Here is a 115,343-nt window from a genome sequence, read left to right on the forward strand (position 1 = left end):
TTTAGGGGGGAAGGGTGGATGGTAAGCAGGGCAAACATCTGGCCCACGGTGCGATTAAAACCCCACCGGCTGCCCATTTCTCCAAAGTGCAGTACAAAAGCCTGGGCTTGACTGGATAGTTTCATTTTCTTCTTAAGTTTCAGAAATTTCTGAAAATTGTAAATGTAAATTGATCCAAGTCAATAAATAATTGGAAAAATTTTGTTTTAAGTTTTTTGCTTTGGGCTGTAGATAAGTAAATTGTCAGGGAGGGCGGGCCCACAAGTAGTGGTAGGCAGAAAGTGTTTTCTCTCAGGACGTTATGGGTATTTCAGAGGGAGTGATGCCTGTGCTCTACGCGGCCAGTCGCTAGGTACAATAAAGCCGCGACCCATTTCACCTTCTTGGCCCATAAGAGCAAAACATAGAGGCTTATCAATTGCTGAGCTCTGAAGTCCGGCCATAAGTTGCTCAAAAGAGACGCCGTGGGGTTCTTCCCATTCTATTGATGCCATCCAGGCTTTTTTGGGAAGCTGGAGCCAGCGCAGGCCTGCTGAGATATTTCCTTGAGTGGCAAGGTTTCCGAGGGTTTCCAAGTCGGTCCACCAATTACTATTGCATAGATGCTTCAGATTCCTCCCCGGTGTCTGATTAGCTTGTAATCGGTTAAAGAGTCGGCCTGGCATCAGCGTCCACTGCCGATCAATATAAAGCTCCTGAGCTTCTAATAGGGGTTGTACGGATTGTTGCTGGATGAGAGGCAGTTGATGTTCCGCCATACGCTTTAATTTGATATCCAGGCGATCTTTGAGGCCTGGGCCAACCCAGAAGTCGACGGGCTGAGCGAGGTAGAACTTCACCGCAACCTCCCAGTGCTCGCAGCGATTACTGGGTAGGTGATGAACGACAAAGTCCAGTTCGCCGAGAGTTCTACCCTCAATACGCAGGGGCAGGTTCTGGTGCAGCAACTGGTAATCGGGGTGGTATTGAAAAGCGAAAGACCAGAGTCGCTCAAAGTAAACGCCAAGCCGGTTGGTGGGTTTGTGCCGGTCGCCTTCAATCAGGTATGTTTCGAGCTTATCTATTAATTCTTGTTTGACTTCTTTGCGGGAAAAATAAGTGTGCAATTGGTTGCGGCGAGCCATAGGTAGCCATGGCAGGTCAATGGTGCTAGTTGATTTGTCACTAGTATCAACAATATCGCTACTGCCCAGGGACCAAAGTAGGTTGGACCAGTCATCTACAATAGGGCTGGGGAGTCGATTGGTCATATAAACCCTGTCAGTGGCAAAAAAGCGCTCTGATTCTACCAGAGTCGGCACTTGACTTGGGACTGTGCTAGGGTTCATCTTCCAGAGAGATATTTAATAATAAAACTGCTGTCCCCCTATATCTCACCTCGTGTGGATTACACGTTTTTGCCAAAGCGTAATCTACATGGGATATGGGGAGATATAGCCAGACAATAATAAAAAGAGGAGGTGAATGTGGAATCAGGGCCTATGATCTCGATCGGTCTACCCATCGCACTGTTTATCATTATGGTGGGCATTGGAATGACCCTGACCGCCAGGGATTTCCACCAGGTGACGGTAAAACCAGGTGGGTTAGTGGTGGGCACACTTGCCCAGATTGTACTTATGCCACTTGTGGCTTTTGTTCTGTGTTGGGCGCTCAGTTTACCCGCACCGATAGCTGTGGGTTTGGTGATTATTGCAGCCTGCCCGGGTGGAACGACCTCAAACCTTTTTACGTTACTCGCTCGCGGTAATGTAGCGCTCTCCATAGTGTTAACGGTTTCGGCAAGCCTAATTACGATTCTGACCCTGCCATTCTTCACCAATTTTGCCCTGCGCCAATACTTTGGAGCAGAGCAGGAAATCGTTCTCCCTTTTGCCAAAACTGTCGCCATGTTATCGGTGATAGTCTTGCTGCCCGTGGTGATTGGTATGTTGATACGGGCTTGGAACCCTCATTTAGCCAGCCGCGCTGAGGGTATTGTAAGTATTTTTGGGGCGCTGGTACTGGTCATTTTAGTGGTGGGATTGGTGTGGGGTATGAGAGACCGGATTGGAGAGCTCATGCTGTTGGCCGGCCCCTCTACAATTTTGCTGAATTTACTGGGGGTGTTGACTGGCTTAATCATCAGCCACTTCAGTGGGCTTTCCCGGCGGGATGGTCTGGCAGTAGCTACCGAGCTGGGCATCAAGAACGGGACTATTGGTCTCATGGTGACCCTCACACTGATGCACTCCAGTGAAATGTCGGTGCCTTCAGCCGTATATGGAGTACTTATGTTTCCATCGGGAATGTTGCTTGCCTATTATGGCCGCAAGAAAGCGCGCGAAGCTGGGGAGGCAGACGCGGCGCAAGCTGGCGGGGTCGGATGAAATCCTCTCAATCCAACAGCTTTATATAGGTATCCAAGTGCGAGATATCCGGCACATTGATGCGACCGTAAGAGCACTCTATTAGTCCCTTGGATTCAATATTCTTTAATACCCGGTGTACTCCCTGCCGGGTCATCCCCATGGTGTTGGCGAGTAGTTCTTTGGTGAGGCGGAAACTGGTTCGGCCACTTTTTTCGCCGCCGTTGTGCATTTGGGCCATAAAAAGCAGACGTCGAGCAATTCGCGCTTCGGTACCACGTAGTACATCGTCCTGGATAATGGACATTACTGTCCAAAGCCTGAGGCTAATTTGTTCCAATGCTATTGGGTAGGCTTCGGGGTGTTGTTTCATTTTTGCCCTCAAGATTTCACCCGGAATATCGACTACAGCACAGTCAGTGTGAGCGCTTGCTCCAAATACTCGCGGAGTGCCAGGGCAAAATACGGTATCACCAAACCAAGCTCCACTATCTAAAATCGCAAGGGTCGCTTCGCGCCCAGCAAAATTACTGGAGCATATTCTTACTTGTCCTTCAGCGATAATTGAAAGGCGCTCCTGATGGGAGCCCGAAGGGTAGATGCTATCACCCTGAGAAAAGTACTGGCATTGTGCCTGTTGGGCTAAGAATTCTCGAGCCTCACTGGGTAGGCCTGCTAGTAGTGGGCATTTATCAAGGAAAGTAATGTTTTTATTCATTCGCCAAGTGTAAACAATTTGACAGTGTTTACAGCAGGGATGATTCAGAATTTGAGCTCTGATAAAGCTGGGGAGAGGACGATGAAACTGGAAACCATACCTTCACTTGAGGGACGCGTTAGCGATGAAGAGTGGCAATTACGCATAGATTTGGCGGCGGCTTACCGATTGATCGCCTATTTTGGGTGGGACGATACTATTTTCACTCATCTCTCTGTACGTATTCCTGGGCCGGAATCACACTTTCTTATTAACCCTTTTGGAATGTTTTTCGATGAAATTACTGCTTCCAGCTTGGTAAAAATCGATTTGCAGGGGGAAAAAGTGGATGAAAATGCGGCAATGGTGAATCCTGCAGGGTTTACTATTCACAGCGCAATTCATGAAGCGAGGAAAGATGCCCACTGCGTTATACATACCCATACTACTGCTGGGGTAGCTGTATCTGCTCATGCTGAGGGGTTACTGCCAATCTCGCAGCAATCACTATTTCCCCTTTCAAGTATTGCCTACCACGACTATGAGGGAATTGCTGTGCGCAAGGATGAAAAGTCACGTTTGGTGGCTGACCTGGGATCAGCGAACTATATGATCTTGCGCAATCACGGACTGTTAACCTGTGCTTCTACTATTCCTGATACCTTTTTAGCAATGTTTATATTGCAACGTGCCTGTGAAATTCAGGTTACAGCTCTTGCTGGTAACCGACCACTCACTCCGGTGCCTCAAAATATTGTGGATAAAATAGTGAGTGAAGGAGATATGGTTACCAGTAATCAAGGGGGGCTATTGGCTTGGCCTGGATTTTTAAGGAGGCTGGATAGAGTTAACCCTGGGTATACTGAATAGCATCTGTCCCAAATGCCCTGAATGTGATTTTAGATTCTATATTTCAGGGCATTGATCAAAAATTTAAGATTTAAACTGGATACTGGGGAATTAAGCGCCACAATGAAAGGAACCCTGATTTAGACTTGGCTAATGGACTTTACTTTCAACAAAATGGAATTAATGTGGGCTTATCGCCACCAATGAGTCCTCGAAGGCTAATCAACGGTATTCCAACATGCTCCAGTACTTTCTTAAAAAAAGATTAAAAAAACATGACTCTAATAATAATTTAAAGGTGGAGTCTCTGGTTTTAGGTCATCTTCTAGGCTTGAAGGCTCTAAATTGTGAGTCATCCGGCGTTGGCAATGATAAGCCGCATAATATTGTCGTTTCGCTGACTTCTTATAATAAGCGTATTTATGATGTTTACTTATGTATAGAAAGCCTTTATCAACAATCCTTGAGAGCAGATGCAATAATTCTATGGTTATCCTTACGTGATTTCCCCGATAGGAGATTACCTGAGATACTTCGAAAACAGCAGGCTAGAGGCCTACAAATTCATTTCGTGGAGAATGATTTTGGGCCTTATATGAAATATATGTATGCCTTTGATATGTTTCCAAATAGTCTCATTGTCACTGTGGATGATGATGTGCTTTATCCTTCAGATACTATCGATTTACTATATCAATCTTATTTGAGAGCTCCCTCACATATCCATTGCCATAGGGCACATAAGATTCTGTTAAACGGAAAAGGGGAATTGAAACCTTACGAAAGTTGGCGCTCTTATGGGCTAAATAGTGAGCCATCTCCTTTCCTTTTTGCTACGGGAATGGCTGGGGTTTTGTACCCTCCGGATTCATTACATGAGGATGCTTTCAATAGTAAAAAATTTATGGAGTTATGTCCTGCTGCTGATGATGTTTGGTTGAAGGCGATGAGTTTATTGCGAGGAAAATATGTTACTAGGGTTCCAGACTATCGATACTGGAGGGAACGCTTTCTTACTATTCAGGGGTCACAGATTCAACAGTTAAAGGAGATCAACTTGAGAGGCACAGGTGGTAATGACTGCAAGATTAAAAGGGTATTTTCAGAGTATCAATTACTTGACTATTTACAGGAGCGAAATCAGCCTGTTTTAAGTCCTCACTAGGGGGTGATTTGGGTGAAAGACTAGAGCTGCCCCAGATAGGGGTAAGCTACTCAAGCACTTTTTTTTAGGTGAAAGAAACTGCCCCTCGGCCTTTAATTGGGTTTTTGTCCTAAATATGGTGTTTGAGTGGCCATTGGCTGTGGCATCTGGCATAATCTGCCAAGTTTGTACCCACTTCCGCCCTCTTCTCTTTTGATGGTGTTCCCAAGCTGAGCGGATTGCTGTTCGGCTATTCGGTACAATAGGTTGAGTTTGCTGGATGGCCCTGAATGTTCCAATATTTTTTAAAGAAGCGCTTAAAAAAGCACGACCTAAACAATAATTTGAAGTTGGAAGCACTTGTTCGCTGCCAGTTGCTTGGTCTACACGCTTCAAGCAATACAGATCTTGGAGTGGGAAATACTAAGAGAGATAATATCGTTATATCTCTAACGTCCTTCGATAAGCGAATCCACGATTTATATTTGTGTGTTGAAAGCCTTTTCCAGCAATCCCTTAAGGCTGATGCAATTGTTCTGTGGTTGTCTACCAAGAACTTTCCAAATAAGACCTTGCCTGAGACCCTTAAAAAGCAACAGCAAAGAGGACTGCAAATATTTTTTGTTGAGGAAGACCTGGGACCCTATAAAAAATATGCTTATGCTTTTGAAAAATTTCCTGATAGTTTGATTGTTACTGTTGATGATGATGTTCTTTATCCGCCGGATATGATTGATTTACTTTATCAGGCATATGAAAAAGATCCATCCAAGATTTATTGCCACAGGGCCCATCGAATGCGTCTAGATAAAAAAGGAGCACTACTGCCTTATGGAAGTTGGGAAAGTAGTATAAGGGATACAGAGGCATCTCATTTAGTCTTTCCAACAGGCATGGGAGGGGTTATGTATCCTCCAAACTCTTTACATAAGGATGCGTTTGACCCCGAAAAATTTATGACCTTGTGCCCAAATGCAGATGATATTTGGTTGAAGGCAATGAGTATTAAAAGCGGGACTTTGGCTGCGCGTATTTCTGATTCCCGTAGCTGGAGACATCGCTTCTTAATGATTCAGGGCTCACAAGAATATGCATTAATGAAGGAAAATCATAAGAACCGTCAGGGGAATGATTGCAAAATTAAGAAGGTTTTCTCTGAATATGACATCTATGATTTGTTAAAATAGTAAAAAAATGAATTGTCGTTGAGATTAGAAGCTAGAGTCTACCATTTATAACGAAATCCAAGCTCCAGCCCTCCCACAAAACTGTCCCCAATACTCTCCAGGCCGCTGCTGAAAAATAATTCGGTATAAATGGAACAGTGGTCCCCGCATTCCTCATAGCTAGCCCCCATTCTTAAGTCTGCATACCAAAAGTCTGGTTTTTGGTAGAGGCGGGCTCCAGAAACGACCAAGTCAGTTTCCTGGTTGAGATTTAGAGTGACTCCAGGAGTTACATAATAACCAAAGCGCTCCAGAGGTAGGGAGCCGTACATATTTCTACTTGATTTGCGCTGGCTTTTACGCTTTTCGAAAGTGGTGCCTAGGCGAAGTAAAAAACCATTATTATTAATGTCTCCTACTTTTACTTCGTAGGTATCTTCGAAATCCTCAGCTTCCTCAGAAGTATAAATAAGTTGTGCATGGGGGGTAATGGAATAATAATCATAGAGCTTGAAGCTCCACCCTCCTTCTACAGAAAAGCCATAACCATAGCCCTCACTGCTATTACGAAGAGTACGTAGGTCTTTTGCGTCAAAGTCAAAGTCAAACCAACTTAGCTTAAACTGAGTATCCAGGTACAGGCCTTGGTAGCCATACCAGGTTAAATAGCTACTGACCCCATATGTTTTGGCATCTATATTACCATCACCAAAAAAAGATTCTACTGTATTTCTTGAATCGCCATAGTGCAAAGCCAAACTAACAATAGGTGTGGTGTCAAGAATTAATAGGTTGAGAGGAAAGTCGATACCAACCTGAAATTGATAATAAGTTTGATCCCAACTTGCCCAGGTGGTGGACTCTTTGGGAGTTGTAGTTATATAGCGTGCGCCATTACGTAGCCATAGTCCCTTGCGATCAATAGCGGTTTCCAATGAACTGGTGTAATCGGTGTTATAGACGTCCCGATAACTGCTACCAACCCAATAACGATTGCCTACACGACTCCGCAATGTGGAGGGGATATTTAAAGAGCGCAGCACTTGCGGAAGGGTTTCATACATTACCGCAGCGGGCTGCCAGCGAATCATACCGCCTTTGGGAATGCGACTTGAATTACTTACTGTAGAACGTAGATACCAATTACCATCCTCATTTCCATTTTCGTCACTGTGGTGCAGGGTATAGGCGTATGCTCCACCAATAGTTGCTGGTTGCTCATCCTTGGTAATGTAGTCGCCGTTTAAAATAAAAGCATGTTCAGTAGAGTCACCCTCGATAGAAATTAGTTTTATTCCATCGTCTTGGGTACGTGCGCCAGTGCCGTTGCGATTATAAACGGTTACATAAGTTGATCCGCTGGTATCCCCTCTGATGATTAACTGGTCACTGCCGGCAGAACTGTCATTGAGTGCTACATCTAACCACAGGCGTCCGTTTTCGCCGCTATAGTGTCCATAATTATTATCACTATCTTTTTGAATGATTAGAGTGTTGAATTCTTTATTCGTAAGATCGATAGTGCCGTCGTTAGCAACGTTGCCGGTAATTCTATACTCTTTGGCATCTATAAAAGTTTGGCCGCCCCATTTGATGTGTAACCCTAATGGATTGTTTTCAGCGTCTTGGCCGCCGCCAACATTTAAACTGCCAGTTAAAATAATTTTTGAACTACCCCAAACAACAACACGTTCCCAGTTGGTTAGTTTGTTGCCATCCACACGATAGTCTAGCTTGAAAATCAGTGTGTCGATATCCCCATCTTCTGCACTGAGGTCATCACCACCATTTAAAATTGCATCACCGTCGAAAGAATAGGAGTCAATGACTAAGGTATCTGATCCAGTACCACCGCGTATCTCATTGCTAATTCCCTCATCCCAATGGATGTAATCATCTCCCCCGCCGGCATCCAGGTAATTAAAAATGAAACCTCCATCCAGAGTAATTTGGTCGTTACCTTCGCCACCCCAAACATGAAAGGTGAGCCCGTCTAAAATTTGAATATTATCGTCACCAGCTCCGCCATAAATCCCCCCGCCATTGAGGTAATTACCAATGTCGCTATTGCGATTATCCAGTACGATTAGATCGTTTCCATTTCCGCCAAAGACAGAATCTTTAACTATTGCCCCTTTCACATGAATGGCATCATCGCCTTCGCCACCGAAGGCGCTATTGATAGTACCGCCATTTAAATCTAAGGTATCATTGCCGCCTAGTGCATCGACATCGGCCTCTTCTGCATCATTATCTTCGTCACAGGTTATTTGATCTGCGCCACTAGTACCCGTATTACTCGGAGTACACTGCGCAATGGCTTTCAAGGGGACAATAATCGCTAGTGTCAATGCGGGAGAAAAAAGTAAAGCATTAATCCACTGGCGGACGAAAAAGTTTGATTTATAGTTTTCCATTGGGGTATCTGCACTAAGTTTCATTTACAGAGTTCCGCCATTCAGAACTTGGTGCCAATGCCAACATTGATGATCCATGGGTTGTAATCGAAGTGTGCGTAGAGGCGGTCTGATCCTAACTCTGTGGGGAAGTTAACTGTGGGGTCGGTATCTGATAAGTAGTAAAGAGCCGCCAGATTAATTAACAGAGGATAACGAAATTGACGGAAATCTAGGTTGAAGTCGATTCCCCCTTGAAGAGCCCAATCCCAGGAATGTCCCATATTAAGAGCCCCTGGCGCCACTGACATACCTGAGTCCATCAAATATTCATCAAATTGGCGGCTGATAGAAACCGTATGGTAATCGGTATAGTTAATACCGGCGCCTAGATAGGGTCGAAAAAAATAGGATGGATCGAGAAAATACCAGTTAGCAAAGGCGAGAGTGGTCGATACCTTAAAATCCCCCAGTTGAATTTGGCTGCTGCCTGGGTTGCCAGTAAAATTGTCGAGAGTCACATCATAGGCAGCACTGTTAATGTGCATCAGCTCGAACCCCAAGCGGTCTGAGGGGCGCCATACTCCGGAAATTTGCCAAGTTTGTGCTGTGTCTATTTCCCAGGTCGAATTATATAAGTCCCATTGTTGTAATACCCGGTATTTCAGTGAAGTTCCGGCATCATTGGGAGCAACATAACTGAGCCCGAAGCGAACTATAAATTCACCCCAGTCAATGTTGCGCCAATCTTCCTGAGCTTTAACACTGATTGTGCTTGTGGCTAAAAGGAATATAAAGAGTCTGAAAATTATTCCCTGGATTTTCATCGTTATACCTTTCTGTGAAAATCGATGACGGCCGGCGCCATTTATTGTTTCTCGTTGCATTAGATAACTGGTGATTTTGGACTCACCAATAGGTATCCAAAAAGTAGCAGGATTCGGCAGGTGCAGAGGAAATTTGACGAGTATTAAATCGGGATTTTTTGGTGGAAGATTGGCTATCAGCCAAGAGGTTTAACCTGTGTGCGGAGTTAGCCAATTCAAATACTGAATTTTTCTGTGCTTTTACACTATGGATTATTGATTGGGAGATAGAGGCCAAGCGATACCGCTCTCTACCGGTACCGTCTCAAGATTGCGGGCATACTCAAGGAATTCTGCGGCGGCAGGAGATAATGGACGGGACTTTCGCCTGGCCAGATACCAATGGGTAATAATTGGCAGTGATTCCACTTCTAAAATTGACAGGCCGGAATGGCCGCCAAATGCGAGAGTATGTTCGGAGAGAATAGATACCCCGAGCCCTGACATTACAGCGTGCTTTATCGCTTCATTACTTTCGATGGTCATGCGGATATTGAGGTCGATATGTCTCTCCTGTAGGAAACGCTCAATGGCGTGACGGGTTCCAGAGCCCTCCTCGCGCCGCAGGAAGGGACCGCTGGCAAACTCTTCAAGGGGAATCTTTTTTCTACCTGCTAGCGGGTGCTTCTCCGGTGCTATAGCCAACAGTCGATTGGGCAGGAATTCCACCAATTCCAGATCAGGGTTTTTGGGAGGATGGCTGAACACATAAAAATCATCCTCATCCTCACTGGTGTAGTCGATGATTTGCTGACGATTACCCACGCGAAAGAGAATATCCAACTTTGGATGCTGCTCGTAAAATTCGCCAATCAGGTGGGGAATAAAATATTTGGCGGTAGTGACGACAGCCAGTTGTAAACGCCCTGTTTCTAGACCGCGCAGTCTGGCTAGCTTTAATTCCAGATATTCATAGCTCTTGAGGATCTCTCGGGCACTGTCCACCAGAGTCTGTCCGGCTTCAGTGAATTGCAATTGCTTGCCTACGGCGTAGTAGAGGGGCAAGCCTACGGCACCAGACAACTTGGCCAACTGCATGGATACACTGGGCTGAGTTAGGTGCAGCGCTTTTGCGGCGCCACTGATACTGCGGTGTTCATATACTGTAAGTAAAACCTCCAACTGCCTGACAGTGCCGATGCGGGAGTGAGCTCTGCTGGATAACATGTTTTTTCTTATTCATAGATAAAAGATGATAGTTAGCATAATCATTATCTATTTTTATCTATTGGTCTACCTAGGGATAATGCCCCCACTTCAATCCATGGGAGGGGCCCCTGCATGCACAAGTCACAACTTTACTTTGGTACCTTGGTAGGACTGTTAGTTATGTCCATTGGATGGGTATTGGCGCTGGTTGGTATTGATGCCGCTGCACTAATGGTGGTGGGGCTGGTGGTGTTGCTTGCCAATGTGGGTTACGTGCTAATGAAGCGCGTTCCCCAGAAAATTCGACTACCCCTATCTGAACGTCGCGATCGCTCCAAGTGCGGGAAGCACTGATCATGCAGCTGGATGTTGTAGTTGGTTTCTTCATCCTTGGGGCTCTGGCACAGCTGGTACGTAGTGATTTACGCCTGCCCACCGGTCTCTACCAAAGCTGTGTGATCTTTCTGCTGCTGGCTATAGGGCTCAAGGGTGGAGCGGCGCTCAGTACTTATTCCGCTTCCACCCTGATTCCCCAATCTCTCGCAGTTTTGGCCTTTGGTGCACTGCTTCCTTTGTTGGCCTTCCCACTTCTCTATTGGATAGGCAAGTGGAGTCGTCTGGATGCAGCGGCTACTGCAGCCCACTACGGGTCGGTCAGTGTCGCCACCTATGCTGTGGCGGTGGCCCTGTTGGAGGCGAAGGACATCGAATACGAAGCCTATTTCCCCTTATTTGTGGCCTTACTGGAAGTTCCGGCTATTGTGGTGGGAATTCTCCTTGCGCGGAAGTCGATGCAGAACAGCAATAAGGGGCGCCTGGCCCATGAGTTGACCTGCAATCAGGGGGTTCTTCTCCTGCTTGGCGGGATCGCCATCGGGGCCTGGGCCGGTGAGCGTACAGCAGCAGTCATGCCTTTTTTTGGTCAGTTATTTCACGGTGTGCTGGCTCTTTTTCTGCTGGAAATGGGGAGAGTCGCGGCGGCGCGACTGGCAGATGTGCGCGGGCAGGGTGCGTTCTTGCTGAGTTTTGGTATATTTATGCCCCTGCTAGGCGGTGCAGCCGGGGGTGCCCTGGGAGCATTACTGGGGTTGTCGGCGGGAGGAATTTTCCTGCTGGCAGTACTCGGTAGCAGCGCCTCCTATATCGCGGTGCCCGCAGCTATGTCTGTGGCTCTGCCGCAGGCCAATGCCAGCGTGTCCATCACACTGTCCCTGGCGATAACGTTCCCTTTCAATGTCCTGGTGGCGATTCCCGTCTACCTGGCGTTTGTTCAACATTGGAGTTAGCCGCAAGTGAAATCACTGCCCTTTGAAAAAGTCACCATCGTTATGGGGTCGCGATCGGATTGGCCCACCATGGCCAATGCCACCAAACCCTTGAACGAGCTGGAGGTTCCTTTTGCCACTGCGGTTGTGTCCGCTCACAGAACCCCCCAGCGTCTGGTGGAATTCGCCAGTGAAGCCCACAAAAACGGCACCCAGGTGATTATTGCCGGAGCTGGTGGCTCTGCCCACCTGCCGGGAATGATTGCCGCTATGAGCCCGCTGCCAGTGATTGCCGTGCCTGTTGAAAGCCGTTTTATGACCGGAATGGATAGCCTTCTTTCCATCGTGCAGATGCCCAAAGGTATCGCCGTAGCTACCCAGGCGGTAGGTGCCTCTGGGGCTTATAACGCGGGCCTGATGGCGGCACAGATGCTCTCCCTGGGCGATGCTGAACTACAGGAGCGACTGATCGCTTGGCGCGAGCGTCAAACTGACCAGGTTCCGCTAACGGTGGAGTGAAGTCAGTGAGTGAAGTAACCAGACATATCGCTATTGTCGGCTGCGGGCAGCTGGCGCAGATGATGGCACAAGAGGGTAAGCCCCTCGGTATAACATTTAGTTTCCTGGCGGAGAAGGGCGAGGACGCGGGTTGTGTTGAAGGTCTCGGCACAATAGTCAGGCTGGATGAGGCGGGCAGTGGCGAGGATTTATTTCAGGCACTTGGTTGCCCTGAGGTGATTACCGCCGAGCGTGAGCAGGTGGATGTGGCGCTGTTGAGAGCGTTGCAACGCTTCTGTCCCGTTTACCCAGATCCCCATGTTTTTGAGAAAGCCCAACACCGCTTGAGAGAGAAGCGGGCACTTACTGAGAGTGGTCTTCCGGTTGCGCCTTTTATGCCGGCGCAGGGGCGCGATGAATTACTGAATGCCTTGGATAAGCTCGGTTATCCAGCGTTTATCAAGAGCTGTGAAAATGGCTATGACGGTAAGAACCAGTGGCGGGTGAAAGATGCAGCAGAGCTGCAGGAAGCCATAGAAGAGGCCAAAGATCTGCCCTGCGTGGTGGAAGCCTCGGTAGATTTTTCCTGTGAGGTTTCCCTGATCGGTGCCCGCTCTGTTTCAGGGGAAGTAAAGACTTACCCACTAACTGAGAACTTGCATCGCCAAGGTACGCTGTTACTCTCCAAGGCGCCTTATCAGGATGAGCAATTATTGGCCAGTGCCCGTGCCTATTTGCAAAAGCTGATGGATGACTGGGACTATGTGGGCGTACTCTCAGTGGAGTGCTTTGTCACCAGTGAAGGCTTGCTGGTGAATGAAATTGCGCCACGGGTCCACAATAGCGGTCACTGGACTTTAGTGGGGGCGGGCACCAGCCAATTTGCCAATCATTTGCGAGCGATATTGGATATGCCACTGGGTGACACCGACTGCCCGCGACCCGCTGCCATGGTCAATATGCTTGGTGTGGATCGAGCGCCAACAGGCAAGAATGAGGGAGTTTGGCTCTATGGCAAGACGCTCCGTCCCGGGCGTAAGATGGGCCATGTGATCCTGGTGGATGACAGTTCAGAAGAGCTGGCTCAGCGCTGTGAGGCGATGATTGCCGATCTCTATCAGCAGTAACTAACTCACCTGGGCAGGATCTACTTTAAGTCCCTCTTCGGGTTTTTGAAGCGGGGACTGGCGGTCCTGCCTCGCCACATAGGGGTGCCTACCCGATAGGCTGCTCGCGCAATCATATGCACCCCGATGGGCACAGTGAAGAGCAAAAATAGCAGCGCCGCCACTGCGCGTGCGGTTACCTGGGTATCGTGGAACATTGCGGCAACGCCCCCCAGTAACAATCCGCAGCACAGGGTGGCGGCTTTGCCCGAAGTGCTCATGCGAGTGTAGAAATCCGGCATCCGTAACAAACCCAAAGCCGCACTAAAACCGAATAGGCTGCCTACTAGCAAAAGGGTAGCAATAAAAACCTCATCGAATACCACTGCCACCTCCCTCTTGTAATACGGTCTTTTTTCCGCTTTTCTCGATAAAGCGGGCGAAGGCGACACTCACCAGGAAGGCTACCAGTGCCAGGGCAATGGCCGCACTCAGATAGGCTGGCTCTCCCGAGGCAATCGCTAACAGAGCGCAATAGGCCACTGCAAGAATATTCAGCACATCGAGGGCTACAACCCGGTCTGCCAGTGTTGGACCAAGAAAAATTCGCATAAAACACATGGCCAGAGCCAGTAATAAAATGAGTGATGAGACATTAATGGCCGCTACGATTAGCGGCGCGTTGATATCAACGATAGTACTGTGCATCAGGAAAACGCCTCCCGCACGCGTTTCTCAAATCCCAGATGAATTTCCTCACGAAAAATATCTGGGTCATCAACGAACATAGTGTGTACTAAAAATTCAGAGTTATCCGGAGTGATTTCCAGAACTACCGTTCCCGGTGTGAGTGATATTAAATTCGCCAGTATAAAAATCTGGGTTTGATCGGTTATTTCTAGAGGTAGCCGCACTACCTGTGGACGGCTTTGTAATTTTGGTGAGAACACCTCCAAGACTGCACGTAAACTTGAAAGTACAAGTTCTTGTAGGAAAAAACTGCCTAGGCGGATTAGACGAGGTAGACGCTGGAAATACTTGGTTCCCTCAGGGATCTTGGGCGAAACTCGCAATGCCAGATAACCGACAAAATAACCAAAACAAAAGTTTGTCAGTGTCGCATTACCGGTAAGGGCCGACCAGCTAATGGCCAATATTAAATTGAGTAAAAATACGCGCATAATTAGTGGTTCCCCGCGTATTGGGTTTCCATTCCCAGTACCGCCTCAATGTAATCACTTGGATTCAACAATTCCCCTGCCGCGGCCAGTGAGTACTCGATAAAAGGGCCCGGTGCCAGCCCGAGCACTAGAGTGATCAGGGCCAGTAATGCCACCGGCAGCAGGCGCTGGTAGCGCTCCTGCTGGGGAATATTCTTTAAACTCTGACAATAGTCCTTCGGGTGATCCTTTAAAAAAGCTTCCGCCCAAATTTTGCTCATGGAAAACAGGGTCAGGGCCCCGGTAATTAAGGCTACGGCCACAACCCAGTAAGCGTCCAGATCTAGGCTTGCCTTCAATAGCAATAGTTTGGCCCAGAAACCTGACAACGGTGGAAAACCGGCCAGGCTGAAGGCGGCGATAAAGAAAAAAACAGAAAGCAGTGGACTGGCCCGATAGAGGCCTCCAATCTGGCTTAATTCGTAACTGCCTGTCAGGCGTTTGGCTGTACCACTGATAAGAAATAAATTGGTTTTGGCGACGATATTATGAATGGTATAAAAGATCGCTCCGGCCAATGCCAGTGGTGTATCGAGCGCCAAGCCTAGTACCAAGAAGCCAATCTGGCTGATGATATGGAATGCGAGAATTTTACGAAATTCATAATGTGCAGCTGCGCCCAATACGCCGGTGAGCATGGTCAATAATGCAGTACCCAGCAAAATAGTGTGGGGGAACTCCAGCTCACTGGGAAAAATCAGAGTGAAGGTACGGATTAAAGCGTAAACCCCTACCTTTGTAAGCAGGCCGGCAAAAACTGCGGTCACTGTGACAGGTGGTGCATGATAAGAGGCGGGCAGCCAAAAAAATAATGGAAAAATGGCAGCCTTAATACCAAAGGCACAGATAAATAACACCGCCAGAGCAGAAACAGCAGTGGGGTTATCCACAGTGGCTAAAGAGACATGCAGCTGGGCCATGTTCAAAGTGCCTGTCAGCCCATAGGTCATACCGATAGAGGTCAGCATTAGCAATGTGGAAACTAGGTTAAGTGCTACATATTTAATTCCGCCATCCAGTTGAATACGATCTCCACCAAGCACCAGCAATGCGAAAGAGGCAATTAGCATTACCTCAAACCAGACATACAGATTAAATAAATCTCCAGTAATAAAACTACCGCAAACTCCGGCCAGTAATAATTGGAAGAAACTATGAAAGCCCAGTTTAACCCGGTATTTCCTGATATCGGAAAGGGAAAAGACCGATACACAGAGTCCAACGATACCGCTAATTAGTAGCATAATGGCGCTCAGCCGATCTGCGACTAAGGTGATACCGAATGGCGCAGCCCAATCTCCCATCTGTGCCGCACGGGTGCCGCCTGTTTCCACCAAGTACAGAATGATAAAGGTCACACCGAGTAGAAGTGTGCAGCCAAAGACAGAAATAGCACCACACAGGCGCTTTCGTCCTCGCGCCGGAAAAGTGGCGAGTGCGGTAAGGATTGGTACTAAAAAGGGTAGGGCCAGTAACCAGCTCAAGGGGATTTATCCCTCTTGGGCAAAACCGGCTCGGCAATACGCATCGAATCCACATCCAGGGTGCCGAGTACTTTATAGGCCTGAGCAATCAGGGCCAGAGCAAAGGCCAGTAGGCCAAAGCCAATCACAATGGCGGTAAGGATTAATGCCTGAGGCAAGGGGTTGGAAATTGGCCCAGGAGCAACTTCCATGCCTTTTGGAATTAAGGGAGGGGCGGCGCGAGTGATGCGCCCCGCGACAAATATTGCCAAGTTGGCGGCATTACTAATGAGTATCAGCCCAAAAAGATAATGTAGTAAATTTCTGGCCAACATCAGGTAGACACCGGTAGCGATCAGAATGCCAACAACGAGAGCGAGTGGACCTTCCATCTTAGTTGGACTCCTCCAGGGCAAAAATCAGGGTCAGCACAGCGCCGAGCACTGTGAAATAAACTCCGATATCAAAAATCAGTACATTGCTAATAGTGATTCCGCCAGTATTTTTACCACCGGTAATCTGCAGCCACTGTCCTGAGAATGGCGCTTCACCAGAAAAAAGGCCCAGCATTCCGGAAACTGCGGCGATGAGTACACCGCTCACAGCCAAAGTGCTAGGGGGAATCTTCAGGGCACTCTGTGCGGACTCCATACCCCAAGCGATGGCAAATAGGGCAAATGCGGAGGCAGCGATCAAGCCAGCAATAAATCCTCCTCCTGGATAATTGTGCCCACGGAGTAACATATAGATAGAGAACAATAGAATCAGTGCTACCAGTACTCGGGTTGCGGTTTGAAGTATCAGCGAATTCATTGCTTACCTCGCCGCAATTGATGGCCGAGTAGGGTGACTGCAGCCACAGCCGCAGTAAAGACCACAATAATTTCTCCAAATGTGTCCAGCGCTCGAAAGTCCACCAAAATGACGTTGACGATATTGCGGCCATGGGCTTCCGGCACCGATGCCTTCTCAAAAAACTCGGTGGTTGGGCTCTCCAGAGGTGTCTGTAATACCGCCAGTAGGCTGAAGGTGACCAGTAGACCTAAAACCGCGCCGAGGGTGGCATCTCGTGGGCGGAACAATACCTTGCGACCGGGATTAAATACCGGTAGGCGCGGCAGGATTGCCGCAACCAATACCAAGTAAAGGGTTTCCACTAGCAGTTGGGTGATCGCCACATCCGGTGCGCCAAGAAATAAGTAGATCAGGGCAATTCCCACTCCTAGGGCTCCCAGGGCACAGATGGCAATAAGTGGCTTTCGCGCCGAGCCTGCCATATAGGCCCCTCCCACGGTCAATAGCAGGGCGGCCCATTCCTTTAGGTTGAGGCGTGGCCAAGCGTATTCCATAGGAAATTGTCCACTGCGTATCAGGGCATAAGCGAGGGCCAGGGACACAGTGACAAAAATTACTGTTAGGTAACGCCGCATAATACCGTTTTGTAGTATACGGGTTTGTAGTGCGGCAAAGGCTTTGAGTAAATCCAGAGATTTATCCCATAACTGATCGGCATTGGTGGGCGCATATTTGAAATCCCAGGCCAACCAAGCACGCATGCGCCGTAGGCCCAGATACATGGTGACTCCTAAAACAAAAGTGAGAATACTCATCAGCAGGGGAATATTAATGCCGTGCCATAACTTAAGTTTAATGGTCTCTGGGATTCCCAGAACTGCACTCAGTGCCGGTTCTACCAAGCCGCCACCAACAAGATCTGGCGCCATACCGAAAGTAAGGCCCAGGCCACTCAAAATTAACGGACTAATCCACATGCCCAGTGGTGCTTCTTGAACATTGGATATATGTTGCGGCTTTTTTTTCCAGAACGGTTTTATCGCCACCATTCCCGCTACGGTTACCGTGACAGCATTGACAAAAACCGCCACTGTGGCAACCAGCGCCGGTTCTGAGGCCACTGCTAAAGCGCCTTCATATTTAAGCTCTTTGCCGATAAATCCTAAAAAAGGAGGAAACCCGGCCATGGAGAGAGCCGCCGCTGAAGCCGCAATCACAGTAATATGCATTGAGTGGCCGAGCCCGCCCAGTTTGTTGAGATTGCGTGTGCCGGCCTGTTTGTCGATAATGCCCACCACCATAAACAGCGCCGCTTTGTAAAAAGAGTGCACGATAAGAAAGGTAATGGCAGCGGCCACAGCAGCCGAGGCATCCGAGCCCAGGAACATGGTCAGGGTACCTAGCGCAATCAGGGTGGTATACGCCAGGGCCAACTTCAGATCGGTTTGTCGCAGCGCCGCCAAGGCCGCTACCGCTGCGGTAGCGGCACCCGTACAAGTTAAAATCCATTCCCAATACTCGGTATGTGCTAACACTGGATGCATACGCGCGAGCAAGTAAATACCAGCTTTTACCATGGTGGCTGAGTGAAGATAGGCACTTACTGGGGTAGGGGCGGCCATAGCATTCGGCAGCCAGAAATGAAAGGGCAGCTGTGCAGACTTACAAAAGGCGCCTATTAATATTAGTATTAAGATCGGTAAATAAAGAGGGCTTGCTCGTACAGTTTCACCGGTGGCCAATACCTGGACTAAATCGAAACTCTCTGCCAGAGAGGCGAGTAGTAGTAACCCAACGAGTAGGCACAACCCACCTAGTGTGGTGACCAGCAAGGCTTGTAAAGCAGAGCGACGTGCAATGGCGCTGGTGTTGTTATAGCTAATTAGTAGATAGCTGGAAATGGTTGTTATTTCCCAAAAAACAAATAGGGTAATTAAGTCTCCCGCCAGAACCAAACCCAGCATCCCCACCATAAAAAGGTAGAGGTAAAAGTAAAATCGGCGCAAATCAATGTCGCCGCGCATATAAGCGGCAGCATAGATAGTAACAAAAATCCCAATGCCACTAATTAACAGGGCAAAAAGGAAACTCAGGCCATCGACATAAAAACGCAGGTCAATTCCCAGCGCTTCAACCCAGGTAACGCCAAAGGAGAATTCCTTACCGGCTGAAATATCCGGCATATGCACCATTAAGATAATGGTGAAAATAGTCGGAAGCACAGGTGAGAGTAGGGATATCCATCTCCCTGGCGTAGCCTGATCGATTTTGCGACCTTCCGTGTCGCCCACTGCGCCCATCAATACATCCCCGATTGCCTCGATCTATTTTAGGAGGGAATTGGCAATAGAGCTGGCGCGGAATCTTAGTATCGAGATTATTATGTTGCTGTCGATTGGAATGCTTTGCAATTGACACGTTTTGAGTTGAATGGAAATTGCGACTAGCTACTTCTATATATACTTTTCATATGAGCCTTTTAAAAAGTAATTTTCAATCAGCTGGTTGGAAATAATTCTTATTAGAATTGTTTAAAAGCCTGGGGAGGATATCCGTCAATTACAGAATCTGAGGTATTTAGGGTCTCATATAGAATATCTCGGTGAGTGCCGGTTTATTCGACTAAAAAATTTATCTTACTTAGAGTCAGGTGCTCTTCTTAGGGTATGACTTTGCGCCATATTGCATAAATAGAAGTAGGGTAATAATTTGATGGTGGAATACCTGTTATTTATAGGCTCTCTGGGTAGTTGAACAAGATAAGAATTTCACTAATTTCATAAATAATATGCTTAAAGGATGCAACTATGGATCGGTCACTTAACGAACATCCTGAGCTAAAGATCCTAGATCTAGATTTATTTAAGTTGGTACGTGGGGTGGAAATTCTTGTGGCAATTGAGCCAAGAAATTTTCGGGCGATGAAAGAAGATTTTTTCTCGAAGAAGTTTTCCATCAATCCTCAGTTTGTATATCGTGAACAAAAAATGGACATATTTCAGCGCAAACGGCTGCTTTATGCCCTTCCAGTAGAATCCCTGCCAGATGAGGATCTGACTCAGCTATATAGCGATATTATCGAATCTTATATCGATAAATTGGATCAATTTCGCTCTGTGGGAACGGATGATTTTGTTTATAACTCCTTGCGTTACTTTGGAGAGCCCACAGATAAGGATGTAAATAATGCCAATTTTATTCTGCACTTGCCTGATGATTTGGAATCTAGTGATGATCGGTTTCTGAATGCTAATGAGATGATGCAGTATCTCAGTGACTTCGCTAATAGACAGGGTTATAGCTACGATATTCGCATCGACGATCATATGATTGCCAATGCTTTGGTGGCTGGTAGTACGATTAAAATCAACTCCCATGCCAATATTTCGGAGACTGAGGTCTCTGCGCTGGCTCACCACGAGCTGGGGGTTCACCTGGTTAGCACTCTTAACGGCCGTAGCCAGACGCTGAAAATTCTAGAGTTGGGTTGCCCAGTCAATACAACTACTCAGGAAGGCTTGGCAATTCTGTGTGAGTACCTGGCTGGATACCTCACTCTGCCAAGACTAAAAGTATTGGCCTTGCGGGTGGTTGCGGTACAATCCATGTTACAAGAGAGGGATTTTAAACGTACTTTTATCCTGCTCAAAGAAAAATATCAGGTGGAGGAAAATTTGGCCTTTACGATTACTACCAGAGTCTATCGAGGTGGTGGCTTCACCAAGGATTATCTTTATCTACAAGGTTTTCATCAGATGTTAAATGCCATGGAAAACTGTAAGGATTTTAATAACCTTATGACCGGTAAGGTATCGGTGGAATGTCTGCCTCTTGTTTCTCGGTTGATTGATAAAGGCTATCTGCATGCACCACATTTTATCAGCCCTGCGATAAAAGAACCGCAGCCTATTGATCCCGTTAAGCGGTTTATTGCCCATGCGATTAAATAATTTATTAGAGAATCTTACTTAGATTCAGTTGGCTGGTAGGTCAAACCACAGGGCCGTGATGCTATTCTTTATCGCTTTCAGTTGTACTTGTTTCTTGAATAAACCCAGGCCGTCCCCTGGGGCCAGTATAGATTTATTATTTACAATGGCCTCACCTTCAATGACATGTAAGTAGCCGGGCCGCTCATGGGCTTGTATTATAATGCTTTCTCCGGTATTTAATTGCAAACGGTATAGACTGGTATCCTGATGTATGGAAAGTGTGTTTCCGCTTCCATCGGGGGTGATAAGCGCAGTCAGCTTATCCCGTTGTGGGATTGACTGCTGTTCGTAACTGGGTTTTATTCCTCGGCGATTCGGTTCAATCCAGATTTGCAAAAATTTAAGCTGCTCCGTTTGTGAGTGGTTGTATTCCGAGTGAGTGATGCCGGTTCCCGCACTCATCCTCTGAATCTCTCCAGCTGATACGACCAAACGATTACCCTCACTGTCTCTATGTTCAATCGCACCCTGCAAAATGTAGGATATAATTTCCATATCCCGATGGCCATGAGTATCAAATCCTGCACCAGGTATAACAGTGTCATCATTGATAACACGCAGTACAGAAAACCCCATATGATTAGGGTCGTAATAATGACCAAAAGAAAAGCTATGTCTACTGTCTAGCCAGCCAAAATGGGCTCTACCACGTGCTTGTGAGGGTCTGTAATAATACATAGCCTGATCCCTATTAATAAGATTGGTTGTGATGATAGGGCTATGATAGATAATGGTTACAAAAACAAATATTGGATAAAAACGGACAAGCAATTCGCCTTAATCGAATGAATGGCCTCCAACTTAACATTCGCCTATCCCGCCCTCCCATGCTAAAAAATAGAAAGCGGTAAAGAAATATAGATTTATGGAGAAGAAAGCAGGAAAAAAATGAAAAATAAGCACTATTACTCAGAGATTGGCATCTCCAGAGTTAGTAGGCGCAGTTCTCCAATAAATTCCCGAGCCACAGGTCCAAGCTTATCCTGGTCTTTGAAGTTTATATAAAAACTGGTGGAACGTGTCCCGCCTTTTTTTAAGCGAAGCAGTTTCAGAGTCCCATCATTGAGTGAGTCAGCCACCAGTGGCATAGGCAGCCAGGCAAACCCCATGCCCTGGGTGATTAAATCTAGAGATGCACGCAAACTACCCACTTTCCAGCGTTGCTCTGCTCCCAGCCAGCCTGAATCCCGGTTTGTTTGAATCGCCGAATCCCGCACAATAATCTGCCGATAGGATTTTAGATCTTCAAATGTCAACTCACGCTTAAACTGGAGTAGTGGATGTGCATTGTGAGCCACGGCCACAAATTTGATACGGCAGATTTCATCGTTGAGGCTGTCATCCATGGTAAAGGCCGAAAGACCCAGGTCTACGAGTCCTTCCTGGATTAATTCGTTGGTACCGGATAAAACAGTATCCACAATATCAATATTGACCTGAGGGTAGACTCCAGACACTTTCTCTAAAGCTTGGAAGACTACCTTCTGTGGAAAGGCTCCATCTACCGCAATGCGTAACTCCGATTCCACCCCTTCACTCAGGCTATCAGCAATAGCCTCAATACGAGATACCTCTTCCAATAGGAACTTGCCACGACGCAGCATTAATCGACCAGCTTCAGTAAGTACTACCTTACGCCCCGATACTTCAAATAGCTTAACACCGAGTGACGCTTCCAAGTTCGTTACCGCATGGTGAATACTGGATTGGCTCTTGTGAACCACCGAGGCTGCCTGATTAAAACCGCCAGCATCTACAACGGCCTTGAACATCCGCCATTGCTCAAGGGTGGTCTTTTGCATGAGTTTTCCCTCTCCTGAGAGCCATTTCAGAAAGGCTACTTTATTCCTTGACTACACAGAATGATAGTGAAAATTATGGTGGTACTCCTGTGAAGCTTTGAAAGTCATTGTTTCTCCAGCTTGGTAAGGCGCTATGGAAGGGGAAAAACCTCGGTATCTCCTTGTATTGTATTTTTACACTTGTTGTCCCAGGGAGGAGATAATGAGTGAATTAGCGGTTTTGTTTTTGAATGCATCAAAGCTAGTCGGATGAGAAACAAGATAAGCTCTGAATTGAGTATGGTATTGCTCGTGCCACTTTTGAAACAGATATAGAGAAAAATATGAATACGCTTCTATTGATATTGAAAAAGTTAGTTGCTTTACCGTAATGATCTTGGCTAAATTTCAACGTCTTATATTCTCTGTTCAGACACGTATATATATTCCCTGGCATATTAATCTTTGTATGCCGTACATGGAAAATCTCGAAATTAGTTTTCTCAGTAATTACCTCTGTGATTTGTAAAATACTGTGGCGCGATTTATCTGTGAACATATTCTCACCTTTAGACCCCAAAGTAAAAAGGAGGCCGCGTTGCGGCCACTGTAAGGATATGTGGGTAGGTGTGCAGTAACGGCTTTTTGGGCTAGGCTTAACCTCGATTGTGAGGCTTGGTGTAATCGATATCCGGTCCCACTGGAACTATCTGAGTTGGATTGATCATTGTGTGACTAAAGTAGTAATGCCGCTTGATATGGTGAAAGTTCACGGTCTCTGCAACTCCGGGCCACTGATATAGTTCGCGCACATAATTGCTGAGGTTAGGGTAATCCTCAAGGCGTTGACGATTACACTTGAAGTGTCCGTGATAGACTGAATCAAAGCGTATAAGGGTAGTAAATAACCGCCAGTCGGCCTCAGTGATTTTTTCTCCTACTAGATAGCGTTGTTGGCCTAAAATATTCTCTACCCGATCCAGGGCATCAAATAAATTTGTATAGGCTTCTTTATAAGCTTCCTGAGTTGTGGCAAAACCGCTTCGGTATACGCCGTTGTTGATATTTTCATATACTAGTTCATTAATGGTATCAATTTCCGTTTGTTTTTCCTCAGGGAAAAAGTTCTGCGTATCCCCGCTAATTTCATTAAACGATTGATTAAACATACGGATAATTTCTGAAGATTCATTGCTGACAATAGAATTTTGCAGCTTATCCCAAAGTACTGGCACAGTAACGCGACCAGTGTAATCAGCTTTATTACGTGTATATAACTGGTGTAGGAACTGATAACCAAACAGCGAGTCACCGCTGCTGCCCTCATCGGTATTAAAACTCCAACCATGTTCAAGCATGTCCGGGCTGACTATAGAAACACTGATGTGCTCCTCCAGTTTTTTTAACTTGCGGAAAATTAAGGTGCGATGTGCCCAGGGGCAAGCCAGCGATACATATAAATGGTAACGCCCGGATTCCGCCTTAAAGCCACCTATACCGCTAGGACCTGCGCTGCCATCAGGGGTAATCCAATTGCGCAGTTGAGCAGCCTCTCGCTTAAAAGACCCACTGGAATCTTTGGTGTCATACCACTGGTCTTTCCATTGGCCGTTGACTAATAATCCCATGTTTCTCTCCTGAATCAGTATTCGTGCTAATCGGCCCTAGGGTAGTTAGGGCGAGACAAAAGTATGTTGGATAAATTATTAAATGGCTTTTTTACGCTTATCGATGCTTAAGTGCCCGGCGCCATGAGCGGCCAGTACCAGGAAGCCGCCAGCCATGGCCAGGTTTTTAAAGAACATCAAAAATTGCATCTGATCGGCTAAGTTATGGTGATATAAGGCTGCGGTTAGTAGGCTGAATACCGCAAATGCCAGGGCGGTCAGGCGAACATGGAAGCCGACGATCAATGCCAGCGCTCCGCCAATCTCAAATAAGATTACCAATGGCAGAAGGAATTCTGGCAAGCCGCCCATAGCCAAGTACTGGGCACTACCCTCATAGTTCTGAAGCTTATTCACTCCCGCCAGAATAAAGATTGCTGCCAGGCCGATACGTCCACTGAGGTCGGCGATGTCCGCTAACAGGTTTGGATTAGTACTGATCTGGGCTGTGGATAAAGTAGAACTGGTCATAGGGATGCTCCTCAAAATGTGAATAAGTGGATAACACTGGGTTTTGGCTAAGTAGTCGATGTCTTTAAGGAGCAGTTTAGTGATATTTAATAGAATGAAAATTGGTATAAATAGGCTTATTCATTCTGATAAATAGAATAATGGGGCGGCGTGCTGAGCACCTCAGAAGTGGTAGCCGATACCCAGGGAGTAAACAAATGGGTCTATATCCACATTCACCCGAATGTGAGAGCTATCATCAGCTCCAGAGCGAAAATGGATCTTTGCCTTGGTATCAATATCCAGATACCAAATAGCCGCGTTAAACAACCAGCGGCTCTCCCTGCCAAAGGCGACATCTATACCAACCTCCCCGGCAAGTCCCCAGGAGTTGTCCAGCTTGAGTCTTGCCCGTGATTCGGCTCCGAGAACTGTCTCAAAGTAGTTCTGGGCTACACGGTTGATATGCTCGCTAAAAAAATGGGTGTAATTTACTCCAACACCAATATATGGCTGCACCCAGGATTCTGTACATACCGGGTACCACTGCAACGTAAGGGTAGGAGGCAGGTGTTTGATATCCCCCAGGCGAACCCTGCCCAGAGGTTCCCCGGTATTCGGGTCTGGCAGGCCACTCACCTTAAGGTCGTGTTTGAATGGCAGTGCAGCCAAAAGCTCCAGCCCCCAGTGATCGGCGAATAACCAGGTGCCTGTAAAGCTCACGGAGTAACCAGTATCCACGTAAACTCGTGTATCAGGCAGTATGGTGCCATTTAGGCGCAGATTGTCGGAATCGTCGTTGGGAGCTACTGCAGCGGCGCCAACACGAACTATAAAGTCTCCTTTTTGGTAATCTGCTATTGCCTGGCTATTGGTTAATAAGGTGGCAAAGAGTGTTAATGCCAGTCTGAGCCGTATCATCTCTCACTTCCCTGAAAGTCCATCTGAGAAAGGGGGCTTTCAATGAGTGTAGACTTAAAAAATAGTTAATTTGGAGATGAATTAACTACCGCCCAGTGGAGATTGAGTAGAGAGAGAAAGGTGATTTGGGGTGATTTAACGAGCAATTATTATAGGAATGAAATATCTAAATACTGCCTAATTTTATAGGTGCCGGCCTATCCCGGCACTTTTCTAATGCAAAATGTACGAAATAAATTTTAAGGGGATCACACCTGGAGTATTAGGCAGATAGCTGTTCCAGCAGATCTTCATCACTCTCGTACCAATATTCATTACCACGGCCAAAGGTACTGCTTGCGGTTGCATGTATTGCTCGGACCTGACTTGTCCACTTGGTTGCCTGGGTTTTTGCAACTACAAAGGCGGCAGCAGTACAGACTGCGGCGGCTCCGATTGCGGCTGCAGTCGGGTTGTTAATGGCGGCTTGATACACGTTCGATAACATGCCCCCCTGTTTTTGAATAGTAAGGATACCTGTCTCTTTTAAGGAAACTGCTGTTACGCCAGTACCAGCGGCTGCTGCGCCGATTCTTTTAATCTCATTCCAGGAGTTTTCTCTTCCTGCAGCGGTTTTAAGATTGCGAGGGTTAGTATTACTATTTACATAGGTGAGGCCAACGACTTTGCAGAGCTTTTCCAGCTTGTCGGGGTTTGCGCCCACAGGATTAGAGAAGAAAACTTTTTGCCCGGACATTTTATTGCGCAAATTGCGTACTATTTCCTCATCTTTTGCTTCAAAACGGCTCAAAGAGGGTGTGTTCTGCAAAATTTCCAGAGCCTGCTGGAAAGTTTTGGCACCTTCACCATGAACCAACCAGTTGACGGATTCTCTGGCGCTTGCTGCCTGTTGAATCAAGGAGGTCAGGCCATCGACAGATGGAAGTGCACTGTGCTGTTTATTGTTAATCCAATAAAGTGAGTAGAAGTTGTCGATCTTAGGAATATCTCTGGGCAGTATTTCAGTCCCTCCATAGGATTTCTCAATATGCCTAACTAAGAGTTTTCCAGCAGAATCCCTTGACCGAAACTTACCGCTTACTGCTGCATAATGAGCACCATTCCACTTGTGTTGCAGATTCATTTTGTTGTAAGAAGAATCTGCTGATCTCCAGGTGCTTCCATCATATTTTACTTCGTAAACACCTGTTCCTTGATTACCAGAATCCGCTTGCAGAGAGTCATCGAAGTGGAGTTTATGGATCAATACATCGCCATTATCGATATAGTACTCGATGGCCATACCATTGCGTACTAGATAGCGAATAGTTCCGGCGCCATTGGCACTCTGGCTGCTGCCAGTATCTGCATTTAGGCTTATGAGTGCCCGCAGCAGGGTGGCAGAGTAGTAATTAGTTTGTGCCTCTTGCTTCACTTTTTCATACATAGGGTAGTGAGCATTGTTAACATAGACATCGCGGCCCTGTTTTGTGCCCATTGGGGCCATTTCAATAATTTTGGTCCAACCGGCTCTAAATGCTGGCATATTATTTCCTTATAATTAATACAGGTAGAAAGTAGAAAAAAGCTATTAAGGGGTAAAGCTAGGTGGCGGCGAGCCCCTTTCAACCACTTCAAGTGAGTCTTCTCCAATTCTGTAATCACCCTCACGCACTTTATGGTAAATCCAGGGCTCTGGGCTTCGGGTTTCACTAAAGTGTGAATTTGGACATTGTTGGGCCACGTCCGCTTTTCGCTGTTGCATGGCTGGACTCAACTCCAATTGAAGAGTCGAGTAAGTTTCAGTTATTAAATGATCCATAGCGGCAATACTATATTTAGCAGGTGCATAGCCCAAAGCACTAAAATAAACATTAATAAAGTATTGATCATCCAGTGGGGCATATAATTGGGAGTGAAAAACGGCTTCTCTAAATGGGTTTTCCCGTAATTCCTGTTCGCTGCATTTTGGATGAGCCTCGCAGTACAGCCAGTCCGTACCGTTAATATTTTTTTTCTGCCATTTTATTGGGGCAGCCCTAGGGTCCATATCCAGTTTGGGAGGGCCGTAGCGAAAATACAAATCTCTTAAAATGACCTGCTCCAAATGGTGTGGATTAAAACAGCTCATGCTCTCCGGTAAATCATCTACACGGAAAACTCTAATTACATGTTCAAGGAATCCATATTCCATGGAAACCCAGGGTGGTCCATAAAAACCCCAGTTGCGTTTTAAAATGGACTGCCCTGGCATTCTTCCCTCTTGGTACCATTTGCCGCGACTTAGATCGTCATAGGCTTCCCGGTTATAGATATCAATGCGGGGGCCATAATATTCCTCATTAATATCGGGCACGCTGTTGGGGGGCAGTGAGATACTAAAGTGGCTGCCGGACAGGTTGGCAGTCAGTGTTTCACGTTTGTCCCGATTTGGTACAAATGGCTTTTTTCTGGAGGCAAAGAGGCGTTCAAACATAGACTTGGTGGTTCCTATCCACAACGCTAGCGCTTACGGGATTTTGGCCGCCGTATTATAGTGCTAGCTATTTATTGTAAAGTGCAAACTACTTCACGTTTTTATTGTGAGGGAGTTCCTTTTTGCGGTACGTTCGTGCAGTAAGCGGGGAGGTTATGGATCAAGTATCGTTGGTGGGGAATAGTTTCTGTGAAATTTGGTAGATGAGTACCGTTTATCTTTTTGTTCTTTCATTTTTGACTGCTCGCTTCCGAAGTGTAACCAATGTTTCAATTGACTTATAAAGCCAAATACAAGTGCCTATTTTATTCGCCAATAAAATAAGCACCTTTACCCCTGCTCACCAACTGAATTTTATTGGTGCTGGATTAAGGATTGCTTTAGCAGAAGCCAGGTATGGTAAATGATCCCCAAGAAGTAAATCATCATGCAGAGTGCAATGAGAATACCTGCTGGGATAAAGGCGTCGCTTTGTTTGAACAAGCTGGAGAAATACTGGTAGTCAAAAATATTACCCTCAGTAGATAGTTGAAAAATAAAAAGGAAAAAATAGCTATACCAAATATTTGAGTTGATTTTGGACAGGTGTTTTTTCTGCGGTTCAGATATGAAAGGTTTGCCGGCCAGTAAGTACCGTATGCGATAAATAATGCAAGCTGAACAAGAAATAAATAAAAATGCAAGAAAGCTGGTTGCGAAAATGGTGTTGGCATTTTGCATGTCTAGGTTGGATAGGTACAGGAGATCAAAAATGTCGCCTTCGGTGTACACTTGGTAGATAACTAAAGTTAAATATATATAGCTAACATTTAAGAGAATATTTTCAAGATGTTCTCTTGTAGGCTTTGAGATAGAAACTTTTCTCATAGTTCTAAAAACTTCTATTTTGTTTAATCCATTGCTTGATTTGTTGATATTTTACCAGTCGTAATAATAACATCAGCTGTTTGTCTAGGGTGAGAAAGGCTAAAGTTCTTTGCCTTTGGGCTTAGCGCTCAATTTTTCAGTACGCGACCGTGATCCTACCTGAAATTGGTGGCTTGTTTAACATGTTATTGGGCGATCAAATAGAGGGTTATTTGATCGCCACAAAGATTGGAAGCTAAATAAGAATTTATTTAGCTTCTTGCTGTTAGGAATTTCTGATACTGGAATGCAGCCCCCAGCATGCACAGCCCCACCAGCATACAAACCACAATCTTTTGTATCAGGGAAAAGTCCTGCATATCCCACAGCACAATTTTTAGTGCGGCAATGCCGAACAACATGAGTGAGAGCTTCAGTAACTTTTTGGTATCAGGTTTTAGGGTTTGGAATAGTAGCAGTGTTGCATGTACCACTAAGGCAAATGATATTGCCGGCAGCCACATGGTTTCCAGTATCTGTGCCAACAGGGCAATATAAACTGGAATAGCTGTAAGGTGCAGCCCCCACAGATTAAACAGCCTTCGACCGGGCCATACGGCTCTATTGGCGAAAAAGCGCTGATAAACCAGTAGCGAAGCAATTCCCAGGGCGACCAGGTTATACAGTCCCAACATTGGCGCCTTAGCGGAATTGGCAATGACCGCTGCAACTTGCAACAAGGTAATAAACTCAAACAGGCGCAGACTCAGCATATAAAGCGGGGTCAAATGGTTGCGCAGCGGCGCTAATTGGGGTTTAAAAATATACAGACCGGCGAAGTACAGCTGGCATAGTAAAAGTGCCAGTGCAAAGTCACGGCTTAGCGCGTAGCTAATAATAAGTAGCGTTGCTGCAAGATAGTAAAAGGCCAATGGAAAGAGTGGCTTAAGTGCCCGGTGCAGGGCCAACCGCCAATCCTGGCCGACTGGCTTCTGCCGCAACCCCTGGCCGATCCACAACAGTGCCGCCATTGATACCAGCCCCAACAGCAACCCACTCAAGGCAAACCCTTGCCAGTTGGCGAACTCCTGCAGAGCACAACTGATTATTGCTACAAGGCTTGCGCCTGGGATTAAGATGCGCAGTTCCTGTTTTAATACCTCAAGCTTTAGGTGTGTATAGAGTGCCAGAGCGATAGCGCCAGACAGCCAAACGGCGATGGGGAAGTAGTCGTTGGCCTTATAAAGTACTGTTGGTAGGAAAAATATTGGCACCAGAGCGTAAAATAGCTTGCGCAAATTGAGTGCCAGAGAGAAGCCAGTGGATTGCATATCCAGGTGTTTATACAGAGCTGCAATCATCCACAAGCTAAGGAAGGCCTCTACACTAGCGATCTTTCCGTAGGGTATTTGATCGTAGAAATGCAAGTTACCCACAATCGATGCACTCGCTAGTAGTGGGATAAACAGCAGTAAGTAATGGCTGAGTCCAAACCATTCACTAAATGCTGAGCCAGTGCGCTTGCCGTGCCAGATTAAAAAGCCCATCGGTAACAAGGCAAGCAGCCACATACCCTGGGGCCAGAGGATGCCAACAGATAGCAGAAAGCTTGCGGATAAAAACACCACAAAAGCGTTATCTGCGAAAGAGGTTAAATGGTGCTCTCTAGGAGTAATCCGATCTGCGCAGTGCTGCAACAGTCGGGCTAATGCAAAGGCAGCCGCACAGAGCGCCAACCAGTTACCCCAACCAGAATCTGCGCTTAATGACAGCAACATTGGTGCGGGAGCAACTCCGCCAGCTACCCAGGTCAGAGCTTGCCACAGCATGGTAACGCCAGCCGCAGATAGGGCGATGTAACCCTCGCTTCTTACACTGATAAAACCAAAACGGGCACCGAGAAAAATCAGCAACAATCCCTCTAGACACCAGACAATCCCCAATAAAGCGGGACTGCACAACGCAAGGATGGCCAAGCCTGCCAGTAATCCACCGTGTAGCAGAGCCATACTCTGTACAACACGGGCGGAAATGCTGGTGGCGTTGTAGCCAAACAGCCAGCGTGAATAAATGGCCAGAGCCATCCAGGGTAGAAGGTTCAGCAGCCACACAATGCCCAGTGCGTTACTGTTGGGTGCCAGCGACCAGCTGATGTGGATAAACAGCACCAGGTTTGCGGCAATAATAATCAGGCGCCTTCGCTCCAGCCCTTTGGACTCTATCAATTCAGCGCTTAGTCCTCGCAGAGCGTAGTGGGCAAAACCATAAAAGAAGCCGTGTAGTATTAGTAATGGCCCCCAGGTAGATGTAGCCTCATCCAGATTTGAGACGGAAAACTCCAGCATGCCTGCGCTCAGTACCATGGTTACGATCGCAAGCTGTGGCCAGCGTATTTGCCTGGACAAATGCAGCATCGCCAGGGCGAGAGTCAATAAATAGCTGAGATAAACAAGTGCGGAAGGATCAAAATGGTTCGCCACCAAAGGCATGGTGGCGCCGCCCAGCAGTGTGACCATGGACACCACGCGTGTCTCAAACAATAAAGCCAGTAAGTAAGAGAGCCCCGTTGTCACCACCAACAGGCCGACCCCAACAGCAATAGGTACTAATTGATAGTAGGGCCCGGCAAAGTACCCACAGAGGTAGAGAAGAATCACCCCAAGCGCTACCAGCCCAGAGCCGTAGTCCGCCATATGGGGCATACGCCGGCTGAAAGTCACACCGCCAAAGGTTGTTGCAGCTGCGACTAGAAAACCCAGAGCAACCTTACCAACTGGGCCCAAATAGTTGTTAAAAGAGAACTGCAGCAAATAAGCAAAGCCAAACACCAACGCCAGTATGCCGGCTGCGGTCATAAAGAATACCGGCGCTTTACCCTGACGCTGGTAGTGGTGATAAAAGCCCATAAGGGGCTCCCACACGCGGTTGAGTGGTTCCAGGGCTGGCTCTACTAGACTGGCCAACCCTTCCTGTAACCATGGTGTGGTCGCTGATGCTTTTCTGTCTTTTTGAGACGGTGATTTGGGTTCAGCAGGTGCCGTAGTGGGGGTTAAGATTGCTGGCTGAGCTTGCTCAATGACTCGGCGGGGCTCGGTAGGTGTGCCCATAAGCAGGGCTAAATCATCCTCTAACTCAGCAGTGCTTTCTGCTAAGACTTCTTTACTTTCAGTATTGCCCCGCCTGAGTTGTGCTTCAAGGGCAGTGAGCCGCCGTTCGAAGGTCTCCAGTCGGCGCCGATTGTCCCTCTCTAGCAGGGCTAGCTCTGCTCGGAGTGATAGCAGTTCACTTTCCATAACTTGCTCTTATCGTTTTGATCGAGACTATCCTGTGCCTTTTCCTACGGCAAGTTCATAGTTAACCGCACGGGTCTACCCGAACGTATCTTCAGCATCTTCCTTTAGTGTGCCTGAGTAACCGAAGAGAAAACCCACCACCGGTAAGGAGATTTTCACCTCAAACTGGTAGAGCCCATTCACAATTGCTTTTCCAGCAGAAACCTTTGGCCGGAATATTGTTGGAATTGAGAGTCGAAAATTGACACAGAGCGTTGCAACCATTGCCAGTTGCCACCCTCAGTGGAAACCCCAAGCTGTATTTTGATTGGGCCAATGGACTCAACCCAGTAACCACCTTGTTGATAAGTTTTTACTGGGTGAAATTCTGAGGCAACGGTATGGCTGTTGGCAAATGTGCGAGACCAGATCAGTGCTTTGGCGGAATGGTGGATTTCCACAGAGAAAGGCACCTTGCCAGCCTTTGTGGGAGCCCCCAATTTGCGAGCTACTCGCCGACCAATCCAGCCGGCAACACCAGAACCAAAGCGGATATCCACCTCACCATAGAGCCTGGCACCCTTTGTATGCAGCTCTTGCAAAAGTGGATTCAGCTTGCCGAAATCCGGTCCGAACCAGTCGAGAACCACATTTCTCATTGGACTCACCCTCAAAAAATCACAGGGGGTTCCTCAGTATACAGCCATGCTTAAGCCTTAGGGCGCACCACCGCCTGCATTGAGCAGTGAATGGTTTTATCTCCATCCTGTACTAAAACCTCTGAAGACTCAGAAATCACCTGGGACACAGCCAGGTCGGACACACTAACCACCTCCATCAACTCTTGCTTACAACCAGCAATATTGGCCGCATTAGAGATAGCGGGATCGTAACTGGTTTTGTGGGAGAAACCTCTCTCCTCCTCGCCCCGGCGGTTGCGCTGAATACTCTGGTAGGCCTCTTTGCCCGCATCCACGGTATCTCCGATAACCCGGCCAGGTTTAACTTCGAGTTTCATACAGGAAGTGGTGGCGAGAGCAATGGCGATAAGGGCGAGGAATTTGTTCATTTAACGACCTGAATTTACTTGAAATAACAACTGTTGCGGGGACGTAGGATATCGTGGCTCCGCTAAATATTCCGCGGGATTTTATAGGGGTATACGGAGTAATCAAGTGGGCAATAGAGTATGCCGATTGGCAATATCTCAAGGGATATGTTAACGAGCGATAGCTTATTTATAAGTTTAGCTACTGTTCTATGATGAAAATAAATCACCTTGCAGAATACTATTTTATCGACTCTGAGCATAAATCGATCAAAATGGTACACATTGTGGAGGGAATAACACTAAGAATTTCTCAAAATTATAAATTGTTTGTTAAAGTCGCCGCCCTGGCGTTAAGTCCATAAAAAATTTCAAAATTTATTCTTGGGGGACTAATTAATGAGCAGTTTTAAGAGAGCACTTTGCTTCAGTTCAATTATTGTAATTTCCGCCTGCAGCGGTGGTGGAGGTAGTGGTGGGAGTGACGACTCAACAGTCTCACAGCAACCCCAGTCTAACAATGAAACACCAAATCCAGCTCCTGTTGCGGCAACCATACCTTCTGCAATGATTTCAGGTCCGGCGCGAGCCATTAATGGTGAGCCTATAACACTTAGTGCTGCGGGAAGTAAATCCAACAACAATAACTCCCTAACTTATCATTGGCGTAACCTAACACCTGGGGATGCGACTCTGGAGGGGGCTGATACAGATACGGTCACTTTTTATCCTAGCTATTATACGGACCCACGCCGAGGGGCTCTTTCGATTACTTTAGAACTAACTGTTAATAATGGAGAAGCAACAGATACATCGCTATTTACAGTTACTTCTACAGCAAATTTAACAGCCAATCCTTTTAAAAACTATGCAACAGAAGGCTCTTGGTTAGCACAGGAAATCTATCTAACTGATGAGCGTATTTATTTTGTCGATAATGGCAGCACTTTTATAAATCGCCCATTACCCCAGTTTGGAAAACCTATTGCTGATGCCGTATATAATGATATAAATGTCTATTCCTGGCATGAAAAGAATATAGTTCAATATGAAGATTGGGCAATAGTTGTCTCTACTAATAATTTAGAGTTTGTACAGACCGGCACCGAGGGGGAAGTATTACAAACGGCCACTGTATCAACTTCTGCCGCAGATAACGGAGCCTCGAAAGCCTTCGGTGCGGTTTATGGTGATTACCTGGCAGTAGCGTTTGATAATAGTGTAAATGGACTGAAAATTTATGACATTTCCGACCTGCCCAATGTCAGCTTGGTTAGCGGTGAGGCAAATATAGACTACCCGAAAAAGATTTTGGTTTCCGAGGGTAAGGCCATTGTTGCAAATGGCAGTAATCTTTATGTCTTTAATATATTGACTGATCCGGGAATGAGCACTCCAATTGCCTCATCTTCACTCACTTGTCATGATGTAGAGTTTTATCAAGATCAAGTTTTCTGTGTGAAAAATGATTATCTTGCTAAGTATGAGCTTGAAGAGAATGGCAATTTGACTGCAAGTCAGTCATTTATTTTTGAAAATATTGATACTAAAAACTCTCAGAATTTTACCATATCCAAAGGTAAATTCTATCTATACCTCAATACCCTGGGATTGACTACCACCTTCCCGTTAACTGAGGATATGAATATTCTACACCCTGAAGTACGTTACCTTCAGACTGGAGCCGATTATGTCACAGACAATGGAACAATCGCCGCAGCAAAGCTTTTTGGTGGAGAAGTGGCAACCATCAAAGTAGGGCAGCTTGGTTCAGCGGAATTGAATACTTTTTCAGAGGGTAAGTCTTTACGGTATCTAACAATGCCTAGTGCGAACCTTCTCGCCGCATCGGATGCTGAAGGTAGTGTCAATTTCTACGATATTTCAGATAGATTAAATCCAAAATTCGATTTTTCTATTTCTCGATCTTCATTGGACTCTCAGGTAGGTAATATTGAATCATATAAAGAAGGGGTAGTTAGCATTCCCTATAGAGGGGGCTTTGCTGATATGGACATTTCTGATGGTGATAATCCTGTTCAGTTATTCAATGCTACTCCTACTTCTAGCCGGATGTTGGACTCAGCTTATAAAAGTACAAAACTTCAAAAAGGGCACTTTACAGTTGAACAGTACCCAGCTGTAAATGATGAAGAAGACTACTCCTTGATACGTTTTTTGGTTGATGGATCTCAATGGAGTGAATTTGAAGCGCCAGGATTAGTATATGAAATAACAGCCCATGGTGACTCACTCTATATGGCTTCAAGTCAAGGCGTTCAGATCGCAGATATCTCTTTACCTACAGCGGTAATACTAAGTGAAACTAGGTTCTGTCATGGGACTATTTACTCACTAGATGTTGAGGAGTCAACTCTGGTAGCTTCCTCAGGATTAACCCTTTGTGCCGCTACATTGAATGAAAATGGTTTGCCTATTGTAGATACGACATCGGCAGTCGACATCAACGTTGGTTTTAGAGGATATCAGCCTAAAGTTGTTCTCAATGATGGACTGGCCTTTATTAATGGAAATGGTGTGACAATTTATGATGTTGGAGTTACCCGAGCACCTGAAATAGTAGGGCATTTCAGTACTTCTGGCCCTTCAAATGATGTAGAAATAATTGATAAACTAATCTATTCTGCTGACGGTATGGGTGGTTTGACAGTTATAGAAAATACATTAGATAACAACCCCAAGATTACTCAAGTCAGCGGTGACAGTGGCTCCATTACCTACGATATAAGTTGGATAACTCCAGCTCAAGGACAGTGGGGTTTAGATAAGGTTCTTTGTATTGCGGAAGTTGGAAATTGTGAAGTTGGCGAGGTAAATCATGAAAAGAAAACCGCGAAATTAATATGGGAGAATAGCGGCTTTGAAGGTGAGGCTGCTCTAAGGGTTATGGTCGGTAATGATATCTGGTTTAATTCCCAGGTAATGGTTGCTCACTTTGACTAGTTGATTATTATTTTTCCTTGATTGTTTACATAGCTTCCAGCAATCGCTGGTGGGCTATTTTGACTGGAGTGGGTTTAGAGCTGCTCTGGTCTTTTTCTATTAAGTCTGGTTGATAATTTTATAGTAAAAACTGCTTGGCCATGTTGTTGTATCACATGAAGGTAAAATTAATAAATATTAATTGGTAATTTTACTATTTTTAGATCATTTGCCTGTTTTTGATACTTGCTATTACATCTTTTTTTGCCATGACTCAGGGGCTATTAATCAATTAGGCAGGAAGTTGGACGTCTATTAAGTTCGTAAGTGAGCTGTAGTTAAAGATTCATCTTTTTCTATATGAATTGTCAAGAGATAAAGATTTTTAAAATAATGTAATAGAATATGGGAACCTTCGTTCTGAAGAGCAACAGAGCTATGATCGCTCGATTAATTAATATAGAAAATTTGGCGCTGATAATAAAGTTCATATTGTTAGAGAGCCTCTGATTAGCTCAGTGATGTCTATGGCTTGCAGAGCGGTTCAGTTCTATGCTGTGGGGGAGATTGTTAAGGAAAAATTTTTAAGGATGTCTTTGAGAATGTACCCTATACCGAAATGCAGGGCCTCTATACCGAGTGCGGAGGCCCTTGAGGAAGTTTTATTTCCTTAGGATAAGCTCAGCCACTTCCTTTTTAGCGGCAACAACATAAGTAATCATCAGGTTCCCTTGATTAACATCGGTCAAGTAATCGATATCCCTGTGCACTGCCTTCAAAATGGAAAAGTTATCGGTGTCGAGATTGTATGACCACAGCTGATCGTTTTGATTGATTGAGTAAATCACATTATCTTCGATAACAAATCTCTTTTCGCTACCTTGATCAACCAGCTTCTCGATAAGCTGGTCTTCCGCGGCGCCAGGCTGCCAGAAGCGGTTCATATGGTCCATATAGATCAGCCGGCCATCTTTAGTCCTCTGGGCCCAGCTAACTGGTTTTTCATTGATAAACCTGGGCTCAAGGCTATCTAAATCGACTTCTGCAAATTTTGTAACCCCTTTAATCGTCAAGGATAATAACGCTGAATTATCGATACTGTCCCACTGGAAGAGCTGATCAACAGGCGCATTCAGGGGTAAGCCCTCTACACGGCCATCCAAGAAAATTTTATTGAGCTCATTATTGGCATTTACCAGAATACTTTCTCCATCGGCAGACCAATGGATACCGTCGATATTGGTATCGATTGGAAACTGAGATACCTGCCGTAAATCGCTGCCATCAGTTATCCACACCTGATCTTCACCAGAACGCCTGGAGGTAAACGCAATCAAGTTGCCATTGGGTTGGAAAATGCCATCATCCTCTCCCAAAATCGACCGTGTTGTGCTTGGGTAGAGTTCGCTGACATCTTCCTCCGAAGGTGTATCGATTGACTCAGGTTGGTTAAGTGGTATTGATGCAATATCACTATCGTATCGGCCCTTAATGAGAAGTGCCCTCTGCCCATTTGGGTGAAAATCGGGTGTGCTGGCAGATTGATCCAAAGGTAAATCGAGCTTACTGACCTTTCCATCGTAAGTAAGAGAGAAGAGTCGTCGTCCTGTGCTGAAGATTAACTCATCTTTAAGCGGCGAAAAGTTAGGAGATATGGTCCTGCGCTGGGGGATTTCATCTGGATAGTCTACCGGGTGGCTGGATAAAAGCGCCCCTTTGGAATCCAGCATATCGATATAAAGCTGGCCATCTTGGTGATGGCTGGTTACAGCTATTAACCCATCAGTGATTGAGTAATCAAAGTAGGCCAGATTTCCATTCTCCAGATCATAAAGGACTCGACTGGTATTATCCCTGACTGAATAGTTGATCAACCGCCAACGGTTAGTCTCTTTATGCAAAATAGCGAGATTATTGTTATTTAACCATACGGGGTTCTTAATGGCCGAGTTTTTACAGCGCATTAATACATTTGGTTGTTGTGGGCTGACTAATGCCTTTTGAAAATCCAGGCTTACCAGGTTGTAACAGGTATTCTGGGTTAGCGGTATGGTGCAGTCTTCTTCGGAAATAAATACCAGTTTCTTGCCATCTGGTGATAGTGTATGGCGGCCATAAGTACCCCATTCTGGAGTTAATTCCGTCTCCTTCTGGGTATGTATATTCCTGGCCCAGATTTTATTAACACAGAGCTTATCTAGATAACGATTAAAAATAATATATTCACCATCTGGCGAATAAGAGGGGCCAAATTCTTTGCGGTCAGTTGCGGTTACTGCCTGTAATCGATCAAATACAAGCTGAGAGCTTTGCTCGGGTGGAGAGTATTTAAATATAGCAAATACTAATAATACCAACCCGACAAGTGCAAAGATTGGAAATCGCTTTGGTTTGATCGTCTGGATTTGGTGGCTTGGATTAACCGGTGTTATTTCTATTTCAGGCTTAGGGGAAGTGGGGGAGGGAGCTTCTTCTTTCGGTGCTGTCTTAACCTGTGGAATAGAATCATCATCTTGCCAAACAATATCGCATTCCAGGCTATAACCCTGTTTTGCATGAGTTCTAATATAAGATTGCTGCTTTCGATCCTCACCGAAGGCTTTTCTAAGTTGCGCAATACTTCTTTGCAGCGTATTTGGTGTGACTATTGTATCGGGCCAGACTTCAGACAGTAGCTCATCCTGGCTCACCACTTTTCGCTGATGCTTTGCCAGGTGGGTTAAGACAGCAAGGGCTTTTGGGGGGATAGTTTGCGATTGCTCACCTCGGGTGATCTGGTTTCTGGATAAATCAATAAAGAAGTCACCCACCCAATATTGTGAAGCCATTGATGTATCTACCTGAGCAAAATTTGAGCTACATTTTTGCCATCGATACTAGCATAAACCCTGATTACAGCTAAAGCGCATCATGTAACCTATTGATAAATAGACATTTTATGCCGGCAGCATAAAGTCATCAAATAATCAGGAGCACTTCAGGTGTTTCACAGGCTTCTTACTTAGATTGAGCGCTTCTCCGATCACATGTAACGGTATAAATACTGATATGAAAAAGCGTTTACTAGTCGCCTTTCTCCTGTTGCTACCTATCGCTGCCCTTAAAGCAGGTGAGCATAAGGCCCTGGAGTTATCCACAATCCAAGTAATACCCATTCAGGATTCCAGCAATAATAGAGAATACGAGCTGTTTATTAAGCTGCCTGAGAAATATAAGGAGAGTGATACTAAAAAGCATCCGGTTATTTACTATACAGACGCTTTATGGGTCGTTGAAATGCTATCTGCCACTACTGAATACGCACTGGAAGATGCCATTTTGGTGGGTATTAGTTGGCAGAAGGATATGGCCGGTGCTGAAAAAGAATGGTCGAGTCGATATCGGGACTTTAAACCGGCAGTTCTCTCTAATAAAAAAGATAAAAAATCACACAAAGGAGAGGCCCATGAGTATCTCGCCTTTATAAGAAATGACGTTATAAAGTATATCGAAAGCAATTACCGCGCGAATCCAGATAATCGCACTTATTTCGGTTACTCATTCGGGGGGCTCTTTGGTGTTTATGCCTTAATTAGCCAGCCGGATATTTTTCAAAACTATATTATCGGTAGCCCATCAAGATTGATAGGCACTTATATGGATTTTCGTCTTGAATCAGAGCTTAACAAACCTTTGATGGATATACCCAAGCGAACAAACGTATTTATTGCTTACGGAGAATTAGAGAAGGAGCTGGGTGCTACGGTAGAGAGGTTCGTTAGTGAGTTAAAGGACCAAAAATTAGTTAATTTAACTCTAGAGCTGGCGGTTATCGAATCCGCGAATCACACTACAGCGTTCCCGAAGACTTCAGTGCGCAGTATCTATTGGCTTGCCGAGAAGCTGAAAAATTAATCAATAGTATATCGAGCCACATTAATAAAAATTTCAAAGTTAAATAGAGGATATAAGATGATTTTTAAGAAGCTAATCACAATCGGCCTAATATACGGCATAAGCGCTACTGCAGGCGCGGGAGATTTAAAGGCACCAGAAATAAATATGGCCGACTATCGTAGTGACCTCCCAAGCCTAGAAAGATCCACTCCAAAGCTAAAAAAAGCATTTATTGATACGGCGCCAGCGGATAGAAAAGACGGTATTCCTGTTGGTGAGATAGATACAATTAAGGAAAGCTTGCAAAAGCTGGCCCAGGAAATAGCGGATAACCAACACACACCCTACGATAGCCTGCTTATCGCCCAAAATAACAAACTGGTATTTGAATCCTACTATTCCCTTGGCCGTGTCAACTTGCCTCACCCGCAAGCATCTGCCACCAAGGCCTATACAGCCCTGGCAATTGGGCGGGCGATACAGTTAGGCTATTTGACCATGGCAGACTTAGACAAGCCTGTCATTTCCTTTCTAAAGGGGTTGGATAAGAAACAACTTGTTAAAGGCGCAGACCTTGTCACATTGAATCATGCCATGAGCATGCAGTCAGGAATTCGTATTAAAGAGGAAAAACTGAGCGCCTTACTGGAAAACAAAGAGCAGTTAACTGGGAAAAAGCTGGCCCAAATCTATTTGAACCATAGCAAACCGATAACCTCAGAATCGCAAACCTACTTGTATCAAGGCTCAGACCCAATGATTGCAATGTTGGTTCTGGATGCCGTGGTTCCCGGTTCCGCCAGCGACTTTATTAAAAAAGAGCTGCTAGAGAAGATGGGGATCGATAGCTATCACTGGAAGGAAGCCGTCAGTGGGGTGCCCCAGGCAGGGTCAAGAGCCATGATGACATCTCGCAGTATGGTCAAGTGGGGTACATTGGTACTCAATAAAGGCAAATGGAATGGCCACCAGCTGATTCCGGCAGCGTTTATCACCAGGGCCACAGGAAAGGTAGCTGTACCTACAGATGATGAGTTCGACTACACAAATTTTTCATACGGCTACTTCTTCTGGCGAACCCCTCTGAAGGTTGGCAACAAGAAATACTTAGCGAAGTTTGGCTGGGGCGGTGGTGGCCAGTATGTGATCTCTATTGAAGATTTGGATTTGGTAATTGCGATCACAGGCCGTGGTGATGATGATAAAACCCTGGATTTAATAGAGAAACGTATTCTGCCTGCCTTTGCTTTATCCACTTAACAGAAAGTATTTAAAACAAACTATGGGCCTATATTTTTATAGGCAGGGTGTTTAAGTAGTAACTTCAGTGCTTCCTCAGTCACCTCGCCTAATGTTAAATAGAGGGGCTGAGGAAGCTTCTTGGGCACTTGATACTTTGTTATAGGGATGGGAGGCTCAGGAGCCATCCCCACTAGAAGTAGCCAGATCTTAAAGGTTTTCATCAGTCGGCTTCTGGTACTTTTGGATACGCCTGTAAATTTCTTCTCGGTGAACAGGTAAAGACCTGGGAGCGTGTATCCCTATCTTTACCTGATTACCGTTAACTTCCAATACAGTCACTGAGACAGTGGCTCCAATTCTTAGGTTCTCTCCGGCCCGGCGTTTTAAAATTAACATTCTTATTTCCTTCTGATCATCAAACCATGGGATGGCCGTTCCACAATGGGAAAGCTTGGGAAGTAGCAGCTGGAAATACGAGGAGGGGCGCGAGAACGGTAGGCGTAAAAGAAGAAAAGGCGGGCGCTAGACTCCCAGTGCTTGGGGAATCGCCTCAGGTCACTGCATTTGCAACCTTTTATTGAAGACGAGTGGGTTTCTAGCGTACCATTCATGTAGCCACTTTGATAACTGTGATATCAATTTGGTTAGCTGGCCCCGGGTGTTGCCGCACCTTGGGTCAGCGCCTTTTACTTACTCTTACGTCACGCTACCGTTCTCCTTTGGGAATGGGTCTTTTAGAAATTCTCGGTGTTCTTGTTTTATCTTGGGCTGTTCGCTTGTAGAAGCCGGTTTTATCACTGCCCAAAATATTGATAAATATCTATCGATTCTACGCAGCTTTGATGCTGAAGAAAACTGAATAAAATTCAATAAGATTATTTGGGCGCCTATATTTTTTATGAGTTCATTCTGCCGAATGGCAATTGCTCATTAAAAATTGAATGATTATTAGCCTTTTAATGAGCGCAATTATCTTATGCGCGGTTAATCCTATTGGATTCTTCAATCCATTGCTGGTTAAAGCCTGCTTTCTTGGTATAGCCGATGAAAATATTCATTAGCTTTTCCATGCAACTCTCAAGGTCGACATCAATATCTGGTTGTCCATCGTTTTGATAATCTTTAGCTACCTGATCTGCCATTTGCCAGAAAAACTGAGTCAATAATTTAGTTTCTTCAGCTGAAGTTATATCTCTCTTGCCAAGTATAATGTCTTCGGCCAGTTGGTTTTTTAGCTTGTGAGAGTAGTGAATTGCTATATCTTTTATGGCAAATTCATATTCGTTAAATTCCATCACTATTTGTAAGTCTCTATGTATATTCTACTTTTTAAAGAGTTTGCGAAATGTATGGGAAGTTAAGAATTCCTGTCGGATATTATATTAGGAGGCTTAGGCAGGGTGATGTTAGTATTTTCAGAGATCATAAAAGTTTTAAAAGCAGCTTTTCATTATTATATGTTTCTGAACGTGCCGTTTAAGTGACTGGTGCGGATGTGCAAAATTTATGGGTCGGCTTCTGGTTGTATGTCTGGAATGGAAGTGTGTAAGGGGTATACTGAATGGGAGGTTGTTGAATTTTTCGAATTCACACGCGCTCTTGAAAGTCATTGTGTAAATCTTAAAATAATCAATAGCTCTGTAGGTCATCTCAGTAGTGCATTGCACTGTTAATTCATTTTTAGTCTACATCTCAGTTGGTGTTTATTGTTTGCCAATATCTTCACTCCAAACTTCAGGGAGTTTCTGGATAAATTGATTTTAAGGTCAATACGCTCAGAGTTATTAATGGCGATCAGGGCTTACACCTTCAGATCTGAGTAATGATTCATTGCTTTGGAAAGTTATGTTTTCGCCGATGATAATATTTTTAATGCCATGCAGGCGAATGGTTTAGCTACACCTGGATCAGGGCGATAGAGTCGAATAAAGCGTGCATTTTTGGTAGTCGGAAGCGCGCAACCTTCCTGTGTTTTCCAATGTGCTCATTGTACCATGCTTGATCACACTATCCTGTTGAATACGCTTATTGTGACCTCTGCCGATAATTTCATCATTTAGTGCGATTACGCTAATAATGGGAACAGCTCTTGTAGCTAAACTTTTGCGTGCCTCCTCAATAGCTGTCTGTATAAAAGCATCATGATTGGATTTATTCATGGCAATTCTTTGTTTAAGTGGTTAAGGATACTTGAAGCATAGGGCATAGGGCATAGGGCATAGGGCATAGGGCATAGGGTATTAATCAATGCACCAGTCAAAGATAAGGTGCCAGATTCTTTTGATCAACAACCGCGCGAACTCAATGATATGAGCTGGCTGATCAATAAATTTGAGCGATTCCGATTAAAATTTTTTTCTTGTGTTAATTTTCAAGGGCGTTATTTTCCAGTAAGGTTTAGGCGACTTTTGGGGATTACGTTTCATAAGCCTGCAGAAAAATTTCAAATACTGTTTCTATATCTGCTGAGTAGATATTGTTTCCCACATAGCTTTTGGCGGTCTCGTATATATAGCAGTTCTGCACTTAGGTACCAGGCCCGGCTAATAGTGATGTGTTTCTGATTGATTGGATTGTTGGTCTCACAATAAATCAACAAGATACGCGCACTAATTTAGTGCCCCAAGTACCAAGTTTAGCGGTGACTCTTATTCACAATCATCTTTAAGATCTCACGAAAGGTGCTGAATTCCTGTAAAGCAGCTACGCATTGTGAGCTACAGTGGTCATAAAGTTATCTAGGACTTTTCGGGTCCCTTTAATCGGATGCCAAAATGACGCATCAAGACCTTATTGCCGGCTGCCAGAAGGAATGGAATCTGTTTGTTCATCACCCATTCGTTAACCAACTTGGCGATGGTAGCTTAGACAAGACCTGCTTTCAGCATTACTTACAGCAGGACTACCTGTATCTGATTCAATATGCTCGCGCCTTCGCTCTTGCAGTATTCAAATGCGGGCCACCATATCGTCATTATCCAACTTGATAGAGCATGAATTCAGCTTACATATGGACTATTGCCTTGAGTGGGGTTTACAGGAGTCTGACGTTATGGATATCCCTGAAGGGTTTGCTACGGTTGCTTATACCCGCTATCTAATTGATGTGGGTTTACAGGGAGATCTGGCTGATCTTTATGGCGCGCTAGTACCCTGTGCGCTGGGCTATGCGCACATTGGCCAGTTTCTTTCTCAGCGAAGTAGTAATACGACAAAAAGTAATCCTTATACGAAGTGGATTGAACTCTACTCAGGCCCTGAGTGCCAGAAGGCGGCCAAATTAACTACAGATTTTTTTAATGAGTTGATTGCTGAAATACCTAATGAATCACATCGCGCCAAGCAACTCCAGAAACATTTCACTACGGCTACCAGGATGGAAATTGCTTTCTGGCAACAAGGGCTTGATCTATCAACTTGAGTCGAATAATAGCTTTTCAGCTCATAGGCAAGGCCAAGTAAAACTCGCGTGATTAAAAAGTTGGTTTAGCTGTAGAGAGTAAAAACGCCTTGCTTGAGGGTTTGCCCCACCCAAAATGAGTTATAGATTTTTAGGGTGTGATACAGGTAATAAAAAGGCCAACCTTGCAATTGACCTTCTTCGATTTGATGGAAATGGCGTAGCTACCGTATTTGCTCGGTATTTGTTTGGTTTAATCACAAAAGCCGAAAGAAAACCCCAACACTAAAGCAAAGTAATCCCCAATTTGGCGCGTGATTTATCCAGATCAACTGTGCCCTAGGCTCTCTCTATGCGTCATGCCTCTGCAGGCATTCCTGGAGCGCTTACTGATGTGAAAAAAACCTTTATCGATGTCAACAATTGTCAGCAGGCGAGCGACCTCCTTGATTGTGGATAAACCTTTCTCTCGTGTATAAGTGCATCACATGATCGATGGTTGAGGCTTTGTTCTTTTTGAAGTGAGTGGCTAAGTGGATTTTTAGGGTATTGTTTTAAGCAGGTTAATGGATAGAAATGTGGGTATTCCTAACACAATATTGATCTGACCCCACTTATTTAGAAGGCTCCGACAGGCATTGAGCCTGCCGGATGAAAAAGGTTCAGCGCCTAGCGAGCTGTCAAAAGGGAAATCGAGACTATCTATTGCTAGTCACTCTTTTAGAACCGACGTACATCGCAAATAACCGAAGGCCGATGGAAATTAAGACAAGCATACTTGGCGCAGTATAAGCGGGCATTGCCTTTAATTGGGTGATATCTCTTTGAAGGGTTATCGTTTGATGTGGATTGGACTGGTGCTTTGGAACCTGAATGACGTTTTTCTTAAGTAATTTATCGAACGACTCGATTTCCCCCGCAAGCATATCCAGGAGTTCCAATTCGGTCTTGCCGTCCCATGGTAGCTGTTTCCTATATGCGTCAACTGCTTTACCAAGCTTGTTCCATTCTTCTGCGAGGAAGGCTTCAAGTGATGAGAGGGTCCTAAGCTTCGAGTTCATGGATTGATTGGCTCGGTAGGCGTTTTGTCCATGAGCGCCACTCGCCATAATTCCACCAAAGTGCTGTACGTTATGTTTGGCAGTATTCAGGTTCCGGCTGATTAAGCTGAGTTGATCCAAGGTGTGGACCAGAGTCTGATCAAGTCTCGGATCTTTATCCTTAATCGCTGCTAGAGCGGTATTAACCAGTCGACTCACCTGTATCTTGGTTGCATGTTTGTTGATAGACATACCCTTTTATCCTCGTAAATCCATTGAAGAATGTGTACTACCTCTCTGATTTGAGATGCATGTGCCACATTCAATTTTTTCCTTGATGAATACGCGAATTCTAAATCAAATCTGCCGAGTGTCGTGGTCGAATAGAGTACGAGCCATTGCACGGAAGCCGTGGGCCGTCATGGTTTGATTGTCATCGCCCAGTGACCTGAGTGCAGTCCTCACACCGTTATCAGGCAGTGGACGGCTCTGGCATCGAGCTGATGGGAAAACATATTTGTCATGGCCTGTTAGCGGCTCCAGTTCTTGCAGTAAGGCTAGAGCCTGTTCAGCAAGAGGAATAATGTGTGGCGGGTCCATTTTTATTTTTTCGCTGGGCAGTTCTATGTGCTTGGCATCCCAATTGATTTCCGCCTACTCAAGTTTTCGCAATTCTCCAGGGGGGCAGAATAGGAGAGGGGGATAGTTTTAGGGCTGCTCTTACTACTGGGGAGCCCTGGTATTCGTCTATGGCTGTTAGTGGGTGCCCAACTTCAGCAGGGTCTGTAATTGCTGTCAGATGCTTTTTCTAGGTGGCGGTGAGTGCGCCGGCCAAGTCTGTGGTGGGGGCACGGTCGGCCCTTCCGGTATTTGTAGAGCCAGTATGCACGTTGGTACAAGATGCAGCTGTCAGCTCTCCTTCCAGACATGCCAGTAACAATGCCCTCGTAATACAATCGGGCACCCAGAGTTAAAAATATTAGAAGCAGAGCTCGGCTCCAGGTTTGTCTTTGCAAAGATGATGGTATCCGTTATTGATGGGGTGTATAACAAATTCCATTAAGAGTTTATGGGGGCTAGCTTTTTAGTCTATAAATTGAGCTGAAATTTCGGTTTAGGCTAGTTGTGTACCTCAGGTTAGGGCTCATATCTGGTGGCTGTTGCTACCTTCACCGATTGGGCCTACTTAGCAATTATCAGGTTGACCAGTAGTGTGTCAGATTGGTGCTGAGTAGAGGCCGTGGAGCTTCTCAAGCAGAATTGAATTCTTGAAAGCCACAGTGTAAACATCAAAAGTATCTATAAAATCTCAATCTATTCTAGTAATTTGGTTTATTGGAGGGCCAATACAAATATACTTTGCAGCTAATGGTTCCTACTGGCCAATATCTTCATGCCAGATTTCAGGGTGTTGCTGAATAAATTGATTCATAAGACCAATACATTCAAGATTATTAAGAACAACCAAGCTTACACCTTCAGATTTGAGTAATGATTCATCACCTAGGAATGTTTTATTTTCACCGATGACAATATTCTTAATTCCGAATAGACGTATGGCCCCACTGCACATTGGGCAGGGTGATAAAGTCGTGTAAACGGTGCACTTTTGGTAATCTGTAGAGCATAATTTTCCCATATTTTCCAGTGCGTTCATTTCAGCATGCTTGATAACACTGTTTAGCTGAACGTGCTGATTGTAACCTCTGCCGATAATTTCACCATTCAGCACTATTACACAACCGACAGGAATTCCTCCCGTTGCTAAACCTTTTCGTGCCTCATTAATGGCTTCTTGCATGTAAGCGTCATGGTTAGCTTCACTCATTACAGCTCTCTGTTTTAGGTATTAAGAATATTTTAATCAAAGAATGTAGAGCATATTATTAATACATCACTGCATAGTGATTTACTGTCTAGAATCAGTGTAAACAGGCGCTGGGTCGAGCTATGTCGGCGATATTTTGAGGGGCTGAAAGGGGCTTCAGTAAATTGACGATATGTTTCATACCTTGATTCTGCATCGCTGTGAGTTGCTAGCATGCGCCTTCCTTGCTGCTAATGATCACGCCTCTTTACAGACGATTTAAATAACTTCTTTTTAAACAGATGTTCGGATTTTAGGGAATGATTTTAGGGACTGTAGAAAGATAGACCGGTAAATTTTCGTGTCATCAAAGTGATTGGAGTGATCGTCCTAGAATTGTGATCTGGTCGGTAATCCAGTGGTTTTTAGTTGGTTTGTTTAGTTCTATTTAATGGGATTTTTGAATTGTTAGTAACCTAAATAAACGCAAGTGGTGAGCTTTTTGAGACCGTCAATGTTCGCCATCAATAAGCTATGCCAAAAATTTTCGTCGGTAGAAGATTGAGTAGGCAGTCGAACAAGCAATAAAAAAGGCCAACCTTGCGGTTGGCCTTTTTCGATTTGGTGGAGATGGCGGGAGTCGAACCCGCGTCCGTCAGCACTCTGCCAGAGGCTCTACATGCTTAGCTCCGTCTATTGATTTAACCCATTACAGCCCGGCGGTCAGGACGTATAGGGCGATCCCGTAAAGTGTTTAACCGCTTGCCCACGAGTATGGCTTGCGGCGATCCAGTTCTGTATAACAGTCTACAGCGCGATACTGGAACCTTGCTGAAGACTGCTAAGGGACGAACCCTTAGTTAGTGCTTCACAAGCTGCTTACGCAGCGAGTTGGGCACCGTAGTTGTCGTCGTTGGCAACTAATAAAATACAGCTTTGGATTTACGTGATTCGCTGCCATCACGGCATGCACCCAAGGTTTCGTCACCGGCGTCGAATCCAAGTCATCCCCGATAAGAAACACTCTCGTGTGTCATCTAAGTATACCTCAAACTCGGGCATTGCAATAAATTTTTATGCGCCAGGGATTTTTGGGAACTTTGATCAGGGGCAGGGGGAAAGCGGGGTGCCCCGGCAGCGGTGGCCGCCGGGGGAGTTAGAAAGGGCTTACAGTATCGATTGGGCGAAGGCTACCAGAATCAGCAGTGGGCACACGATGCGCACATACCAGGGCCAGATCTTCCAGAACAGGGTGTGCTCAATATCTTCGTGGCCTTTCTTCAGCTCGCTCAACAGCTGGTCGCGGCGCCAGATCCAGCCGGCAAAGATACACAGAGCAATACCCAGCAGGGGCTGGCCGTATTCAGTACTGATGCTGACTGCCAGTCCAAACAGGCTGTCGAAGTTATAAATAATGGTACTGCTGATGGCAAAGATCACCAGGCCCACAGCCGGAGTGGCAATACGGCGGGGGATGCCCAGGTTCTCAATAGAGAAAGCCACCGGTACTTCCAGCATAGAGATGGAAGAGGTGAGGGAGGCGATCACCATCAGGGCAAAGAAGGCAATGGCGACGAACACGCCAGCTTCGCCCATGGTATCGAACAGTGCTGGCAGCACCTGCAGGATCAGGTTAGGCCCGGCGATGAGGGCGCCGTCGGCAGCGAAGATCTGGGTGCCGGCTTCCTGGGCCACATACATAGCGGGCAAGATCAATAAGCCGGCGGTGAAGGCGATCCCCACGTCGATCAGTGTGACCAGGGCGCCGAGGCGCGGCAAGCTCTCCTGCTGGCTCAGGTAAGAGCCGTAGATCAGCATGGTACCCACCCCTAGAGACAGGGAGAAGAAGGCCTGGCCCATGGCAGAGATCAGTAGCTTCGGGGTGAAGTGACTGAAGTCTGGCATCAGGTACACCTCCAGGCCGGTAAAGGCACCGGGCTGGGTGAGTACATAGGCGATCAAAAGCAGCAGCAGGATAATCAGCGAGGGCATCAACAGGGTGGACCAGCGCTCAATGCCCTTCTCCACACCGCTGGCAATAATCAGCATAGTGAGACCACTGAAGATTGCGGTAAAGATCAGGTTGCGCTGGGTACTGTTTTCTGTGAGCCATTGGACGGCTTCCTGGGCGCCAAACAGGGCGGCGAAAGGCTCGGCCAGGTGGGCCACCATCCAGCCGGCCACAATAGCGTAAAAGCTCAGAATCAAAGAGGCTACCAGGATGCCGCCAAAGCCGGTGAGACCACCGAAGAAGCGGCTCACAGGGCCAATAGAAATAGCCCGCAGTGCTTGCACCATATTGCGCCGCGCGTAACGGCCAATGGTAAGTTCGGCCATCAGCGCCGGGTAGGCGAGGGCGAAGGCCAAAAACAGATAGGCCACTACAAAGGCGGCGCCGCCGTTGCTGGCGGCTTTGGTGGGGAAGCCCCAAATGTTGCCGAGACCAACGGCGGACCCGGCGGCGGCCATCAAAAAGCCAATATTCGAGCTGAACTGTCCTCGCGGTGCACTCATAGTAAATCCCGTAATTATTCTTCTAGTTGTCTCTGTGCACTACTTGTGCGTGGCGCGCATCAGGCGCTGCTTTTCACGGTTCCAATCCCGTTTCTTCTCGGTTTCGCGTTTGTCGTGCATAGCCTTACCCTTGGCCAGGCAGATTTCGCATTTGACCAAATGGCCTTTCCAATACAGCGCGGTGGCAACCACGGTGTGCCCCTTTTGCTCCACGGCGGCGATCAGCTTGGACAGCTCGCGCTTGGTGAGCAGCAGGCGACGGGTGCGGTCGGGCTCGGTCACATAATGGGTGGAGGCGCTGGCAAGCGGCTGGATATTGGAACCCAGCAGCCAGGCTTCGCCATTTTTAAAAATGACATAGCTGTCGGTGAGCTGGGCCTTGCCCTCACGACAGCTTTTCACTTCCCAGCCCTGCATCTCAACGCCCGCCTCAAACTTCTCCTCTATGAAGTAGTCGTGACGGGCCTTCTTGTTGAGGGCGATGGTATTGGATGTTTGCGCTTTCTTTTTCTTGGCCATGAAAACTTCTAGTGACTAGATAAAACTGTGTCCAAAAAACTTCAGGGCCACGGTGTTGATAAAGATCAACAGCAGTATCAGAGGGATAAAGGTGCCCAGGGAGAAGTTTACGTATTTTTGTGAGAAAGAGCCGGCAAAGGCGGAGTCGCCCTCCTGCAGCTCTTTGTCAAAGTTGGCTTTCTTCCATTTGTAGATCACAAACAGGCACACCAGCAGGCCGTTTAAGGGCAGGATGGTGTCGTAGAAAATGATCTCCACTAAATCGAAGAAGGACTTGTTAACGCCGGCCAACTGTACAAATTCAGTGAACCAGTTGACCATGCCAAAGGAGACGGCGCAAGCGATGGCCAGTACAAACTGTACTCCGGCAACCCAGTAAATGGCTGTTTTACGCTCCATATCGCGCTCGTCGCGCAGGGTGGCGATAGGTACTTCAATAATGGAAACCAGGGAAGTGATCGCTGCTACCAGAACCAGGAAGAAGAAGATCGCAGCCACGGCACTTGCGCCGGCATAGCCGATGCTGTCCTGCAAGGCAAGGAAGATCTTCGGCAGGAACAGGAAGATCATTCCGGCAGAGGACTCGCTTAATTCGGAGGGATCAATCTGCGGGTTGAAGTGGAAAATACTCGGCAGAATCAGCAGGCCCGCAGTAAAGGCCACCATGGTATCGGTAATGGCAACGGCGCGGGAGGAACCGGGGATAGAGTCCCGCTTCTTCATATAAGAGCCGTAGGTGATCATGATGCCCATACCCAGAGACAGCGAGAAGAAGGCCTGGGCCATGGCTTTGCTCACCACGTTGCCATCAATTTTGCTGAAGTCTGGCACCAGGTAATACTTCACACCGAGGATGGCGTTATCCAGGGTCAGGACAAAAATCACCAGGCCCAGCAGCATTACAAACAGCATCGGCATCAGGGTTTTTGCCGCACGCTCAATACCGTCTTTAACCCCCATAGCGAGAATGGCGTTAATAATCAGCATCAGTACCACCAGGTAAATAAATACCTTGGGTGTATTGATAAAGTGGATAAAGAAATCCTGGGTGGCGAGCAGGTTGAGATTACCGGTGACGGTTTCAATCAGGTACCCGAGTACCCACACAGTAACCACTAAATAAAATACCGCGATCATAAAAGGTGTGATCAAGGCTAGCCAGCCGGGGATACGCCACAGGTGTGAACCGTTGGAGAGTTGACGATAGGCGCCTACCGGGTCTTTATCGGAGCGACGCCCCAGAGCCAATTCCGCCATCATAACGGGCAGGCAGATCAGAAAAACAAAGAGGGCATAGACCAGTAGGAAAGCACCGCCTCCGCTCTTGGTGGCCGCTACCGGGAATGCCACCAGATTGCCAATACCAACTGCGGAACCAGCTGCGGCCAGGATAAAGCCCAGCCTTGACCCAAAATGCTCTCTCACTGCGGTCATAGTACTCTCGCTATTATTTTTTATCAGATACAGCTTTCGTTTTTGTTATTCCAGCGGGGCCGGGTATGTCCCGCCGGCAAAAAATGCGATTGTTGCAGGAATTCTCTTGCTTGAGTAGCGCCGACTGGCAAAATTAGCGGCCGAACGACAATCCCAGGCGATTTCGCCTGGCGGACTGGATTTGACAACAGGAATGACTGAAATAGAGCGCAGCGCGCTGGTGATGTACAGCGCGGAACAAATGTTTGATCTGGTCAATGATGTGGCCAGCTACCCACAATTTTTACCGGGGTGTCGCGGGGCTGAAATTCTGCATCGAGACGAAGAAACCCTGGAGGCACGGTTGGATTTATCGCGCGCGGGTATTCGTCAAAGTTTTACCACACGCAATCAACTGGTGCGCCCGACCAGCATGACCCTGACCCTGGTAGATGGTCCCTTCGAAAATTTTACTGGGCATTGGATGTTTACTCCCCTGGCCGAGAGTGCCTGTAAGGTGACTTTTTCACTGTCGTTCTCCATTAAGAGCCGTTTGATCGCCGCCGCCGCGGGTAAGCTTTTTAGTGATCTGGCCAATCAAATGGTGGCGGTAATGTGTGAGCGCGCCGAGGACATTTACGGGAAGCCGCAATGACAGAAGAAAAAATGATTTCGGTAGAGGTGGTTTACGCACTGCCCCATGAACAGCGGTTGATGCGGCTACTGGTAAAACCGGGCACTACGGCAAGGGAGGCTCTGATTCGTTCGGGTATTCCAAAAGAGTATCCGGAAGTGGACCCGGATAGTGCCAAGATGGGTATCTTTGGCCAGGTTCTGGGGAGCAAAGGATTGGCGCCGGCAGAGAGCTACGAGTTGCAGCCGGGCGATCGGGTGGAGGTTTACCGCCCGTTGATCGCCGACCCGAAAGAGGCGCGCAAACAACGCGCCGAGAAGGCCAAGCGTATGGCCGAGAAAAAGAAAGGTGCCGAAGACGCTTAGGCTTAGGGCCAGTCAGCCGGCTGCAAGTCACCGCTGGTGGATACCAGGGAGTCTTCGTCAAAATAAACGCTAAAGCGCTCCTGGCTGATATCACCCTTCTTGTCGCGAATGCGGTTGACGTAGTCCCAGCGGTTGGGATTGTAAGTGTCTTCCAGCAGCGGGGTGCCGAGAACAAACTGTACCTGGCGGCGGGTCATACCGGGCTTCAGTTGGTCGATCATCTCTTGGGTAATGATATTGCCCTGCTGTACCTCAATGCGGTGCACACCGGGAAACTTAACCAGCGTACAGGCGCCGAGAAGGGCGCAGAGGCTGGCGATGGCGATAAATTTCAGGCTAGGCGGCATTCATTGCTCCATTATGTTCTTTCACACGGCACCTCTCGTACAAATTTTAAACGGTTGTCCGGAATAGGACCCTATGCGTAGGGAAAGTTCCCTTCCTCTGCGATTTCCCTCTCTCATGGTGCCTGGGGTTCCGCTGACTCCGTTCGGCATGGGATAATACCCGAAGAGCCGGCTCGCTGACAGGCGGGAATCTGTGGTCTTATTCGGGTATAGACCTTTTCAGTGAGCTGATGCAAGTAAAGACAATTCATAAAATCCTGTCGGGAAATATTTATTCATGTCGAACGAAAACCAGGAATTGCGCAAGGCTGGCCTGAAGGTCACCCTGCCGCGGGTTAAGATTTTGCAATTGCTTGAAAGCACCAGCGAGCAGCACTTGAGTGCTGAAGATGTGTATAAGCTACTGCTGGAAGCGGGGGAAGATGTCGGTCTGGCTACCGTCTACCGGGTACTGACCCAGTTTGAGAGCGCGGGTCTGGTTGTTCGCCACAACTTCGATGGCGGCCACTCCGTATTCGAGCTGGATCGTGGCGATCATCACGACCACATGGTGTGTACCGATACCGGCAAAGTGATCGAGTTTCACAATGAGGAAATTGAGGAACTGCAGCGCCAGATCGCCGATGAACATGGCTACGAGCTGACAGGCCACAGCTTAGTGCTGTACGTGAAGGAAAAAGAGAAGTAATCCAGTCGGGTGCGGCAGCTGCCGCACCCATCTTATGCCCGCTTACTGCTGTGGCTGGCAGGGCGGCGTGTACAGCTCTGGGAATTTACCGACCTTATCCGCGTAAAACTCCCTTAATTTGTTCAATTCTGCCTCCAGGTTTTCCCCCAGCTGGGCGATAGGACCAATGCCCACTTCTTTCTTTGAGAAATTGATAAAGCCCAATACCAGCGGTACTTTGGCACTGCGTGCAATATGGTAGAAACCGGACTTCCAGCGCTCACCCAAACCACGGGTGCCCTCCGGCGGGATGGCAATAACCAGCTCTTTGCGCAGCTTAAACTGACGCACGGTGGCATCTACCAAGTTGTTAGCCTTGCTGCGGTCTACGGCGATACCGCCAAACCAGCGCATGGGGCCGCCCAGGGGGAACTGGAACAGTTTGTCTTTGCCCATCCACTGCGGAGTCATCTTCAATTTGAGCGCGGCGAGAATAAAGTAGTAGCCGTCCCAGTTAGTGGTGTGGGGAGCCCCGATCAATACATATTTTTTCAGTTTTAATGATTGCTGATCGCCGTTAACGCTCCAGCCGTGAAACTTCAGCAGCAGCTTGGCAATTTGGCGCAGCAGCGGCGTGATAATCGGGGTATTAAAAATCGTTCTCTGCATAAACTCGGCCGATACTACTCAAACAAAGTTAAACAAGCGGCTCAGTATATGGTGACTTCTGCCGCCAGACCCAGTCATATTTGGTCTATTTGTCCTAAAACGGCATATATCACCGGCAGGCCGGCTATTTTGCCGGATTGTTGGCGGTTATTTATTGATCTGCGAGATATGATTGCCCACCGCTCCATTGAAAGTGATGGGCTGTCCTGTTGGTTAGCTTTGAAACTCGGCTGAAGGGCTGTTCTGAGATTGCCCTGGGGGCAGCTCAAAGGGTCCTGGTCAACATCTCTTCCGCATGGGCCAGTGACTGCGGGCTGGGTTGCCCTCCGAGCATGCGTGCGATCTCTTCGCGGCGCTCACCGTTTTTCAATTCACGCAAAGCCACAAACGCCTGCTCACAATCACTGTGCTTCTCCACCAGATATTGGCGGTGGGCTCGTGCAGCCACCTGAGCCAGGTGGGTGACACAGATCACCTGGCCGCTACAGCCATTGCGGGTCTCTCCCAGCTGGCGCAGCAGGCGGCCTACCACGTCTCCAGTGGTGCCACCAATGCCGACGTCCACTTCATCAAAGACCAGGGTGGGGGTGCGTGAAGTTTGTGCCGTGACCACTTGGACGGCGAGGCTTACCCGAGAAAGCTCACCGCCGGAGGCGATCTTGCCCAGTGGGCGCGGTGGCTGGCCGGGGTTGGTGGAAATTAAAATTTCCACTTCCTCCAGGCCGTGGCTGCAAGGCTTGTCGAGAGCTTGTAAGGCAAGTTCGACCTTGGCGTGCGGCATGGCCAAATCCACCAGTTGCCGATTGACCGATTCGGCCAGTGTGATCGCTGCTTCACGCCGTAGCTCGCTTAATTTTGCTGCGACTGCCCGAAACTCTTTTTCCAGTTTGCTGCAGGTTTCGGCGAGGCGCTCCAAGGTATCTTCCGTGCCGATATCTTCCAGTTCCTCTTGCAGCTGTCGCTGCAGGGCCGGTAGCTCACTGGGTTGTACACGGTGTCTGCGCGCCGCCTGGTAAATAGCACTGAGGCGCTCCTCAACTTCACTGAGCCGCTCAGGGTCCATCTCGAAGCGATCGATATGTCGCGACAAAGTACCGGCCGCTTCGTCGATCTGGATTCGCGCACTATCGAGCATCTGCGCCACCTCGACCAGAGCCGGCGCCTGTTCGGGCATGGCGGAAAGCAGTTGCAGGGCGCGGTGCAGTTGTTCGGCGATATCGCCCTCACCGCCGGACAGCAGCGCGGCCAGCTGATAGCTGCCGTTAAGAATATCGCCGGCATTGGCCAGCTGACGCTGCTCGCTCTCCAGGGCCTCTATCTCACCTTCGCTCAAATCCAGTTGTTCCAGCTCACGCAGCTGGTACTGCAGCAGGTTGCGGCGCGCCTCGGCCTCCTCAACGCTGTCGGCCAGATTGCGGTAGCGGCGGTATTGGTCCTGCCAGGTCTTGTAGCGACTGCGGGTTTCGGCGGCCAGTTCCTGGGCTTGGGCGTACTCATCGAGCAGGCGGCGGTGGGTTTCCTTCTTCAGCAGGGACTGGTGCTCGTGCTGGCTGTGGATATCAATCAGTTGCTCACCCAGGGCGCGCTGCTGCAGTAGCGTCACCGGCTGGCCGTTGATATAGGCCCGTGAGCGGCCATCGGCGCCGATGGTGCGGCGCAGTATCACTTCCTGCCCGCTATCTAGCTCCTGGGATTTAAGCCAATCGCTGGCGTTGGGGTAGCCGGAGATATCGAAGGTAGCACTGATATCGGCGCGGTTGGCTCCAGCGCGTACCAGTTCGGCACTGCCGCGACCACCCAGGGCGAGTCCGAGTGCATCTAGGGTGATGGATTTGCCCGCGCCGGTCTCGCCGGTGAGGGTGCTGGTCCCTGGGCCGAACTCCAACTCCAGTTGGTCCACCAGGGTGAATTGGCTGATAGACAGGTGCAGCAACATATAGAGATCGCTTCTGTGTCCTTTCTTATGGGCGGGTCTGAATACCTAATCAGTGGTTATTTATACAGTATTCCTTTCTGGTTAGCTATAGCGTCAAGCGCAGATTCTCCAGCTATTGCGCGCTAGCGCAAAAAACCACTTGAACTGTGCGGGGATGGCCCCATATAGCCCCCAGAGCCCGCAGGACGGGCCCAACTCATTACTGACAGAGTCGACGCGACGGAGAAAGCAGTGGCCAGAGAGCGCAGCGAAGAAGATCAGATTACAGAGGGGGTGCAGCCGGAAGCACTGGCTGATGAGCACCTGACAGCGACAGACGAGGCGGCTTCCGCGGAGATTGAGGATCCCACCGCGACCGAGCGCGAGCAGGCTGAGCAAGCATTGCATGAAGAAGCCGAGAGTGCCGATGCGCTGCACGATGAAATTATCAAGCTGCAAGAGCAGTTAGTGGTGCAGAAAGACCTCGCTCTGCGCGCCCAGGCTGAGGAGCAGAATGCCCGTCGTCGCGCCCAGCAGGATGTGGATCGCGCACGCAAATTTGCAGTGGAAAAACTGCTGCAGGATTTGTTGCCGGTTGTGGACAACCTGGAGCGGGCCCTCGCCACCATTGATAGCGCTGATGAAAGCAATAAAGCATTGGTGGAAGGTATCGAGCTTACTCACAAATCTTTCGTCGACACCCTGACGAAAAATTCTGTGGAAGTTGTCGATCCAGCGGGAGAGCCCTTCGACCCAGAGTTGCACCAGGCCATGACCCAGGTGCCGAATGGGGAGGTGGAGCCGAACACGGTTCTAGAGGTATTTCAAAAAGGCTATCGCCTCAATGGTCGCCTGGTTCGCCCGGCCATGGTTGTGGTTAGTAAGGCCCCGTAACGGCAAATGCGTGAAACGGCCTTGAATTTCGCTGGCCGGCACCAATATAGCTGACATCAAGAATTATTCGCGCGCTGCATACAGAACAGAGCTGGCAGCGCGTAACAAATGAGGATTTTACAGATGGGAAAAATTATCGGCATCGACCTGGGTACCACCAACAGCTGTGTGGCGGTACTGGATGGTGACAAAGCGCGTGTAATCGAGAACGCCGAAGGCGATCGTACTACACCTTCTATTGTTGCCTTCACTGACGACAACGAAATCCTGGTAGGTCAGTCTGCCAAGCGTCAGGCGGTGACCAATCCCCAGAATACTCTGTTTGCGGTTAAGCGTTTGATCGGCCGTAAATTCAAAGACGATGTTGTACAGAAAGATATCAAGATGGTGCCTTACACCATCACTGAAGCCGACAACGGCGACGCTTGGGTAGAAGTGAAAGGCGATAAAAAAGCTCCGCCGCAGATCTCTGCCGAAGTTCTGAAGAAAATGAAAAAGACTGCAGAAGACTTCCTCGGCGAGAAAGTTGACGCTGCAGTAATTACTGTACCGGCTTACTTTAACGACTCCCAGCGCCAGGCCACCAAAGACGCCGGCCGTATCGCGGGCCTGGACGTTAAACGTATTATCAACGAGCCGACTGCTGCTGCTCTGGCCTACGGCCTGGACAAGCAGGGCGGTGACCGCACTGTAGCTGTATACGACCTGGGTGGTGGTACCTTCGATATCTCCATTATTGAAATTGCCGACGTAGATGGTGAGAAGCAGTTCGAAGTACTGTCCACCAACGGTGACACTTTCCTCGGCGGTGAAGATTTCGACCTGCGCCTGATCGAATACCTCGCAGACGAGTTCAAGAAAGACCAGGGCATCGACCTGAAAGGCGATCCCCTGGCGATGCAGCGCCTGAAAGAAGCTGCAGAAAAAGCCAAGATCGAGCTGTCCTCCAGCCAGCAGACTGAAGTCAACCTGCCGTACATCACCGCAGACGCCACCGGTCCCAAGCACTTGGTGGTTAAACTGACCCGCGCCAAGCTGGAAAGCCTGGTAGAAGATCTGGTTACCCGTTCCCTGGAGCCGGTAAAAATCGCTCTGCAAGATGCCGACCTGTCCGCTTCTGGCGTCGACGAAGTGATCCTGGTTGGTGGTCAGACCCGCATGCCGCTGGTACAGCAGAAAGTCACCGAGTTCTTCGGTAAAGAGCCGCGCAAAGACGTTAACCCAGACGAAGCCGTTGCCATGGGTGCCGCTATCCAGGGCGCCGTACTGTCCGGAGATGTTAAAGACGTACTGCTGCTGGACGTAACTCCGCTGACCCTGGGTATCGAAACCATGGGTGGCGTTGCGACTCCGCTGATCGACAAAAACACCACTATCCCCACCAAGAAGTCCCAGGTGTTCTCCACTGCGGAAGATAACCAGACTGCGGTAACCATTCACGTGGTTCAGGGTGAGCGCAAGCAGGCTTCCCAGAACAAATCCCTGGGTCGTTTTGACCTGGCTGATATCCCGCCGTCCCCCCGCGGTGTACCGCAGATCGAAGTAACTTTCGATATCGATGCCAACGGTATTCTGCATGTACACGCGAAAGACAAGGCGACTGGTAAAGAGCAGTCCATCGTGATCAAGGCTTCCTCCGGTCTGTCCGAGGACGAGATCGATAAGATGGTTCAAGACGCAGAGGCGAATGCCGAAGCGGATAAGCAGTTCGAGGAGCTGGTGCAAACCCGTAATACCCTCGACGGCTTGATCTCTGCCACCAAGAAGACCTTGGAAGAAGCTGGCGACAAAGCCACCGCTGAAGAGAAGTCTGCAATCGAAGCGGCTATCAAAGAAGCGGAAGAAGCGGTGAAAGGCAACGACAAGGCTGCTATGGAAGCTGCCACCACCAAGCTGACCGAAGCTTCTGGCCCGGTTGCACAGAAGATGTACGCCGAGCAGGCCCAGGCCGCAGGCGCTGAAGGTGCCGCTGGTGCAGGCGCTCAACAGGGCGAGCAGCAGCAATCTTCCGCTGGCGACGATGCGGTAGATGCAGAGTTCGAAGAAGTAAAGGACGACAAGAAAGAAGGTAAGTAAGCGTTCGCTTGCATTTCCGGTGGCAGCTTTTAAAGTGGCCGCCGGAGAACTTCAGGGGCGCGGCGCCTTCTTTTTAGGCCCCGCGCCCTGTGTTGTTTCAGGTATCCATCAAAGTTTGTAAAGAGTTCGCAGTTTGGTGGTGCTCCGCAATGCGGGGCTTGGTTAGAAACCGAGAAGTAGAAAGAGTTTGGCCGTTCTTGATGCCGGACCAGAGAACATAGTTTTATGTCGAAACGCGATTATTACGAAGTCCTCGGCGTCGAGCGCGGCGCTTCGGATGCAGAGCTGAAGAAAGCCTACCGCCGGGTGGCGATGAAGTTTCACCCGGACCGCAATCCCGATGATGCGGAAGCGGAAAATAAATTCAAGGAAGCCAACGAGGCCTACGAAATACTGTCCGATTCGCAGAAGCGCGCGGCCTATGATCAATTTGGTCACGCCGGTGTAGAGGGGCAGATGGGTGGCGGTGGCGCCGGCGGTTTCGGCGGTTTCTCCGATATCTTCGGCGATGTATTTGGCGATATCTTCGGTGGGGGCGGTGGCGGCCGTCGGGGTGGCCCGGCGCGCGGTTCAGACCTGCGTTACGACTTGGAACTGGATCTGGAAGACGCAGTGCGCGGTACCACGGTCAAGATCCGTGTGCCAACGCTGGCTTCCTGTGATACCTGCCACGGTTCAGGCGCCAAGCCTGGTTCCTCTCCGCAGACCTGTAGTACCTGTGGTGGCGCCGGTCAGGTGCGTATGCAACAGGGCTTCTTCTCTGTTCAGCAAACCTGCCCCAACTGTCGCGGTCGCGGTACCACTATCTCCGATCCCTGTGGCAGCTGCCACGGTCGCGGTCGGGTTGAAGAGACCAAGACTCTGTCCGTTAAGGTTCCGCCTGGTGTGGATACTGGCGATCGTATCCGTCTGTCCGGAGAGGGTGAAGCTGGCCCCGATGGCGGTCCCGCTGGTGATTTGTATGTACAGGTGGTGGTGAAGGAGCACGAGCTGTTCCAGCGCGATGGCAAGAACTTGTATTGCGAAGTGCCCATCAGTTTTGCTGCTGCAGCACTGGGGGGCGAACTGGAAGTGCCGACTCTTGATGGTAAGGTGAAGCTAAAGATTCCCGCAGAGAGCCAAACTGGCAAGCTGTTCCGCCTGCGTGGTAAAGGTGTCACTCCGGTGCGCGGTGGCGCTACCGGCGATTTGCTGTGTCGGGTTGTAGTGGAAACACCAGTAAACCTTTCTGGTAAACAGAAAGAGCTACTGCAGGAATTTGCCAATACCCTGAGCGAAAAGAAAAATGCACCACGCCAGACCGGCTGGTTTGAAGGGGTGAAAAACTTCTTTGGGGATATGAAGCTTTAACGCTAAGCGAGCATCCCCAATCGCTATTCGACCATCGGTAATTTAGGGCTTATATAGTTGCTTAACGGATGAGCTCTTTTAAAAGTTAAAAGCAGGAAGAATAGCGAAAACTGGCCCGGTATCTCTGCCGGGTTAGTTACCCTGGGCAGAACGGGCCCTCAGGCGGGCAGCCAGTGCCATCAATAATTCGTGTTGAATCTTGCCCAACTCCCTCATCTGTTGTTTTTTTAGTATCCCTTCCAGCTCTTTGTTTGCCTGCGCGCTAATCGCGGCCAATTGCGCACCGATTTCCCCGCGCTGCTTAGGTGTCAAAGTCAGTTTAGGGTTGTCCAACACGCCATAGCGATCCAGTACGGCTTTTTTCTCTGCAAGGCTCTTTTGCAAGATGGGCAGTACTACTTTTTCCTGGCCAGGGGTGAGCTGCAGACGCAGCGTCACCCAATCTGTAATGTCGTCATATTTCTCCCAGAAGTCTGGGTTTGTACTTTGCTGTTGTGCGGATACGGGCGCACTGCCAAAGGCCAGGGTTAAAGAAATAACCACCACCAATAAATGTGGCAGGTGGTTTGATCGAATCATTAGTCGCATGTTGGCGCTCCATTTACCCCTTTGGCTTAAGCCTAGCATCGTGATTTGTCATTGCTTTCACTCAAATTCAGTTAGTTGGTAATAAAAATATGTTTTGTTATTTCCTCTATGGCTGGAAGTTTTATGGTCAGTTTGGTCCCCAAAATATGATCACTTTTTAAGACTGAGTTTTTGTAGCTGCTTTCTGGTAGGGCGAGGTAAGATTCGCAGCAATATTGGGCGTAGACAGGAGTGTTGTTGTGGCAGTAAAAGTAGCGATCACCGGGTTTGGCGGGCGTATGGGAAGGGCCTTGGCGGAGGCACTGCTTCTAAGTGATGAGGCTGAGCTCAGCGCGGCAATTGTACGGCCGGGCTCCAGCTTGGTGGGGGCCGATGCCGGTGAAGTTGCGGGCCTCGGGCACAACGGCATCGCCATTGTTGATAGCCTGGATAAAGCCGACTTCGATGTACTGATCGACTTTACCGCGCCACAGGCAACTGTGGATAACTCTGCCTATTGTGCAGCCAACGGACGCCCCATTGTTATTGGCACTACCGGTTTTGACTCTGAGCAGAAAAATCAGGTGCTGGCTAATGCGGGCAAGGTACCGTTGTGCCTGGCCAGTAACTTTTCCACCGGCGTAAATTTGTGCTTCAAGTTATTGGAGACAGCTGCACGGGTAATGGGTGAAGATGCCGATATAGAAATTGTTGAAGCGCATCACCGTCACAAAGTGGATGCGCCTTCTGGCACTGCGTTAAGCATGGGAGAAGTCGTCGCCGAGACCCTGGGGCGGGATCTGGAGAAAGTGGCGATTTATGGCCGCGAGGGCCAGACAGGTGCCCGTGAGCGCGACACTATCGGTTTTGCCACTGTGCGCGGCGGCGATGTGGTCGGTGAGCACTCTGTGATGTTCCTGGCTGAAGGGGAGCGCGTAGAAATCAGTCACCGCGCCAGCAGCCGTCTCTCTTTTGCCCGCGGTGCGGTACGCGCAGCGATATGGTTGATGGGAAATAAGCAATCGGCACGCGCGCCGGGCCACTACGATATGCGCGATGTACTGGGGTTAAATTAATAGGATCACGCAAAAAAATCGGTAAAGGGCGGCCTTTATTCAATAGTTCTAAGGCAGTAGTTATACGGTTGATCGATAGGCGAGCCTTATTTTTATAGTGAAAGTCAATACTTCGGGTTTTCGACTCTTTAGGTAAATCAAAAACTTTTTTGAGGATTTTTTGTTTGGAAAAAAAGCTGATTGTCGGCAGTGAAGAATGGTGTGCGTTTCCCGGTCTGGGTATCCCCGCAGTTAAGGCCCGGGTGGACTCCGGGGCTAAGACTTCTTGCCTGCACGCATATAATATTCAGACGTTTAAACGGGATGGTGAGCCCTGGGTAAGCTTTGAAGCGCATCCATTGCAGCACCAGCGTCGGCCGACCGTGCGCTGTGAGGCTCGAATTCTCGACAAGCGCCTTGTACGCAGCTCCTCTGGTGAGTCGGAGCGGCGCCCGGTAATTCGTACCGCGCTTTCCATCGGCGGAAGTGTCTGGGATATCGAATTGACCCTGACCAACCGTGACAGTATGGGCTATCGCATGTTGTTGGGGCGCGAGGCCATGCTCGGCCGCATGATGGTGGACCCCTCGGAGAGCTTCTGTCTGGGTGAACTGCCAAAAAGTCAGCTGGATGAATTTTATCGGGACGAGCACCATATCGCCGGCACCGGCTTGCGTATCGGGCTGTTGGCCTCGAATCCGGATCTTTATAGCAACCGCCGCATTATGGAAGCGGGTGCCGAGCGCGGCCACCGGATGACCTTCCTGGATGTTCGCCAGTGTTATATGAAGCTCGATGCCGATGAGCCTGAAGTACATTATCGCGATGGCAGAATTCTCAACAATCTGGATGCCATTATCCCCCGTATTCGCCCCAGTCAGACTTTTTACGGCTGCGCCCTCACTCGCCACTTTGAGAGTCTGGATGTGTTTGCCCTGAATGGCTCTGCCGCGATCAGCCAGTCGAGGGATAAGCTATTTTCCCTGCAGTTGTTACAGCAGAGTGGTTTGAGTATTCCCACTTCAGGCTTTGCCAACTCGCCGGTAGATACCAACGAGTTGATTGACATGGTGGGTGGGGCACCCTTGATTGTGAAGTTGCTGGAGGGAACTCAGGGGCGCGGAGTGGTGTTGGCGGAAACCCGCAAAGCCGGCGAATCGGTGATTAATGCGTTCAAGTCACTTAAAGCCAATTTGCTGGTGCAGGAGTTTATCCGTGAGGCCCAGGGCAAGGACCTGCGCCTGTTTGTGATTGATGGCCGCGTGGTGGCCTCGATCCAGCGAGAGGCGGCACCGGGAGAGTTCCGCGCCAATATTCACCAGGGCGGCACCGCTTCGGTGGTTAAAGTCACAGCAGATGAAAAGCGTATAGCCATTAAAGCGGCTAAAGCGCTCGGGTTGAAGGTGGCTGGTGTGGATATTATTCGTTCGCGTAAAGGGCCGTTATTACTTGAGGTGAACTCCTCCCCCGGTCTCGAGGGTATTGAGAGTGCCACGCGCAAGGATGTGGCCGGTGCGATGATTATGTCGATCGAGAAGGCGCTCAAATGGCGCCCCGTAACAAAAAACCAGGATGGTAGTGCCGACTTGGATAGCCGTGTACCCGAGTAATCGACGGAGAACGGGGCACCGGCGGTGCAAAGCTCGGTGGGCTAACCTTCAAAGGTGGCCGGGCTTTTCGCTGGCGCGCCGTTCGAGCCTCGGCAGTGGTTGATTGCCCAGGTATCCGCCGATAGACACTTTCTGCCGGAACCGCGCCTTCCGCCGGCAGAAGGTGTGAGCTCCAGGGTATCAATGACCGTGAAGACACTCTTTGCCAGACTTTCTATCACTCGCCCATTCCTGACGATTTCCCTGATATTGGGCCTGCTGCTTGCTCCCTTGGTACAGGCCGCAGTACACCTTTCGGATACCCCTCTGGGGCGGCGTGTCATGGTGGATTACATCGTGCACTTCGCCTACAACCTGCAGTGGCCGGTCAACGCTTTTGATAATTACAGTGCTCCCTTTAAGGTGTGTTTGATGGGAGGGGATTCCCTCGGTGAGCAGCTGGCTCTGCGCTTCAAGAATCAGCGTATTGATGGGCGCCGGGTGGCGCTGGAGAAAATTGGCTTCAAAGATATGCTGCGCGCGCGCAAGTGCCAGATCGTGATTCTTGGCTCTATGGATCGCTCCAGTCTGCTCAAGACGCTAGTCACAGTGGAGTTCTTCCCTGTCTTAACCGTGAGCGATGCCGATCGCTTTGCCGCAACTGGCGGCATGATTGAATTTGCCGATAAAGGCGGCGAAGTGGCGCTGCGCATGAACAAAACCATGCTGGAAAAGGCCGAGCTAAAAATGGGCAATAGCCTCTTTCGCCTCGGGCAGAAGCTGGAGTAAAGAGAAGTTTTTCGTCAGGTTTGGCGTATTTTTGCACTAGCGTCTAGAAGCGAATTCGCGTAGAATCTGCGCCCGAATTTGGGTCGGTGTCGCGAAGCTTAATCGCGCAGCGCGAGCCCACCAAAAAAAGCCGGTGGCAAGCATCGGCCAATATGTGAGAGCCGCGCGTGAATAGATTTTTAAAGCGAGATGAAGCTGCGATGTTTCATCTCGCTTTTTTATGCGCGCGCCAGTCAGGAGCCGTGTGCTCCGAAGCCCACAAACCCCGCCCGGAAGCAGTTCTGAAGATTGGAGTTCAATTTGACTAAAGCTGTCCCTACGTCGGAGGCCTTCATGCCCCACAACTTTATGCAGAGTACAACTCCCGCGCTGCTGGTGCTCGCTGATGGTAGCGTCTTTGAAGGACGCGCAATCGGTGCCCATGGCAGTTCTGTTGGCGAGGTCGTGTTCAACACATCCATGACCGGCTACCAGGAGATCCTCACCGATCCCTCCTACGCCCGCCAGATTGTGACTCTGACCTACCCACACATCGGCAACACTGGCACCAACCAGGAAGACGAAGAGTGCGCTGATATCTGGGCCGCCGGCCTGGTAATCCGCGACCTGCCGCTACTGGCCAGCAGTTTCCGCAACGAGCAGCCCCTGGAGGACTACTTGCGCGAGCGCAATATCGTTGGTATCGCCGATATCGACACCCGCCGCCTGACCCGTCTGCTGCGCGACAAAGGTGCGCAGAGCGGTTGCATCGTTGCCGGTGACAATATTGACCGCGAAGAAGCCCTGGCCAAGGCCAAGGAATTTGCCGGTCTGAAAGGGATGGACCTGGCCAAGGTAGTGAGCACCAAGGAAGCCTACCCCTTTAGCGAAGGTACCTGGGAACTGGGCGAAGGCCACAAGGCCGCGCCGGAACAGCCCTTCAAAGTAGTGGCTTACGACTTCGGTGTGAAGCGCAATATCCTGCGTATGCTGGTGGATCGCGGCTGTGACATCACCGTAGTACCGGCGGAGACCCCGGCTTCCGAAGTACTGGCGATGAATCCCAACGGTGTATTCCTGTCCAATGGCCCCGGCGACCCCGAGCCCTGTGAGTACGCGATCACCGCTATCCGCGAAATCCTGGACGCGGGCATCCCCACCTACGGCATCTGCCTGGGCCACCAGCTGTTGGGCCTGGCGGTGGGCGGTAAAACTGCCAAGATGAAGTTCGGTCACCACGGTGGTAACCACCCGGTACAAGACCTGAATAGCACCAAGGTGATGATCACCGCGCAGAACCACGGCTTCGAAGTGGACGCCGACAGCCTGCCGGACAATGTGAAAGTTACCCACAAGTCCCTGTTCGACGGTACCTTGCAGGGTATTCATCTGAAGGACAAGCCGGCCTTCAGCTTCCAGGGACACCCGGAAGCGAGCCCGGGTCCACACGATGTGGCGCCGTTGTTTGACCACTTTATCGATTTGATGAAAGAGCGCGCCTAAGGGCGTAGCCGCCCAGGGTCGGGCAATTAACCGCCGCTTTTGCGGCGGTTTTAACAAGAAACGAATGAAATTTAGCGCAGCCGGCCTTAGCCGGTAGTAGAACGGAAGAAAGATGCCAAAACGCACAGATATCCAAAGCATTCTGATTATCGGCGCAGGCCCCATCGTGATCGGCCAGGCGTGCGAATTTGACTACTCCGGCGCCCAGGCCTGTAAGGCGCTGCGCGAAGAGGGTTACCGGGTGATCCTGGTTAACTCCAACCCGGCCACCATCATGACCGACCCGGCCATGGCCGATGCCACCTACATCGAGCCGGTGGAGTGGCGCACCGTTGCCAAGATTATTGAGCAGGAGCGCCCCGACGCTATTCTGCCCACCATGGGCGGGCAGACTGCACTGAACTGCGCTCTGGACCTGGACAAGCACGGTGTCCTGAAGGAATTCAATGTCGAGCTGATCGGTGCGGACAAAGACGCTATCGAGAAAGCGGAAGACCGCGACCTGTTCGACAAGGCGATGAAGGCCATCGGCCTGGAAACTCCGCGCGCCAGGATCGTGCACTCCATGGAAGAGGCGAAGAAAGTACCGGAAGAGTTCGGCTTCCCGGTGATTATCCGTCCGTCCTTCACCATGGGTGGTTCCGGTGGCGGTGTGGCCTACAACTGGCCGGAGTTTGAAGAGATCTGTAAGCGCGGTCTCGACCTCTCCCCCACCAACGAACTGTTGATCGACGAATCCCTGCTCGGCTGGAAAGAGTACGAGATGGAAGTGGTTCGCGATAAGAACGACAACTGCATCATCGTATGTTCCATCGAGAACTTCGACCCGATGGGCGTACACACCGGTGATTCCATCACCGTTGCCCCGGCGCAGACGCTGACCGACAAGGAATACCAGCTGATGCGCAACGCTTCTATCGCGGTACTGCGCGAGATCGGCGTTGAGACTGGCGGCTCCAACGTACAGTTCGGCGTTTGCCCGAAAACTGGCCGCGTGGTGGTGATCGAGATGAACCCCCGCGTATCCCGCTCCTCCGCACTGGCCTCCAAGGCCACCGGCTTCCCGATCGCCAAGGTCGCGGCCAAGCTGGCAGTGGGTTACACCCTGGACGAGTTGCAGAACGATATCACTGGCGGTGCTACCCCGGCGTCCTTCGAGCCGTCTATCGATTACGTTGTCACCAAGATCCCGCGCTTCACCTTTGAGAAATTCGGTGAAGCCGATGCACGCCTGACCACCCAGATGAAGTCTGTGGGTGAAGTGATGGCAATCGGCCGTACCTTCCAGGAGTCCATGCAGAAAGCCCTGCGCGGTCTGGAAGTGGGCAGCTTCGGCCTGGAAAGCAAGATTGACCCGAGCAAAGACGGCGCTGAGACCCGTCTGCGCAGCGAACTCTCCGTTCCGGGTGCCGAGCGCATCTGGTACGTGGGCGACGCCTTCCGTATGGGCATGAGCGTCGGCGAAGTTTACGACCTGTCCGGTATCGACCCCTGGTTCCTGGTTCAGATCGAAGAGCTGATCAAAATTGAAGAGCCGCTCAAGTCTCTGCCGACCTCGGCGCTGACCACTGAGCAAATGCGCTTCCTCAAGCGCAAAGGCTTCTCCGATCGCCGCCTGGCAGACCTGCTGGGGGTGAGCCAGAAGACTGTGCGCGAGTTCCGCCACAAGCTGGGTGTATTCCCTTCTTACAAGCGCGTGGACACCTGTGCTGCTGAGTTCAGCACCTCTACTGCTTACATGTACTCCACCTACGATGAGGAGTGCGAAGCGCAGCCGTCCGACAAAAAGAAAATCATGGTACTCGGCGGTGGCCCCAACCGTATCGGCCAGGGCATCGAGTTCGACTACTGCTGCGTACACGCCGCTTTGGCGATGCGCGAAGACGGTTACGAGACCATCATGGTCAACTGTAACCCGGAGACTGTTTCCACCGATTACGATACTTCCGACCGCCTCTACTTCGAGCCGGTAACCCTGGAAGACGTGCTGGAAATTGTTGCCAAAGAGAAGCCGGAAGGCGTGATCGTACAGTTCGGCGGCCAGACTCCGCTGAACCTGGCGCGCTACCTGGCCAACGAAGGTGTGCCGATTATCGGTACTACCCCAGAGCAGATCGACCGCGCCGAAGACCGCGAGCGCTTCCAGCAGATGATTATGCGTCTCGGCCTCAAGCAGCCAAAGAACGCCATCGTGCGCTCTGTCTCCGAAGCCATCCAGGCGGCGAAAGACGTGGGCTACCCGCTGGTTGTGCGCCCATCTTACGTACTGGGTGGCCGCGCCATGGAGATCGTCTACAAAGAAGACGAGCTGCTCACCTACATGAAAGAAGCGGTACAGGTTTCCGACGAAGCGCCGGTACTGCTGGATCACTTCCTCAACGCCGCCATTGAGGTGGATATCGATGCGGTATCCGATGGCAAGGACGTAGTGATCGGCGCCATCATGCAGCATATCGAACAGTGTGGTGTTCACTCCGGTGACTCCGCTTGCTCCCTGCCGCCTTACAGCCTGCCGGCGGATGTGCAGGACCGTATGCGCGAAGAAGTGAAGGCCATGGCTCGCGAGCTGGGCGTAGTTGGCTTGATGAATACCCAGCTGGCCTACCAGGACGGCGAGATCTACGTGATCGAGGTGAACCCGCGCGCTTCCCGAACTGTACCTTTCGTCTCCAAGTGCATCGGCACTTCACTGGCGAAAGTGGCTGCGCGCTGTCAGGCGGGTATCAGCTTGCAGGAGCAGGGCTTTACCGAAGAGATCGTACCGGACTACTACTCCGTTAAAGAGTCTGTATTCCCGTTCAACAAGTTCCCGAAAGTGGACCCGATTCTCGGCCCCGAGATGAAATCCACCGGCGAAGTGATGGGCGTAGGCGCTACCTTCGCAGAAGCCTTCGATAAGGGCCTGGTTGCCGCTGGCGACCGCCTGCCGGAGTCCGGACGCGCATTTATCTCTGTGCGTGACTTCGACAAGGCCGACGCAGTGGGCGTAGCTCGCGATCTGGTGGAGCTTGGCTTCGAAGTAATTGCCAGCCGCGGCACCGCCAAGGTCTTGCAAGAAAACAATATTCCCGTTACAACCGTCAACAAGATGAGTGAAGGTCGCCCGCATATCGTCGATATGATTAAGAACGACGAGATTGCACTGGTAGTGAACACTACCGAAGGGCGCCAGGCGATTCGCGACTCTGCGGATATCCGTCGCAGTGCCGAGAACCACCAGGTGTGTTACACCACCACCCTGGCAGCGGCCCAGGCCATGGCGATGGCCATGCGTCAGGAGCAGCCGCTACAGGTTCGCCGCCTGCAAGACCTTCACCAGCGTGTGGTAAAGCTGTCTTAATCATCTAAAAACAATCCGTCATTTCCGACCGGGCCTTGTGGCAACACAGGGCCCGGTTGCGTAGTAACAATAATGGAGGTCCCACAGTGAACCGGGTACCAATGACCGTTGAAGGCGCGGAAGCGCTGCGTTCAGAGCTGGATAATCTGAAAAAAGTCGAGCGCCCTGCGGTGGTAGAGGCCATTGCCGAAGCACGTGAACACGGTGATTTGAAGGAAAATGCCGAATACCATGCGGCGCGGGAAAAGCAGGGCTTTATTGAGGGGCGTATTCAAGAGATTGAAGCCAAGCTGTCTCACGCCCAAGTGATTGATGTGAAGTCGATTGAGCCCAGCGACAAGGTAATTTTTGGCACCACGGTAACGATTATTCACCTGGATGACGATGCTGAAGTGACCTATAAAATCGTGGGTGACGATGAAGCGGATGTGAAAAAACAAAAAATCTCAGTGAACTCGCCGATTGCCCGCGCACTGATTGGTAAGGAAGTGGGGGAAGTCGTTGTTGTGCACACGCCTTCCGGCACGGTGGAATATGAAATTGATACTGTAGAGCATCTATAAAAGATTCTCTTAGTAAGAAAAAGGGCGGCCAGAGGCCGCCTTTTTTCTTTGGGGCAGGAGCAGTTTTTACTGGTGAACGAAACTGTTGTTACTGTCGCCATGTTGGTGAACTTTGGCGGTTTCATTGTAGCCAAATTGGGCTACTAAGCTGTTGTTATGTGAACCAATCTGAGTGACTTCTGCATAGTGGTTTTCACCTATTTGGCCTATATAGACATCATTGCCATAGCCAACCTGCATGGTTTTACCGAAGTGGTGGCTTCCGGCCTGAGAAATATCCGCTTCGTTATACCAGCCATCTTGATACATATAGGCTTCATGGTTATGGCCGATCTGACGGGAATCAAGATCGTTGTGTCCACCACCTGCCTGAATCAAGTGAGCCTTATGGCCTTCACCAACTTGAAGAGCATCAGCTCGATTCATTTCGCCAACCTGTGAGAGCATGGCTTCACTGCCATAGCTGCCTACTTGAGTAACAGTGGCATAGCCGTAGTCGCCGTTTTGTAAAATGGTCGCTTGGTTATTAGCGCCAGACTGTTGATAAGTCCAGGCGGTATTTCCGTGGCCTTCCTGAGCATGGTAGGAGAAGCTATGGTGCTCATCAAACTGGAAAGTTAAGGAGCTATTGTCGATACCCAATTGTTCACTCACAGCGGTGTTGCCAGATCCCCCATTTTGAAAGGCATTGGCATAATTACTGTAGCCATCCTGATATTGAAGAACCGTGCTGTGGTGTTCATGAATCTGGATACTAACCGCTGTATTGTATCCCCCGTGTTGTTCCTGATCAGCCAGGTTATGATGGCTACCGGGGCCGGCCTGATCAATATAACCGAGTTGGCCCATACCGTTTTGATCCTGGTAAGCGGTATTGTTATCGGCTATGGCTGCACCGCTGATTACAAAAGCAATAGCGGCAGCGATTGGGGTTAAAGTCTTCATGAGTATCTCCATTACTACTAGAAAAGAGCATCGCGGTTGGGGTTCAGTATCTACCGGCTGAGCGTAAGCACAGCGTAATTCACCCAAGTATTTTGCAGTAATTCGCTAGATGGTATTTAGCGGCAAACTATAAATTACTCAGATATACACTCGCTATAAGTGCCTATGCAAAAAGGTAGAATCGAAGGGAAATCAAAGATAGGAAATAGCTGGTTCATTCTGATTGGCATCCCTGTTACTGCTTAGGAGTCCATAAGTTCGTTCCGTCTATATTATTGTTGCTTCAGTGATTAAGAAAAGCCATAGGATAGAAGTTTCATTTACCTGGGAGATAAGTTTTAGTCGGAAATAATGATAAAAAAATTAACAATGAAATTTGCTTTTAATAGGGAATGCATACAAGTGCTCAGGGGGAGGGGTTTATTGGGGGTAAGTAAATAATTACAAATGCCAAAGATCGTTCCTGATCTTTGGCATTTGTAGGGGGAGCAATGTTTACTGATGTACTATAGCTGTGTTGCCGTAGCCGGTTTGGGTAATATTTGCAGATTCAGAGAATCCGCTCTGAATAACTGTAGCCGTATTCATACCACCAGATTGATTGACCACAACCAAATGGCCCCCACCCATGGCGCCACCTCCTGATTGCATAATCGTTGCCCGGTTCATGTAGCCATCTTGAGTCACAAACGCGCTGTTATACCAGGAGACTTGAACAATCGTGCTGTAGTTGCTTTCTCCCCTTTGGACAATATCAGCCTCATTGTGCATATCGGCCTGGGTTATTTCTGCGGTGTGAGAAATACCAGATTGAGAGATGCTGGCATAGTGTCCGGTGCCCTCTTGTCTAATTATGGCCTCGTGATAAGAACCATCTTGGAATATATAAGCTTCAGCATTGAAGCTGGCATACTGTCCAACTAAAGCGCCATGGACATTACCAATTTGCTCAATAACAGAAATGTTATCACTTCCCAAGTGTTGATGAATCTCTGCTTCATTCCCAGCGCCATTTTGGCGAATGGTTGCTTGGCTATTTTGAGTAGCAATTTGGTAGGTATTGGCACGGTTATCCATACCAACTTGGTAAATCAGAGCATTATTACCGAAGCCCCCCATTTGCAAGCTGTAAACGTCATTGAGTTTTCCCTCTTGAACTTGGTGTATCAGGCTGTCGGTTACATTGGTCTGGACAGACTCTACATTATTGAGGTTGCCGTTCTGAGCAATTTCTATGCTGTTGTCGATAGCACTATTATCAGATTGATCAATCAACACCTGATTGTTATTGCCACTTTGTTCTAATGACGTTGAATTCCCCGCTGCATGTGTAAGTCCGCCATAAGATATCATTAATGCCAGCGACAGAACTGGAAACTTCCTCACTTTCAACTCCTGTTTACTGCTGTACCCATTTTGGTTCAGTGTGTTTCTGGACTAGCTATACGTTCACCATTTTGAAGGTAGTAGCTTGCTGATTTAACTTTAGCCTAGCTGGTTGGGAAAAAAGGCTATTGGCGTTGGGTACTTTGATTTGTGAATTTTACTTTTATAGAGGAGAGAGGGATTTAGGATCTTCAAAAAAGAAGAGTGGAATGAGTTTGATGTCTGCTTAAAAGCTGGCCCGTTCTAGGCCAGCTTTTAGTTGTTTCACTTGTTTTATTGAACAAGCATAAAGACATTGCCGTCACCAATTTGAGTGGGCACAATGTTATTACCGTTAGTTTGCTGTACTACAGAAATAAGGTTGGAATTGCCAATCTGTGTCGCCTCAAATATATTACTGCTACCACTTTGAGTAATAAGCGTTGTATTCATGTTGCCACCGGACTGAGATATGCTTGACATATTCATATTACCGGATTGGTCGGTTGCCGCGTAATTATCTATGGTTAACTGCTTGGTAACAGAGTGATTGTTATTTCCTGTTTGGTCGACAATAGCTATATTGTTTTCCCATTCCTGTATAATATCGCTCACATTGTTACTTCCAGGTTGAACAACGTGAATCTGGTTACTCCTGCCTTGTTGATTGGAGTGAGAAGTATTATTTGAGCCTCCAACTTGAGAGATTAATGCGCTGTTCATGCCGCCGTATTGGGTGGCATTGATTGTATTTAAATTACTGAGTACCTGTACAGCGGTTAAGGTATTTCCGCCAAGAGTACCTCCTGTTTGAGTAATAGTTGCAAAGTTTGTGATTCCGTCAGTCTGATTTATGTGAGCAATATTGGAACCTTTACTTTGAGTTATGGTTGCAAAACTTGAGTTGGTGTTCATTTGATTTATTGTTGCTAACTGCGGTGCAAAGGCACTTTGAAAAATTTCAGCGGCTGAATTATTGACAGATGCTTGGCTTGTGACGGCTTCGTGCTTGTTGTCAGTTTGTCGGATCACGCCAAATGAATTAAGGGCATTATCCTGTGAGGACTCTGCCTTATTCATATTGCCTGTCTGTCTATGGCTAATAACGCTATTGTTGCTGTGATTTGTTTGTTGAGAAGAGGATTCATTAAAATCACCATTCTGATCGATGATAATGGTATTGAAGTTTACTGTTGGGTCTTGAAATGGAAAGGCTAGGTTCCCGTTACCATTCTGATTAAGAAATATATTATTAGATGCCAGTGCACCACTTGAGGAATAGGCTATTAATATTCCAGCTGTAATCGAGGTATATTTCTTCATGGATTACTCCTTAGAGACATCAAATCCAAGTTGTGGGAAGGGTGACTTACAATATGGTCATAGAAATACAACGAAATTGTTATCTTTATAATGAAAAACAAGTCGTATTATTTTTAGCATAAGATACATCTCTCGACTTCAAGTAATAACTGCAATTTTCTTATGCTGTAGGAAGATCATCTGCAGCCTATAAAAGCTCATTCGTAACATTCTATCCCGTATCGCTCGGCGTACCTTTACAAGCCTATATTACATACATCTTTCGACTGATCAATGAGGGGTGCTTCTCCAAGAATTATGCAAATGCTTTTCGAGAGCGTCTGACTTTCTCAGGCTGTAAATTTGATATTGTTCCTTCTTGCTCAGTTGGTATTAACTCATCAGTGTCCTTCGCTTGATCGGGTGAGATATAAGCTCTAACAGATGAGCCTCCTCTAACTAATTACACTATTTATCCGAAACCAAGTTAATTGGTGATGGTAAATAAAGAACTTTTGATTTGTTGAGTTGGTTTATAGATAATTTTTACTGATTTTTGATAAAACTGGCCTGGGGCCAGCTTTAACTTCTTTAAGTAAAATGTTTACGGGAAGGTAAAAATATTACCGTTGCCGATCTGGTGAACTTCCATTACGCTGCCATTATTTGCCTGTACCACAGATATTAAGTTGAAATTTCCAGTCTGTGTTGCTCTAAATGCGTTGGAATCGCCGCTCTGGGTTATAAGATAAGTATTCATGTTGCCGCCTGACTGGGTAATAGTAGAAATATTCATATCACCTGATTGGACAGTTACAGAAAAGTTATCGATAGATAGTTGTTCAACAATCAGGAAGTTGCTATTTCCCGACTGGTTGACAAAAGCTATATTATTCTCCCACGTCTGTAAAATTTCACTAGTGTTGTTATCACCTGACTGTGCGACGCTAAATTGGTTTCCCCGCCCTCTCTGTTGTGAGAGAGACATATTATTTGATCCGCCTACTTGCGAGATGGATAAGCTATGTAAGCCACCATCTTGATCGGCAACGATAGTGTTGAAATCACCATTTACTTGTAAGGTCGTAAGAGTATTCTCGCCAATATCTCCTCCTACCTGATTGAAAAAAGCAGTGTTAGAAGTGCCATTAAACTGATTTACTGAGGCAAAATTGTGACCGCTATCTTGATTTACCGTAGCAGAACTTGAGGTGACGTTACTCTGGTGGATAACTGCAATTTGTGCCACGGGGCCGCTTTGATGGATGGTGGAACCTGAATCAAGTGTTGAAATTTGAACAGAAGTGGCTTCGTGATTGTTGCCCACTTGATCAATAAGGGAAAATGAGTTCGATGTATTTTTTTGTTGTGATTCAGCTTTATTCATATCACCAGATTGAGTGTGGCTAATCGCGCTAGAGTTGGTGTTGTTAATTTGCTCAGGATAGGACTCATTAAAGTCTCCAACCTGATTGATAATGATAGTGCCGTCGATTACAGAGGCATCTTGAACTGGTGCCGCCAGGTTTCCAACACCATTCTGATTTAGAATGACGGTATTGGCTATGCTGTTACTCGCAGCAAGAGCTATGGTTATTCCTGCAAAAATGGGGTTGCAAATATTCATTAGTCACTCCTTTATGATATCGTCCCTAGCTTGAAAAATATTTGCCTTAGGGATGATATCTAAACAGCATCGAAAACTTTCGTAAAAGTTGCTGTCCTTAGCGTAGGAGAGATTACTCAAGGTTTTCTATGGATATAAAGAAGAAGGTAATCCTCTTTAAATCATTAATAGTTACATATACCTTATGAATATCCGTATTCCATTAGTCTAATTTTGGAGGAGTAGTGCTTATTCACAATGAGAGATTAATCTCATTCATCTAAGAAGAAAGTTAATATTCAACAACCATTGGCATTTAAATGCTTTATAATTTACAAGCAGAGAATTATGGGTTTACTCTGCGAATCGCAAAGCGATAATCTAATATGTGTCTTTGCCATTTGAATAGGCTAGTGATGAAAAAGCTGGCCCAGTAAGGCCAGCTCTATTGAAAGTTAGAAGATGATATTACTGGACCAGCATAAAGACATTGTTATCGCCAATCTGGGTGGGTGCTAGGATATTGCCATCAGTTAGCTGTACTACAGAGATAAGATTTGAATTGCCATTCTGCGTTGCATCAAAGACGTTATTGCTTCCACTTTGTGTAATAAAGGTTGTATTCATATTCCCACCAAATTGAGAAATGGTGGATTGGTTCATATCGCCGGACTGAACGGTTGCAGCAAAGTTATCTATAGTCAGCTGTTCAGTTACAGATAAGCTACTGTTGCCTGATTGATTAACTATGGCTAGGTTGTCTTCCCATTCTTGAGTAATCTGACTAGTGTTGAGCATTCCTGTCTGGTCAATATCAATCTGGTTGCCTCTACCAATCTGATTAGAGAAAGAGCTATTAGTTACTCCATTTTCTTGAGAAATAATTGCTCTATTTATGCCTCCGTATTGAGTAGCTTCAATAGTATTTATTCTACCTAATTTTTGCATTGTGGTAACAGTATTATCACCAATATCGCCGCCTGTTTGAGAAATATTAGTAGTGTTTACACTCCCACCAGATTGATTTGCAACAGTCACGTTAGGACCTTTTTCTTGAATTATCGTGGTCTTGTTGGCAGTACCATTGGTCTGGTTAATGATTGCAAGTTGTGGACCAAGGCCACTTTGATGAATTGAAGCCCTTGAAAATATAGTGGAGATTTGAATAGTTGTTGCTTTATGGTTGTGGCCATCTTGGCTAATTATGGCTGAGGAACCAATGGCTCTATTATCCTGTCGTGACCATGCCTTATTCAAATTGCCAGTCTGAGTATGACTAATAAAAGCATTTGAGATGTTATTGGTTTGCTCAGGATATGATTCATTATAATTGCCGCTCTGATTAATAATAATAGTGCTACGATCTACACTGTTGGCTTCTTGAACTGGAAGGGCTATATTACCAACACCGGTCTGATTTACAGTGACGGTGTTGGCCATGGTATCACTAGCTGCAAGGGCTATGGTTATCACTACAAAAACAGGGGTATAAATATTCATTAGTTACTCCTTTACGATATCCTCCTTAGCCATAAATAAATTTTTCTAAGGGTGATATCTAAACAGCATCGAAAGCTTAAGTAAAAATTGCTTTCCTTAGCTGAGGAGAGATAACTCAAGGTTTCCTCATAGGTTCAGAATAGGTGGTGCCCTTCTTTGAGTCCTAGAGAATTACATATACCTTGTGAATATCAGTATTCCATTAGTTCTATTCTATAGAAAAAATACATTTTTTGAATGAGAGATTAGTCTCATTAATCTAAGAAGAAAGTTTACACCCTACTACCATTGACATATAGGTTTTGTATGGTTGACATGAAGATAATTATGAGTTTGCTCTGCGAATAGCAAAGCGATAATCTAATATGCGTCTTTATCATTTGAGTGGGGTAGTGATGAAAAAGCTGGCCCATTAAGGCCAGCTCTATTGGATATTAGAAGATGATATTACTGGACCAGCATAAAGACATTGCCATCACCAATCTGGGTGGGTGCAAGCACATTGCCATCGGTTAGCTGTACTACTGAAATTAGGTTTGAGTTACCGATTTGAGTTGCATCAAAGAAGTTATTGCTTCCGCTTTGAGTAATGAAGGTTGTATTCATGTTGCCACCAAATTGAGAAATGGCGGATATGTTATTATCACCGGACTGAACGGTTGCAGCAAAGTTATCTATAGTCAGCTGTTCAGTGAAAGAGAAGTTATTATTTCCTGACTGATTTACAATAGCTATATTGTACTCCCATTCCTGCCAGACTACACTCGTGTTGCCATTGCCTGACTGTGCAGCGTTAATCTGGTTTCCTCTTCCCATTTGATCTGACAGGGAAGTATTGCCGGAGCCACCTACCTGTGAAACTAATGCACCATTTAAACCGCCATATTGAGTGGCATTTATGGTATTGAAGCTACCGAGACTCTGTATCGCAGTTACACCGTTACCGCCAACATTGCCACCGGTTTGAGTGACAGTAGTGCTATTAGCAACACCACCAAATTGGTTCACGGATGCAAAGTTAGGGCCTTTTTCCTGATTGACCGTTGCAAAGTTTCCAACCACGAGGGTCTGGTTAACAAATGCTTGTTGCGGTGCAAAGCCACTTTGAAAGATTGATGCACCAGAAAGACTAGAGGAGAGTTGGGTGGTGGTGGCTTCGTGATTGTTGTCCACTTGGTTAATAAGTGCAAATGAACCAGAGGTGTTATCCTGTTGCGACCATGCCTTATTCATATTGCCGACTTGGGTGTGGCTAATAAGACTGTTACTAGTATTATTTGTTTGCTCAGGATAAGATTCGTTAAAATCTCCAGTTTGATCAATGATAATAGTGCCATTGGTGACAGTCGCTTCTTGAACTGGCATGGCAATATTGCCTACACCATTCTGATTTAAAATCACAGTGTTGGCCATGGCGCCACTGGTGGCAAGAGCCATTAATACGCCTGCTGCAATTGGGGTATATTTTTTCATTGGATGCTCCTTAGAGAAATTAGATTTAAGTTGAAACTTATGCTGGAGAAAATATCAAAGCAGCATCAAAAAGAGGTGTGGAAGTTTTTTCCTGGCAAAGGAAAAGCCTCTGAGGGGCTTACCTGATTGGTCGATGGGTAATCCTTTCCTTTTTTGAGTCTGGAAAAATTCATGTCACACTCATGTATATCAGCTTGATGCTGAGTAGAGTCTTGTATTGAAAAAGTAAAACAGCTATAGGAGATAAGTTTCGATAGTTTAGGAAGAAAGTGTGTTTTATGTTGAGATGATGTCTTAAGTGCCAATATCGAGAGAGTTGTAGGTTAAATGTTGTTTGATGCTTAAGATGACTTGTGTAGTCCCCCTTTTATTTTTTGAATTTTATATGTTAGATATGGGAAATTTCTCTCATTGGGTGCCGACGACTTCTACTAAAAGTCAGCTAAATAATCAATGTTAAAGCATGTTTGTTGCTGTCGGTGCTATTATTCTGGCTCAAGTAAATTGAAGTTGTGAGAATATATTTTTCTATATTGAGTTGTTGTTTGTTTAGCATGTCGCTTCAGTTCGCTGGTTATGCATTGAACCTTTTCTTTGCTGTTTCATCTTACGGTTTGGTTTAAGTAATCGATTGTAGGGTAAGGGTATATGTTTAATTTTCTGAGATTAGAGAGTCTTCTACTGTTTCGGATGTAAGCCTGTATCAATTGGAAGTTAGTTTTTCTCGCTTATTTTGGGGTGCGATTAATATAAGGGACTATGTTTGTTAATATTTGATGTTTTTATTGGCTTTAATTTATATGTCAGTAATGATGACTTGGTTTGTGGGAGCGGGCAGTTGTGATTAGAAAAGCTGATCCTATTTGGATCAGCTTTTCTGCAGGTAACTAAGTTTGTACTATTGAACAAGCATAAATACGTTGTTATCTCCAATTTGTGTTGGTGAAATCATATTGCCATCTGATAATTGCGTTACGGAAATGTAATTAGAATTTCCTATCTGTGTCGCATCAAATATATTAGAGTTTCCGGTCTGGCTTATATATGTTTGATTAAAGTTTCCACCAGATTGAGATATATATGATATGTTATCGTTGCCAGGTTGATATACATCAGCCAAATTCTCAATAGTTAGCTGTTCAGTCATAGCAACGTTTCCATTGCCTGACTGATAGTGAATGGCTAAATTACCCTCCCAGAGTTGTGTGATATCACTTAAGTTGCTGTCTCCTAGTTGAGTGACATAAGCTTCGTTGCTTCTACCTTCCTGGTAGGAGAGAGAAATATTGCCAAAACCAGATGCCTGTGAAACGATAGCTTTGTTAAAACCGCCCCTTTGCGCAGCATCTATTGAATTAAAATCACCATTTTCCTGTAGCGCAGACATTACGTTATTTCCAAAGTCACCCCCTTCCTGAGTGGTGGTGACAGAGTTTTCGTTACTGCTCAACTGGTTGACTGTAGCTTGGTTGGGCCCACCCTTTTGATTAACAGTAGCTGAGCTTCCGGTCACACCATTCTGATAAATCAATGCGTGTTGAGCCCCAAAACCACTTTGAGTAATTAGTGCTAGTGAGTTATCAGTACCTACTTGGTCGGTAATCGCATGGTGATTATCGTCTACCTGATTAATAACTGCTGTTGCAGAAAAAGTATCATTTTGAAACGATTCTGCCAAGTTGTTATTGCCCAGTTGAGTTTGATCAATTGAGCTATCGGTAGCGTTGTTTTCTTGTTCAGCATTTACGAAGTTATTATTACCAATTTGTACTTGGTTAATAAAACTGTTTGTTACAGTAGGATCACTTTGGTCACCGGTAGCCATATTTCCAGTGCCATTCTGGAAAAGGAAATAGGTGTTGGCCATGGATGCACTGGTCGCGATAGCCATAAATACGCCAGTGGCAATGGGGGTATACCTGTTCATCAGTTACTCCTTAGATAAATCAGGTTTAGCTAAAAATATTTTTCCAGATAAAAACACCACTGTATAAAATACTCTTGCAGGCGAGCTTTTTCTTACAAAAAGAAAATTAATGGTGTTTAATTGAAAGCAATCAATAGAGAAAGTACTCCAATTTCTAAATTTCTTTAGTCAGTATGTCACTTCGTGAATATCGAATACCGGCTAGAACTTTGAGAAATAAATCTAGCTGTCATTAAGTTAATATCCTCTCGGTTTTATTTTTGGTGGTATTCCAGCTTGACATATTGGAGCGTTGTTTAGTCAATTGTAAGTGAACAAAGCTAACCCTATTTGGGTCAGCTTTGCTGCAGGTAACTAAGCTTGTATTATTGAACAAGCATAAATACGTTGTTATCTCCAATTTGTGTTGGAGAAATCATGTTGCCATCTGATAATTGTGTTACAGATATATAATTAGAATTTCCTATCTGCGTCGCATTAAACATATTAGAGTTTCCGATCTGGCTTAAATATGTTTGATTGAAGTTTCCGCCTGACTGTGAAATGTGTGATACATTTTCATTGCCAGGTTGATACACTTCAGCATAGTTCTCAATAGTTAATTGTTCAGTGGTAGCCACATTTCCATCACCTGATTGGTAGTGTACGGCTACGTTACCCTCCCAAAGTTGTGTAATATCACTTAAGTTACTGTCACCTGGCTGTGTGACGTAAACTTGGTTACTTCTACCTTCCTGGTAGGAGAGCGAAATATTACCAAATCCAGAAGCCTGTGAAACAATGGCTTCATTAAAGCCACCCCTTTGCGCGGCTTCTATAGAGTTAAAATCACCATTTTCCTGTAGCGTGGATATTACGTTGTTTCCAAAGTCACCTCCTTCCTGAGAGGCGGTAACAGAGTTTGCGTTACTGCTCAGCTGGTTGACTGTAGCTTGGTTCGGTCCACCTTCCTGGGTGACAACTACAGTACTTCCTGAAACAGAGTGTTGATACACCTGCGCATGTTGAGCCCCAAAACCACTTTGGGTAATTTCGGCAGATGAACTTACAGCATTTTGTTGGTGTGTGTAGGCATGATGGTTATCATCGGCCTGAGTAATAACGGCATCTGTAAAAGAAGCATTATTTTGATATGATTCAGCTGTATTGTTGTTGCCGAGTTGTGCTTGTTCGATCGAACTGTCATTTGTATTATTTTCTTGTTCGGCATTTACGTAATTGTTGTCACCTATTTGAACTTGGCTAATAAGGCTGCCTGTTACAGTTGGATCACTTTGGTCACCTGTGGCCATGTTTCCAGCACCGTTCTGGAAAAGGATGTAGGTGTTGGCCATGGCTCCACTGGTTGCGATAGCCATAATTACGCCAGCGGCAATTGGGGTATACCTGTTCATCAGTTACTCCTTAGAGAAATCAGGTTTAGCTAAAAAGCTTTTTTTGCCAGAGAAAATATCAATACAGCATCAAAAATATTTTTGAGTTAACTCTTCCTGGGTAGAGGAAAAATCCAAGAGTGTTTAATCGAAGTAATCAATTGGGGAGGAGTTTCCCACTATGAAATTGTTTAATAGACATGGCACCCTCGTGAATATCAACTTGATGCTGATTAGAGTGTTGTAGGAAAAAAATGATGCAGCCATGGGAGATTAGTTTTAATAAACTAGGAAAAAAGTGTGTTCTTTTTGGGGGCGGCTAATTGAGTGACAACTTGACCGAGGGGAATTTGTATGGTGCTAAAATTGATTTAGTCTGACGTCGATTTAACTTAATTAAAATGTTGTTTTGTAGGTTCTGGAAGTTTTTTCAATTAGATAGAAAAAAGGCGGCCAAATAGCGGCCGCCAAAGGATATTCTCTCTCTAAGGAACTACAGTAAGAGCTACTGTAGAATGAAGCCGACGTTAAAGGCTCCAGCTTGATTTGCCACGGCGGTTTCATTTAACCCAAACTGGATTGTAGTATGAACGTTCGCGAGCCCAAGCTGCGAGGTCGCAGCATCATGACCTATACCTGTTTGGGTGATGGTAGATACGTTAAGAATTCCAGCTTGAGCGGAGAATGCATCGTTGAAGGCACCAACTTGAGCATGTGCAGAGAAGTTACCAAAACCAGCCTGAAGCATCAGTGAGTCGTTACCTAAGCCTGCTTGAAGAACGAGAGCATTATTCAGGATCCCGGCTTGTGAAGAGTTTGAACTATTCAGTAAACCTGTTTGCGCATGGGTAGCAATGTTAAGAGTGCCAAGTTGATTAGCAACCGCGGTATTTCCAGCAGCAAAAACCTGGGCAATATTAGCAATGTTAAGAGTGCCAGCCTGATTGGCAACCGCGGTATTTCCAGCGCTAAGAATTTGAGTTACTGTTGCAAAGTTTGCAGTGCCTAATTGGTTAATGGCTGCAAGATCCAGGGTTGATGCAGCTTGAGTTACCAAGCCAAAGTTAACATCTCCAGCTTGATTAATTAGTGCCGCTGATGCAAAGGCAGGTGCGGACTGATCTGTAATGCCGACATTTCCGTCACCTACTTGGGTAATAGAAGCGGCATTCAAAGATCCACCACTTTGTATGGAATCGGCACTGTTCAGGTTGCCGGTTTGAAAGTGGTTGATAACATTGGTGTCACTGCCGAGAGTTTGCAGTGCGTTAGAGTCATTGAAGTTGCCAACTTGAGTTTGAATAACCAGATTATTATCGTTACCTGGACCTACCTGGGTAGATGTAGCCACGTTACCAATACCAGCTTGGTTTTGTAAGGTGGTGTTACCTGCCGCAAAAACACTGCCACTTGTAGCGATAAGAATTGCAGCTGCGATTGGTGTTAACGCCTTCATGCGATACTCCTTTACTCTTGACGTTTTGATCCAGCACGCACTGTGCTGAAATTACTGACATCATCCAGATGTCATGGATTCACAATGCAGGACTCCTTAATTCCTGGAATAGCTACATCGTTGAATTCTGGCTGAATAAAATAATCAGCGATTAATACTTCAAATTGCTAAATTACTTGATTGGCTTAACTACTCTTGTGCCTATGGGGAGGTAAGGTGTCTCCCAGATACTACATTGGGGACCACTCTTGAGAGAGGGCCAGTTTGGCTTTGAGAAATTGATCTCTAAACAACCTAATGTCTGCATGACAAAATGTCCAAGAGGTGTAAAACAACATTTGATCAGATATGTAATGAGTTTTGTCTGTAAAGCGAAGATACGCTATAGGACATAAGTCACTAATAGATAGGAATATAGTTCTTTTGTTGTGGCTTGATTTTTAATGTGTGATTTAGCCTTCAAAAAAAATCAGATTTCATAGGGAGATGATCTGCTCAAATGGTTACTACTTTAGTTTTTACGCAGATAGATCGTTCTGGATCACAGGGTTGAAGAATATGGCAAAAATAGGCTTTTTTCTTCAGATTTATTTTTGTCGTTAAGATGTTTTAATAAGGGTCGGTCAGGCTGGTAACTCTGACATTTATTTGAAGTGTTAAATTTAAGGGGGGCAGAAGTGCGTAATTTCAGTCAAATTGGCGGATAGAAGTAGTGGTCGCAGTGCCTATTACAGTTACAGAGGTGTGTAATCCATGACCACTTTGATAGATATTAACTTTGTGTAGCATACCAATCTCTTCCACATGTGCACTGTTTTGTGTGCCAAATTGGGAGATACCTGCAGAGTTACCTGCACCATATTGCTCAATATTAATCAGATTTTCATAGCCCACCTGGATCAATCCGCTCAGGTTTTGTTCCCCTATTTGACGTGAAAGTACAATGTTATTTTCACCTGCCTGTGTTACAGAAAGACTGTTTCTATTACCATCTTGATGAGCAGAAGTATAATTAGTTCGACCCGATTGCCGCACGTTAACATTGTTCACGCCACCTTCTTGGTTGATTACTGTGAGATTGGAGACTGATAGAAGATTAGCTGCGCTCAATTCGCTGCTTAAGGCGAGTTCACTGCTGGCATCCAAATCAGAAGCGGTACAACTTTTTGTATATCCCCCGGTACACAACCCGATGAGTATTGGAAGGGATAAGAGGTGATTTTTCTGACTGCCAAGCATAACTTACTCTACCTCGTTGTGCTGCCTGATCCCAATTCACTGTCACATAATAACGGTGCTGTCGTTTAAATAGTATTGCAGTATGGGATTGTTAATTTCATCGGGATTCGCCAAGGCCCAGGAATTGTGCACAATCCCTTCACTGATCAAGTGAATTACTGCAGATTCCATTGCTGAAAGCATAGCAAGTTGTGCTGGCTCGTTATATGTTACCCCGGCTTCCATTTCCAGTAAGCGCCGGAATTTAACATAACGAAATACATCGGCACTGATTGCTTTGGAGTAAACAGTTTTTGATGTCAATACAGAATGTAATATTCTGCCTGAGCGTATATCAATTGCTCTTAGATTGACTGTCACCTGGTCGACACGATATTGCTCATTGGCACCGATACCAAAGTATCTTGCTCCGGCACCACCGGTTTGAATATTTTGATCGTAGGCGACAATCCCTCCCTCTAAAAGCACATTGGCGGCAATTAGAGTTGGCAGAGGAATATTGTTGTTGACCGGGGCATCGGGTTTAGTAAGCCCGGCGCGTATGATTTTTCGCTCGGTCAAGAGGTTTTGTAAACCTTCCCGCTCCAATGCGATAAACCATCCAGATTCATTGAGTACATCGGTCAACATAGCGGCTCCACCCTGAGTGACCGCAGTGGAGAAGCTGCTATTTGGTGCTGGTTTGTATTGTCCGGTTTGGTCGCGGAAACTATATACCGCAGCCAATATCTTCCCCTTAGGTTCAGGAAGATTCACCAAGTCCCGATAGGTGTTCATTCGTGGAGTCAGCATGGCATCAGTCCGCCCTGGTCCAAATAGGGCATCACCGAGGCTTTTAAATGCTGAGCATCCACCTAGTGTGAGAGTAAACGCCAGTGCGGGCAAGGCTAGAGCTTTTTTTATTGCATTGCGCATTGCCAGTTTTCCTTCCGTGTTGATTCTTATCTAATTCGTAGGGTTGAGCCCACTGACAACGATCTCACTTTTATCCCCTGTACTTCTGTCGGTGATTAGTACGGTAAGAACTCCATCGTTATCGACGATCTGTACGATAAAATCGTCGGTGATCAATTCGCCACTATTACCGTCGCCGACATCTGTTAGTAGTTGATTGAGAAGTCTTGTTTCCAGTGAGTCAGTAAAGCGATCCAGAGCACTTGGTTGTTCGTAGAGACTGTTATGCTTGTCGGGGTCTTCATGGCTATCCTGAGATTGCGCGTTTTGCAGCAGGTAGGTCCCATTTAGAGGGTTACCACCAAAATTTGGGTTCACTGGCTCATAAATTAATTCGGTTGCGATTACAGAGCTACATGAGAATAGGGTAGCTACCAGGCTAGCTGGATAAATAAGGTATTTTTTGTTCATTAGAATTCGTCCTTTCCCAAATCAAAATTATCTATTAGGGCACTGCTCACACGATCTTTTAAGACCGCTTGGTGAATATATTGGGCTGCTTCATCTGCAAGGCGATGAATATTGTTGGTACTTGGGCTGATAAAGCGTCGAAATACAATTTTGTCGTTATAGGTAACCCATATTAAGTTTCCCCAGCGAGCTGAAGGGCGTTCGTAAACTGTTAAATTGTAAGTGGCATCCGGATAATTCAGGTTTCTATATTCACTGAGGTATCTGGCAAAGTCGTGGCCTGTTCGAGTAATTGTTCTGTCGATATTAAACCCGCTGATTTCATCCTCAAGTCTTCCTGAGTCAGTGTCTGCAGGAGGAACTTGGGTGTCATCCTGAGCAAAGACTACAGTTGAGAGAAGAATGATAATCAGCGGGGTTAATCTCATATTCTCTCTTCCTGGAGATTGAGTTTTGCCCAGTTGCTAGCTTGTAAGCGATTCTTCACGCCGATTTTCCGAAAAATGTTATACATGTGATTTTTAACGGTGTGTTCGCTCAGGTGTAGCTTCGTAGCGATGACACTATTGGGTTCTCCCGTTGTTAGCTGCCCTAGGATTTCCTGCTCCCTTCGTGTGAGAGGAAGAGGGGACTGCGAACTATCAGCGTGACTGCTTTCACAGCTGTGAATAGCTGTGTTGAGTCTTTGAATGAGTTTTTCCTGGCTGATGTTATTGTCACACAACAAATAAAAACCACTTTGCCGCAGCTTTTCTGAGATGTGGGTTGGGAGGTCGGCAGGAAAGTTAATGAGAATTGCTTTTGGGTGTCTGATTTTTTTTAAATCAGAGAGAAAATCCTTAGAGTAGCTGTTGATGCCAATCTGCCAGCAATCAATGATTATCGCCTCGTAGTGTTGTAGACAGTGCCTTTGTTTTCCTATACAGGCTTTCTCCCATGGCATGGGAATAGACTGAGAAAACAGTGAAAATAAAAGATCGCCCTGAAGGCCGGAATTGCTAAAAAAAAGAACCGGCATATACCTCGTACCTCTCCTTGAAACAAATGGAATCCTCTCAATTTGAAGAGCTGAATCCGTTGTCGACTCCTGTCGTTTAAGTTTCCTGGTTGATCTTTGAAGACCTCAAAAAAATATTGCTGTTAACGCTAAGCACCTCTTTGTTTAGGGAAAATAACTCATTTCGTGAGAATTTAGTTTGGAGTGTAGTCGTGGGTGTGAGGTGTTCTGGAAAATATGATGCCTGTTTTTATTTCACGGTAAGGGAGTAATGAATGATGTCGTCAGTAAATTTTATTGGTTGAATTTTATGTGATTGATTAAGTTTTACTTTTTGCTTGTGAGTTTGTCTCTATTTTGAATGGGAAAGTTGGCTGGGGGTTGCTGGTTAGGAATAGCCGGTTGGGTGCGAGCGTTGATTTCTAAGATTCTTTCTTTCTAAAGCTTGCTTTTGAATATATGGAAAATTTAACTCTGAAGTTAAAATATACGTATGAGGGTAGTTACTTAGTGATTGTTTTTTAAGTGACTTGTGGAATATGTCACTGATGTAGTCTTTAGATGAGGTTGGGGGTTTTTGGAAGGCGGGAAAGTGCTGGTATGAGCTCTGGTTTATGGTATTCCCAGGGTGAATATTGTGAGTAGTAATGCTGGGATGACTGTGGTCCAATTTTTACCATTAGGAAGCAATAAATAGATAGTGAATCATGCCTGCTAGCAAGTGACGCAATATAGCAACACAAAGTGTGACATTTTAGGCGATTGTCAAAGCTTCAGCTGTTAGGATGTGATATCGCTCGGTTCTACAGGGAAAAGTAACGTCATGAGTCACTTATTTGAGACACTACCATCCTGGCTATGGGTGAGTTTGGCGGTTATTACATTTTTCTTAGCTAGAGGGCCTATTCATAGAACTATTTATTCCCTGGCAAGGCTATTTCATCGCTCATTATTGTTTTCTGCAAACGCTGTTGAACTTGCCGGGCAGGGCCTCCGTGAACGCAATCGAGAGGTACTGCTGGCTAGAGGTCGTGAGGTAACAGAGTGGCAAATTGAGAGGGAGTTTGAGCGAATAGAAAGTAGTTTAAAGCGGGATATGGCACAATATCCTACGTTGCATCGTCATTTGTGTGAGCAGATGACAACCATAGATGATGATTATGTGCGTAGCGCAGAGGTCCCTCCAGAGCCATCAAGTTGGGCCCGGGCAATCCGCTCCGTGGCGGAAATTCCTACTCCAGATGATACTGTTGTAGCGGATGTGCTGGAGACTATTAATCACTCTATGCGCAAGGCTGAAAGCAAAGCTCTGGAATCCTATCGGGAGTCTATAAGAGAGCGTCATCAGCTATTAAAGCGCATGATGCCTGGTTGGCGTTCCATATTGAAAACTCTGGGAAGAATAAATAAGAGTGTGGAATCTGTAATTTACCGTAGCAAAGTATTGGATGAGCATATGTCACGCTACGAGGAGATATTACAGGAGAGTGACCGTAGTTTACGTCTTCTATCAACCTCTTTTTTTAGTCGTTTTTTTATCTCTTCACTGGTATTGCTGTTGATAATGGCAGGGGTTTGGTTGAATCACCAATTAATTGCCAGGCCAGTGGCAGATATCATTGGAAGTAACAGCTTTCTGGGGGGATATGGAACAGCGGATATTGCTGCTTTGGTTTTAATCTTCATACAAATTGTCACTGGTATTGTGGTTATGGAGTGTTTGCGAATTACGCGATTATTTCCTTCGATCTCCGCATTAACTGATTCAGTACGGAAGCGTTTGCTGTGGTTTGGGATGCTTCTACTCTTGTGTTTGGCCTCTATTGAGGCGGGGCTATCACTTTCGAGGGAGTTACTATTGCAACAGGATCAGTTGCTTACGGGGTTATCCGAAACGAGCGGTTCTACTGTTACTGAGGTAAATGCTTACTGGACTCTCGGGCTCGTACAAATGATGTTGGGTTTTACGCTCCCTTTGGTCCTGGCCTTTATCGCAATACCCTTGGAGCAATTTGTTTCTTCTGCCCGCACGGTGTTTGGTAGTGTCTTAGTATTTTTCCTGAATGTGTTATCAGTGGGCTTACGTCTTCTGGCGGTTATTGCAATAAATTGTGGCACACTCCTTAATCGTATCTATGACCTAATAATATTTCTGCCTCTTTGGTTGCAGCATACTTATTGGCAGTTTCGTAAAGCTTCAGAATTAGATGTTGCGTCGGATAAGACGAAATCACCAGTAAGCCAATCCAAGTCAGAAATAAATATTGAGAAAGAAGTGTCTACAGGAGGAGCCGCTAGTGTCTGACTGCTGTTTAAGTAATGATTGCTGCCCAGATAAATCAATTTAGCGTCTTTTTATTGATCTTAGGTTTTTGAAATAGATGTCAATGTTACTTATTTTTTTCTTTCTTTTGCTTGTGTTGTTCTTATATGCCCGCTCGGGCATTGCGCCAAAATCAGCATTAAAGCTACCTTCATGCAAAGGGCCTATGGTTATCGCACATGGCAATGATTGTGGCAATGGGCTTTTCCCGGGGAATACTCAGGAATTTCTGCAAAATATGGTGATGCAGGGGGTGGATGCTATTGAAATAGATGTTTGGCTTAGTGCTGACGGGCATTTGGTTTTACGCCATGATCCTGATCTGGAAGATTCAACCAATGGTAGTGGGTTTATAGAGGACTTTACCCTGGCTCAACTGCGTAACTTAAATGCAGCTCACCACTGGAGTCGTGATCAAGAATCTTACCCCTATCGACATAAACCTTTGAAAATAATTACCCTGGAAGAGACTTTAAAGATAGTGGGTAAGACGCCACTAGTATTGGATATAAAAAGTAAACAGTTACGGGCCGCACGACAGTTGAGCGCTTTGCTCGAGCGCACTGGCAAGAACAGTCAGGTTATCGTCTCCTCATTTAATCACAAGGTTCTACTGGAATTTCGACGATTGAGCCCGGAGACGGCGACCGGTTCTACAAGCTGGGAGGCGACCCTTCTATTTTTTGCTCAGTTATTGCGTGCGGAAAGCCTGCTAGCCCCCCGTTATCAAACTATGCAATTGCCCATGCAATTTTGGGGGCTCAATGTGGTTTCCAGGGGCACTATGCGTGCGGCGCGTAAGCTTAACCTGCACGTCTCTGTGTGGACTGTAAATGGGCGGGCCGATCTACAGCGCTATATCGATATGGGAGTGAATGGTATTGTTACCGACCGCCCGGATATATTGATGAGTATGTTGCCCAGTCGGGAGCCGAAGGTAGAACCAAAGCTACTTGAACGGGCTTCCTAAATTGAGCAACATCGCAAAAACAATAAGACAATAACAACAGAGAAATGTTTATGAAGCAGATTGCAAGTATTGGGGTGCTATTAGCGTCTCTAATCAGCACCCCGGTATTGGCGGAAGACCGTTTTGCCAAAGTAGAAATTAGTAGTGAGCCGGTGGCAGGAAATGTTTATATGCTCCAGGGGGCTGGCGGCAATATTGCAGTACTGGTCGGAGAGGACGGCACCTTTATGGTGGATGACCAATATGCGCCACTCACTGCAAAAATACAGAAAGCGGTGGCGGGTTTGGCAGATCAGCCGCTGCGCTTTGTGATCAATACCCATTGGCATGGCGATCATACTGGCGGCAATGAAAATCTGGGTAAAAGCGGTGCCCTGATCGTTGCCCATGAGAATGTGCGTAAACGTGTGAGTACCGAACAGTTTATTGAGGCTTTTAAGCGTAAAGTTGAGCCCTCACCGCCGGCAGCACTGCCGGTAATCACCTTTACCGATGCCACTACTTTTCACTGGAATGGCGATGAGGTGAAGGTACAGCATGTCGGCCCAGCCCATACCGATGGTGACTCTATTGTGCATTTCGCCAAAGCCGATGTGATTCATATGGGCGACATCTATTTTAATGGCACTTATCCATTTATCGATCTTTCATCTGGTGGTTCGGTGGATGGCATGATTGAAGCGATGGATACCGCATTGGCGCTTTCTGGCGAAAACACCAAAATCATTCCAGGACATGGCCCTCTGAGTAGTCCTGCGGAGTTAAAAGTGCAACGGGATATGTTGCAGACCCTGCGGGATCGTATCCAGAAGCTGGTCGATAATGGCCAAAGCCGTGACCAAGTCATTGCTGTCAAACCGACCAAAGATTTTGACGAACAGTATGGACAGGGTTTTATGACACCAGATATTTGGACTGGTATTGTGTATGACTCCCTGGCTGCAAAATCCAAGAAGTCTTGATCCTATATTGATGGTGACTATTAAAAGTTGCTGAATTAAAAAGCCCGGATATTTCTATCCGGGCCTTTTTAATTAGGGGCTTTCTTGAGCCAGGCTATTAAAGCATCTGTAGTTATCAGGATGCTTGGGGTTCAGCACCATTTAACTCCGTTGGAGTTTCTACTGCTATCTCTGTTTTCTCCTCTCGCACTCGGAACCAAGCTGCATAGAGAGCTGGCAGGAAGATCAGGGTCAAGCCAGTAGCAACGATCAGTCCCCCCATAATGGCGACAGCCATAGGGCCGAAGAAGTCACTGCGTGACAGTGGAATCATCGCCAATACCGCAGTCAGAGCGGTTAAAACGATCGGGCGGAAACGCCGCACAGTGGACTCAATGATTGCCTCCCAGGTACTCAAGCCCTGGCTGATATCTTGCTGTATTTGATCCACCAGAATGACGGAGTTGCGCATAATCATACCGGCGAGGGCAATGGTGCCGAGCATGGCGACAAAACCGAAGGGTTTGCCGAACAGTAGTAGGAACAAGGTAACCCCGATCAGTCCCAAAGGCGCGGTGAGGAAGACCATGGTGGAAAGGGACATGCTGCGCAGCTGCAGCATCAGTAGGGTGAATACCACCAAGACAAATAGCGGCATACCGGCATTCACTGACTTTTGTCCACGCTCGGATTCCTCCACACTGCCACCAACTTCCAGGAGGTAGCCCGGTGGCAGTTGCTCTCGAATGTTCTGCAGGCGCGGCCAGACTTCATTCACCACGGTTGCGGGCAGTTCTTCACCATAAATATCGGCACGTACTGTGACCGTGGGTAGGCGATCGCGGTGCCAGATAATCCCTTCCTCGAAGCCGTACTCCAGGGTGGCAATCTGGTTCAGGGGGACACTGCGGCTGCTGTCGGTTTGCACCGCCAGGTTACCCAGTTGGCTGAGGGCGTAGCGTTCCTGCTCGTCGCCGCGCACACGCACGTCAATCAGCTCATTGTCTTCGCGGTATTGGCTAACGGTAATACCGGTAAGTGAGCTTTGCAGGGCGCGGGAGAGCGAGGCGCTGTTCACGCCCATAGCGCGGGCGCGGTCCTGATCGATATTCAGGTTGACGGTTTTACTGGGTTCCTCCCAGTCCAGGTGGACGTTGGTGACCTTGGCATTTTCCCGCACGCGCTCGGCAACCTGTCGGGCCAGGCTACGCACTTCACCAATATGCTCACCAGAGACGCGGAACTGCACTGGATAGCCAACCGGTGGGCCATTTTCCAGGCGGGATACCCGGCTGCGCAGAGTGGGGAACTCTTCCTCCATGGTTTCGATCAGCCAGCTGCGTACCTGCTCGCGCTCCTCTACGTTACGTGTCATCACTACAAACTGGGCAAAGCTGGCCGCGGGTAACTGCTGGTCTAATGGCAGATAGAAACGCGGTGAGCCGGTGCCCACATACACCACATAGTTTTCCACCAGGTCGTTTTTATCCAGCAGAGATTCCAGTCGCTTGGCCTGGTACTCGGTGGACTTCAGCGAAGCGCCTTCGGCCAGCTTGAGATCGACTAACAGCTCCAAACGCCCGGAAGAGGGGAAGAACTGCTGGGGCACCAGGCGGAAAAGTGCCAGGGAACCAATAAAGATCGCCAGGGTTGCCACTATGACAGTTTTGCGGTGGCGCAGGCACCAGGTAATCAGGCGGCGGAAGCGCTGGTAAAAGGGCTTCTGGTAGGGGTCTTGAACCTCGCCACTGTGATTGTGGCGAGCCAGATTGGGCAAAAGGTAATGCCCCAGGTAGGGCACGAATATGACTGCGGCAATCCAGGAGACAACCAGGGAAAGTGTGACCACCTGGAAGATAGAGCGAGTGTATTCCCCGGTGCCGGACTCCGCCGTGGCGATGGGTAGGAAACCGGCGGCGGTGATTAAGGTACCGGTGAGCATGGGGAAGGCGGTACTGGTCCAGGCGAAGCCGGCGGCTTTCAGGCGACTGAGCCCCTGCTCCATTTTAATAGCCATCATTTCCACGGCGATAATGGCATCGTCCACCATCAGGCCAAGGGCGAGTACCAGGGCGCCCAGAGAAATCTTGTGCAGGCCGATATTGAAGTAATTCATCAGTGCGAAAGTCATGGCCAGCACCAATGGTATCGATAGCGCCACGATCAAGCCGGGGCGGCTGCCGAGAGAGAAAAAACTCACCAGCAGGACAATGCCCAGCGCCTCCGCCAATACTTGCAGGAATTCCCCCACACCGCGTTTCACCGCCGCGGGTTGGTCGGACACCTTGCGTAACTGCATACCGATCGGCAGATCTTCCTGCAACTCGGCAAAGGTGGCGTCCAGCTGTTTGCCCAGCTTGAGGATATCACCGCCTTCTTTCATGGAAACGGCCAGGCCGATGGCGTCCTCGCCCATAAAGCGCATGCGAGGTTGTGCAGGATCGCTGAAACCGCGGTGTACTTCGGCAATATCACCCAGCCTCTGGGTACGTCCGCCGGCAGTGATGGGAAAGCGGCGTATTTCATCGACCGAGTGAAATTGACCGCTCACGCGAATTCGTACGCGGTCGCTCACCGTATCTACAAAGCCCGCATCTGCGACTTGATTTTGCGACTGCAGTGCGCTTTGCACTGCACTGAGGGGAATGCCCAGAGAGGCGAGCTTGGTGTTTGAAATTTCCACCCAGATTTTTTCATCTTGCAGCCCCAGTAATTCCACCTTGCCCACATTCTTGACCCGCTGCAGTGCCAACTGCAGGCGCTCGGCATAGTCTTTCATCAGGGCGTAATCGAAACCGCTGCCGGTTAGCGCATAAATATTGCCGAAAGTAGTGCCGAATTCGTCATTAAAAAACGGGCCCTGGATATCCGGTGGTAGGGTGTGGCGGATATCCCTGACCTTTTTGCGTACCTGATACCAGAGATCGGGAATGTAGCGCGAGTGCATATCGTCGCGGGCGACAAACAACACCTGGGATTGGCCGGGACGGGAGAAAGAGGAGATGCGCTGGTAGTCACCAGTCTCCAGCAGTTTTTTCTCCACCCGCTCGGTAATTTGACGGGACACCTCCTCGGCACTGGCGCCGGGCCAAAGGGTATTGATCACCATTACCTTGAAAGTGAAGGGGGGGTCTTCGCTTTGCCCAAGTTGTGTGTAGGAGGCAGCGCCCAGCAATCCCAGTACGATCATGGCGTAGAGTACCAGCGGGCGGTTTTTCAGCGCCCATTCGGAAAGGTTAAAGCCCATGGTTATTTCTCTGTATGGAAGCACGGATTGATCGAACTAACAGTGCTTCGGCAATTTCATTGGAGCGCGTTTTAGCGTTCAGTCCAGTTGTTATTTTGGGGTGGTGCTTAGTTAGTCCTGCTGGGCAAGCGCGCGGTCCGGATCGATCGGGCGATTCATACGGTCCACGGGGCGAATCTGTTGTCCCTCCAATAACAAGTGCGTACCAGCGGCAACGATCCAATCATCGGCGCGCAGGCCGGAGAAAATCGGTACAAATTCCTGGCCATAGGCACCTACGGTGACTTCGGTTTTATGCAGGGTTTGCTGTTCGCGGTTCAGTACCCAGACAAAGGCTTTGCCGTTATCGGCGCTCACTGCCGACATGGGTACTTGTAAAACATCGGTGGCCACTGCTTTGGGAACGAATACTCGGGCGCTCTGACCTATTTCAATGCCGGTGGTCTTATTGGTAAAAGCCACGCGTGCTTCAAAGGTGCGGGATACCGGATCTGCGGCGGGGGAGAGTTCCCTCACCTGGGCGGGGAAGGATTTACCGGGCTGCGACCAGAGTTCTACGGTCAAAGGTTGGCCGACACGGAAATGGCTAATTGCCTGCTCCGGTAAATCGATGCGCACTTCGCGTTCGCCGTCGGCGGCAAGTTCGAAAATCCCCTGACCAGCGGCGACAACCTGGCCAGCCTCGGCCATGCGGCGGGCAATAACGCCGCTCTCTGGAGCTTTCAGTTCCGCATAGGCGGCTTGATTACGCGCTACGTCTAATTGCGCCTTGGCTTGTTGCAGGCGCGCATCGCTGGCTTCGAAACGGGTCTCCACCGCATCGAACTGTGATTGGCTGACCAGCTGGCGCTCCAATAGTTTGCGGTGGCGCCCCAGCTCGCTGCTGGCCAGGCGCTGGTCTGCCACGGCGGAGGTGAGGCGTGCGCGTGCGGAATCCAGTTGTAGGAGCAGGTCTTCGGTATCCAGTTCGGCCAGCGGTTGGCCCTGCTCAACACGGTCGCCTACATTAACCAGGCGACGCTGTAATTTGCCACTGATGCGAAAGGCCAAAGCGGGTTCGAAGCGGGCTCGCACCTCGCCGGGATAAAAATCCTGTTGGGCACTGGCCACTTGTGGCTGGACCATCACCGCTGGGCGGGGTTTTTCTAATTGTTCGGTGGACTCTGATGGCGCGCAGGCGGACAACAGCAGGCTGAACGACAGGGCAGCGAAGAGTAGCGATCGGTACATAGGGGCTCCCTTCCTCGGCGGCGAGGCGACAAGGTAAGTCCGGAAGTGGACGAGTCATGGCCGGGCGGCCGGTAATGTTATACTAGCGAGTATAGTAAATTTATTAAACTGGCGAGTCCAGTATATGGAGTGCTATGTCTGAACAGACTCAGACGGCCGCCCAGCGCGGGCGTCCCAAGGATCTGGCCAAACGCCAAGCCATTCTCGATGCAGCCAAAGAGCTGTTTCTGACCAAAGGCTTTGCCGCTACCAGTGTGGATGCGGTGGCCTCTGCTGCAGGCGTATCGAAACTGACGGTGTACAGCCATTTCTCGGATAAAGAGACGCTGTTCAGTGCTGCGATTACCTCCCGCTGCGAGATGATGATGCCCCTGCCCATTTTCGATCTGAAAGAGGGGGATTCGGTGGCAGAGGTACTGGAGCGCATTGGTCAGGCTTTTCTAAGCATGGTGGATAGCGAGGATAGTATCCGCCTGTTACGGCTTTTATGTGCTCTGGCGGCGCAGGAATCAAAACTTGCTCAGTTGTTTTTCGATGCGGGCCCCCAGCGCATCCTTCGAGATATTGAGCAGTTGCTGCGCCGCGCTACCGAGATGGGCAAGCTGCAGGTGGCAGACCCGGCCGAGGCCGCCGAGGACTTTATGGGCATACTGCTGGGTTGCCGGCACATGCGGGTATTGATCGGTTGTTGTGAGGTACAGGCCGAGGATGAACGGCGCGAGCGGGTGCGCAAGGCAGTGGCGCTTTTTATGCGGGGTTACCGCTGACAGGCTACTGGTTGGGGTTTTCCGGCATCGCTGGGCAACGGTTGATATCGCCGTTTATTTCCAGCCAGCCCGGCTTGTTTTGGTAGTAGACGTAACGCTCTGGTCGGATAAATACCGGGTCGTCGAAGGCGCCCCCAGCTAGGCCGCGAAACTCTGGGAGAAATTCCAGTGTCCAGCTGAGGGCGCTGCCGCATTGCCCACAAAATTGGCACTCTATCCAACGGCCTGCATCGGACATTAACCGGTGACTTTTCAGCTTGCCTCGAATGAACTCTACATTGTTTTTTTCGAAATACACCGATACGCCTATTAAGCTACCGGTGCGTTTCCGACACCAGCTACAGGAACAGAGGCTCACTCGGCGCGGCTGGCCAGTGGCGCGAAATCGTACAACACTACAGGCACAGCCACCTTCGTGAAATTCCTCCATCCCTAAACTCTCACCGATCAGGTTTTAATGCGGTAACCGGTGCGGAAAATCCACCAGACTGTTACCAGGCATAGGAAAAGGAAGAGTAATGTCATTCCCACGCTGAGGCCCAGGTTTACATCGGCCACACCGTAGAATGCCCAGCGGAAACCACTGATCAGATAAACCACCGGATTAAACAAAGTCACTTTTTGCCAGAACTCCGGCAGCATACTGATGGAATAAAAAGCCCCACCGAGAAAGGTTAAGGGGGTAATAATCATTAGCGGAATAATTTGCAGTTTTTGGAAATCATCGGCCCAGATGCCAATAATAAAGCCGAACAAGCTAAAACTAACGGCGGTTAGCACCAGAAATGTGACCATCCAGAATGGATGAAGGATTTCATAGTCCACAAAAAATCGCGCGGTGAGAAGGATTAGTAGCCCGAGCAGAATTGACTTGCTGGCCGCAGCGCCGACATAGCCGGCGACAATTTCAAAGGGGGATACCGGTGCCGATAGCACTTCATAAATAGTGCCTGAAAATTTCGGGAAAAAGATGCCGAAGGCGGCGTTGGCAATACTTTCTCCCAAAAGCGCCAACATCAACAAGCCTGGGATAATAAAGGCCCCGTAGCTCACACCTTCGATGTCTCCCATACGCGAGCCGATAGCGGCACCAAAAACAATAAAGTACAGGGATGTGGAGAGTACCGGAGAAGCGACACTTTGTATCAATGTGCGCCAAGTCCGTGACATTTCAAATTTGTAAATTGCCGCAATACCATACCAGTTCATTATTGTGCCTCCCCACTGAGTTGCTCCTCGCCTTGGTGCTGTGCAGAGTGCACCAGATTGACAAATATTTCTTCGAGAGAACTCTCCCTGGTATATAAATCGCGAAATTCAATATTTGCAGAGGTGAGGCGGCGAAGGAATTCCGTAATACCGGTATTTTCACTCTTGATATCGAAGCGATAGATGAGTTCACTACCATCTCCGTTGAGGCGCAGAGGCAGGTCGGAGAGGCTGTCAGGAATAGTTTCCAGAGGCGTGGGTAATTGTAGGCTGAGCTCTTTTTCCCCCATTTTTTGCATCAAAGTTTTTTTATCTTCAACCAATACTAATTCACCGCGATTAATAACACCGACCCGGTCGGCCATCTCCTCCGCCTCTTCAATATAGTGCGTGGTGAGAATAACGGTTACGCCTGAGTCGCGCAGGTCGCGCACCATCCCCCACATATCCTGGCGCAGTTCCACATCGACCCCGGCGGTGGGTTCGTCCAGGAAGAGCACGCTGGGCTCATGAGATAAGGCCTTTGCGATCATCAGGCGTCGTTTCATACCGCCGGACAAGGTGACTATTTTGTTGTCTCTTTTTTCCCATAGGGAAAGCTGTCGAAGGATTTTCTCCAGGTAAGCGGGATTGGGCGGCTTGCCAAACAAGCCGCGGCTAAATTGAATTGCGCCAAGCACGCTCTCAAAGGAATCTGTGGCAATTTCCTGGGGGACCAAGCCAATTTCGCGCCGTGCGTGGCGGTAATCACGCTGGATATCGTAGCCATTGACTGTAACGTTGCCCTGACCAGGATTGACGATGCCACAGATTATACTGATCAGAGTCGTTTTGCCGGCACCATTGGGGCCGAGCAGTGCGAAGATCTCACCCCGTTGAATATCCAAGTCAATACTTTTTAGGGCGTTAAACCCACCACTATATGTCTTGTCGAGACCTCTAACAGAAATTATCGGTTTCACTTTCTCTCCTAAGCGTGGCCTTACAGGCGGCTCGGCCAAAATATTTTTAGTGTGTATAGATCCTACTGCAAAAACATTTTTGCGGAGGGCTTCGGTTTTAACCAATGCAGGAGCAGTGCCAGGGAGGCTAAAAGTAACAGCGTAGTGCTGGCTGCGGAAAAACCACTGGCGAGGCCAAAACGTTCTATCCAGGGCTGGCTGATAAATGGTGAGATAAATTGTCCGATAAAAACACTGGCGGCGAGAGCTCCAGATATTCGCCCACGAATGTTGGGAGTGGCAGATTCCAGCCCGGTGGCGAAAATATGGGGGATCAATGTCCCCATACCGCAGCCGTAAATCGCGGTGGCCATTATTATTGCATTAAATGAATCTGCCTCGGCGATCAGCCCCATACCAAAGGCCATAACAGTAAAACCTAACACAAAAACGCCACTTTTTCCCAAGTAGTTACGTGCCAGAGGGTAGAAAACCAGTGAAGCCAGGGCACCCATTAAATTGCTGGCAGCAATGGCAATGCCCGCGAGGCTGGGGGTGTCTGCTCCAATCTCTTTTAGCAGGAATGGGAGCTGTGTGGGAATCAGGAAAAAGATAAGACTGTTTAGTAAGGCTGCACCCAGCAACAAGGCGAATGCTGGCCAATCGGGATTTCCATTCGTGACATTGTTGGGGAGTGGTTCAATACTATTGCGTTTAGGTTCTGGCAGAAAACGCAACACGGCAGGGATTAGTAGTAGTGCCACTGCGTAAATGGCAAAGGGCGCGCGCCAATGTATATCTGCCAAGAGTCCACCGGCCAAAAGGAAGACAACTCCGCCGAGGCTGATAAAGGCGCCCTGCTGACTCATATAGGTTTGCCTTTGAATGGGGCTGAAATAGTCACCTACCAGGGCGGTGACTGAAGTCATTGTGCCCGCCACTGCAATTCCCAGAAGGATGCGACTGGCCAAAAGTCCCACCAAGCTTCCCTGTAACAGTGCAGAGATGCCGGCCAGGGCGTAAACAGTGACCGCCAGTAACAGCAATTTCCTGCGACCATAACGGTCGGATATAAACCCGGCGATAGGTGCAAATAGAGCGATCATTAATGCCGGTAGGCTCAAAATCAGGCGACTGAGCAGGGCAATATCTTCATGCTGGGCAAAATGTGCCTCCAGCGCCGGTAAGGATGGCGCTATGGTGGCACCAGACATAATTGTGAGCGCCGCCAGGCACAGCAATGTGAATCGCATCGGTACCGGTATAGCTGATTCCGCCACTTCGCGGGTTGGTGCTGCGCTGTTAAGTATCACCGGTGCCCTCCGCTATCGGTTTCTCTATTCTCTACGCTCATGGAGGTGATTGGTTGGCATAGCCCCTCTTGCACCGCCAGGCTGATACTTTGACTTTGTGCTGCCACTAAAAGGGAAGTGGCAGTTGTAGCCGGTATTTCTGTGACTGGGTAGGTTTGTTTGCTGTTACGGTTCATCATGATTCTCCCTGGGCTTGCAATGGAATGCTGCGCAGTGTAAAACCTTAAGTAATATTGAGGTCAATAGTTGTCGGAGACATCTGATGTCTGATACCAGTGAAAAGAAAGAGTCGGTTTGTGGAAACAAGAAATGCCGTCGTGAGATGACCGTAGGTGAGGTTGCAGAGCGTAGTGATGTGGCGGTGAGTGCGCTGCATTTTTATGAAAGTAAAGGGCTGATCAGCAGCTGGCGCACCAGCGGCAATCAGCGGCGTTACTCGCGGGACGTATTGCGACGTGTGGCCATTATCAAGGTGGCACAGAGCACTGGTATTCCCCTCGCCGAAATTCGCGAGGCCCTGTCTAATCTTCCTGATGGGCGTACACCCACCGCGAAGGATTGGGCCAAGCTTTCCGCCGGCTGGCGTGAGGAACTGGACCAACGCATTCGCCAGCTTACCCAGCTGCGCGACCGTTTGGAAGGCTGTATCGGCTGCGGCTGTCTTTCCATGGTGAGCTGCCCGCTCCGCAATCCAGGGGACCAAGCTGCAGAGCAGGGGGCTGGGGCGCGCTATCTGGATATTGGCAAGTAACGGGGTATTTTTGCGGGGTGAACTATTCGACCCCTGAGATATTTGATTGAAACTACTGGAAAATTTTCCGATAAAAATCCAGAGTGCCCAGCCATGCGTCCTGCGCGGCTTCCTGGTTATAGGCCAGCGGCAGACCAAATTTCTGCCCGCGCTCAGTTGCAACAGGATTGGTGAAGCCGTGCAATACGCCGGGGTAGCTCACCAGGGTAAATTTGGCCTCGGCCTCCTGCATCTCCGCCACAAAAGCGCCGACCTGTTGCGGTGGGATCATGCTATCGGCACCACCGGTGTAAACCAATAATTCCGCTTGGACTCCCCCTTTTTTGGTACGAACCTCGCTGGCCAGGGCTCCGTGGTAGCTGACCACGCCACGAAGTTCCACACCGAGGCGTGCCATGGTCAAGGCTACGCCACCACCAAAGCAATAGCCCTGAGCAGCGACTTGAGTTTCCTCGACAACTTTATGCTGTTGAAGCAGGGTGAGGGCGGTGCGGAAACATGCCTCGAGGGATACAGGATTCTCAAGTGCCTCATCGCGATACTGCTGGGCTTCAGCGGGATCATCGGTCTGCCTGCCACTACCAAACATATCCACCGCAAATGCACAGTAACCCTGTCCGGCGAGCCTTTCCGCCTGCTCGCGTACAAAGGCATTGTGCCCCCACCATTCGTGAACCAGCATAACGCCGGGACGTTTTTTTTGAGTTGTGTCGTCCCAGGCGAGATAGCCGCTATAGGACTTGCCATCTACCGCATATTCGATCACTTCGGTTTTCATCGTTGCATGTCTCTCTGGCGAATGATGGATGCTGTTATTTCAACAATTTGGGGGGGCCTTTGAGTTCCACTAAATTTTGCTCGGGATCATAAATATAAATTGATGGGCCCATGCCTTCGGCACCGTAGCGTTGTTGTGGCGCGGAGGGTTCAATATTCTTCCCCTTCAAATAAGCAATGATTTTATCGGCTTCGAAAGGGTCTATACGCAAACAGAAATGATGTAAATTACGCCCCTCTATGCCTGGGGCTGCACCACCCTCGCGACCGATGCCTTGATCAACTGGAACCAGATCGACCAATGAGTGCCCTGCGCGCAACTGATAGAGACCCAATTCCTTATTCTCTCGCTCCATGGTGCAGCCGAGGACTCCTTCATAAAAATCGCGCATTGCAGCCAGGGATTTAACCCTCAGCACTACATGGTCAATATGTTGAATTTTGAACACTGGAATTCCTTATAATTGTGGCGGGCGCTAATCTGGCGAATAAAAAATAATACAAATAACCGCCACCGCTGCTAAAAGCCAATAATGGCTGTGGTTGAAACCTTTGATCCAAATATCTGCGCCAGTGTATTAACGGCTCTAAGTGTAGGGGGTGTGAGGCTTTATGGGCCAGGTGGGGCGTGTATTGCAACTAGTGCTGTGCCTTTGCGCGGAGTGCTGGTTGAGAAAAACGCAATCCGCGCATTTGGATATGAATTTATCGAACAATATTGGTCTTAAGCGCTATAAACCTTATCAAATTTCTCACGCAGACTTTTTGCCGATCTGACAATCTCTGTTTCCAGCACCGCCGCAACTGCGTGGTTCTGTGCATTATGCTGCAGTCTCGTGCGCAACAGCTGGGAAATCTCTGGCTTGCAGGAACCACAGCGGGTCCCGCAACCCAAGGCGTCACCCAGCGCATCAATGGAATTGACCCCCTGGTTGATTGCTTTTTCAATCTGTGGACGTGAAACCTGCATACAGGTGCATACTATGCGCTCACCTGGTGGAATTGCCTGGAGAAACAGGGCAGGATTTTCAGGTAATTCCAGTTGTAGGTAGCGTTCCAGGCTGCGTCGATCAGGAAGTGTCTGCCAATCATTACTGGAAAAAATAAGCAGCTCTATTTGTTCGCTATAAGCGAGCCAACGCTGGCTATTTAAGGTCTCTATTTGCTGCCAGCGTATATCTGGATTTTTTTGTAGTAATTGGGCACCCAGTTGGCGACCATCCAAAGGGGCGCTGAGCGCCAACTCAAAGCGATATCCATTTTGACAGGGCACTCGATACCAGTGCAGTAGATTTTCTTCCATATGGGTCTGTAGCCAGCGCCAAAGGTTTTGTGCCAGTGGTTCCGGGCAAATAAGGGTGATAAAGCTCTTACAGGCGAGGGCTTTCAGCTGAACCGGTACCTGTTTGAATTCGGGCTGACCGGAAATTGGGTCTACCTCTGCCCCGGCAAGGGCGCTGACCTTAGACTCTTGGGCCAAGGTCTGACTCCAGTGAATAGGAGCGAATAGCTCACCGGGTTTTTGGCCACTGTTTAATACCGCACGTCCGCACATTCTACCCTGGGCACTGTGTAACTCTACCAACACGCCCTCGTCTATACCGTATTTACGCGCGTCTCTGGGGTTTATCTGAATTTCGGCAATCTCACTGTGATCCAGCAATTTCCGTGCGCGGCCGGTACGGGTCATGGTGTGCCATTGGTCACGTATGCGGCCGCTGTTTAGCCATAGGGGATAACCAGGGCTTATTTGTTGCTGGGGTGTACGCGGCTTGACAGCAATAAAATTGGCTCGACCAGTTTCAGTGAAAAATTTTCCGTTGCCAAATAATCGTGCACTACCCTGGGGATTTTCCCGATTTACCGGCCACTGTACTGGTTCAAGCGCATCGTATTCATTTTGCTCGATATTACTAAAGAGTGAGATATCAAAGGCGCGACTGCCGTTATTTTCGAAACCTGACAATTGTGCATGTTCTCGAAAGATATCTGCGGGATGGGCAAAGTTAAACTGCTCGCGGAACCCTAGGCGGTTGGCCAAATCACAGATAGCCTGCCAGTCGTGACGTGCCTCTCCAGTGGGATCGATAAAAGTGCGCTGCCGGGAAATACGCCGCTCTGCATTGGTAACTGTGCCATTTTTCTCTCCCCAGCCGGTGGCCGGCAGTAGTACATCGGCGCAGCGGGCGGTATCGGTATCGGCGATGCAATCGGAAACAATCACCAGCGGACATTTACGTAGTGCCTCAGTCACCCTCTCTGCTTCAGGCATACTCACCGCGGGATTAGTGGCCATAATCCAGATTGCTTTGATCTGGCCGGTCTCCACTGCATGGAACATATCCACCGCCTTTAGACCGGGGGCCAGTGCCATATTGGGAGCATCCCAGAAGCGCCGCACCCGATCAATATCACTCTCTTTAAACTCCATATGGGCGGCGAGCATATTGGCCAGGCCGCCTACTTCTCGCCCCCCCATCGCGTTGGGCTGGCCGGTAATAGAGAAAGGGCCAGCTCCAATCTGGCCAATGCGACCTGTTGCCAGGTGGCAGTTAATGATTGTGTTGTTTTTGTCTGTGCCGCTACTGGATTGATTAACCCCTTGGGAGTAAAAACTAAGTGTTTTTTCCGTTTCGGCAAACAAACGGAAGAAAGCTAATAACTTTTCTGCAGGTACACCACAACTCAGTGCAGTTTGCTGTAGGGACCAGTGCTGGGCCGCTTCCAGAGCCAGCTCAAAGCCTTGGGTATGATGCTGAATATAGTGGTGATTGAGGCGGTTGTGCTGGGCGAGGAAATTAAGCAGACCATTAAACAGTGCTGCGTCGCTGCCGGGATTTATCGCCAAGTGCAGATCGGCCATCTCGCTGGTAGCGCTAGCCCGCGGATCAACCACTACTATTTTGGCCTTGCCTGCCTGCATACGCTGGAACAGTATCGGGTGGGTCCAAGCGGCGTTAGAGCCTATTAAAACAATAAGGTCTGCCTCTTCCAGATCCTCATAACAACAGGGCACGGCATCTGCACCCAGGGCGCGCTTGTATCCTGCTACGGCTGAGGACATGCAAAGGCGTGAATTGGTATCAATATTGGCGCTGCCAATAAACCCCTTCATTAATTTATTAGCAACATAATAGTCTTCAGTAAGGAGTTGCCCGGAAAGGTAAAAAGCTACTGAATTCGGGCCGTGCTCGTGAATATTGCGGGCGAATTCATCGGCCACATAAGACATAGCGGTATCCCAGTCACAGGCTTCGCCATGCAAATGTGGGCGTAAGAGTCTCCCATGCTCACCGAGTGTCTCCCCAAGGGCTGAGCCCTTAACACACAAACGGCCAAAATTAGAGGGGTGCTGTTTATCACCTGTGACGGAAATTACAGAAGTACTTTGCCGCTTTTCCTTGTTAATAGTTACTCCACAGCCCACCCCACAATAGGGGCAGGTAGTGCAGGAACGCTGGGTGCTTAGGTATTCCTTTACTGCCATTATTGTTCTTGCTTATTTATCACAACCGATATAAACGGTATTTCCATTAAATGCTAAAGGGTAAGTGGCAAGCTGGATATTACCATCCTCCATACAAACGCCATCTTCAAGGCGAAAGTGATGTTTATAAAGTGGTGAGGCAATAGTTAATTCACCATCCAGTTCTGCGATTATTCCCCGTGAAATAATGCCAGCTTGTGCGATCGGGTCCCAGTTGTCAACGGCGTAAAGTTGTCGCTCTTGCCCCGGTAAAAAAAATAGGGCGATACCTTTCCTCTCAGGTTTTGCTAGATAGTCCGTTTTTTCTGAGGAGGTATCGCCCCAAAGGGCACACACCCCGGAGTTGCTGACTAAATCTGATCTTTGGCAGATCGGCAGCCAATGGGGGTGGGTTATGGCATTGGATGTATGTGAGCTTTGTCTGGCGCTGGCTTGGTGCATAACAATTTCCTTGCGGGATTAAGAGAAAAATCAGCAATTGAAATTAAATTTTCATAAATTAAATGTATAGGGTTGTCTCTATGCAGATTCAGCAGTTTCTATTATTTCTTCAATAGTTGCGGGACGGGGCTGGCCGCGTTCTTTGACGAAAATAATATTGTCATCACTCTCATTGCTGTTAACAAACTGACGAAATCGTTTAAGTTTTTCCGGATCGTTGATTGCGGACTTCCATTCACACTGATAACTATCGACAACGCGTTCCATCTGGATTTCCAGCTCGGTACAGATTCCCAGTTTGTCATCGATAATGACTTCACGTAGATAGTCGAGTCCGCCATCAAGGCTTTCCAGCCATACCGAGGTGCGCTGCAATTTATCGGCAGTACGCACATAGAACATCAGAAAACGATCGATATAGCGAATCAGGGTTTCATCATCCAGGTCGGTAGCGAATAGATCGGCGTGGCGCGGGCGCATGCCGCCATTGCCGGCAACAAATAAGTTCCAGCCTTTTTCTGTGGCGATAACGCCCACATCCTTACTCTGCGCCTCGGCGCATTCGCGTGTACAGCCCGATACAGCCATCTTTATTTTGTGTGGGGAGCGAAGTCCCTTGTAGCGGTTTTCTACACGCAGGGCCATGGAAACACTGTCCTGCACACCAAAGCGGCACCAAGTACTACCTACACAGGACTTTACCGTGCGCAGAGATTTGCCATAGGCATGGCCGGTTTCAAATCCCGCATCAATGAGTTCCCGCCAAATTTCCGGTAGTTGTTCCAGGCGTGCGCCAAACAAATCGATACGCTGGCCACCGGTAATTTTGGTGTAGAGGTTATAGCGTTTGGCAACATCGCCAATCACGATGAGTTTCTCTGGTGTGATTTCTCCACCGGGAATACGCGGTACTACAGAGTAGCTACCATTTTTCTGCATATTCGCCATAAACGTATCATTGGTATCCTGCAGGCCAACGTGGGCTTGCTCCAGGATATGTTCATTCCATAGGGAGGCGAAAATAGAGGCGGCGGTGGGTTTACACACTTCGCAGCCCTTGCCGCTACCATGCTTTTGAAGGAGATCATCGAAGGTTTTAATTTCCTCCACCTGAATAATGTGGAACAACTCTTGGCGACTATAGGGGAAGTGTGTACAGAGATGATTGTTGACCTCCATTCCCAGAGCGGCTAATTCACTATCGACGATATCCTTCAGCAATGCGGCACAACCACCACAACCCGTGGAGGCCTTAGTGGTATCCTTCACTTCAGCCAAGGTATGACAGCCGCCATGTACAACATCCAGAATTTGCCCTTTACTCACGTTATAACAGGAGCACACGGTAGCATTAGTGGGGAGAGCGGAAGCACCAAGGAGTGATTCCGCTCCGTCAGTTGAGGGAAGAATCAGTTGTTCCGGGTGCTCTGGCAGGTCGATATCATTGAGATGATATTGCAGAAGAGTATCGTAATCCCCAGTATCACCAACCAGTACAGCGCCGAGCAGTTTCTGGCCTGTAGCATCGGTTATCATACGCTTGTACACGCCGCTCTGCTCATCGACAAAAGTAATTGCTGCAGCGCCTTCGCTGCGGCCGTGAGCATCGCCAATAGAGCCAACCTGCACACCGAGAAGTTTTAATTTAGTACTCATATCGGCACCATTAAAAAACGTCTCCATACCGGTGAGCTGTGCGACGGTGGTGCGAGCCATACTGTAGCCTGGAGCCACCAGGCCAAAAATTTGCCCCTCATAGAGAGCGCACTCACCGATGGCAAAAATGTTGGGGTCTGATGTACGACAGCGGTTGTCGATGACAATACCTCCTCGCTCACCGACTTGCAGCCCTGAGGATTTTGCCAGCTCATCTTGAGGGCGAATTCCTGCAGAGAAGACGATCATATCGGTAATCAGTTCGTCCCCCCCTTTAAATTGCATACGCAAGCGGCCGTCAGCGCCTGTAATAAGTTCGGTAGCTCGGCTGGTATGTACAGTAACGCCAAGGGCCTCGATTTTTTTTCGCAGTAAATTGGAGCCGCCCTCATCAAGCTGAGTGGACATCAGTCCTGGAGCAAATTCCACCACATGGGCGTCAAGCCCCAGGGTTTTCAAAGCGTTTGCCGCTTCCAAACCGAGCAGGCCACCACCGACAACGACGCCACTTTGCGCGTTAGACGCAGCTGCGCGAATCGCATTCAAATCTTCGATGGTGCGGTAGACAAAGCAGCGCTCGTGTTGATGCCCTGGGATGGGGGGCACAAAAGGATAGGAGCCAGTAGCGAGGACCAATTGATCATATCTATGTAAGCTTCCAGTCTGGGTGGTAACAGTTTGCTTTTCGCGATCAATGGAAGCTATCGGATTGTTGAGCTCTAGCTCAAAACCCCATTGTCGATATTGCTCAATATGACCCATAGCCAAATCTTCCGCACTGCACCCAGCGAAGTATTCGGATAGATGTACTCGATCATAAGCAGGTCTGTTTTCCGCACAAAAGACTGTGACGGTAAAACCGATGCTTTCATTTTTTTCTGCCAGCTGCTCAAGAAAGTGGTGCCCGACCATGCCGTTACCAATCACAACCAGCTTTTGCTTTTTTGTCTTTTCCGTCATTGATATTCCTGCCATCTAGAAGCGATTCTCTTGGCAGGAGGGGCGGATGATATGACAAGGGCGCCTCCTCTTCTGCCGAAGAGTACAGGCGCCGTTGCCTCGAATTGGGGGATAATTTTGTTGGTCATTAAATACATTCAATCTTCATGCCAGTATTTATCCCAGGGATGGCGCCTATCCGCTCCTATTGTCCACAATTTTTGCGATATGTTGGTGCAGAAAACCTTTTTTCTGCTCTGAATTGGTGCTTAGTTAAATTTTGTGGATTATTAAGCGGGAAATGTCATCTTAAGTTACTGAGAGGCAAATGAGGGATTAACCAAGAGGGGCTTTAGAAAACATACAGAAGGTGGGAAAGTAGTAGGATCAGCGCTATGAGCTGCCAGAATAAAATTGGATTTTTTTCCAGTAGAGGATGGCTCTGGGCAGGTTTGAAGGTTGGATTGGGATGCTGCAGGTCCTGGATAAATTCGGATAGGCTATCGTATCTATGTTTAGGATTGGGAGCACAGGCTTTTTGCAAGGCACTATCTATCCAGTTGGGGATATTCTTGCGGTGCACATATGCATTTGTATAACGCAACTGTTGATAACTTTTGAGGTGATAGTGCAGATTGCCGAGGCGCTCAGAGTAGGGATATTTTCCTGTGAGTAATTCATAGGCAATTACTCCGAGAGAAAAAATATCCGAACGATGGCTGGCGCTATCGCCATAAAAGAATTCAGGAGCCGCATAATTCTTACTGCCTGGAGTATCAATTTCTGTGAAATGTAATTGCTCTCTAAGGCCTGGCCCATCGACCCCTCCGAGGTCAATGATCACTAGGCGACCATTGTTGCGGATCATAATATTCTCCGGCTTCAGATCGCCGTGCACAATCTCTAATCGCTGCAGGCTGCGCAGGGCACTTACCAGCTGAGAAAGTAATTCCCTTACCTGGGATACTTCTGGCTGAGGGTTAAGTTGCATCCACTGTCGCAACGTCTGCCCCTCAATATATTCGAGAACATGATACAGGCAAGCGCGTTCGACTCTTGGAGCGTATAGCTTGATAACCCCTGGATGATTTATTCGCCTGCCGGTCCATTCTTCGGCGATAAAACGCTCGATATAGTTTGGATCATCACAGTAATTTACCGATGGCGTTTTCAACGCGCGAAGCTCTCCGGTCATATGATCTTGGGCCAGGTATAGGTGGCTACGTTTACTGGCATATAGCTCTTGCAAAATAAGAAAGCCATCGAGCTTTTGTCCCGGGCTCAGATCGGGAGCGAAGGGAAGCGTTCGGCTGTGCATTGCCAATTCGTCGCATTGAGGAAAGTCCAGATTATTAACCCTGGCGACGACTGCACTCAGGTTATCTTTGGAGCCTGATTTTAGGGCCGCATCAATGAGTTGTTGTGGTGTAGTTTTGTCAAACTCAGAAAGTCTTTTCTGGATAGAAGTCTCTGGCAAAAAATCGTGAATGCCATCGCTACTCAGTAAATAAATATCACCGGTTTGCAGTGCTTCACAGCGGTAGTCCACTTCAATATGGACATCCATCCCCAGTGCCCTACTGAGAAAAGTGCGCCCAGGAGACAGCTGGTGGCTGTGATCATGCGTGAGGCACTCAAGCTTGCCAGCGCGCAGGCGGTAGATACGTGTATCGCCGATATGCACCAAGTGGGCGCTGGTACCTTTAAAAATCAGGGCTGAGAAAGTGGTCAGCCAACCCCGCTGGATTTCCACACTGCCTCCACTTTGCCGGTATAGCCAGCTGTTGAGGGAGTGGAGTACTCGTGCAACAGCATGGCGAGTAGACCAGGTTTCCGGGGTGCTGTAATAGTCCGAGAAAAAACCGTTGATGGCTGCACGAGCAGCTTCGCCGCCGGCCTCGGCGCTGGCGACGCCATCCGCTACTGCGGCGAGTGCGCCATAGCGCTTTAACTCTAGCCTCTCGGGTAGCCGTACGGCACAAGCATCATCATTGTGTTGGCGATGACCGGAACAGGTAGCACTGAAAATTTGCAGAGCATGCAACTCTTTACTCTGCAAATTTTTAGAAGCTCCATGGGCGTTTTGTATCCCTACCGGAGTTTTTGTGTGCTGTTCTTTATCAGGCGACATCGATCATCGACACGCTGCCATCTGGGTGTACCTCAGCCATTTGACCCTCAGGTTCCTCCAATAATAACAGTGCTGTAAAGCCGAGAAGTGCGGTGATGCCGATAACCATAAAAAATGTTTGGTAAGAAACCAGGCTTAACACGGTGAGATAAAAAACTGCTCCGACATTGCCGTAGGCCCCAGTCATACCTGCGATCTGCCCGGTAAGACGGCGCTTGATTAGAGGGACGACAGCAAATACAGCCCCTTCACCGGCCTGCACAAAGAAAGAGCAGGCCATGGCAGCGATTACCGCCAGGTAGAGTGGCCATTCCGCATCAATCAGGCTCATGGTGAAGTAACCCAGTGCCAGGCCTGCAGTTAGTATCAGCAAGGTGGGTTTGCGTCCCCAGCGATCACTGATTAAGCCGCCTGCCGGGCGAGACATCAAGTTCATGAAGGCATAAGCTGAGGCAAGTAATCCCGCTTTTACAGGGTCTAGGGTAAAGGTTTCAGAGAAAAACAGTGGCAACATGGATACTACTGCGAGTTCTGAACCAAATGTAGCAAAGTAAAGAAGGTTGAGTACCGCTACCTGCTTAAATTTGTAACGATGTACGGGAGCCGGTGGATTAGTGAAAATCTCCCGGTTGATGCTATATGTCTTGCGTGCATCCAGTAGGTAAAGTAAGCCGAGCCCACAATAAATCAAGGTGGCAGCGAGACTGGAAATCAAGTTTACACCGCTTGAAAGTTTCCAGGTCAACAACGCCAGTGCGGCATACATTGGTACCTTCATAATCAGTAACAGTACAAAGTCTCCTGAACTAGTGACCTCCATAGCCCCAATTTTTTTGGGTTTGAAATAAGTGGAGCCCTTAGGGGTATCGGTAACTGAGAAGTAGTAAATCACACTATATACCAGTGCAATAACTCCGGTGATTCCAATCGCATAGCGCCAGCCATTGTCGCCACCAAAAAATAGAGCGATGGTCGGTAAGCTCATAGCGGCAGCGGCAGAGCCAAAATTACCCCAACCGCCGTAAATTCCCTCAGCAGTGCCCAGTTGACGGGCGGGGAACCACTCGGAAACCATGCGGATACCAACGACAAAACCAGCGCCAATAAAACCGAGCAGAAAGCGACCTATTGCCGCCTGCATAAAGTTATCCGCTAGGGCAAAAATAAAGCAGGGTACACTGCCGATAGCAAGTAACAGGGAGTAGGTAAGCCTGGGGCCGTATTTATCGGTGAGCATCCCGATTACTACTCGTGCTGGAATAGTTAGGGCTACATTTAAGATCAGTAGCGTTTTTACCTGATCAGGAGTCAATGACAGGCTTTTCGATATTGCCATCAATAATGGGGCATGGTTAAACCAGGCAAAAAACGTAATGAAGAAGGCCACCCAGGTTAGGTGAAGAATCTTTATCCTTCCTCGAAATGAAAAAAGATTGAGGGATTCACTAGACATGCGCATTTCCTTTATTTGCATACTTCACAGGCATAAAAAAAGCCCACCACCGCGCCCCTTTGGTCGCAGTCAATGGACTCCATTGCCCGATATTTTTGTTGAAAGAGCGATTGACTGTGCGAATGCGCTTAGCGGCAAGCCATTGCACCATCAATATATTCTCATTCAATTAATGTGCCATTATTTCTTGGAATTGAGGAAATCCACAGTTTGATGGTATAGCTCTGGCTTGAAGTTTTGACTGTTTATCGTTGCTATCTCACTAAACCCCCTGCACATCTCTATTAACTGCCGGGCTTTTGTCTCACAGGGACGACCGTTGTCATTATCGATATGGGCAAACAGGTGCCAGCCTGGGTTGGCTATGATATTGGTGTTGCGGCGGTAGAGAATCTGATCATTCAGGGAGCGCTGCAACAGTGACTCTGGTAAATTCAGATAGTGTTTCTGTGATAATAATCCGGCTGCTTCGCAGCGATTTTCTCTTGCTATTAACCAGGAGCAGGCTTTCAGTAATGCTGCACGCAAAGCTAGATGGCTGACCGGGTTGGCCTTATGCCAGCTTTGGGTCACAGCTAATACTTTTTCCGGCATTGCCGGCAATAGTGTATTGCAGGCCGTAACAACCACTCCAGTACCCTTTTGGGCTGCAAGGCTATTCCATGGTTCGCCAACACAGTAACCATCAATAATGCCGCTGAGAAGGCTTTCCAGCATTTGTTCGGGGGGTAATATAATAAGCTGTATATCCCGATCCGGATTCACACCTGCGGCCTGTAACCAATGGCGCAACTGTAGTGTGTGACTGGAGAATGGGTAAACCGTAGCCAGTCTTATCGGTGAGATGCCAGTGTTTTTCTGCAGGTACTGTTTTAGTGCTACACCAATATCAGTTTTCGATTCTTCTGTTGTGTAGTGCTGCAGGCGTTGATAGAGATCCTCAGATAGGGTAATGGCGTTGCCATTACAACTGAGAATCAAACCACTGATAAGTCGCTCTTTGCAGTCAGGTAGAGTTTCTGGGAGCGTTAATGGCATAGGGGCCAGCATGGCTGCTGCATCGGCCCTACGCCCGATCAATTTATCGCGCAGAGTTGCCCAGGAAGTCTCCCGCTTTAACTCTACCTCAAGGCCAAATTGACTAAAGTAACCTTTCTCCTTGGCAATGATTAGGGGGGCGCTGTCGGTGAGTCTGAGATACAGCAGCTTGATAGATTTCTTTTCCGGGTACAGTAAGGAAGACATTAGGGATTCAGTGCTCGCTCTGAAAATATTGAATAAGCTGTTCGGCTACCGCGTGCATGGTGGCATTACTACTCATGGCAAGATTACGCAAAATCTTATGCGCATCCTCCTCGTTGAGTTTTTTCTTGGCCATTAGTAATCCTTTGGCTCTTTCAATGGTTTTTCTATCACTGAGTTGCTGTTGGGTTTTCTCAAGTGATTGTCGCAACAGCTGAAAGCTCTTGAATTGAGCCATGGCAATTTCTATTGCCGGGGCAACTCTTTCGGTAGTGATCCCCTCGGCCATATATGCGCTGACCCCAGACTCAACTGCGCGACTGATAAAGTCCGCACTGTTGTGGCTGGAGAACATAGCTACTGGTGTCGGTGCCTCACGATTAACGATGGCAAGGCTCTCTAGGATGTCTCTATCAGGGGATTCAATGTCGATCAACACCACATCGGGGCGATATTTCTCTACTTGGAATAGAAGCCCTTCGGCACTGCTGATTTGCGCAACAATAGTGTATCCGGCAGATTTTAAACACTCACAGACAAGGTGAGCGCGTTCTTGATTATCATCAACCAACATGATGGCAGGGCTAATATTCGTCACGACTTGAAGTGGTACTCGTTTGTGGCTAGATAGACGGCTTACCAAAGTACAATCAAAACTTGTGCCAAAATCGTGAGAGAGGGACAAATAAAATAAATTCTTCTAATTCCATGAAGTACAGTTTGAGATATCCGCTGTTTCCTATTACGCCATTTTGGAACTATTGATCTTTTAGTACAAGAGGAGTTTTTGAGAGGAAATCTGGCCAGGTCACTTTGAAATGAAGATGCTAAAGAAGTTTTTTGAAAGCATTTCCAGGTAGGTATATGAAAAGAATTTACATCATTATCAATTTCTGATGGGTGAAAAATCCTATTGCCAGCTTTTTTTTGTGATGATTAGCCTAATGAGAAAGAACTTTTAGGGAATTAACAAACCCAATTGTTTGGCCAGTGTGAAAACAAAGAGTATTTGTATTATTTAAGTTGGCCCGATTCCTTTGTTGCTTCTCACGGGTGATAGAAAGTTCCTTTTCACAGTTTATTCTTTTTTTGTCGCTGTGACCTTATGATGTGCTTGAATTAATGTTGCAGCTGTAACTTATTAATAGCCTTATAAATTTCACCAATTGTGGCTATTAGATAGCTTCTCTTTCAATCCCAGTTTGCTGAGTTTACACTCGGCCTGACTATAAAATGGGCAAACTAGTCCTTTTTGAGGTGGATGTAGTTGTAAATTCATAATATTAAATATGAGGGGCACGGCGGTGATAATAGCCATACCTAGAGAGACCGTAGAGGGGGAGGCGCGTGTTGCGGCAACTCCGGAGAGCGTAAAGCGATTAATTGACTTGGGTTTTTCTGTTGTTGTACAAGCCGGGGCTGGTGAAAAGGCTAGCTTTGCCGATGAGTTATATCGACAAGCTGGTGCTGAGATCCGTGGGGATATAGTGGCTTGCCTAAAGGGGGCGGAAGTTGTTCTTAAAGTGCAACCGCCAACGGATGAAGAGTTGGCTTTAATCCCTAAGGGGGCAACATTGATTGCCTTCTTAAAGCCAGCACAAAATGCCGAGCTCCTACAAAAGCTTGCCGATAATGATATTAACGCACTTGCCGTAGAGTCCATCCCCAGGATTTCCCGGGCCCAGAAAATGGATGCGCTCAGCTCCATGGCTAATATTGCCGGCTATCGTGCCGTCATCGAAGCCGCACATAATTTTGGTCGTTTTTTTACCGGACAAATCACGGCAGCGGGGAAAATCCCGCCAGCCAAAGTTCTCGTTATTGGTGCTGGTGTTGCCGGACTCTCGGCAATAGGTACCGCTAAAGGTATGGGAGCCATCGTTCGGGCATTTGATACCCGAGCCGAGGTGCGCGAACAAGTAGAATCCATGGGGGCCGAGTTTCTCACAGTAGAGGTGGAAGAGGAGGGCTCGGGTTCTGGCGGATATGCCAAGGAGATGTCGAAGGAATTTATTGAAGCGGAAATGGCGTTGTTTCGCGAACAGGCCAAGGATGTGGATATTGTTATTACGACGGCATTGATACCCGGTAAACCAGCACCAAAACTATGGCTTGCCGATATGGTTGACAGCATGGCGCCTGGCTCTGTGGTGGTGGATCTGGCGGCAGAAATGGGGGGGAACTGTGATTACACTGTCCCTCATCAGAAAACTGTACATAGTGATGTGACAATCATTGGCTACACCAATTTACCCAGCCGTGCAGCGGCACAATCTTCCCGGTTGTACTCCACCAATCTCGCCCATTTACTCAGTGAACTCACTCCGGAAAAAGATGGTGAAATAAACCTTAATTTTGAGGACGAGGTTATTCGTGGAGCAACTGTGGTTAAGTCAGGGGAGATCACCTGGCCGCCTCCCGCTCCCAAGATCTCTGCGCAGCCCCAGAAGCCAACAAAAGCCGCTGAGGAAGCCAAGGTTTCCGTAGAAGATAAAATTGAAAAACGTAAATCACCCCTATCCATTTT

Annotated in this window: 98 protein-coding genes, 1 other RNA gene and 2 pseudogenes (2 of these 101 cut by a window edge); 32 read left to right on the forward strand and 69 right to left on the reverse strand. The window is 47.9% G+C overall.

Going from position 1 to position 115,343, the window contains the following annotated elements; all coding sequences use genetic code 11:
• Positions 1 to 125: the 5' end (the start) of a GbsR/MarR family transcriptional regulator gene (locus ACJJH9_RS02445; protein ID WP_444887187.1), read on the reverse strand. It extends 430 nt beyond the left edge of the window; the window shows 125 of its 555 coding nt (coding positions 1-125); it begins with the start codon at positions 123 to 125; its stop codon lies off the left edge, out of view.
• Between the two features lie 174 nt (positions 126 to 299).
• Positions 300 to 1,250 carry a DUF1853 family protein gene (locus tag ACJJH9_RS02450; protein ID WP_444924178.1) on the reverse strand — a complete coding sequence of 317 codons (951 nt, stop codon included), beginning with the start codon at positions 1,248 to 1,250 and terminating at the stop codon, positions 300 to 302.
• A 216-nt stretch (positions 1,251 to 1,466) separates the two neighbouring features.
• Here ACJJH9_RS02450 and ACJJH9_RS02455 point away from each other — a divergent pair, with 216 nt between their 5' ends.
• Positions 1,467 to 2,369 (forward strand): bile acid:sodium symporter family protein, encoded by a 903-nt coding sequence (locus ACJJH9_RS02455; protein WP_444903150.1) that lies wholly within the window; start codon positions 1,467 to 1,469, stop codon positions 2,367 to 2,369.
• 7 nt (positions 2,370 to 2,376) lie between these two features.
• Here ACJJH9_RS02455 and ACJJH9_RS02460 read toward each other — a convergent pair whose 3' ends face one another.
• Positions 2,377 to 3,066: a Crp/Fnr family transcriptional regulator gene (locus tag ACJJH9_RS02460; RefSeq protein ID WP_444924179.1), complete on the reverse strand. Its 690-nt coding sequence runs from the start codon at positions 3,064 to 3,066 to the stop codon at positions 2,377 to 2,379.
• Between the two features lie 81 nt (positions 3,067 to 3,147).
• Between ACJJH9_RS02460 and ACJJH9_RS02465 the strand changes: the two genes are divergently transcribed.
• The 3 genes from ACJJH9_RS02465 to ACJJH9_RS02475 all read left to right on the forward strand — a co-directional run bounded on the left by ACJJH9_RS02465 (position 3,148) and on the right by ACJJH9_RS02475 (position 6,225).
• Positions 3,148 to 3,915: a class II aldolase/adducin family protein gene (locus ACJJH9_RS02465; protein ID WP_444899838.1), complete on the forward strand. Its 768-nt coding sequence runs from the start codon at positions 3,148 to 3,150 to the stop codon at positions 3,913 to 3,915.
• Positions 3,916 to 4,132: 217 nt separating this feature from the next.
• Positions 4,133 to 5,059, forward strand: a complete 927-nt coding sequence (locus ACJJH9_RS02470) for a glycosyltransferase family 2 protein (protein WP_444882743.1) — start codon at positions 4,133 to 4,135, stop codon at positions 5,057 to 5,059.
• A gap of 269 nt (positions 5,060 to 5,328) precedes the next feature.
• The gene (locus ACJJH9_RS02475; RefSeq protein ID WP_444924180.1) at positions 5,329 to 6,225 is read left to right on the forward strand and encodes a glycosyltransferase; all 897 of its coding nucleotides are present in this window, start codon (positions 5,329 to 5,331) and stop codon (positions 6,223 to 6,225) included.
• A 38-nt stretch (positions 6,226 to 6,263) separates the two neighbouring features.
• Here the strand turns inward: ACJJH9_RS02475 and ACJJH9_RS02480 are convergent, their stop codons facing one another.
• From ACJJH9_RS02480 to ACJJH9_RS02490, 3 genes are all read right to left on the reverse strand, one after another.
• Complete coding sequence (locus ACJJH9_RS02480) at positions 6,264 to 8,645, reverse strand: autotransporter family protein (protein ID WP_444924181.1); 2,382 nt, start codon at positions 8,643 to 8,645, stop codon at positions 6,264 to 6,266.
• 17 nt (positions 8,646 to 8,662) lie between these two features.
• Positions 8,663 to 9,427 (reverse strand): OmpW/AlkL family protein, encoded by a 765-nt coding sequence (locus tag ACJJH9_RS02485; RefSeq protein ID WP_444887180.1) that lies wholly within the window; start codon positions 9,425 to 9,427, stop codon positions 8,663 to 8,665.
• A gap of 252 nt (positions 9,428 to 9,679) precedes the next feature.
• On the reverse strand, positions 9,680 to 10,633 hold the full coding sequence (locus ACJJH9_RS02490; RefSeq protein WP_252083291.1) for a LysR family transcriptional regulator: 954 nt from the start codon (positions 10,631 to 10,633) through the stop codon (positions 9,680 to 9,682).
• A 114-nt stretch (positions 10,634 to 10,747) separates the two neighbouring features.
• On the opposite strand from ACJJH9_RS02490, the gene ACJJH9_RS02495 reads away from it, so the two are divergent.
• Genes ACJJH9_RS02495 through ACJJH9_RS02510 form a run of 4 tightly spaced genes read left to right on the forward strand, consistent with a single transcriptional unit; the run spans position 10,748 to position 13,505 of the window.
• Positions 10,748 to 10,969 (forward strand): hypothetical protein, encoded by a 222-nt coding sequence (locus ACJJH9_RS02495; protein ID WP_444882739.1) that lies wholly within the window; start codon positions 10,748 to 10,750, stop codon positions 10,967 to 10,969.
• Positions 10,970 to 10,971: 2 nt separating this feature from the next.
• The gene (locus ACJJH9_RS02500; protein ID WP_444882738.1) at positions 10,972 to 11,901 is read left to right on the forward strand and encodes a sodium-dependent bicarbonate transport family permease; all 930 of its coding nucleotides are present in this window, start codon (positions 10,972 to 10,974) and stop codon (positions 11,899 to 11,901) included.
• A 6-nt stretch (positions 11,902 to 11,907) separates the two neighbouring features.
• Positions 11,908 to 12,399: a 5-(carboxyamino)imidazole ribonucleotide mutase gene (gene purE, locus ACJJH9_RS02505; RefSeq protein ID WP_286036982.1), complete on the forward strand. Its 492-nt coding sequence runs from the start codon at positions 11,908 to 11,910 to the stop codon at positions 12,397 to 12,399.
• Positions 12,400 to 12,404: 5 nt separating this feature from the next.
• The gene (locus ACJJH9_RS02510; protein ID WP_444924182.1) at positions 12,405 to 13,505 is read left to right on the forward strand and encodes a 5-(carboxyamino)imidazole ribonucleotide synthase; all 1,101 of its coding nucleotides are present in this window, start codon (positions 12,405 to 12,407) and stop codon (positions 13,503 to 13,505) included.
• Between the two features lie 20 nt (positions 13,506 to 13,525).
• Here the strand turns inward: ACJJH9_RS02510 and mnhG are convergent, their stop codons facing one another.
• The 7 genes from mnhG to mbhE are packed head-to-tail and all read right to left on the reverse strand — an operon-like array spanning position 13,526 to position 19,262.
• The gene (mnhG, locus tag ACJJH9_RS02515) at positions 13,526 to 13,870 is read right to left on the reverse strand and encodes a monovalent cation/H(+) antiporter subunit G (RefSeq protein ID WP_252083287.1); all 345 of its coding nucleotides are present in this window, start codon (positions 13,868 to 13,870) and stop codon (positions 13,526 to 13,528) included.
• On the reverse strand, positions 13,857 to 14,192 hold the full coding sequence (locus ACJJH9_RS02520) for a cation:proton antiporter (RefSeq protein WP_252083286.1): 336 nt from the start codon (positions 14,190 to 14,192) through the stop codon (positions 13,857 to 13,859). The genes mnhG and ACJJH9_RS02520 overlap by 14 nt, the downstream gene beginning before the upstream one ends.
• Positions 14,192 to 14,665 (reverse strand): Na+/H+ antiporter subunit E, encoded by a 474-nt coding sequence (locus ACJJH9_RS02525; RefSeq protein ID WP_252083285.1) that lies wholly within the window; start codon positions 14,663 to 14,665, stop codon positions 14,192 to 14,194. Before ACJJH9_RS02525 ends, ACJJH9_RS02520 begins: the two co-directional genes overlap by 1 nt.
• 2 nt (positions 14,666 to 14,667) lie before the next feature.
• Positions 14,668 to 16,188 carry a Na+/H+ antiporter subunit D gene (locus tag ACJJH9_RS02530; RefSeq protein ID WP_444887177.1) on the reverse strand — a complete coding sequence of 507 codons (1,521 nt, stop codon included), beginning with the start codon at positions 16,186 to 16,188 and terminating at the stop codon, positions 14,668 to 14,670.
• On the reverse strand, positions 16,185 to 16,559 hold the full coding sequence (locus ACJJH9_RS02535; protein WP_444924183.1) for a Na+/H+ antiporter subunit C: 375 nt from the start codon (positions 16,557 to 16,559) through the stop codon (positions 16,185 to 16,187). The genes ACJJH9_RS02530 and ACJJH9_RS02535 overlap by 4 nt, the downstream gene beginning before the upstream one ends.
• Position 16,560: 1 nt before the next feature.
• A complete protein-coding gene (locus ACJJH9_RS02540) occupies positions 16,561 to 16,980 on the reverse strand; it encodes a Na+/H+ antiporter subunit B (protein WP_444924184.1) in 420 nt (139 codons plus the stop codon).
• The gene (mbhE, locus tag ACJJH9_RS02545) at positions 16,977 to 19,262 is read right to left on the reverse strand and encodes a hydrogen gas-evolving membrane-bound hydrogenase subunit E (RefSeq protein ID WP_444899845.1); all 2,286 of its coding nucleotides are present in this window, start codon (positions 19,260 to 19,262) and stop codon (positions 16,977 to 16,979) included. The genes ACJJH9_RS02540 and mbhE overlap by 4 nt, the downstream gene beginning before the upstream one ends.
• 507 nt (positions 19,263 to 19,769) lie before the next feature.
• On the opposite strand from mbhE, the gene ACJJH9_RS02550 reads away from it, so the two are divergent.
• Positions 19,770 to 20,912 carry a flavohemoglobin expression-modulating QEGLA motif protein gene (locus ACJJH9_RS02550; RefSeq protein ID WP_444924185.1) on the forward strand — a complete coding sequence of 381 codons (1,143 nt, stop codon included), beginning with the start codon at positions 19,770 to 19,772 and terminating at the stop codon, positions 20,910 to 20,912.
• Positions 20,913 to 20,936: 24 nt separating this feature from the next.
• Here ACJJH9_RS02550 and ACJJH9_RS02555 read toward each other — a convergent pair whose 3' ends face one another.
• The 11 genes from ACJJH9_RS02555 to ACJJH9_RS02605 form a co-directional block, all read right to left on the reverse strand.
• Positions 20,937 to 21,632, reverse strand: coding sequence for a pirin family protein (locus ACJJH9_RS02555; RefSeq protein WP_444924186.1), 696 nt, complete (start codon positions 21,630 to 21,632; stop codon positions 20,937 to 20,939).
• A gap of 227 nt (positions 21,633 to 21,859) precedes the next feature.
• Entirely contained in the window at positions 21,860 to 22,756 is an 897-nt protein-coding gene (locus tag ACJJH9_RS02560) for a LysR family transcriptional regulator (RefSeq protein WP_444924187.1), read from the reverse strand.
• A gap of 635 nt (positions 22,757 to 23,391) precedes the next feature.
• Positions 23,392 to 24,363 carry a glutathione S-transferase family protein gene (locus ACJJH9_RS02565; RefSeq protein ID WP_444924188.1) on the reverse strand — a complete coding sequence of 324 codons (972 nt, stop codon included), beginning with the start codon at positions 24,361 to 24,363 and terminating at the stop codon, positions 23,392 to 23,394.
• A 78-nt stretch (positions 24,364 to 24,441) separates the two neighbouring features.
• A complete protein-coding gene (locus ACJJH9_RS02570) occupies positions 24,442 to 24,873 on the reverse strand; it encodes a DoxX family protein (RefSeq protein WP_444924189.1) in 432 nt (143 codons plus the stop codon).
• Between the two features lie 162 nt (positions 24,874 to 25,035).
• Positions 25,036 to 25,773 carry an OmpW/AlkL family protein gene (locus ACJJH9_RS02575; protein ID WP_444924190.1) on the reverse strand — a complete coding sequence of 246 codons (738 nt, stop codon included), beginning with the start codon at positions 25,771 to 25,773 and terminating at the stop codon, positions 25,036 to 25,038.
• Between the two features lie 262 nt (positions 25,774 to 26,035).
• Positions 26,036 to 27,298 (reverse strand): hypothetical protein, encoded by a 1,263-nt coding sequence (locus ACJJH9_RS02580; RefSeq protein WP_444924191.1) that lies wholly within the window; start codon positions 27,296 to 27,298, stop codon positions 26,036 to 26,038.
• A 45-nt stretch (positions 27,299 to 27,343) separates the two neighbouring features.
• A complete protein-coding gene (locus ACJJH9_RS02585; protein ID WP_444924192.1) occupies positions 27,344 to 28,108 on the reverse strand; it encodes a hypothetical protein in 765 nt (254 codons plus the stop codon).
• Positions 28,109 to 29,346: 1,238 nt separating this feature from the next.
• On the reverse strand, positions 29,347 to 32,367 hold the full coding sequence (locus ACJJH9_RS02590; protein ID WP_444924193.1) for a DUF2339 domain-containing protein: 3,021 nt from the start codon (positions 32,365 to 32,367) through the stop codon (positions 29,347 to 29,349).
• Between the two features lie 75 nt (positions 32,368 to 32,442).
• Positions 32,443 to 32,631: a DUF4166 domain-containing protein gene (locus ACJJH9_RS02595; protein ID WP_444924194.1), complete on the reverse strand. Its 189-nt coding sequence runs from the start codon at positions 32,629 to 32,631 to the stop codon at positions 32,443 to 32,445.
• The gene (locus ACJJH9_RS02600; protein ID WP_444924195.1) at positions 32,547 to 33,005 is read right to left on the reverse strand and encodes a DUF4166 domain-containing protein; all 459 of its coding nucleotides are present in this window, start codon (positions 33,003 to 33,005) and stop codon (positions 32,547 to 32,549) included. Before ACJJH9_RS02600 ends, ACJJH9_RS02595 begins: the two co-directional genes overlap by 85 nt.
• Positions 33,006 to 33,055: 50 nt before the next feature.
• Entirely contained in the window at positions 33,056 to 33,415 is a 360-nt protein-coding gene (locus ACJJH9_RS02605) for a hypothetical protein (RefSeq protein WP_444924196.1), read from the reverse strand.
• A gap of 378 nt (positions 33,416 to 33,793) precedes the next feature.
• Here ACJJH9_RS02605 and ACJJH9_RS02610 point away from each other — a divergent pair, with 378 nt between their 5' ends.
• On the forward strand, positions 33,794 to 36,358 hold the full coding sequence (locus ACJJH9_RS02610) for an LVIVD repeat-containing protein (protein WP_444924197.1): 2,565 nt from the start codon (positions 33,794 to 33,796) through the stop codon (positions 36,356 to 36,358).
• 641 nt (positions 36,359 to 36,999) lie between these two features.
• On the opposite strand, the gene ACJJH9_RS02615 is transcribed toward ACJJH9_RS02610, so the two are convergent.
• Positions 37,000 to 39,165, reverse strand: a complete 2,166-nt coding sequence (locus tag ACJJH9_RS02615) for a winged helix-turn-helix domain-containing protein (protein WP_444924198.1) — start codon at positions 39,163 to 39,165, stop codon at positions 37,000 to 37,002.
• 220 nt (positions 39,166 to 39,385) lie between these two features.
• On the opposite strand from ACJJH9_RS02615, the gene ACJJH9_RS02620 reads away from it, so the two are divergent.
• The gene (locus tag ACJJH9_RS02620) at positions 39,386 to 40,231 is read left to right on the forward strand and encodes an alpha/beta hydrolase (RefSeq protein ID WP_444924199.1); all 846 of its coding nucleotides are present in this window, start codon (positions 39,386 to 39,388) and stop codon (positions 40,229 to 40,231) included.
• Positions 40,232 to 40,288: 57 nt separating this feature from the next.
• Positions 40,289 to 41,473, forward strand: a complete 1,185-nt coding sequence (locus tag ACJJH9_RS02625) for a serine hydrolase domain-containing protein (protein WP_444924200.1) — start codon at positions 40,289 to 40,291, stop codon at positions 41,471 to 41,473.
• Positions 41,474 to 41,662: 189 nt separating this feature from the next.
• Here the strand turns inward: ACJJH9_RS02625 and csrA are convergent, their stop codons facing one another.
• From csrA to ACJJH9_RS02640, 3 genes are all read right to left on the reverse strand, one after another.
• Positions 41,663 to 41,851, reverse strand: coding sequence for a carbon storage regulator CsrA (csrA, locus tag ACJJH9_RS02630; RefSeq protein WP_444924201.1), 189 nt, complete (start codon positions 41,849 to 41,851; stop codon positions 41,663 to 41,665).
• Between the two features lie 578 nt (positions 41,852 to 42,429).
• Positions 42,430 to 42,753: a hypothetical protein gene (locus tag ACJJH9_RS02635; RefSeq protein WP_444924202.1), complete on the reverse strand. Its 324-nt coding sequence runs from the start codon at positions 42,751 to 42,753 to the stop codon at positions 42,430 to 42,432.
• Positions 42,754 to 43,362: 609 nt separating this feature from the next.
• Positions 43,363 to 43,614 (reverse strand): tRNA-specific adenosine deaminase, encoded by a 252-nt coding sequence (locus ACJJH9_RS02640; RefSeq protein WP_444924203.1) that lies wholly within the window; start codon positions 43,612 to 43,614, stop codon positions 43,363 to 43,365.
• A 615-nt stretch (positions 43,615 to 44,229) separates the two neighbouring features.
• On the opposite strand from ACJJH9_RS02640, the pseudogene ACJJH9_RS02645 reads away from it, so the two are divergent.
• Positions 44,230 to 44,876 (forward strand): annotated as a pseudogene (locus ACJJH9_RS02645) (TenA family protein).
• Between the two features lie 677 nt (positions 44,877 to 45,553).
• On the opposite strand, the gene ACJJH9_RS02650 reads toward ACJJH9_RS02645, so the two are convergent.
• From ACJJH9_RS02650 to ACJJH9_RS02680, 7 genes are all read right to left on the reverse strand, one after another.
• Positions 45,554 to 46,147, reverse strand: coding sequence for a hypothetical protein (locus ACJJH9_RS02650; RefSeq protein WP_444924204.1), 594 nt, complete (start codon positions 46,145 to 46,147; stop codon positions 45,554 to 45,556).
• 105 nt (positions 46,148 to 46,252) lie between these two features.
• Positions 46,253 to 46,495 (reverse strand): tyrosine-type recombinase/integrase, encoded by a 243-nt coding sequence (locus ACJJH9_RS02655; RefSeq protein ID WP_444924205.1) that lies wholly within the window; start codon positions 46,493 to 46,495, stop codon positions 46,253 to 46,255.
• Between the two features lie 775 nt (positions 46,496 to 47,270).
• Positions 47,271 to 47,723 carry a nucleoside deaminase gene (locus ACJJH9_RS02660; protein WP_444924206.1) on the reverse strand — a complete coding sequence of 151 codons (453 nt, stop codon included), beginning with the start codon at positions 47,721 to 47,723 and terminating at the stop codon, positions 47,271 to 47,273.
• Between the two features lie 601 nt (positions 47,724 to 48,324).
• Positions 48,325 to 48,714, reverse strand: a transfer-messenger RNA (tmRNA) gene (gene ssrA, locus ACJJH9_RS02665).
• Positions 48,715 to 48,869: 155 nt separating this feature from the next.
• Entirely contained in the window at positions 48,870 to 50,216 is a 1,347-nt protein-coding gene (locus ACJJH9_RS02670; RefSeq protein WP_252083248.1) for a sodium-dependent transporter, read from the reverse strand.
• Positions 50,217 to 50,255: 39 nt separating this feature from the next.
• Positions 50,256 to 50,735, reverse strand: coding sequence for an SsrA-binding protein SmpB (gene smpB / locus ACJJH9_RS02675; protein WP_152454820.1), 480 nt, complete (start codon positions 50,733 to 50,735; stop codon positions 50,256 to 50,258).
• 15 nt (positions 50,736 to 50,750) lie between these two features.
• Positions 50,751 to 52,169 (reverse strand): sodium-dependent transporter, encoded by a 1,419-nt coding sequence (locus tag ACJJH9_RS02680; RefSeq protein WP_252083247.1) that lies wholly within the window; start codon positions 52,167 to 52,169, stop codon positions 50,751 to 50,753.
• Between the two features lie 193 nt (positions 52,170 to 52,362).
• Here ACJJH9_RS02680 and ACJJH9_RS02685 point away from each other — a divergent pair, with 193 nt between their 5' ends.
• Positions 52,363 to 52,803 (forward strand): type II toxin-antitoxin system RatA family toxin, encoded by a 441-nt coding sequence (locus ACJJH9_RS02685; RefSeq protein WP_444924207.1) that lies wholly within the window; start codon positions 52,363 to 52,365, stop codon positions 52,801 to 52,803.
• Positions 52,800 to 53,147 (forward strand): RnfH family protein, encoded by a 348-nt coding sequence (locus tag ACJJH9_RS02690; RefSeq protein WP_252083245.1) that lies wholly within the window; start codon positions 52,800 to 52,802, stop codon positions 53,145 to 53,147. Before ACJJH9_RS02685 ends, ACJJH9_RS02690 begins: the two co-directional genes overlap by 4 nt.
• A gap of 2 nt (positions 53,148 to 53,149) precedes the next feature.
• Here the strand turns inward: ACJJH9_RS02690 and ACJJH9_RS02695 are convergent, their stop codons facing one another.
• On the reverse strand, positions 53,150 to 53,494 hold the full coding sequence (locus ACJJH9_RS02695; RefSeq protein WP_444882694.1) for an outer membrane protein assembly factor BamE: 345 nt from the start codon (positions 53,492 to 53,494) through the stop codon (positions 53,150 to 53,152).
• A 277-nt stretch (positions 53,495 to 53,771) separates the two neighbouring features.
• Here ACJJH9_RS02695 and fur point away from each other — a divergent pair, with 277 nt between their 5' ends.
• Positions 53,772 to 54,182 (forward strand): ferric iron uptake transcriptional regulator, encoded by a 411-nt coding sequence (gene fur / locus ACJJH9_RS02700; RefSeq protein WP_252083243.1) that lies wholly within the window; start codon positions 53,772 to 53,774, stop codon positions 54,180 to 54,182.
• A 42-nt stretch (positions 54,183 to 54,224) separates the two neighbouring features.
• Here the strand turns inward: fur and ACJJH9_RS02705 are convergent, their stop codons facing one another.
• The gene (locus ACJJH9_RS02705) at positions 54,225 to 54,830 is read right to left on the reverse strand and encodes a 1-acyl-sn-glycerol-3-phosphate acyltransferase (RefSeq protein WP_444924208.1); all 606 of its coding nucleotides are present in this window, start codon (positions 54,828 to 54,830) and stop codon (positions 54,225 to 54,227) included.
• Positions 54,831 to 55,095: 265 nt separating this feature from the next.
• On the reverse strand, positions 55,096 to 56,766 hold the full coding sequence (gene recN, locus ACJJH9_RS02710) for a DNA repair protein RecN (protein WP_444924209.1): 1,671 nt from the start codon (positions 56,764 to 56,766) through the stop codon (positions 55,096 to 55,098).
• Positions 56,767 to 56,997: 231 nt separating this feature from the next.
• Between recN and grpE the strand changes: the two genes are divergently transcribed.
• The 3 genes from grpE to dnaJ all read left to right on the forward strand — a co-directional run bounded on the left by grpE (position 56,998) and on the right by dnaJ (position 61,065).
• Positions 56,998 to 57,639 (forward strand): nucleotide exchange factor GrpE, encoded by a 642-nt coding sequence (grpE, locus tag ACJJH9_RS02715; protein WP_252083240.1) that lies wholly within the window; start codon positions 56,998 to 57,000, stop codon positions 57,637 to 57,639.
• 123 nt (positions 57,640 to 57,762) lie between these two features.
• Complete coding sequence (dnaK, locus tag ACJJH9_RS02720; RefSeq protein WP_252083239.1) at positions 57,763 to 59,715, forward strand: molecular chaperone DnaK; 1,953 nt, start codon at positions 57,763 to 57,765, stop codon at positions 59,713 to 59,715.
• A gap of 225 nt (positions 59,716 to 59,940) precedes the next feature.
• On the forward strand, positions 59,941 to 61,065 hold the full coding sequence (gene dnaJ / locus ACJJH9_RS02725) for a molecular chaperone DnaJ (RefSeq protein WP_444924210.1): 1,125 nt from the start codon (positions 59,941 to 59,943) through the stop codon (positions 61,063 to 61,065).
• Between the two features lie 132 nt (positions 61,066 to 61,197).
• On the opposite strand, the gene ACJJH9_RS02730 is transcribed toward dnaJ, so the two are convergent.
• Entirely contained in the window at positions 61,198 to 61,653 is a 456-nt protein-coding gene (locus tag ACJJH9_RS02730) for a hypothetical protein (RefSeq protein WP_444924211.1), read from the reverse strand.
• Positions 61,654 to 61,892: 239 nt separating this feature from the next.
• On the opposite strand from ACJJH9_RS02730, the gene dapB reads away from it, so the two are divergent.
• The 7 genes and pseudogenes from dapB to greA all read left to right on the forward strand — a co-directional run bounded on the left by dapB (position 61,893) and on the right by greA (position 70,450).
• The gene (dapB, locus tag ACJJH9_RS02735; RefSeq protein WP_444924212.1) at positions 61,893 to 62,708 is read left to right on the forward strand and encodes a 4-hydroxy-tetrahydrodipicolinate reductase; all 816 of its coding nucleotides are present in this window, start codon (positions 61,893 to 61,895) and stop codon (positions 62,706 to 62,708) included.
• Positions 62,709 to 62,872: 164 nt separating this feature from the next.
• Positions 62,873 to 63,274 (forward strand): annotated as a pseudogene (locus ACJJH9_RS02740) (ATP-dependent zinc protease family protein); the annotation flags it as partial.
• Positions 63,275 to 63,358: 84 nt separating this feature from the next.
• Positions 63,359 to 64,297 (forward strand): 30S ribosomal protein S6--L-glutamate ligase, encoded by a 939-nt coding sequence (gene rimK, locus ACJJH9_RS02745; protein WP_444925200.1) that lies wholly within the window; start codon positions 63,359 to 63,361, stop codon positions 64,295 to 64,297.
• 54 nt (positions 64,298 to 64,351) lie between these two features.
• Complete coding sequence (locus tag ACJJH9_RS02750; RefSeq protein ID WP_444924213.1) at positions 64,352 to 65,065, forward strand: YfiR family protein; 714 nt, start codon at positions 64,352 to 64,354, stop codon at positions 65,063 to 65,065.
• A 333-nt stretch (positions 65,066 to 65,398) separates the two neighbouring features.
• The gene (carA, locus tag ACJJH9_RS02755) at positions 65,399 to 66,547 is read left to right on the forward strand and encodes a glutamine-hydrolyzing carbamoyl-phosphate synthase small subunit (RefSeq protein ID WP_444924214.1); all 1,149 of its coding nucleotides are present in this window, start codon (positions 65,399 to 65,401) and stop codon (positions 66,545 to 66,547) included.
• A gap of 112 nt (positions 66,548 to 66,659) precedes the next feature.
• On the forward strand, positions 66,660 to 69,887 hold the full coding sequence (carB, locus tag ACJJH9_RS02760) for a carbamoyl-phosphate synthase large subunit (protein ID WP_444924215.1): 3,228 nt from the start codon (positions 66,660 to 66,662) through the stop codon (positions 69,885 to 69,887).
• An 86-nt stretch (positions 69,888 to 69,973) separates the two neighbouring features.
• A complete protein-coding gene (gene greA / locus ACJJH9_RS02765; RefSeq protein WP_252083232.1) occupies positions 69,974 to 70,450 on the forward strand; it encodes a transcription elongation factor GreA in 477 nt (158 codons plus the stop codon).
• Positions 70,451 to 70,516: 66 nt separating this feature from the next.
• On the opposite strand, the gene ACJJH9_RS02770 is transcribed toward greA, so the two are convergent.
• From ACJJH9_RS02770 to ACJJH9_RS02835, 14 genes are all read right to left on the reverse strand, one after another.
• Entirely contained in the window at positions 70,517 to 71,395 is an 879-nt protein-coding gene (locus tag ACJJH9_RS02770; RefSeq protein WP_444882688.1) for a hypothetical protein, read from the reverse strand.
• 495 nt (positions 71,396 to 71,890) lie between these two features.
• Complete coding sequence (locus tag ACJJH9_RS02775) at positions 71,891 to 72,781, reverse strand: hypothetical protein (protein ID WP_444910448.1); 891 nt, start codon at positions 72,779 to 72,781, stop codon at positions 71,891 to 71,893.
• Between the two features lie 273 nt (positions 72,782 to 73,054).
• Complete coding sequence (locus ACJJH9_RS02780; RefSeq protein WP_444924216.1) at positions 73,055 to 74,083, reverse strand: hypothetical protein; 1,029 nt, start codon at positions 74,081 to 74,083, stop codon at positions 73,055 to 73,057.
• 583 nt (positions 74,084 to 74,666) lie between these two features.
• On the reverse strand, positions 74,667 to 75,689 hold the full coding sequence (locus tag ACJJH9_RS02785; RefSeq protein ID WP_444924217.1) for a hypothetical protein: 1,023 nt from the start codon (positions 75,687 to 75,689) through the stop codon (positions 74,667 to 74,669).
• Between the two features lie 447 nt (positions 75,690 to 76,136).
• The gene (locus ACJJH9_RS02790; protein ID WP_444924218.1) at positions 76,137 to 77,168 is read right to left on the reverse strand and encodes a hypothetical protein; all 1,032 of its coding nucleotides are present in this window, start codon (positions 77,166 to 77,168) and stop codon (positions 76,137 to 76,139) included.
• 447 nt (positions 77,169 to 77,615) lie between these two features.
• Positions 77,616 to 78,641, reverse strand: a complete 1,026-nt coding sequence (locus ACJJH9_RS02795; RefSeq protein ID WP_444924219.1) for a hypothetical protein — start codon at positions 78,639 to 78,641, stop codon at positions 77,616 to 77,618.
• A gap of 898 nt (positions 78,642 to 79,539) precedes the next feature.
• Positions 79,540 to 80,568, reverse strand: coding sequence for a hypothetical protein (locus ACJJH9_RS02800; RefSeq protein ID WP_444924220.1), 1,029 nt, complete (start codon positions 80,566 to 80,568; stop codon positions 79,540 to 79,542).
• Positions 80,569 to 80,933: 365 nt separating this feature from the next.
• Positions 80,934 to 81,962, reverse strand: a complete 1,029-nt coding sequence (locus ACJJH9_RS02805; RefSeq protein WP_444924221.1) for a hypothetical protein — start codon at positions 81,960 to 81,962, stop codon at positions 80,934 to 80,936.
• Between the two features lie 484 nt (positions 81,963 to 82,446).
• Positions 82,447 to 83,397 carry a hypothetical protein gene (locus ACJJH9_RS02810; RefSeq protein WP_444882679.1) on the reverse strand — a complete coding sequence of 317 codons (951 nt, stop codon included), beginning with the start codon at positions 83,395 to 83,397 and terminating at the stop codon, positions 82,447 to 82,449.
• A 687-nt stretch (positions 83,398 to 84,084) separates the two neighbouring features.
• Complete coding sequence (locus ACJJH9_RS02815) at positions 84,085 to 84,636, reverse strand: hypothetical protein (protein WP_444882678.1); 552 nt, start codon at positions 84,634 to 84,636, stop codon at positions 84,085 to 84,087.
• Between the two features lie 42 nt (positions 84,637 to 84,678).
• Entirely contained in the window at positions 84,679 to 85,551 is an 873-nt protein-coding gene (locus ACJJH9_RS02820) for a CsgG/HfaB family protein (protein ID WP_444882677.1), read from the reverse strand.
• 30 nt (positions 85,552 to 85,581) lie between these two features.
• Entirely contained in the window at positions 85,582 to 86,001 is a 420-nt protein-coding gene (locus ACJJH9_RS02825) for a curli assembly protein CsgF (protein ID WP_444924222.1), read from the reverse strand.
• The gene (locus ACJJH9_RS02830; RefSeq protein WP_444924223.1) at positions 86,001 to 86,429 is read right to left on the reverse strand and encodes a CsgE family curli-type amyloid fiber assembly protein; all 429 of its coding nucleotides are present in this window, start codon (positions 86,427 to 86,429) and stop codon (positions 86,001 to 86,003) included. The genes ACJJH9_RS02825 and ACJJH9_RS02830 overlap by 1 nt, the downstream gene beginning before the upstream one ends.
• A complete protein-coding gene (locus ACJJH9_RS02835) occupies positions 86,426 to 87,019 on the reverse strand; it encodes a helix-turn-helix transcriptional regulator (protein WP_444910436.1) in 594 nt (197 codons plus the stop codon). Before ACJJH9_RS02835 ends, ACJJH9_RS02830 begins: the two co-directional genes overlap by 4 nt.
• Positions 87,020 to 87,821: 802 nt before the next feature.
• On the opposite strand from ACJJH9_RS02835, the gene ACJJH9_RS02840 reads away from it, so the two are divergent.
• The 3 genes from ACJJH9_RS02840 to ACJJH9_RS02850 all read left to right on the forward strand — a co-directional run bounded on the left by ACJJH9_RS02840 (position 87,822) and on the right by ACJJH9_RS02850 (position 91,253).
• The gene (locus ACJJH9_RS02840; RefSeq protein WP_444924224.1) at positions 87,822 to 89,303 is read left to right on the forward strand and encodes a hypothetical protein; all 1,482 of its coding nucleotides are present in this window, start codon (positions 87,822 to 87,824) and stop codon (positions 89,301 to 89,303) included.
• Positions 89,304 to 89,487: 184 nt separating this feature from the next.
• Positions 89,488 to 90,291, forward strand: coding sequence for a glycerophosphodiester phosphodiesterase family protein (locus tag ACJJH9_RS02845; protein WP_444924225.1), 804 nt, complete (start codon positions 89,488 to 89,490; stop codon positions 90,289 to 90,291).
• Positions 90,292 to 90,341: 50 nt separating this feature from the next.
• A complete protein-coding gene (locus ACJJH9_RS02850) occupies positions 90,342 to 91,253 on the forward strand; it encodes an MBL fold metallo-hydrolase (RefSeq protein ID WP_444924226.1) in 912 nt (303 codons plus the stop codon).
• Between the two features lie 115 nt (positions 91,254 to 91,368).
• On the opposite strand, the gene ACJJH9_RS02855 is transcribed toward ACJJH9_RS02850, so the two are convergent.
• Together ACJJH9_RS02855 and ACJJH9_RS02860 are read right to left on the reverse strand one after the other, a co-directional pair.
• Positions 91,369 to 94,479, reverse strand: coding sequence for an efflux RND transporter permease subunit (locus tag ACJJH9_RS02855; protein ID WP_444924227.1), 3,111 nt, complete (start codon positions 94,477 to 94,479; stop codon positions 91,369 to 91,371).
• Positions 94,480 to 94,590: 111 nt separating this feature from the next.
• The gene (locus ACJJH9_RS02860) at positions 94,591 to 95,709 is read right to left on the reverse strand and encodes an efflux RND transporter periplasmic adaptor subunit (RefSeq protein ID WP_444924228.1); all 1,119 of its coding nucleotides are present in this window, start codon (positions 95,707 to 95,709) and stop codon (positions 94,591 to 94,593) included.
• A 134-nt stretch (positions 95,710 to 95,843) separates the two neighbouring features.
• Here ACJJH9_RS02860 and ACJJH9_RS02865 point away from each other — a divergent pair, with 134 nt between their 5' ends.
• Entirely contained in the window at positions 95,844 to 96,476 is a 633-nt protein-coding gene (locus tag ACJJH9_RS02865) for a TetR/AcrR family transcriptional regulator (protein ID WP_252083215.1), read from the forward strand.
• A gap of 4 nt (positions 96,477 to 96,480) precedes the next feature.
• On the opposite strand, the gene ACJJH9_RS02870 is transcribed toward ACJJH9_RS02865, so the two are convergent.
• From ACJJH9_RS02870 to ACJJH9_RS02890, 5 genes are all read right to left on the reverse strand, one after another.
• A complete protein-coding gene (locus tag ACJJH9_RS02870; RefSeq protein ID WP_444924229.1) occupies positions 96,481 to 96,906 on the reverse strand; it encodes a GFA family protein in 426 nt (141 codons plus the stop codon).
• Between the two features lie 17 nt (positions 96,907 to 96,923).
• Positions 96,924 to 97,685: an ABC transporter permease gene (locus ACJJH9_RS02875; RefSeq protein WP_252083213.1), complete on the reverse strand. Its 762-nt coding sequence runs from the start codon at positions 97,683 to 97,685 to the stop codon at positions 96,924 to 96,926.
• The gene (locus ACJJH9_RS02880; RefSeq protein WP_444882667.1) at positions 97,685 to 98,647 is read right to left on the reverse strand and encodes an ABC transporter ATP-binding protein; all 963 of its coding nucleotides are present in this window, start codon (positions 98,645 to 98,647) and stop codon (positions 97,685 to 97,687) included. The genes ACJJH9_RS02875 and ACJJH9_RS02880 overlap by 1 nt, the downstream gene beginning before the upstream one ends.
• Before the next feature lie 62 nt (positions 98,648 to 98,709).
• Positions 98,710 to 99,939 carry an MFS transporter gene (locus ACJJH9_RS02885; protein ID WP_444924230.1) on the reverse strand — a complete coding sequence of 410 codons (1,230 nt, stop codon included), beginning with the start codon at positions 99,937 to 99,939 and terminating at the stop codon, positions 98,710 to 98,712.
• Positions 99,936 to 100,115, reverse strand: coding sequence for a hypothetical protein (locus ACJJH9_RS02890; RefSeq protein WP_444924231.1), 180 nt, complete (start codon positions 100,113 to 100,115; stop codon positions 99,936 to 99,938). The genes ACJJH9_RS02885 and ACJJH9_RS02890 overlap by 4 nt, the downstream gene beginning before the upstream one ends.
• A gap of 86 nt (positions 100,116 to 100,201) precedes the next feature.
• Between ACJJH9_RS02890 and soxR the strand changes: the two genes are divergently transcribed.
• Positions 100,202 to 100,690, forward strand: coding sequence for a redox-sensitive transcriptional activator SoxR (soxR, locus tag ACJJH9_RS02895; protein WP_444887120.1), 489 nt, complete (start codon positions 100,202 to 100,204; stop codon positions 100,688 to 100,690).
• Positions 100,691 to 100,742: 52 nt separating this feature from the next.
• Here soxR and ACJJH9_RS02900 read toward each other — a convergent pair whose 3' ends face one another.
• The 9 genes from ACJJH9_RS02900 to ACJJH9_RS02940 all read right to left on the reverse strand — a co-directional run bounded on the left by ACJJH9_RS02900 (position 100,743) and on the right by ACJJH9_RS02940 (position 113,414).
• A complete protein-coding gene (locus ACJJH9_RS02900; protein WP_444924232.1) occupies positions 100,743 to 101,468 on the reverse strand; it encodes a dienelactone hydrolase family protein in 726 nt (241 codons plus the stop codon).
• A gap of 34 nt (positions 101,469 to 101,502) precedes the next feature.
• The gene (locus ACJJH9_RS02905) at positions 101,503 to 101,916 is read right to left on the reverse strand and encodes a VOC family protein (RefSeq protein WP_444924233.1); all 414 of its coding nucleotides are present in this window, start codon (positions 101,914 to 101,916) and stop codon (positions 101,503 to 101,505) included.
• Positions 101,917 to 102,191: 275 nt separating this feature from the next.
• On the reverse strand, positions 102,192 to 104,954 hold the full coding sequence (locus ACJJH9_RS02910; RefSeq protein ID WP_444924234.1) for a nitrate reductase: 2,763 nt from the start codon (positions 104,952 to 104,954) through the stop codon (positions 102,192 to 102,194).
• Positions 104,955 to 104,966: 12 nt separating this feature from the next.
• The gene (gene nirD, locus ACJJH9_RS02915; protein WP_252083207.1) at positions 104,967 to 105,395 is read right to left on the reverse strand and encodes a nitrite reductase small subunit NirD; all 429 of its coding nucleotides are present in this window, start codon (positions 105,393 to 105,395) and stop codon (positions 104,967 to 104,969) included.
• Positions 105,396 to 105,473: 78 nt separating this feature from the next.
• Positions 105,474 to 108,011: a nitrite reductase large subunit NirB gene (gene nirB / locus ACJJH9_RS02920; protein WP_444924235.1), complete on the reverse strand. Its 2,538-nt coding sequence runs from the start codon at positions 108,009 to 108,011 to the stop codon at positions 105,474 to 105,476.
• A gap of 331 nt (positions 108,012 to 108,342) precedes the next feature.
• On the reverse strand, positions 108,343 to 110,121 hold the full coding sequence (locus tag ACJJH9_RS02925; protein ID WP_444924236.1) for a bifunctional protein-serine/threonine kinase/phosphatase: 1,779 nt from the start codon (positions 110,119 to 110,121) through the stop codon (positions 108,343 to 108,345).
• Positions 110,111 to 111,574 (reverse strand): NarK family nitrate/nitrite MFS transporter, encoded by a 1,464-nt coding sequence (locus tag ACJJH9_RS02930; protein ID WP_444924237.1) that lies wholly within the window; start codon positions 111,572 to 111,574, stop codon positions 110,111 to 110,113. Before ACJJH9_RS02930 ends, ACJJH9_RS02925 begins: the two co-directional genes overlap by 11 nt.
• A 180-nt stretch (positions 111,575 to 111,754) precedes the next feature.
• The gene (locus ACJJH9_RS02935) at positions 111,755 to 112,819 is read right to left on the reverse strand and encodes a CmpA/NrtA family ABC transporter substrate-binding protein (protein ID WP_444924238.1); all 1,065 of its coding nucleotides are present in this window, start codon (positions 112,817 to 112,819) and stop codon (positions 111,755 to 111,757) included.
• A 7-nt stretch (positions 112,820 to 112,826) separates the two neighbouring features.
• Complete coding sequence (locus ACJJH9_RS02940; protein ID WP_444887113.1) at positions 112,827 to 113,414, reverse strand: ANTAR domain-containing response regulator; 588 nt, start codon at positions 113,412 to 113,414, stop codon at positions 112,827 to 112,829.
• 706 nt (positions 113,415 to 114,120) lie between these two features.
• Between ACJJH9_RS02940 and ACJJH9_RS02945 the strand changes: the two genes are divergently transcribed.
• Positions 114,121 to 115,343, forward strand: the 5' portion of a protein-coding gene (locus tag ACJJH9_RS02945) for a Re/Si-specific NAD(P)(+) transhydrogenase subunit alpha (RefSeq protein WP_444924239.1). 328 nt of this gene lie beyond the right edge of the window; 1,223 of the gene's 1,551 nt are visible here — the first part of the coding sequence; its start codon is at positions 114,121 to 114,123; its stop codon lies beyond the right edge, outside the window.

This window comes from Microbulbifer mixtoriginis (SeqCode) (genome assembly GCF_052466715.1).

Coding starts and splice junctions, on each gene's coding strand:
- ACJJH9_RS02790 (WP_444924218.1), bottom strand. CDS start 77,168: ATGAATATTTATACCCCTGTTTTTGTAGTGATAACCATAGCCCTTGCA.
- ACJJH9_RS02875 (WP_252083213.1), bottom strand. CDS start 97,685: ATGAACTGGTATGGTATTGCGGCAATTTACAAATTTGAAATGTCACGG.
- ACJJH9_RS02930 (WP_444924237.1), bottom strand. CDS start 111,574: ATGTCTAGTGAATCCCTCAATCTTTTTTCATTTCGAGGAAGGATAAAG.
- ACJJH9_RS02520 (WP_252083286.1), bottom strand. CDS start 14,192: ATGCACAGTACTATCGTTGATATCAACGCGCCGCTAATCGTAGCGGCC.
- ACJJH9_RS02780 (WP_444924216.1), bottom strand. CDS start 74,083: ATGAAGAAATATACCTCGATTACAGCTGGAATATTAATAGCCTATTCC.
- ACJJH9_RS02605 (WP_444924196.1), bottom strand. CDS start 33,415: ATGAACAAATTCCTCGCCCTTATCGCCATTGCTCTCGCCACCACTTCC.
- ACJJH9_RS02825 (WP_444924222.1), bottom strand. CDS start 86,001: ATGAACAAAAAATACCTTATTTATCCAGCTAGCCTGGTAGCTACCCTA.
- ACJJH9_RS02465 (WP_444899838.1), top strand. CDS start 3,148: ATGAAACTGGAAACCATACCTTCACTTGAGGGACGCGTTAGCGATGAA.
- ACJJH9_RS02595 (WP_444924194.1), bottom strand. CDS start 32,631: ATGGTTGCAACGCTCTGTGTCAATTTTCGACTCTCAATTCCAACAATA.
- ACJJH9_RS02935 (WP_444924238.1), bottom strand. CDS start 112,819: ATGTCTTCCTTACTGTACCCGGAAAAGAAATCTATCAAGCTGCTGTAT.
- ACJJH9_RS02670 (WP_252083248.1), bottom strand. CDS start 50,216: ATGAGTGCACCGCGAGGACAGTTCAGCTCGAATATTGGCTTTTTGATG.
- nirD (WP_252083207.1), bottom strand. CDS start 105,395: ATGCACCAAGCCAGCGCCAGACAAAGCTCACATACATCCAATGCCATA.
- carB (WP_444924215.1), top strand. CDS start 66,660: ATGCCAAAACGCACAGATATCCAAAGCATTCTGATTATCGGCGCAGGC.
- ACJJH9_RS02560 (WP_444924187.1), bottom strand. CDS start 22,756: ATGCAAAAGACCACCCTTGAGCAATGGCGGATGTTCAAGGCCGTTGTA.
- ACJJH9_RS02525 (WP_252083285.1), bottom strand. CDS start 14,665: ATGCGCGTATTTTTACTCAATTTAATATTGGCCATTAGCTGGTCGGCC.
- ACJJH9_RS02820 (WP_444882677.1), bottom strand. CDS start 85,551: ATGCGCAATGCAATAAAAAAAGCTCTAGCCTTGCCCGCACTGGCGTTT.
- ACJJH9_RS02845 (WP_444924225.1), top strand. CDS start 89,488: ATGGTTATCGCACATGGCAATGATTGTGGCAATGGGCTTTTCCCGGGG.
- ACJJH9_RS02705 (WP_444924208.1), bottom strand. CDS start 54,830: ATGCAGAGAACGATTTTTAATACCCCGATTATCACGCCGCTGCTGCGC.
- dnaK (WP_252083239.1), top strand. CDS start 57,763: ATGGGAAAAATTATCGGCATCGACCTGGGTACCACCAACAGCTGTGTG.
- ACJJH9_RS02615 (WP_444924198.1), bottom strand. CDS start 39,165: ATGGCTTCACAATATTGGGTGGGTGACTTCTTTATTGATTTATCCAGA.
- ACJJH9_RS02450 (WP_444924178.1), bottom strand. CDS start 1,250: ATGACCAATCGACTCCCCAGCCCTATTGTAGATGACTGGTCCAACCTA.
- ACJJH9_RS02565 (WP_444924188.1), bottom strand. CDS start 24,363: ATGGGATTATTAGTCAACGGCCAATGGAAAGACCAGTGGTATGACACC.
- ACJJH9_RS02460 (WP_444924179.1), bottom strand. CDS start 3,066: ATGAATAAAAACATTACTTTCCTTGATAAATGCCCACTACTAGCAGGC.
- carA (WP_444924214.1), top strand. CDS start 65,399: ATGCCCCACAACTTTATGCAGAGTACAACTCCCGCGCTGCTGGTGCTC.
- ACJJH9_RS02805 (WP_444924221.1), bottom strand. CDS start 81,962: ATGAACAGGTATACCCCAATTGCCGCTGGCGTAATTATGGCTATCGCA.
- ACJJH9_RS02480 (WP_444924181.1), bottom strand. CDS start 8,645: ATGAAACTTAGTGCAGATACCCCAATGGAAAACTATAAATCAAACTTT.
- ACJJH9_RS02810 (WP_444882679.1), bottom strand. CDS start 83,397: ATGAAGGCGTTAACACCAATCGCAGCTGCAATTCTTATCGCTACAAGT.
- ACJJH9_RS02800 (WP_444924220.1), bottom strand. CDS start 80,568: ATGAACAGGTATACCCCCATTGCCACTGGCGTATTTATGGCTATCGCG.
- nirB (WP_444924235.1), bottom strand. CDS start 108,011: ATGACGGAAAAGACAAAAAAGCAAAAGCTGGTTGTGATTGGTAACGGC.
- ACJJH9_RS02610 (WP_444924197.1), top strand. CDS start 33,794: ATGAGCAGTTTTAAGAGAGCACTTTGCTTCAGTTCAATTATTGTAATT.
- ACJJH9_RS02660 (WP_444924206.1), bottom strand. CDS start 47,723: ATGAGTGAAGCTAACCATGACGCTTACATGCAAGAAGCCATTAATGAG.
- ACJJH9_RS02655 (WP_444924205.1), bottom strand. CDS start 46,495: ATGGACCCGCCACACATTATTCCTCTTGCTGAACAGGCTCTAGCCTTA.
- ACJJH9_RS02910 (WP_444924234.1), bottom strand. CDS start 104,954: ATGGCAGTAAAGGAATACCTAAGCACCCAGCGTTCCTGCACTACCTGC.
- ACJJH9_RS02680 (WP_252083247.1), bottom strand. CDS start 52,169: ATGACCGCAGTGAGAGAGCATTTTGGGTCAAGGCTGGGCTTTATCCTG.
- ACJJH9_RS02730 (WP_444924211.1), bottom strand. CDS start 61,653: ATGCGACTAATGATTCGATCAAACCACCTGCCACATTTATTGGTGGTG.
- ACJJH9_RS02870 (WP_444924229.1), bottom strand. CDS start 96,906: ATGGAGGAATTTCACGAAGGTGGCTGTGCCTGTAGTGTTGTACGATTT.
- ACJJH9_RS02540 (WP_444924184.1), bottom strand. CDS start 16,980: ATGAATTCGCTGATACTTCAAACCGCAACCCGAGTACTGGTAGCACTG.
- ACJJH9_RS02490 (WP_252083291.1), bottom strand. CDS start 10,633: ATGTTATCCAGCAGAGCTCACTCCCGCATCGGCACTGTCAGGCAGTTG.
- ACJJH9_RS02850 (WP_444924226.1), top strand. CDS start 90,342: ATGAAGCAGATTGCAAGTATTGGGGTGCTATTAGCGTCTCTAATCAGC.
- ACJJH9_RS02575 (WP_444924190.1), bottom strand. CDS start 25,773: ATGATACGGCTCAGACTGGCATTAACACTCTTTGCCACCTTATTAACC.
- ACJJH9_RS02620 (WP_444924199.1), top strand. CDS start 39,386: ATGAAAAAGCGTTTACTAGTCGCCTTTCTCCTGTTGCTACCTATCGCT.
- ACJJH9_RS02470 (WP_444882743.1), top strand. CDS start 4,133: ATGCTCCAGTACTTTCTTAAAAAAAGATTAAAAAAACATGACTCTAAT.
- ACJJH9_RS02590 (WP_444924193.1), bottom strand. CDS start 32,367: ATGGAAAGTGAACTGCTATCACTCCGAGCAGAGCTAGCCCTGCTAGAG.
- ACJJH9_RS02900 (WP_444924232.1), bottom strand. CDS start 101,468: ATGAAAACCGAAGTGATCGAATATGCGGTAGATGGCAAGTCCTATAGC.
- ACJJH9_RS02500 (WP_444882738.1), top strand. CDS start 10,972: ATGCAGCTGGATGTTGTAGTTGGTTTCTTCATCCTTGGGGCTCTGGCA.
- ACJJH9_RS02535 (WP_444924183.1), bottom strand. CDS start 16,559: ATGGAAGGTCCACTCGCTCTCGTTGTTGGCATTCTGATCGCTACCGGT.
- ACJJH9_RS02795 (WP_444924219.1), bottom strand. CDS start 78,641: ATGAAAAAATATACCCCAATTGCAGCAGGCGTATTAATGGCTCTTGCC.
- fur (WP_252083243.1), top strand. CDS start 53,772: ATGTCGAACGAAAACCAGGAATTGCGCAAGGCTGGCCTGAAGGTCACC.
- ACJJH9_RS02570 (WP_444924189.1), bottom strand. CDS start 24,873: ATGACCAGTTCTACTTTATCCACAGCCCAGATCAGTACTAATCCAAAC.
- smpB (WP_152454820.1), bottom strand. CDS start 50,735: ATGGCCAAGAAAAAGAAAGCGCAAACATCCAATACCATCGCCCTCAAC.
- ACJJH9_RS02855 (WP_444924227.1), bottom strand. CDS start 94,479: ATGGGCTTTAACCTTTCCGAATGGGCGCTGAAAAACCGCCCGCTGGTA.
- ACJJH9_RS02865 (WP_252083215.1), top strand. CDS start 95,844: ATGTCTGAACAGACTCAGACGGCCGCCCAGCGCGGGCGTCCCAAGGAT.
- ACJJH9_RS02555 (WP_444924186.1), bottom strand. CDS start 21,632: ATGTATTATTACAGACCCTCACAAGCACGTGGTAGAGCCCATTTTGGC.
- ACJJH9_RS02785 (WP_444924217.1), bottom strand. CDS start 75,689: ATGAATATTTGCAACCCCATTTTTGCAGGAATAACCATAGCTCTTGCT.
- ACJJH9_RS02550 (WP_444924185.1), top strand. CDS start 19,770: ATGGATCGGTCACTTAACGAACATCCTGAGCTAAAGATCCTAGATCTA.
- ACJJH9_RS02835 (WP_444910436.1), bottom strand. CDS start 87,019: ATGCCGGTTCTTTTTTTTAGCAATTCCGGCCTTCAGGGCGATCTTTTA.
- ACJJH9_RS02685 (WP_444924207.1), top strand. CDS start 52,363: ATGACTGAAATAGAGCGCAGCGCGCTGGTGATGTACAGCGCGGAACAA.
- ACJJH9_RS02650 (WP_444924204.1), bottom strand. CDS start 46,147: ATGTCTATCAACAAACATGCAACCAAGATACAGGTGAGTCGACTGGTT.
- ACJJH9_RS02580 (WP_444924191.1), bottom strand. CDS start 27,298: ATGCCAGCATTTAGAGCCGGTTGGACCAAAATTATTGAAATGGCCCCA.
- recN (WP_444924209.1), bottom strand. CDS start 56,766: ATGTTGCTGCACCTGTCTATCAGCCAATTCACCCTGGTGGACCAACTG.
- dnaJ (WP_444924210.1), top strand. CDS start 59,941: ATGTCGAAACGCGATTATTACGAAGTCCTCGGCGTCGAGCGCGGCGCT.
- ACJJH9_RS02625 (WP_444924200.1), top strand. CDS start 40,289: ATGATTTTTAAGAAGCTAATCACAATCGGCCTAATATACGGCATAAGC.
- soxR (WP_444887120.1), top strand. CDS start 100,202: ATGTCTGATACCAGTGAAAAGAAAGAGTCGGTTTGTGGAAACAAGAAA.
- ACJJH9_RS02600 (WP_444924195.1), bottom strand. CDS start 33,005: ATGAGAAATGTGGTTCTCGACTGGTTCGGACCGGATTTCGGCAAGCTG.
- ACJJH9_RS02860 (WP_444924228.1), bottom strand. CDS start 95,709: ATGTACCGATCGCTACTCTTCGCTGCCCTGTCGTTCAGCCTGCTGTTG.
- ACJJH9_RS02485 (WP_444887180.1), bottom strand. CDS start 9,427: ATGAAAATCCAGGGAATAATTTTCAGACTCTTTATATTCCTTTTAGCC.
- mbhE (WP_444899845.1), bottom strand. CDS start 19,262: ATGGGCGCAGTGGGCGACACGGAAGGTCGCAAAATCGATCAGGCTACG.
- ACJJH9_RS02770 (WP_444882688.1), bottom strand. CDS start 71,395: ATGAAGACTTTAACCCCAATCGCTGCCGCTATTGCTTTTGTAATCAGC.
- ACJJH9_RS02830 (WP_444924223.1), bottom strand. CDS start 86,429: ATGAGATTAACCCCGCTGATTATCATTCTTCTCTCAACTGTAGTCTTT.
- ACJJH9_RS02495 (WP_444882739.1), top strand. CDS start 10,748: ATGCACAAGTCACAACTTTACTTTGGTACCTTGGTAGGACTGTTAGTT.
- ACJJH9_RS02640 (WP_444924203.1), bottom strand. CDS start 43,614: ATGAATAAATCCAATCATGATGCTTTTATACAGACAGCTATTGAGGAG.
- ACJJH9_RS02925 (WP_444924236.1), bottom strand. CDS start 110,121: ATGTCGCCTGATAAAGAACAGCACACAAAAACTCCGGTAGGGATACAA.
- ACJJH9_RS02840 (WP_444924224.1), top strand. CDS start 87,822: ATGAGTCACTTATTTGAGACACTACCATCCTGGCTATGGGTGAGTTTG.
- ACJJH9_RS02890 (WP_444924231.1), bottom strand. CDS start 100,115: ATGAACCGTAACAGCAAACAAACCTACCCAGTCACAGAAATACCGGCT.
- ACJJH9_RS02695 (WP_444882694.1), bottom strand. CDS start 53,494: ATGCCGCCTAGCCTGAAATTTATCGCCATCGCCAGCCTCTGCGCCCTT.
- ACJJH9_RS02475 (WP_444924180.1), top strand. CDS start 5,329: ATGTTCCAATATTTTTTAAAGAAGCGCTTAAAAAAGCACGACCTAAAC.
- ACJJH9_RS02690 (WP_252083245.1), top strand. CDS start 52,800: ATGACAGAAGAAAAAATGATTTCGGTAGAGGTGGTTTACGCACTGCCC.
- ACJJH9_RS02815 (WP_444882678.1), bottom strand. CDS start 84,636: ATGCTTGGCAGTCAGAAAAATCACCTCTTATCCCTTCCAATACTCATC.
- csrA (WP_444924201.1), bottom strand. CDS start 41,851: ATGTTAATTTTAAAACGCCGGGCCGGAGAGAACCTAAGAATTGGAGCC.